Genomic DNA, 112,260 nt, shown 5'->3' with positions numbered 1-112,260 from the left:
CCGCGGCGGAACTTCCTGGCGCTCGACCAGCTGTTCGCGCAGCTCGTCCGAGGCCTGCTTCAGCGCCAGGCCCCAATAGTCCAGCATGAAACGGTCGTCGGCGCCGCGCACGGTGCCGGCGATGTGGTTGAAGTGGGTGTATTGATAGGGATGCAGGCGGATCATCTCGGCCAGCGAGAGCGCGAGGCCGAAGCAGAAGGTCGCGAGCACCACCGGCTGCCAGGTGCGGTGCTTGGCGCGCAGCCGCTCCATGGTCCAGGCGAAGGCGACGCCGCCGAGCACCGCCATCGGTGGGATCACGAAGACGAAATGGCGGATGCCGTTGTAGAGCGCCGGGCGCTTCACCATCGCGATCGCGAGCGGCAGGGTCGCAGCCAGCGTCAGCATCAGGAGGATGGTCTTGCGGCGTGCCGGAACCTCGCGGCGCGGCAGCATGGCGAAGGTGCTGAACACGGCGCCGCCCATCAGCACCAGCATCACTTCGGGCAGCTGAAGCGCGAACAGCGTCGGCAGATAGGACCAGGGCATGTCGGGCACGGACACGATCGCGCCGTCGAACATTTCCTTCCAGGGCTTTTCGAAGAAGTGCGAGAAATAGGTCAGCGCCTCGAAGGGATTGCCGGGCTCCATGATCGACCACGGCCAGATCAGGCCCATCACCAGATAGCCGAACACGAGGCCGGGCAGCAGCACATAGACGACATGGACGAAGCGCCTGATCGCCTCGCGCGGGCGTTCGGCGCGCAGCTCCTCCAGCAACAGCGGAGTGAAGCCGACCACGGCGTAGACCAGCGAAAGACCGCCGAGAATGCGGGTGCCGAGCGCAAGGCCGGCACCGAGGCCGACGATCAGGACGGTGCGCGGCGATGGCTGCGGATACTCCTCCGCGAGCCGGACGAGGCCGAGCATCAGGATGATCATCGCCACCGCGAAGGGCGCATCCTTCGGGTTCATGAACATGTGGCCGTAGAAGATCGGGCAGAGCGCGAGCAGCAGCAATGCGGCAAGGCCGGCAAGCGGTCCGCCGATGCGGCGGCCGAGCCGCCATGTCACCGCAAGCCCGATCGCGCCGACGATCGCCCCGACCAGCCGGCGCGTCTCGAACAGCTCGAGCGGAATGACCTTGTGCAGGAGGGCCGCGACCATGTCGAAGCCGCCGCCGTACATGTAGAGGTTGGCAAAGGAGAGCGCCGCGGTGTCCCGGAAACCGGAACCGTACATGCGCAGCAACAAATCGGCATATTCAGCGTGGGTGTAATCATCCCAGCCGAGCCCGTAGTCGCGGAAGGTCAAGCCGGCGATGACGGCGACCGCAGCCAGCACCAGCATGGCGAGATCGTCGCAAGTCCGTTCGACCGAGCGCCGCTGGGGCGTGTCGATCGCCGAAGTCGTGATGGATGTCATGGCTATTGGTGACCCGGAATCCCCTCTTGGCCCAGCTGGTGCGCGTGGGCCACTTCCCCGGTCTCCCTATAGCGCAGTTCCATTACCAAGTAATTGGGCATTATGGCTAAATTCCTGATGCGACGCAGCAAATCCTTGCAACCGGGAGCGTACTAGCAGTAACGATCCGTAGCTGAAGGGAATGTGAATAAGTCCCTGATTTCCTTCCCTTTAGGAACGCCGCCCACAATTGGTCGTTGGCGAGGAACACAGTATGACGGTATCGTGGCGTAGAGTGAGAGGATGTCGCGTGTGGACACGCGGCTTGGGGTGGGTTCGATGACCTTGGCATTGTTGATCGCGGGCATCCTCGCCGCCATGGCGGGCCTCCTTGCGGTCGCTTTTGGCTTTTCCGTCAGGGAATTCAGCCTCGGCAGCACCCTCATAATCTCCGGCACCATTGGCGTCTGCTCCGGAATGTTACTGATCGGGCTGCATCTCGTGCTGCTCGAGCTGAGGGCCATCGCCCGCCGGCTTGCCGGTGCGCCCTCGGAAGTGCGGGTCAGGCCCGTGCTGCCGGGCCTTGCGACGTCTGGCGCTACTGCGCCCGAGCCTGCACCTGCTGGGGCGATGCGGGCCGAGCCGATCGCCCCGCCACCGACCGCCGCGCCGCCGCCATGGCAAGGCGAAGCGCCGCTGCGCGAGCGGCCACGCGTCGAGTCGCCGCCTGCGCCGGAGCCGGCAACGCCGCCGCTTCCTGAAGCTCCCGAAGCGCCGCGCCGGCGCAATCTGCTGTTCGCCTCGAGTTCGCGAAAGGAACGCGAACGTGCCGAGGCAAAGGTCGCCGAAGGTCCGCCATCGCCGCCGCAGGCAGAGCCCACCTCTCCGGACGCGCCGCCTGCGAGCTTCGAAGACGCCTGGCCGCGGGCGGATCGGATGCGTCCGCCGGAGCCGCCGGCCGCCGCGCGGCGCCCGCCGCCGCGCTCGCCATCGACCTTCACCGAGGCCGCTCCGCCCGCGCCGCCGCGCGCACCCGAGCCGGAGCCGGAGGTCGAGCAGGCGCCGGTCACCGTGCTCAAATCCGGCATTGTCGACGGCATGGCCTATTCGCTTTACTCCGACGGCTCGATCGAAGCGCAGATGCCCGAAGGCATGATGCGCTTTGCCTCGATCGATGAGCTGCGGGCGCATCTCGACCAGCGGGGCGGCTGACGCCCGCGGGCGCTCAAGTAAAGCGCCGCCATTCTTGTCACGTCCTCAGTCATCAGCTCATATTGGTCTGCTCTGTATTTGGCCGAACGTATTTGTTGACACGGAATACTTCGGTGGCGTCTGTCCTGTGAGGCGCAGGATTTAAGGAAAGGTCGGGCCATGTCGGATGCCGGGGCCAAGAATTTCATCGAGCTGACCGCGAGCATCGTGTCGGCCTATGTCGGCAACAACCCGACGCCGGCTGCCGAGATTCCGAACCTGATCAGCCAGGTGCACGGCGCGCTGGTGCGCGTCTCGTCGGGCCGCGCCGAGGCCGTGCCGCTCGAGCCGGCGAAGCCGGCGGTCTCGCTCAAGAAGTCGATCGCGCCGGATTATCTGGTGTGCCTCGAAGACGGCAAGCGCTTCAAGTCGCTGAAGCGCCATCTGCGCACGCAGTACAACATGACGCCGGAGCAATATCGCGAGAAATGGGGCCTGCCGGCCGACTATCCCATGGTCGCGCCGAACTACGCGGTGGCGCGCTCGCAACTGGCCAAGCAGATGGGGCTCGGACAGCAGCAGCGGAAGAAGGGGAAGTAGTCCAGTTCGAGATCTCGTAGGGTGGGCAAAGCGAAGCGTGCCCACGTTCCGAGTGTAATTGGAGAAAGCTCGTGGGCACGGCGCGTTGCGCCTTTGCCCACCCTACGAAGCTAGGACGCTTCCGCGAGCGCCTCTCTCGCATCGGTCTTGATCCGCTCGACCATCGAGCGCAATCCGTTGGAGCGCTGTGGCGACAGATGATCGCGAAAGCCGAACTCGTTGAACACCGCGATCGCGTCGGTATCGAGGATCTCCTGCGGCGTGCGGCCGGAATAGAGCGCGAGCACGATCGCGACCAGCCCGCGCACGATATGTGCGTCGCTGTCGCCGCGGTATTTCAGGATCGGTACGCCGCCATCGCGGTCGACCAGTTTCTGCAGCCACACCTGGCTGACGCAGCCATTCACCTTGTTCTCGGCGGAGTGCTCGGCCTCCGGCATTGGTTCCAGGGTACGGCCGAGTTCGATGACGTACCGGTAGCGGTCGTCCCACTCGTCCAGAAGCTCGAAATTGTCCCTGATCTCGTCAATATCAGTCATATCGGCACGAAAGTTCCTGTTCGGGCCAATATAGGGACGAAGAGCCGCGAAATCGATAGGCTTTGGCGGGCTTATTGATGATTGGATTGCGTGCAGTCGGTCGTCTGCTTCACCTCTCCCCCGCGGGGAGAGGTCGGATTGCGTAGCAATCCGGGTGAGGGGCCGCGGTATTCAGTAAGACTGTAATCCCTCACCCGGATCGCAGCTTCGCGGCGATCCGACCTCTCCCTTCGGGAGAGGTGAACCCAAAGCTCGTGCCGGAACGTTCGTCCTAATTCGCTGGCGCGGGGCCGCGCCATTCCAGCGCGAGGTCGTCCTCGGTCAGGGTGTCGCGCGGCGTCTCGCTCGCAGTGCTGTCGCCTTCGCCGGCCATTGCGATCGAGCCGGTGTGGTCAGGCGCCTTCTTGTCGTTCTTCTCGTTCTTATCGGTCTTCTCGAACTGCTCTTTCTTGTCGTTGATGATCTGATAGATCTTCTTCGCGCCGTCCTGGGCGCGCTGGCCGATGATGGTCGCGGCCTGTCCGCCGACCTCGCAGGCCGCCGGCTGGCGCTTGCAGAACTGGGTCATGTCGGAGACGGCCGCGGTCGCAGCCTGCACCGCATCGGCAGCACCGATCTGCGGCAGCCTCTCCGATTCGGGCGTCTTGTCCCTGGGCAGGAGCACCAGCACCAGCCCGAGCCAGAATGTGATGCGGAGCAGAAAGCGCATCTGATCGACCTGTACGTTAGATCCGGCCGCGGCGATTTCCGCGAGACGTTCGGACCTAGCAACTCTCGATAAATCGCAAGTGATTGCCTTCCGCTTAATTCGTGGAAAATTGACGCAAAATTCTTCCGAGGCTGCGGCCTCGTAAATTTTCCCTTGATGCGGGGTCCCCGTGGTGTTCCGGGGGGCGCATGTCCACCAATTCGAAACCATGCGACGGACGATGAAACCCTGTGTTCACCATCCTCGCTGAAGACGTCGTCAAATCGTCTAAAAAGCTCAGGGATGACACGGTGTCCGGCCGCGCGCGGCATCGCCTTAGCACTCGTTTAAGGTCGCTCTGACACGGTGGCTCAACGATAAGGAGGCGTTCCGGCGCGTCTTCTAAAGACGAGTGAGCCGAAGCGCGAGACCCGTGACAGTTTTGAGTATCATCCGCGATTGTCTCGATGCGCTGCTGCATCCCTCCGCGCGTTACGACGCGCTGACGCGAGCGCGCCATCGTGCCTTCATGGCGCCGCGGCTTCTGGGCAGCCTGGCAGCGTTCGCCGCATTCCCCGTTTATCTCGCCATGCGAGGCGCGCCGAGCGCGGTCGAGGTCGCCGCCTTCGCCTGGCTGATCGCGCCGATCATGCTGTCCTGGTTCCTGTCGCGCACCGGCCGCTACGAGGGTGCGCATGTGCTGTCGTCGCTGGCGCTCGCCGGCCTGATCATGGCGGTTGCGGTCACGACGGGCGGCATCGAATCATTCGCCGCAGTCTGGCTGGTCGTGGTCCCCCTCGAAGCTGCGCTGTCAGCTTCGCGCCGCGTTGCGGCCTTTGCCTCGCTGCTCGCGCTGTCCTGCGCCGGCATGCTGATCCTGATCAGCCAATTCGGCTGGCTGCCGGTGGAACAGCCGGGCGCGGCCGGGCGTAGCGTGCTGATGGCGTTCGGCGTCGCGTCGGCCATCCTTTATGCCGCGGGCCTTGCCTTCGGCGCGGAATCGCTCGCGCGCACCAGCGTTGCGCTGCTGTCCCGCGAGGAGGAGCGTTATCGCCTGCTCGCGCGCAACATGAGCGATGTCATTTCCCGCCATCAGCGCAACGGCGCGGTGCAGTTCATCTCGCCGGCCGCCGAAGCCATGCTCGGCCTGTCGGTGACGCAGTTGCATGGTCACGGCCTGTTCGACCGCGTCCATGTCGCCGATCGCCCGGCCTATCTCACCGCCTTGTCCGATGCCGCACGCGGCGACGTGCGCAGCGTCGAGTTCCGGCTGCGGCGCGAGCCTGTCGGCTCGGAACGTAACCAGGTCGAATTCATCTGGGTCGAGATGCGCTGCCGGCCGCTCGACCGGGATTCCGGCCGCGAGAATCCCGACAATGATGCCACGCGCGAGGCCGAGGTCGTCGGCGTGATGCGCGACATCACCGATCGCAAATTGTCCGAACTGGCGCTCGATCAGGCGCGCAGCGCGGCAGAAGCCGCCGATGCCGCCAAGACGCGCTTCCTCGCCACCATGAGCCACGAACTGCGCACGCCGCTCAATGCCATCATCGGCTTCTCCGAGATGATCGCGCAGGAGCAGACCCTGATGCTGGCAGCCAGCCAGCGCAAGGAATACGCCCAGCTCATCAACGATTCCGGCCAGCATCTGCTCTCGGTTGTCAACGGCATCCTCGACATGTCGAAGATGGAATCGGGCAATTTCGAGATTGCGTCGGAGCCGTTCGCGCCGCGGGCGTCGCTGACGCATTGCTGCAATCTCCTGGCGCTGAAGGCGCGGGAAAATGGCATCGATCTCATCACCGATGCGCCGCAGGATCTGCCTGTGATGACCGGCGATCCCAGGGCCTTCAAGCAGATCGTGCTCAACCTCGTCGCCAACGCCATCAAGTTCACCGAGCGCGGCGGCCAGGTTTCGGTATCAGCCGCGGCGACGGGATCGCAGCTCACGCTGCGCATCAGCGACACCGGCGTCGGGATTGCGCCCGACGATCTCAAGCGCATCGGCGCACCGTTCTTCCAGGCCGGCAAGACCTATCAGCGCCGTCACGAAGGCACGGGCCTAGGCCTCTCGATCGTGAAGAGCCTCGTGGCGTTGCATCTCGGCGAATTGACGGTACAAAGCAGGCTCGGTGAGGGCACCGCCGTCACCGTCAAGCTGCCGCTCGTCTACACGTCGCCGCAAGCCAAGCCTGCCGACGGGATGCCTGCCGAGAACAAGATCGCGACCTTGACGCCGGTTCTGCGCCAGGAATCTTACGACGAGCGTCATGACCAAACTCACGACCAACCTGCTCCGGTGAAGAAAAGTGCCTAAGAAGTCTGCCGACGACGAAGTTGCTCCGCGCCGCCGCGCCAAGAGTGGCGCCAAGGCTGGTACCAAGGCTGCGGTCATCGACGTCGAGACCGAGCGCAACCTCGTGATGCGTGTGCTGCTGCACAGCCCCAAGGATACGCTCGCAGGCCTCGTCGCCGTCGCCGCGGTCACAGCGATCGTCGCCAACGCGCTGTTCCTGCAGACCGGCCGGCATCCGGCGCCGATGTTCGGCACCGTGATCAATCTTCCTGCGCCGTCCTCGGTGCCGCTGTCCAATCCGATGCCGCGCCCGCGCCCCGTCGGCGCCGATACCTCGCCGCTCGAGCCGAAGGCGACCGAGTTTCGCGTCGAGCCCAAACCCGCCGAAAGAGCCGCCGAGAAGGCGCCCGAGAAGCCGGCTGACACGACGTCTTCGACGCCGCGCTCGGGCGATCCCATGACCAATCTGGTGATCAAGGCCACGACACCGCAATCGTCTGCGGTCGCCGTCGCCCGTCCGCCGGCGCCGATTCCGGTGCAGCAGAGCCCGGCTGCCAGGCGCATCGCCGGCGTGCAGCGCGCGCTGTCCGAATACGGCTATGGCAATCTGAAGATCACGGGCGCGATGGGCGCCGAGACCCAGTCCGCGATCCAGAAATTCGAGCGCGAGCACAAGATGCAGGTCACCGGCCAGGTCTCCGACCGCCTGCTGCGCGAACTCGCCGCCGCGATCGGCCATCCCGTCGAATAAGCGTCAGGGTTCCGCACACCATAATCCTCGACGACCCTCGCTGCCGTTCCGCGGCTGGGCCGATTGCAATTGACTGAAGGTCATTTTGTAGTTACAAAATAACCTTGTGAAAATCGTTTGGGACGAGCCAAAGCGCCGAGCCAATCTCGACAAGCACGGGATGGATTTCGCTGATCTCAACGAGAAGTTCTTCGATAACGCTCTGGTGTTGGCCTCGTATCGCAACCGCTGGCGCGCGATTGGCATCAATATTCGTGGCGTCATCTCGGTCATCTTCGCGACTCGGGGAACCGAGGGCATCAGCGTTGTCAGCATGCGCCCTGCCAGCAAGAAGGAGAGGGAGCTCTATGAAGCGAACCGCCGCTAAAAAGCGCTACACCGCACTGGACCTGCGTGCGGTGAGCGACAATCCGGAGTGGACCAAGGATGACTTCGCCAAGGCCAAGACTTTCGATGAGGTCTTCCCGGGTATGCGCAAGGGCCGTGGACCCAATAAAGCGCCCACAAAGCGACAGGTGACCCTGCGGCTGAGCCCTTCCGTGGTGGATTATTTCAAGGCTGATGGCCCGGGGTGGCAGAGCCGGATTGACGAAGCGCTGGTCAAAGTGGTGAAGCGCAAGCGCAGTTCTGCCGCGGGTTAGTTGATGCGTTTGAAATCAAACATCTGGGTCTCCGCTTACTTGCGCCGCTGCCAGACCGAGGGCGTGTTCGGCGCAGTGCGCCGTCGCGGCGCCGAGGAGGCGGGTGCGGTGTTCGTCAAGGTGTCGCTGCTCGACGGCAATGCGATGCTCTACGTGCCGGCGCCGCAGACGTCTTACGACGACGGCCGCCCGGTCGACCGGTTCTTCGTGCCGATTGCGCCGCAGCCGCAACCCGAAGCCGCAGTCGAGGAACGCCTGACCAAGGAGCTCCGCTTCGATCCCGATGCCTGGATCGTCGAGACCGAGGATCGCGCCGGGCGGCATTTTCTGGAACTGGCGAAGACGTAGCATCGGCGCCCGCCGCGCTCGTGTCCCGGACGCGCTGCAACGCTCTTGGCGTTGCGGCGCAGAGCCGGGACCATAGGCCGCGGTACGCGCTGCAGCATGGGCCCCGGCTCTGCAGCGCATCGCTAAGAAGCGCTGCGCTGCGTCCGGGGCACGAGACCACAGGCTGCCGCGCTTTGCTCCTCAATGACGTGGGGGGTGCGTCGTGTGCCTGACACCCCGTGTCACTGCCTACGAAGGCTAAGACTACCGCTCCGACGATCCGCCAGTCCCCGTGCGCACCCCAGGCGCCGATCCCGGCTGCACGCCCGGGCGCGTCTGGCTTGCGCCGGCCCGCGCGCGCTGCCGCTCGCCATCGTGCAGCGCGGGCTGATACTTCGCCCGCGTGACCGCGAGCGTCGAGCCGCGCCAAGCCGCCAGCATCACCAGCGCGGAGCGGTCGCTGAGGCGGTCGTAGAGCCGCGACAACCGGTACACGCTGTTCACGGAATTGCCGATCGCGGGCTTGAAGAACAGCAGGATGCGCTGGAAGTTCGGGCTCGGCATGTCGAGCGCGCGCGCGGCGACCGCGAGCGCTTCGCCGCCTTCATCGTCGACGATCTGCGCTGCGACGCGCGAGGGCAGGATCAGGCTGTCGCCGAGCTCGTAAGCGAAGTTCTCGGCATCGCCCGCAATCGCCGCCATCTCCAGGATCTGGATGGCGCGCTTGGCGCGCGCGGTCGGAATTCGCGGCGCCGCCTTCAGCGGCGTCTGCGCCAGATTGTGCAGGATCAGCGCGCGCTCGCTCGCATCGGCGCGGAAGAACATGTCGTGGATCTCGGCGGCGTCCTTCGGCTGCATCGCCATGTTCGCGGCCATGCGCTGCTCGGCCTCGGTCGGCGCGCGGGCGGGCGAGGGCGCCGCCGGCGCAGTCGCGATTTCGCGCGCGAGGGGGACCCTGCGGCCTTCCTGCGCCGCGACCAGCCCGAGCTTCTGCAGCACCGGGACGGGGGTCTGCGGATAGATCGCAAGCTTTGCCTTGACGGAGGCGCGCGTCGCATCGTCGACCTGGTCGATCAATCGCGTGGCGAGCTCGACGAATTGCCGCTGCTCGTCGTCGCTGTGGATGCGGGTCTGGACATAGAGGTCGGTCAGCACGCGCAGCAGCGTCGGGCGAACATCGACGCCTTCGCGACGGGACAGGGTCATCAGCCCGTCGAATCCGGGAAACAGCGACTTGGTCATGGAGGCGTACGCGACTCGACAAAAGAGACTTGGGCCGAGCCTAGCGCAGGTTCCTTTAAAGGCTCGTTAAGGAAAACGAGGCGTGAAGCGAACCCGTCAATTCGAGGGATTCCCGTGCCGCAGCGGGACACGGGCGCGCGGTCCGTGCGGTTACGGTCCAGGGAGCGCGTTTACACCCCGTTAACCATGAACTGATCTTAATGACCCACATGTTGCAGGGGCGTATTTCATCGCGCGGCAATTGAGAGAGCTGACATGGGGACCATCATCGAATTTCCGGCCGGTCGCCGGGTAGGCTCGTCGGGGGACGTCACACCGCGTGCGGACATGGGGAAGATCCTGATCCTCCCGGTCATCCGCATCGAGCGCGGGAGCGACGAAACCAGCGGCGATCGCGGGCCTGAAGCGGGCACAGCGCAGGGGCGCCGCCGTCGTCGTCGCTGACGTCAGGTTCTGCAATGCCGGACATCATCCGCCATCTCCGGCCTTTCGGTACGGCCATCCTGCTCGCAATTGTGGGCGCGAGCCTTGCCGCCTGTAGCGGCGGCGATTTCGGCCGCACCCGTGCTGATATGCGCAGCGACGACATGCATCGCTGGCTCGGCGGTGAGGCCACCGGCAGCCTCGGCCTGAAGCCGTCGCAATTCCAGCTCACCGACGAGGAGCGCCAGCTGCGTGACCTCGCCTATCCCATGATCGAACCGCCGCTGTCGCGCCCTGCATGGAAGAGCGTGTTCGGCGACTACAAGGCGTTGCCGTCGCCCTGGCAGCAGAAGGTCGTGTTCGACCGTACCATGTATGGCCGCACGCTGATCGACGAGCCGCACCGTTCGCACTCCTCGCGCTACGCGCAACTGATCGAGGACGTGCGCAACGACACTACGCGTTTCGAGCCGTTCTTCGCCTCCGCGATCCGCGTCATCGATCTCGACCGGAAGCGCAATGCCAGCATGTCGCGCGTCTCCGGCCTCTCGCAGAAGGAGCGAGACGACGCGGTGGCGCGCATGCAGGAGAACTCGCTGATCATCCAATGGGTGCAGCAATGCCTGGAGCAGCGCGTCTCGTCCTATCGCTGGGCGCTGGAGCGCCTGGTGATCCAGGCCCCCGACGGCATGGCCGCCGACGCCGACCGCCTGATCGGCGAGCTCGCCGCCCAGACCGCCAATCCGCCGGTCCAGGCGCAACCGCCTTACGGCCGCGCGGTGGTTTCCAAGGGCTAGGACTTTTTGCGAGTCCGAGGCTCTTGCCTCGCAGGCTTGCGCCGCTGCTTCTGAAGCTTGCCGACGAAATCCTTCAGCGGATCCGCCAGCGGCACGGACGCGCGATAGGCGAACCCGACCTCGCGTTTGACCTTGACCTCGATCTCCCGCACGGCGACATCGGGATTGCTGCGCGCCACGCCCTCCGGGACGATGGCGATGCCGACGCCGGCTGCGACCAGCGCCATCGCCCAGTCTTCTGATTGCGCGATCGCCGCGGTCTGGCGGCGCTGCGATGCACGGCCGAAGAATTCGCTCTGCTCGCAATGGCAGCGGTCGATCAGGGCGACGCCGGCGAGATCGGCGGTGCGAAGCTTGTCCTTCAATGTCAGCGGATGCGATGGCGGCAGCGCGGCGACGTAGCGCTCGCTCCACAGTGGCACGAAATGCTCGTCGGCCCGCAGCATGCTCTTCGAGATGATCCGCGCATCGGCGCGCTCGTCGCTGCCGACAAGGCGGAGCGCGACGTCGCTGCGTGCCGTCAGCGGCTTGAGCAACGCGATGGTCCGGGGCACGTCGAGCGTGCGCATCAGGCCGAGCGTGACATTGGCCCTGGCCGCAGGCTTCCTGAACAGGCTGCGGGCGGCATCGGTCTCGTCGATGATGCGGCGGGCGAGGGCGTGAAACTGTTCGGCCGAGGCGGTCGGGGCGACGCCCTTCTTGTGCCGAATGAACAACGTGGTGCCGAGCTCGGCTTCCAGATGGGTGATTGCGGTCGAGATCGACGGCTGCGACACGAAGCACGCGCGCGCCGCCGCGGTGAGATTGCGTTCGCGGTACACGGCGGCGAAATAGCGCAGTTCGCGGATATCCATAGGTTCAGCCTAGAGATAACATCAAGAGTCAGTATTTTGCCTATGGATATTCCGGTGGCAAGAACGCGTCCGTCACGACAGCCAGGAACGCACGATGAAAATTCACCACCTCAACACCGGCACGATGTGCCCGATGGGCCGCCGCCTGGTGAACGGCACCGGCGGCCTGTTCCAGCGCGCCCGGCTGGTCTGCCATTGCCTGCTGATCGAGACCCATGACGGGCTCGCGCTGGTCGACACCGGCATCGGCCTTGGTGACATCGCGACGCCCGACCGGCTCGGGCGTCGATGGGTACGCCAGACCGCACCAAAACTCGCCCCCGCCGAGACGGCCGTGCAGCAGGTGAAGGCGCTCGGCTATTCGCCGGCCGACGTCCGCCATGTACTGTTGACTCATCTCGACCGCGATCACGCCGGCGGCGTGGCTGATTTCCCTGATGCTGCGATCCACGTCCACCGCGCCGAACACGACATGGCGGTGCTGCGCAAGCCGGCGCCACCGCAAGGGCGCTACGTCGCGGGACAGTGGAACCACGGTCCGCGCTGGCAATTCTACGGCGAAGCCGGCGAGGACTGGTTCGGCTTCAAGGGCGTGCGCGCCCTCGGCGACAAGGAGGCGGATATCCTGATGATCCCGCTTGCCGGCCACACGCTCGGCCATTGCGGCATCGCCGTGCGATCGGGCGAAAGATGGCTGCTGCACGCCGGCGACAGCTATTTCCATCACGCCCAGCTCGACGCCTCGCCGCGCGTGCCCTTGCTGCTGGGCTATTTCCAGCGCAAGGGCGACATGGACCGCAAGATGCGGATCGCCAACCAGGCGCGGCTGCGCGCACTGAAGCGCGATCACGGCGACCGCGTCAGGATCGTCAACAGCCACGATCCCGCCGATTACGAGAGCTGCCGCTGCGGCGCGCACTGACCGCGCGCCGTCGGCCTTTTGCCATGGATCAACCCGTTGCGACGGGCCGCCTCAGCTTAAGGTAGAAGCTGTAACCGCCCGTTGCGCGATTGAATCGACCTGCGATGGCGCATAGTCACCGATGTTCCGGGCCTGATGAGCAATCGCGTTCGAGCAGCTTGCGATGGGCGCATAGCGGAACGAAGTCAAGCAAGAGCGGTCATGTCGAAGAGCTCTCGTCGGCCGGGATGAAGCGGAGCGTGCCGGCGCGCCGCGTCGGCTTGCCGGTGTCGCTGGTGTGATTGATGCCGTCCATGACGGGCACTTCAGCGAAGTCGAACGGGCTCACCCCGTCGAGGCAGGCCACGTTGACGGCATAGAGGCTGGTGTCGGATCGCCGCTGGTGATGCGTGTAGATTCCGCAGGTCGAACAGAAGAAATGCTGCGCCGATCCGGTATGGAAGCGGTAGCTCGTCAGCGCATCCTCGCCCTTCAGGAACTTGATCCCGCCCATCTCCGCCATGGTGACGACGGCGCCGCGCATCCGGCAGTAGGAGCAGGTGCAGCGGCGGATCGCATTGAAGCCGTCGCTGAGCGTCACCTCGAAGCGCACCGCGCCGCAATGGCACTGCCCGGCCCGAACCTTCGTCTCGTCCACCATTTTGCCTGTGTCTCCTGTCCGGAGTCGGCCGGCGAGCCGTCAAGATCCGTGCGGGCGGGCCAGACTTTCGATGATGGCTTTGTTTAGCCGTTTTGCCCGACGTGTCAAAGGCCGCGCAAAGCGCGCATGACAGAGAAGCGAGTTAGTGGGCCTCTGCGACCTTCGGTCCGGGCGACGGCATCTGTGCGTTGGGTGTCGAGGGTCCGTTCGTCGGCGATGCCTGGTCCGGCGACCGTGAGGCGTCGGGCGTTGCACCCGGAGACGGCCGATGGGCGGCGGTTGACGGAAGCACGATCACTTTCGCGCCGACCTTCACCCGCTCATAGAGGTCCACGACGTCGTCATTGGTCAGCCGGATGCAGCCGGACGACACGCGCTTGCCGATCGTGTCGGGCTTGTTGGTGCCGTGAATGCGATATTCGGTCTCGCCGAGATACATCGCGCGCGCGCCAAGCGGATTGCCGGGTCCGCCGGCCATGAAGCGCGGCAGATAGGGCTGACGCACCAGCATCTCCGTCGGCGGACGCCAATCCGGCCATTCCGTCTTGCGCGCGACGGTCTGTTCGCCGGACCATGTGAAACCCTCGCGGCCGACACCGATGCCGTAGCGCATCACCTGCGAGGAATTCAGAACGAGATAGAGAAACGTGTTGTCGGTATCGATGATGACGGTGCCCGGCGTCTGGTGGCTGGCGTAGTCGACGACCTGTCGAACGAACTTTCCGGGCGCGTCGGCGGCTTTCGGCGGATCGAACTTCGGCGCGGGCGCCGGCGGTTGAGCCGGAGCCGGAACCGGCGCGGATGCGCGCTCGGGAGCTGCGACATATACCGGCGTCGACGATGCCTGAGCTTGAGGCGCCGAGGGCTTGCGCGCGGGTTGAACGCTCGCCGGCCGAGACAGCCAGCCGTATCCCAAAAGCGCGGCAGCGGCTGTGACGCCGACGGCCACTCGTCCGGCCATGGGAAGCGCGAACGTCTCTGCCTTTCTGCGTTTCGCCCGCTTCGCCATATCGTCCCCCAGATGACCGGTGCCTGGAAGAGGTACCCAGCAAATTTTAACAAACTTCGAAGCATGTCCGGCGCAGGCCGGAACCGTTAACGGATGTGGGAAAAAGTCATCATTCATTCATCATGGGAATTCCGGCAATCGCGCAGGGACACGATTTCCCTGTGGCCATGCTTCCGCGGGCTCAGCCGCGAAGACGCGCGTCGCCCGCAAAATCGAATTCGTTCCATCCGATCGTTGAAATCTTTTTGACCAGCCATCGACGTTTTCACCCGCGTTCTCGGTCGCACGCGGATTGACAGCTCAGCCCCTGAGGCTTCTATTTGGCGCCATCGGGGATGTGCGATCTCCCCGCGAGGCGACATGCCCAAGAATCGCGTCCTGTTCATCGAGGGCGCAGCATGTCCACATCACACACATCCCATCCGACAATTGGTCCTGACCGGCGGCGGCGTCAGTCCTCGCTATCATGCGCCGTCCTGCTGGTTGCACTTGCAGGACTATCGCCCGTCCATGCCCTGACCCAGGAAGAGCTCGTCGCCCGGATCCAGGCCGCAGGCTACGCGCAGGTCAGCGACATCAAGTCGACCGCCGAAGGCATCACCGCAAAGGCGATGAAGAACGGCAAGGAGGTGCGGCTCGTCGTCGACAGTAGCGGTCAGGTCAAGGAGCGGAACTAGGAGGAGCGCGATGAGAACAATCACCAGAGCCCTGGCCGGCATCGGCGCCTGCCTCGCCGCATTCCACTTTGAGCTTCTCGTTCCCGCACGGGCCCAGGAGGCCGACTGGCAGAAGGTTGACGAGACGCTTGGCCGAAAGCCCATGGTTTCGGACGATGTTCGCCGCTATGGCTTTCCGCGGAGTGATCTCTCGGTGACGCTTGATGGCGTGACGATCAAGCCGGCGCTGGCGCTCGGTGGCTGGGTCGCCTTCAAGCCGGGACATGGCGGCGCCATGGTCATGGGCGACCTCGTCCTGCTCGAGACCGAGATCAATCCCGTGATGGCGAAGATGATCGCAAGCGGTCTCGAGATCACCGCCGTGCACAATCACCTGCTGCGCGCCAGCCCGGCGACGTTCTACATGCATGTCGCGGGGCACGGCGACCCCGTCAAGCTGGCCTCGGCGATCCATGATGCGCTCGCCGAAAGCAAGACCCCGCTGACCGTCGCAGCGCCAGCCGGCCCGCCGCCCGCCGTCGACCTCGATACTGCGAAGCTCGACCAGATCATCGGCGTCAAGGGGCAGGCCAATGGTGGCGTCTACCAGTTCAACGTGAAGCGTCGCGACCCGATCACGCAAGAGGGCATGGCGCTCACGCCCGTCGGGGCCATGGGCGTCGCGACCGGCATCAATTTCCAGCCCACCGGTGCAGGAAAGGCGGCCATCACGGGCGACTTCGTGCTGACCGGCGACGAAGTGAATCCGGTCATCCTGGCGCTCCGGACCCACGGCATCGAGGTGACGGCGCTGCATAGCCACATGCTGGACGAGCAGCCACGGATCTTCTTCATGCACTTCTGGGCCAACGACGATGCGATCAAGCTCGCCGAAGGCCTGCGTGCCGCGCTCGACAAGACGGCAAGCACGAAGGGCTGATTGCGAGGCCGACCCCCGCGGGCATGATCGGCCTGTGGACCAGGGCGGATAGCGTGACCCTGCTCGACGATCCGGCATATGGTGAGATCAAATAGGCGCATGTCCACCTTTGCCGGAGCTAGCCATGAATGTTCGATGTCTGTCGGTTGCGACCACCCTGCTGATTGCGTCCATGAGCCCAATGCGGGCGGACGAAACTCTTGTGATTTCCAAATCGCTCACGCCGGAGCTGGCGCTCGATCTCGCGCGCGCTGCGTTGGATAGCTGCCGCAGCCGTGGCTACCAGGTTGCCGTCGCAATCGTCGATCGCTCCGGCGTCACGCAGGTGATGTTGCGCGATCGCTTTGCGGGCGCCCATACGCCGTCGACGGCATCCGGCAAGGCCTGGACAGCCGCCTCGTTCAAGACCAGCACGAGCGAGCTGAACGCAATCAGCCAGCCGGGCATGATGCAGGCGGGCATTCGCAATCTTCCCGGGGCAGTCATCATCGGAGGCGGGCTGACCGTCGAAGCAGGCGGCTCTCTGGTTGGAGCGATCGGCGTCTCCGGAGCGCCTGGCGGCGACGCTGACGAAGCGTGCGCGCGAGCCGGCATCGAGGCCATCCGCGACAGGCTCGAGTTCTGAGGGGCGAGGCGCCGCCCTCGCACGACGATCGCGGTGCCTGACCGACGCAGGGGAATCGCATCTGGGCTTGGCGGGTCCTGAGCGAGCGCCTCGTCCTTCGAGACGACCGCTGCGCGGTCTCCTCAGGATGAGGCTAAGCAACAGCTTTGCCTGTTTAAGATTGTGGCGACATACTCCGTCCTCATCCTGAGGGCCCGCCGGAGGCGGGCGTCACGAAGGATGGCCGCGTGCGGGCTTCCCGCCATCTCCATCTCTGGCTAGGGAAGGCGAGGTCCGGGTGCCGGGGCCTCGACCACCTCGCCATCCTCCTTCACGAACCGGCCGACAGGGTTGTCCAGGAGGTCGATGACGGCTTCCGAGGGCCGGCACAATCGTGTGCCCTTTGGCGTCACCACGATCGGGCGGTTGATCAGGATGGGATGCGCAAGCATCTGGTCCACCAGCTCGTCATCGGACCATTTGGGATCGGCGAGGCCGAGCTCCTTGTAGGGCGTTCCCTTCTCGCGCAGCAGCGCGCGGACGGTTATTCCCATCTCCGCGATCAATCGCTTGAGCGTTTCGCGGGACGGCGGCGTTTTCAAATACTCGATGACAACAGGCTCGACGCCGCTCTGCCGGATCATCGCCAGCGTATTGCGCGAGGTGCCGCAGTCGGGGTTGTGGTAGATCGTGACGCTCATCGGGTCGTCTCCGCCATAGGGACAGGGCCGCGCGCATTGGAATGTCCGAGCAGCCAATTCATCAACAACATGCCGGCGAATGCTCCGCAGAGCTCTGCAAGGATGAAGCCGGGCAGGTCGATGGGGCGAATGCCCGAGAATGTGTTGGTCACCGATCGCGCGATCGCCACGGCCGGATTGGCAAACGATGTCGAGGCCGTGAACCAGTAGGCCGCCGTGATGTAGAGGCCCACTAGCCACGGGACGGCGGTTCGCTGAAAACGAACACCGGCCAAAATCGTCGCGACCAGTCCGAATGCCGCGACAGCTTCTGCAAACCATTGCGGCCCTCCCGTTCGAATCTTGGTCGAGAGGTCGAGCAGGGGTAGTCCGAACATCAGATGTGCCGCCATCGTTCCCGCGATGCCGCCGGCGATCTGCGCGACCACATAAAGCACGGCTTCGTTCACGGGCAACTCGCGCTTGCCGGTGAACACCAGCGTGGCCGCGGGATTGAAGTGTGCACCGGAGATTGGACCGAGCACAGTGATCAGCACGACCAGGATCGCCCCGGTTGGCAGCGTGTTGCAGAGAAGCGCAAGGGCGACATCCTTCGTCAGCGTCTCCGCCATGATCCCGGAGCCGACCACCGTCGCAACGAGAATACCGGTGCCGAGTGCTTCGGCCGCAAGGCGCCGCGAAAGGTCGTATGTCTGCATCAGCGCGCTCGCTCCTTCCGTTTGGGTGCGCAGCAGGATTGCAGGGTCTCGACGACGGGCTCGCACACCTCCGGCCGGCCGCCGCAGCAATCGCGAAGCAGGAAAACGGCTACATCTCGAAATTCGCCGAGGTTGGCGCGGTAGACGATCGAGCGGCTGTGCCGCTCGGAGGATACCAGGCGCGCGCGGCTCAGGATCGTCAGATGCGCCGAGAGGGTGTTCTGGGGCACCTCGAGCAGGCGGGCGAGGTCGCCGGCGGCAAGGCCGTTGGGCTCGTGTCTGACTAGTGCCCGGAAGGCCTCCAGACGAGTCGATTGGGACAGCGCGGCAAGAGCCAGGACGGCTTCTTCTGATTCCATATATCCAGATATATGGAATTACCGGCAGGGCGTCAATTTCCGGGATTTCGGGCTTCTTATTTCGAATATTCCAGAAATATGGTTTGACATCCGGCGCAAAAGGGCGCAGCTTTGCCGGCATGAAGATCGCCGATGCAGCAGCACGTTTGGAAGCCTTGGGTAACCAGACCCGTCTCCAGATTTACCGGGCTTTGGTTCGGGCCGGGCACCCGGGCATGCCTGTGGGACGCCTGCAGGACAAGCTGAAGATACCGGCCTCGACGCTGTCGCATCACATCAAGACCCTGGTTGCGGTCGGGCTCGTCAGTCAGGTCCGGGAATCCACCACCCTGATCTGCCACGCGAACTTCGATGCGATGCGGGGGCTGGTCGATTTTCTCGCGGCGGAGTGCTGTGCGGACGAAGTCGGATGCAAGGCCGCGCAGACGGCCGCGTGAGTTTGTCGTCCACTATTATTCGATAGTTCTAGAAGTATAGGAGAAGTAGAATGACTACCAGGAGGGTCGCCATCATCGGGGCAGGGCCGGTCGGCCTCGCCGCGGCCGCGCATGTGCTGGAGCGCGGCATGTCGCCGGTCGTTCTCGAGGCCGGTCCCGAAGCTGCGCACGCGGTTCGTCAGTGGCGGCATGTCCAGCTCTTCTCTCCGTGGGAGTACAACGTCGACAAGGCGGCAGCGCGCCTGCTTGCGCCGACGGGATGGAATTCGCCGGATCCTCAGTCCTATCCGACCGGCGGCGAATTGATCGATCGCTATCTCGATCCTCTGGCAACGCGCACGCCGCTCCGCGAGGTGATCCGGACATCCAGCCGCGTCACGGCCATCAGCCGGGCCGGCTTCGACAAGGCGAAGACCAGGGGGCGGGAGCAGGCGCCCTTCGAAATTCGCTATCAGAATGGCAAAGGCCCCGAGATGTTGCGTGCCGATGCCGTCGTCGACGTTTCAGGCACCTGGTTCTCGCCCAATCCCGCCGGCAGCAACGGCTTGCCCGCAATCGGTGAACGCGAGTGCGCCGACCGCATTGCCTATGGCATGCCGGATGTGCGGGGCGCCGATCGCGCCAGATATGCCGGCAAGACCGTTGCCGTGCTCGGTGCCGGCCATTCCGCCGTCGGCACGCTGATCGATCTCGTGCAACTCGCGGACGAGGCGCCCGGCACGCAGGCGATCTGGCTGTTGCGCGGTAGCGATCCCGCAACGGCTTTTGGCGGCGGCCGCAACGACAAGCTCGCTGCGCGCGGCGAGCTGGGCTCCACCTTCGCCGCCCTCGTCGCGGCCGGGAAGGTCAGGGTCGAGAGCGGATTTGGTGTCACGCATCTGTCGGTTACCGAGGGGCGTCTCATGATTTCGGCCGGCGCCTGTTGCGGTGCGCGGAGTGTGGTTGCGGATGAGCTGGTCGTGTCGACCGGCTTCCGTCCCGACCTGTCGTTCCTGTCCGAGCTGCGTCTGCGGCTCGATCCGGCCATCGAGGCGCCCGCCGCACTTGCGCCGCTGATCGATCCCAACGAGCACAGCTGCGGGACCGTACGTCCCCACGGCGCACGCGAGCTCGCGCATGACGAGCCCGGCTTTTATCTGGCCGGCATGAAGTCCTATGGCCGTGCGCCGACCTTCCTGATGATGACCGGCTACGAGCAGGTTCGCTCGATCGTCGCCGACATCGCGGGCGACAAGGAGGCGGCAGCACGCGTCGAGCTCGTATTGCCCGAAACCGGCGTGTGCACACGAGGCGGCGTCGAAACCGGATCCGCAGAGGGATGTTGCGGCGGCCCCGCGAAGCAGGAGCTCTCGGCCTGCTGCGCCGCGGATGAGGCCGCCAAGACGGCAGGTCGCTCAGGGTGCGGTTGCTCATGACGCGGATTGCCGCGGGCCAGGCTGCGGGTCCGCTTGGTGTCGTCGTCGCACTTGGCTCGGCGCAGACCGTCGCGTGGGCGTCGAGTTACTATCTGCCTGCCATCCTGGCCGCACCGATTGCCCGCGATCTCGGCCTTGCGCCGACCTACGTTTTCGGGGCGTTGTCCGGCGCGCTCGTCATCTCGGGGCTGCTTGGCCCGCGCGTCGGGCATGCCATCGATACGTTCGGCGGGCGCAGTCTGCTCGCCATCTCGAACCTCGTCTTCGTCGCAGGCTTGCTCTTGCTTTCCGTCGCCCATGGCGTGGCGGTGCTGATCGCTGCCTGGGTGTTGCTCGGCATCGGCATGGGCATGGGTCTCTACGAGGCGGCTTTCGCCACGCTCGCTCGCATCTACGGCACCAATGCACGGCGAACCATCACCGGTATCACCCTGATCGCCGGCTTTGCCAGCACGCTCGGCTGGCCGCTCACGACATGGCTTGCTTCGGAATATGGCTGGCGAGCTGCATGTCAGGCGTGGGCGGCGATCCATATCGTCCTTGCATTGCCGCTCAATCTTTCGCTGCCGCGCGCTGTCCCGTTGGACCCGCACTCCCGGCCGAGCGCGGGCGCGAGCCGACCATCCGGAAGCCAGAGCGAGAGCTTCGCGATGGTGCTGCTGGCCTACATGTTTGCGGCGGCAAGCTTCGTCAGTTCAGGCATCTCGGCCATTCTGCCGACCATGCTCGTTGCGTTCGGCGCGACGCCGGCGCAGGCCTTGCTCGCGGGAGCCTTGGTCGGACCGGCGCAGGTCGGCGCGCGCCTTCTGGAAGCCGGATGGCTCGCCCGGTTTCATCCGTTGCTTTCGGCGAGACTGGCCATGCTGATGAATCCGATCGGTGTCGTTGCGCTGGTGTTGGGCGGACCGATGCTCGCATCGACCTTCACGGTGCTGTATGGAGCGGGCAACGGTATCATCACCATTGCCCGCGGGACGCTCCCGCTGGCGCTGTTCGGACCGACCGGATTCGGCCGGCGTGTCGGCATGATCTCGCTGCCGTCCAGGGTTACGGGGGCCGCCGCGCCGCTCGCGCTGGGGCTGATGGTGGAGCACATCGGCAGCAATGCGCTGTGGATCAGTGCGCTGGTTTCGCTCTCGGCCTTCCTCGCACTCTTGCTGCTTCGCGCAGAGCAGGCAACATCGACGTCCCTCCAGGCGGGAGAGCAAAATTCGTAAGCTGGACGGAAGGTCCCTCATTGCGGTGATGTGCATCGGCCAGCTCGGCAATCTGCTGCCGCATGTGACGCTGTCTGCAAATCTGGCGCAGCACCTGATGCCAGCGTGGGGCCTCTCGGCCGCCGAAGGCGGGTTGATGGCGAGCGGCTATGCGTTCGGCTACATGCTCGCGGTGCCGGTGCTGACGACATTGACCGACCGGATCGATGCGCGGCTCGTCCTGCTCTGGGGTTCGATCGTCAGCGGCCTTGCGACCATGGCATTCGGCATCTTCGCGCAAGGATTCTGGTCGGCGACCGCGATCTGGTGCGTCGCGGGACTCGGATTTGCCGGGGCCTATATGCCCGGCCTGAAGGCGCTGACGGACCGGCTCCCTGCCGGCGACACCTCGCGCGCCGTCACGCTTTACACGTCGAGCTTCTCGGTCGGCGTCGGCCTCTCGTTCCTGGTTGCACAAATCATCGCCGACACATGGGGATGGCGAAGCGCATTCCTCGTCACCGGTTTCGGGCCGATCGCGATGGTCGTCGCATGCCTTCTGATGCAGCCGCGGCGGCCCGCACCGAAGGCGGGGCGATTGCTCGACTTTGCGCCTGTCTTCGCCAACCGGGAGGCGCTCGGATATATCCTTGGCTACGGCGCGCATTGCTTCGAGCTTTACGGCATCCGCACCTGGCTGGTCGGCTTCTGGACCTTCGTCATCGCGCATCAGGGCGCGCCGTCGTGGTTGAGCCCGGTCGTGCTCAGCTTCTGCTTCGCGGTGATCTCGATGCCGGCGAGCATTCTCGGCAACGAGGCCGCGCTGAAATTCGGCCGCCACCGGGCGATTACTGTCGTGATGATCGCCTCGGCCTGGGTCGCGCTTGCCATTGGCCTCAACGCGACGGCGCCGGCGTGGGTGCTCGCGCTGTTGCTGCTCTTCTATGGCCTGACGGTCCCGGCCGATTCAGGTGCGCTCACGGCGGGGCATGTCGGCGGCGGCTGTCTCCGAACATCGCGGCGCGACGCTGGCTCTGCATTCGACGGTCGGCTTCGGCCTGTCGGCGCTTGGCGCCTGGGGGACGGGCGCCGCGCTCGACGCGGCCGGCGGGCCGCAGAGCGCAAGCGGCTGGCTGCTGGTCTTCATCGTCCTTGCTGCGGGGATCGCGCTGGGTCCGTTCGCGTTGCTGTGGGCGCGGATGGCACCGGGGCGCCGCTCCCCGGCTCCGCCTCCGTTTGGACGTTGACGGTAACCTCCATGCCGAGCTGATCGTCGGCATCGCCCCAGTAGCTACCTGACAGCGGCACGGCTTGCGTCGGGGTCCGTGCGACCCCGACCCTGATCAGGTCGCGGTTTCCCACGATGCCGTTGGTGGGATCGAATTCGACCCAGCCGGAGCCCGGCACGTAGATCGAACACCACGCATGCGTCGAGCCACCGCCGAGGCGTACCGTGCCGTCGCGGTCCGGGACGTAGACGTAGCCTGTCATGAAGCGCGCGGCGAAGCCCAACGCGCGCGCCGCCTCCATCATGAGCAATGCGAAGTCGCGGCAAGTGCCCCGCTGCAGGGCGAGCGTTTCGGCAGGGGTCTGCGTCCCGCGCATCAGGCGCCGCTGGTAGGAGAAGCCCTCGGCGATGGCCTCGTTCAGGGTCATGAGCAGGTGGCCCGTCGGCCGGGAGGCGCCTGGAACGACAAACTTGGTCAGCCAGGCGGGGACGCTGGGATCGTCCGGATAATGGCGGCGCAAGTAGGGCTCGAGGTCCGGCAACTCGTCGGCGTGATACGTGAAAGGGTGCTCCTTGGCGTAATCCTCGATCCGGAAGTCCGGCGCATTTTCCGGTGTGTGTGCGAGACGTATTGTTGTCTCAAACTTCAGGATGTCGGCGGATGCCGCGAAATCGACCAGTGTCAGGCAGTTGCCGAACACGTCGTGTATCCACCGGATCTCGCTCGGTTCAGGCCGGACGACGAGAGTGCAGTCGAGCAATCGCTGATCAAAACTGTCGCGCGGGCGAAACAGCATTTGATGCTGCCCCAGCTGCACCGGTCGGCGGTAGCGATAGGTCGTGCTGTGGTGGACGCTGAAGATGATCATTGTGGTGCCCACGTCACAAGTTGCCATCCCCGATCAGGTTCCACAACACGGGCCGACGGCGTCTGCCTGTCATTTCAGCAGCCGCCGCAGCCTCTGGCGGGAACAAACCTCATGAAAGACGCTTTTCCCGCCCACGGTCAATGGAGACCACAAGGAGGCGGCGGTGAAGATCCGGGCTGGTTACGACATTGCATTCGAATGCTCGCAAGAGGTGCCGATGGTGCTGATGCTGAGCGTTCATCCGTCGCGCAAGGCCGATCTTGTGACCGACCACGTCATCCGCATCACGCCGGACGTCCCGGCGAAGGACTACGTTGACGTGTTCGGCAACGTCTGCACCCGTCTGGTCGCGCCGGCCGGAGTTATCGAAATCCGCAATGACTTCGTCATAGCGGACAGCGGACGCCCCGATGAGCTTGCTCCAGCCGCCAAGCAGGTCGCGCTCAACGACCTGCCGGATGATGCCTTGATGTACCTGATCGGCAGCCGCTATTGCGATACACAGAAGCTGTCCGATTTCGCCTGGGCAACCTTCGGACAGATCAAGGGCGGCTGGCAGCGCGTGCAGGCGATCTGCGACTATGTCCATGATCGCATCGAATTTGGTTATCAGTTCGCCCGAAGCGATCGGACGGCGGCCGAGGCGATGGAAGAACGGCGCGGCGTCTGCCGCGACTTTGCCCACCTGGCCGTGTCGCTTTGCCGCTGCTTGAATATTCCCGCGCGTTATTGCACCGGCTATCTCGGCGACATCGGCGTTCCCGCCGATCCGGCGCCGATGGATTTCAGCGCCTGGTTCGAAGCCTATCTCGGCGGGCGCTGGTACAGTTTCGATGCCCGGCACAATCAACCCCGTATCGGCCGGATCGTGATCGCCCGCGGACGTGATGCCGCCGACGTCGCCATCTCGACGATGTTCGGCCCGACTAAGCTTGCGCGCTTCAACGTGGTGACGGAAGAGGTTCGTGTCGATGAAGTCTTTCCGCTCCAGCCGGATATTGAGGCGAGACAGCACAGGACCGCGCGACTTGCCTCTGCCACGGTCTAAGTAGCCATCGCTGGTGGCGCGGTGGTCTTGCAGGCATGAGGTTCAACGTCCGCAGCGGGCGTCAAAAAACCCGCAGCGGTTTCTCCACGCGGGTCTGACAACTCTCGATGATGACACTGTACCAGTGTTTTGCCCGACGGTCAAGGGGTGTTTCCGAAAATCCGTAATTTGCAATTTCCCTGCCGGCAGGGGTGCCCCGACCGTGTCGTCCAGACGCGATCGAGGTGGGCGTAAAAGTTGCGCAACGATTTCAACGGCCCCCTACTGTGCATGGGGTTGTTTTCGAACTTTTCTCTTGAGGGCTTCGAAACGACCGCGCGTCAGCGCCGGCCGCGCGGGGCCTCGGCCTTCGCCGGCGCATCGGTCTGCGGTCCACAGCTCGCGGCTTGCAAGCTCGCCTGCGCCTGCGGCATCAGGCCGGGCTCGGCGGCAAGGGCCTTCATCACGATCAGGCCGGTCGTGCTCGGGGAGTCGATGATCAGGCGGTCGGCCGCGGTGACCTCCTCGTCCTCGGGCAGGTCGTTGTGCTGCGCTTCGGTCATCAGGTCGAGCTCGATGACCTTCTTGCCGGCGGAGCGGTCGTTGATGGCGTAATAGGCGATCTCGTTGCGGGTGTAGAACGACACCGAGGTGTAGGCCTGGCTCACCGGCACGGTGAGCTTGATCGGTCCGTCCGAGAGGTCGTAGCGGCAGATCGCCAGCGCAAAGGCCGGGTCCATGAACGGCATCGGTGAGGTCTGCGGATCGGCGAGCGGAAGCTGCGTCACGCCGTTGAGCCTGGTCATCGGCGTCAGCCGCGAATAGGCGTCCTGCGTCGCGATCCGCGGCAGTGCCAGCACGCTGACGAGATGGACCACGAGGCCCAGCACCACGCCCGCGACGATGGTGAATGCCAGGCGGATCATGAGCAGCCCACCGTCGAGATGCTGGGCATCGGCGCATCACGCTGGGTGCGCGTGGCAACGCCGACAGGGGTGTCGTAGAGCCGCAGCATCAGCGCATAGCGCTCGATGCCGCCGGTCGGCAGCCAGTTGCCAGCCCTCGAGCGCGAGGCGATGCGGATCTCGAATGTGCCGTCAGATGACCGCACGATCTCCTGGCTGGTGAAGCCGTAGCGGGCAAGCGTGTTGGCGACGAGGTGGCCCTTGCGGTCGTACAGCGTCAGCGTCCAGAACCGCGCCGGCGGCGTCACGCCGGAGACGACCACGTCGCAGCGGCCGTCGAGCGCCTTCTTCTTGTCGTCGGTGGTTGCGGTAAAGGCGACGCCGTCGCCGGTGCCGATCGGCAGCTCGCCGTTGCGCACGATCGTGGCGCGCGAATAGGGATCGACGTCGGCGGTGCCGGTGCGCGGCCGCGCGGTCCAGGCGCCGATGGTCAGCGCGCCGATCTCGGTGCCGCGCGTCGTCGTCATCCAGGTCGCCCCCAGGCCGACCACGGTCGCGAGCAGAAGGGCCGTCAATGTGATCAGGATCAGGCGCACGGGCTTCGATTAGTTCTTGCGCGGGGCGGATGCGTTCGCATTCTCTTCCGCATAGTTCTGCGGGAAGGCGAGCGCGCTCGACGCCGAGGACGGCTTCGCAGGCCTGGTGTCGTCGGCCGTCGCCTTGGTCGCGGTCCTGGCGGCATCATCGAGCAGCTTCTCGACCCGCACCAGAATGTCGGCGCCGCGCTTGGTCAGCACCGGCGGCGGACCGGGCTTGGTCTCCAGCACCTTCGGCGCCGCATTGGCTTGCGCATTCGCGTCCCGCGGCTGCGGCGGCAGCTTCTGGCCCATGCCGATGCCGGGGATCTCGCGGATCTCGACGCCTTGATGTGCGGCGACCATGATGTCGTGCCAAGTCTGCGCCGGCAGCGAGCCGCCGGTCATGCGGTTGGTCGGCGAATAGTCGTCATTGCCGTACCACACCGCGCAGGTGAAATTGCCGGTGTAGCCGACGAACCAGGCGTCGCGATACGCATTGGTCGTGCCGGTCTTGCCCGCGGTCGGAATGCCGTCGAGCGCGGCGCGGCGCGCGGTGCCTTCGCTGACGACGTGGCTCATCATGCCGGCCATGTCGGCGGCGATGTTGGCGGGAATGGCCTGCCGCGGCTTCGGACCGTCGCGGTCCCAGCGCCAGACCAGGTCGCCGGCGCCGGTGCGCACCTCCAGCACCGAATGCGGCGTCACTGATTTGCCGCGGTTCGGGAAGGTCGCATAGGCCACCGCATGCTCGAGCACGGTGACTTCGTCCGAGCCGATCGGCAGCGAGGGCGTGTCGGGCAGCGGCGCCTTGAGGCCGAAGCGGCGCGCGACCTCGACGATCTTGGCGCGGCCGATCTTGGCGGGGTTCGGCGCCTTCGGCTGCTCCTTCTGGCCGATCGCGATCGACAGCTTCACCGGCACGACGTTGATCGAGCGCGTGATCGCCTGCGTCAGCGTCACCGCGCCGGAATAGGAATGGCCATAGTTCTGCGGGCACCAATTGCCGATGCAGACCGGGCCGTCGACCACGATCGAGTTCGGCGTGAAGCCGTTGAGAAGGGCGGTGGTGTAGACGTAAGGCTTGAACGACGAACCCGGCTGGCGATAGGCGTCGGTCGCGCGGTTGAACTGGCTCGCGCCATAGTCGCGGCCGCCGACCATGGCGCGGATGCCGCCGTCGAGATCGGACACGACGGTCGCCGCCTGGGTCGCGTGATAGTCGCGGCCGAACTGGCGCAACTGGTTCTCGATGGCGTCTTCCGCCGCCTTCTGCACATTGGTGTCGATGGCGAGGCGCACGACGAACACGCGCTCGGTGTAGGACTTCGGGAAGGTGTCGACCAGCTTCCGCATCTCGTCGAAGGCATAGTCGAGATAGTAGTTCGGGGAGGCCTCGTCGCGGCGGTCGACGGCGAAGGCGGGGTTGCGGCGGGCGCCGAACACCTGGCCCTCGGTCATGAAGCCGGCATCGACGAGATTGTCGAGCACGACGTTGGCGCGGGCACGCGCGGCGGGCAGGTTGATGTGGGGGGCGTACTTCGTCGGCGCCTTGAACAGGCCGGCCAGCATCGCCGCTTCCGCCAGCGTCACGTCGCGCGCCGACTTGTTGAAGTAGAAATGCGCGGCGCCGTCGACGCCGAAGGTGCCGCCGCCCATGTAGGCGCGGTCGAGATAGAGCTTCAGGATCTCGTTCTTCGTCAGGCGCCATTCCAGCCAGACCGCGAGGAAGGCCTCGTTGACCTTGCGCTCGATGGTGCGCTCGTTGCTCAGGAACAGGTTTTTCGCGAGCTGCTGCGTGATCGAGGAGCCGCCCTGGCGGACGCCGCCGGCCTGCGCGTTGGTGACGAGCGCGCGCGCGGTGCCGGCGATGTCGATGCCGAAATGCTCGTAGAAGCGGCGGTCTTCGGTCGCCAGCGTCGCCTTGATCAGGACGTCGGGAAAATCCTCCAGCGGGATGGAGTCATTGTGCTTGATGCCGCGGCTGCCGATCGGATTGCCGTAGCGGTCGAGGAAGCTCACGGCGAGATCGGACTTCTTCAGCCAGTCCTCGTCCGCAGTCTCGCGGAAGGCGGGGATGGCGAGCGTCAGCATCAAGACCAGGCCGCCGAGCCCGAGCGTTGCGGCCTCCGACAGCGGCTCGATGAACACCCAGCGCTTCCACCGCCCGACATAGAAGCGGTCCATGAAGGTCGAATAGCGCTCGTAGAGCTCGCGAATGCCCTTGGCTGAGGAGAACAGCGAGGAGTCGATGCGCGCGTCGAGGTCCAGAAAGAAATTCCGGACGCGGCTCTTCCAATTGGATGGTGTGTTCTCGACCACCTAGAACCCTTGAGGCTCGCTTCGACAGCGTTCAAGCACCCGGCCGGGGCGGCATCGGGACGTCTTGCGGGAATGTTGCGGCAAACCCAAGGCGCCCGGTTCGCGTCCGTTGGGGACTCCACGTTCCTTCTAGCCGAGGAGGGCCTATAAACCAATGGTCAGGCTCGCGATTTTGAACAACAGGACTAATTGAACCCCGGTTCATTACGGGCCTTGTCGGACCGTCGCTTGCGGCATGACGGGTGGACGCCCTAGATGGCGTCGCCGTAGCTCCTTCGAACCTTGTTGAGACGAATGACCCCAGCTCCCAAACGACCTTCAGGCCAGGAAGGATTCTTCTGGAAAACCAAGACGTTGGAAGAGATGTCGGAGCGCGAATGGGAAAGCCTGTGCGACGGCTGCGGCCGCTGCTGCCTGAACAAGCTCGAGGACGAGGATACCGGCCAGATCTATTTCACCCATGTCGGCTGCAAGCTGCTCGATGGGACCAGTTGCGCCTGCAAGGACTACCCGAATCGCTCCGACAAGGTTCCGGACTGTGTCCGCCTGACCGCCGCCAATGTCCGCACCCTGAACTGGCTGCCGCCGAGCTGCGGCTACAAGCTGGTCGCGGAGGGCCGCGACCTCTATTGGTGGCATCCGCTGGTGTCCGGCGATCCCAACACCGTGCATGACGCCGGCGTTTCCGTGCGCGGCCGGGTCGAGGGCAGCGAGGAGGAGATCCCGGACGAGGAGCTCGAGGACCACATCGTGCAATGGCCGGCCCTGCTGCCCAAACGGGCCCGCCTGAAGCGACGCCCGAAGGACTGATCCGCCCGCGACGTCACATCACGTCATCGCGATGACCCGGGGGCGGGATGCACCCATGCGCCCCGGTGCCTGCCTGAGAAGAACATTCCTCTCTACATTGGCTGCATAGAACGAATCCTTCGCGGCGTTTGCGCCGCATCATGCGCCCGATCGAGATGAACAAATTCGACCGGCAGAGCAGTTCTGCCGACATCCAGGCATTGCCCGACGACATCGCCGAAGAGCTGTCCCGACTTCCAGGCGAGGTCATCAGCGTCGATGACGCACCGTCCATCGCGCCGCCGGTGCCGCTGACCTCGGATGAGGTCCGCACCATCGTCATCAGCCTGATGCTGACGATGTTTTTGGCGGCGCTCGACCAGACCATCGTGGCAACCGCGCTGCCGACCATCGGGCGCCAGTTCCAGGATGTCTCGAACCTGTCCTGGGTCATCACCGCCTATCTGCTGGCCTCGACTGCGGTTGCGCCGGTGTTCGGCACGCTCAGCGACATCTACGGCCGCAAGGTCATGATCATCATCTCGCTCAGCCTGTTCGTCGCTGGCTCGGTGCTGTGCGCGATCGCGCCGAACATGCCGATGCTGATTCTCGCGCGCGGCCTTCAGGGGCTCGGCGGCGGCGGCATCATGCCGGTCGTGCAGACCGTGATCTCCGACGTCGTCTCACCGCGTGAGCGCGGACAGTATCAAGCCTATTTCTCCAGCGTCTGGATGGTCGGCGGCATTCTGGGGCCCGTCATCGGCGGCGTCTTCGCCGAGCATCTGCACTGGTCGATGATCTTCTGGATCAACCTGCCGCTCGCGGCCGCGGCGATCGCGATGCTGCTGCCGAAGATGAAGAAGATCCCGGTGTTCCATCGCAAGCGCAAGGTCGACTGGCTCGGCGGTGTCCTGCTGATGGCGTCCGCGGTCGTCTTCATGCTGGTGCTGACCTGGGGCGGCACGCGTTATCCCTGGCTCTCGCCGACCGTGCTGGCGATGATCGGTGGCGCCGTCGCGCTTGCGCTGACCTTCGTCTGGCACGCGCGTCGCGCCGACGAGCCCTTCCTGCCGCTGCCGCTGCTGACGGGATCGGTGGCGCCGTTCGCGCTGACCGCCGGCGGTTGCGGCCTCGGTGCGATCACGGGCCTCACCGTGCAGCTGCCGCTCTATTACGAGTCGGTCTACCATCTCAGTGCCAGCGAAGCCGGCCTTGCGCTGATCCCGCTCGCGGCGGTCTCGACCTGCGGCGCGGCGATCGCCGGCCGCACCATGGCGCGGGCCAAGCACTACAAGCGGGTCGCCATCGTCGGCACGTCCTGGGCCGCGATCTGCGCGCTCGGTCTCACGGTGACGACCTTACCGCTCTGGGGCCTGTTGACGCTGATGGCCGCGTTCGCGCTCGGCCTTGGCACCACATTCCCGGTCTGCGTGGTTTCGCTGCAGAATTCGGTGGCGCGGCCGCAGGTCGGCACCATCACCGGCGCCATGAACTTCTTCCGTTCGCTGATGTCCTCGTTCACGGTCGCGGCCTTCGCGGCGATCCTGCTGATCGCGCTCGGTGCCGACATTCCGCTCGCAGGCGAGCATCACGCCGCGGGCAGCATTCCCGCGATCCCCGCTGAAGACATGCGGCACGCATTCCGCTACGTCTTCGGTGCTGCGACTGCGCTGATGACCACCGCCGCGCTGTGCCTGATCATGATGGAGGAGCGGCCGCTGGCCGGTCCGACCATCGCCAAACATGTCGAGATGGCGGAGTAGGGCTCAGTTGCCCCGATCCACGAAGCTGCTCTTCCGCGGCAGCCGGATCGTGAACTCCGTGAACGCGCCGGGCTCCGTCGCAACGTCGATTCTGCCGCCGTGCTGCTTGACCACGATATCATGGCTCATCGAGAGCCCGAGGCCGGTGCCTTCGCCGGCCGGCTTGGTGGTGAAGAACGGATTGAACATCTTCGCCTTCACCTCGTGCGGAATGCCGGTGCCGTTGTCGCGGATGCGGATCTCGACACTGTCGCCGCGGTCGCGCGTCGTGGCGGTCACCATCGGCGCGTAGTCGCCGGCGCTATGGTCCGCTTTCCGCTTCGTCACGGCATAAAACCCGTTCGACAGCAGGTTCAGCAGCACGCGCGTGATCTCCTGCGGAAACACTTCGGCGGTGCCTGCAGAAGGATCGAACTCGCGCTTTACCGTCACGTCGAATTGTGGCGTCTCGGCGCGCACGCCGTGATAGGCGAGGTTGAGGCTCTCCTCGACGAGCGCGTTGATGTCGCTCTCCCGATGTTCGCCGCCGCCCTCGCGCGAATGCAGCAGCATGTTCTTGACGATGGAATCGGCACGCCGACCGTGCTGCACGACCTTGCCGAGATTGTCCTTCAAGAGCTCCGTCAGCTCATCCACGTCCTTGCGGACATCATCCGTGAGCGGGACGGGTGCGAGCACCTCGTTCAGTTCGTCCATCAGCTCGGCGGAAAGTGAAGCAAAATTGTTGACGAAGTTGAGCGGGTTCTTGATCTCGTGGGCGATGCCGGCGGTGAGCTGGCCGAGCGAAGCCAGCTTCTCGGTCTGGATCAGCCGGTCCTGCGCGGCGCGCAGATCGTCGAGCGATTTGGCGAGCTCCCGCGTGCGGTCCTGCACCTCGTTGAACAGGCGCGTGTTCTCGATCGCGATCACGGCCTGGTCGGCAAAGGTCTTCAGCAGGCTGATCGCCTTGTCCGGGAACGGGCCGGCCTCGGGCCGGGTCACGCCGATGGTGCCGATCGCAACACCGTCGCGCAGCATCGGGATCACGAGAATGCTGCGATAGCCGCGCGTTCGCGCCAGCTCGCGCATCGCGTCGGTGAGATCGGGCTCGCTTTGCATGTCGCTGCGAAAGGCGTATTCGCCGCTGGTCGCGACCCGGCTGTGAATGCCAGACGCCGCCAGCGGTGCCGGAAACGAGCTGAGCAGCTCTGCGTTGCCGGCTTCGTTGTCGGTGGTGAAGGCGGCCAGATGCAGCATGCCGTTGATGACGCGGGTGACGGTGGAGGAATGTCCGCCGACCAGCGCCTTGGCGCTGTCGGAGATCGCCTGGAACACCGGCGTGACGTCGGCCGGCGAGGCCGCGATCACCTTGAGGATATCGGCGGTCGCGGTCTGCCGCTCCAGCGCTTCCCTGGTGGCATTGAACAGGCTGACATTCTTGACCGCGATCACCGCCTGGTCGGCGAAAGTTTGCAGCAGCCGCACGTGATGCTCGGTGAAGCTGCCCGTCGTCCGCCGCGTGGCGATGATGACGCCCTTGGCCTCGCCCTCGCTCATCAGCGGCGTGAACAGCATGCTGCGGAAGCCGCGGGCGCGCGCGATGTCGCGTGCCGCCGGCTCGAGCTCGGTGTCGGGCACCTGTGCCGATTCGCCATGGGCCACGAGCTGGTAGGCGGGGAACTGCGCGAACGGCACCGGGAACGAGGCCTGCAGCACGCGATCGCCTTCGGGATCACCCGGAGTGAAGGCCGCAAGGTGCGCGGCGCCGTCGACATAACGCAGCACGGCGGTGGAGAAACCGCCGATCAGGCGATTGGCGTTGGCGGCGATGGCGTCGAACACCGGCTGCATGTCGGAGGGCGAGGCCGCCATCACTTTCAGGATGTCGGCGGTGGCCGTCTGGCGCTCCAGCGCCTCGCGCGTCTCGTTGAACAGCCGCGCGTTCTCGATTGCGACCACGGCTTGGTCGGCAAAGGTCTGGAGCAATTGCACGAGGTCGGGCGCAAATGCGCCTGTCACGGTTCGCGTGACGCTGATCATGCCAACCGCGGTGCCGCGGCTCATCAGCGGCATGAACAGCACGCTGCGAAAGCCGCGAAGCCGCGCGAGCTCGCGGTTCAGCTCCGGAACCTCGTCCGCCTCGCTGTCGGGAAACTGGATCGTCTCGCCGCCGCGCACCAACTCAAAGGTCGGAAAATCCTCGATCCGGCGCGGGAACGAGGCCTTCAGCCCTTCGTCGGCTTCGGGGCTGGTCGGCGTGAACGCCACGAGGTGCAGCTCGTCGCCGATGAACTGAAGCACGGTGGCCGAGAAGCCGCCGAGCAAACGCTTCGAGCTGGACGCGATCGCTGCGAATACCGGCCTCGCGTCGGAGGGGGAGGCCGCGATGGTGCGCAGGATCTCCGCACTCGCGGTCTCGCGATCACGCGCAATCGCGAGCGCATTGCGCAGCCGCGCGTTCTCGGCTGCGAGATCCTCGGCGGCATCGTTGGAAGGGTCGGTCATTCGTCATCCGGCTTGGCGCTGCGACGGGCGCGGCACCCGGCCGGATTATCACATCTTCAGCAGCCGGAGCCAGCACCGGCGGCCTTGCCGCCGCCTCACGTCCCCGGCCGCGACACCTCGGTTTCCTTGCTGGTGATGAACTCCAGCAGCACCGGAGTGCCTTCCTTCGTCTTCTGGATGCCGCGCTTGATCGCTGGGATGATGTCCTCAGGCTTCGTCACGCGCTCGCCGTAGCCGCCGAAAGCCCGCGCCATCGCGGCATAGTCGCCGGAGATGTCAGTCGAGCGATATTTTTCGGTCGAGATCGGCATCACCTTGAGCTCGATCGCCATCGAGAAATTGTTGAGCAGGATCGACATGATCGGGATGCGCTCGCGCACCGCGGTCTCGAAATCCATGCCGGTGAAGCCAATGGCCGCATCGCCCCAGACATTGATGCAGAGCTTGTCGGGCTTTGCCAGCTTGGCGCCCATCGCAAGGCCGAGGCCGTAGCCGAGTTGCGTCGTCTTGCCCCAGCCGAGATAGGAGAGGGGCGTCACCGCTTTCCAGAACGGCGAGAGCTGGTCGCGCGGGCTGCCGGCATCATGGGTGATGATGGTGTTCTCGATGTCGACGGTGTGCTGGAGATCCCACAGCACGCGATAGGGGCTGAGCGGCGCATCGTTGCTGGTGAGCTTCGGCATCCACTTCGCCAGCCACTCCTTGTGCGAAGCGGCGATCTCGGCCGCGACCGCCGATGCGTCGCGATCCCTCGTCACCGTCTTGCCGATCTCCTCCAGCAACGCATCGAGCACGAGACCGGCATCGCCGACGAGGCCGATCCTGGCTTCGACATCCTTGTTGAGATGGTTCGGATCGAGCGTCGAATGGATGATGGTCTTGCCCTTGGGCATCGCAATGCCGAAGCTGGTCTCGGTGAAGGAGCAGCCGATGCCGAGGATGACGTCAGCCTCGCCGAGGAATTTCGGGACGGCGCGCGGCACCGCGAGGCCGCCCGAGCCGAGCGAGAGCGGATGGGTCTCCGGAAACGACGATTTGCCACCGAGGCTGGTGGTGACGGGAATGGCGAGCCGCTCGGCGAGCATCTTCAATTGCGGCCAGGCCTGCGCGTAATGAACACCTTGGCCGGCATAGATCACCGGCCGTTTTGCATTCACCAGCAGGGTGGCGGCCTCCTTCACATGAACGGGATCGGCGCCGTAGCGCGTGCGTAGCACCGGCGTGTAGTTCAGCGGCTCCGGCACCTCCTCGTTCCACATGTCGGCGGGGATCTCGACGATCACGGGCCCGCCGCGGCCGTTCTTCAGCTTCGTGAAGGCGCGGCGGAAGATGTTGGTGACCTCGGTCGCCAGAATGATCGGCTCGGACGATTTCGAGAACGGCTTCATCGCCTCGCTGGAATTGAAGTTCGGCTCGATATGCGCAAGCCGGCGCTGATAGCCCATCGGCAGCACCAGCACGGGCACGGATTCGCCAAAACATTGCGCGACGCCGCCCATGGCGTTCTCCGCACCGGGGCCGTGCTGCATGCAGAACGCGCCGATCGTGCGCCCCGACGTCACCCGCGAGATCGCATCCGCCATGTGCACGCCGACGCGCTCCTGCCGCACCATCACGGGGCGGATCTCGGCCTTCGCCGCATGCTCGATCAGATGGTTGACGGGATAGCCGCAGAGGATCTCGATCCCCTCGCGTCGCATGATTTCCGCAATCGCAGTGCCGAGCTTCATGGCGTCTCTCTCCCTGGGCAGTCCGGTTGGTCCCGGCTGGTTGGGGGAGAGAGGATCAGGAAAACGGGAAACCGTAAAGTACGGCCCGGCGCGTCAACGGCGGGGCAGGCATGCAGGACGCCGCGATGCGCGATCGCCTGGTCCAGGTTCGGGTTTCGGCAGGAGTTTTGCAACGTAGCGCGGGATTCCCGGGAAAATGTTCGGAGGTGACATGACTGACAGCGTGCGCGATCTTTTCGATCGCTGGGAACGGGTCTGGCACGAAGCTCAATATGACCTGATCGCCGACTGCGTTGGCTCGCATTACGTCCGTCACGACGAAAGGGGCGACCGGACTGTGACCCGCGACGAATACACCAGCGAACTGCGGTCAGTTCACCAAGACCGCCCCGGAATCCGCGTCGTGGTCTACGACCACTCCTTAACGGCCGATCGCGCCTGGTTCCGCTTTGCATTTGCCTGGCCTGATTCCACGACCGGCGAGACGCGCAGCCGTGCCGGCATGCAAGCCTACCGCATCGCGGATGGCAGGCTGGCTGAGACCTGGATCACGATGCTTGGCCTCGGCACCACATGGGCGGATGCACCGCAGGAGCGATGGACCAGCCGCAAGGCATGAAGGCATGAGAGGTCCCGGCGGCCGATGTCCTACTTGCAGTTCCGGCAGATCGACAGCCTTCGCTTCAACGCCTCGTCTTCCTGATCGATCAACTGCTGGGCCGCGGTGCCCTTCGTATCCGGATTGGTGCTGGCGCCCTTGGTGGCGTGTGACCTCGCGGGCGGCGTCACCTGACTTGGGGTATCGCTGTCGTCGACGGCGCTGAAGCCGTCGTAGTCGGCGGCGGAATTCGGCGCCGGCGCCGTCACGCCCATCAGAGGCGTCGAAGTCTCTCTGCCGGCCGCTGCCGGCGGATTTCTGGACGTCTTTGCGCCCGCATGCGGTGAAGAGGCATTGGGCGGAGCGATCGAAACCGGTGGCGCCGTCTGTCCGCGCGCGCCCGGCGGCCAAGCGCTGACGACCATGAGACTGAGCGCCAATAGCGTCGTGCTTCTCATCCGCATTCCTTGAGCAACTGTGGCTCAGCGATTGATAGCACCGTCGCGCGGATGGAGCCAACGGGGCGGGGCAAAGCGCCGCCCGCTCGAAATGACGCGTTTGTGGAGGCGACGCCGGCAGACCGGCGCCTCGGACCGTCGCCTATTTCGTGGCCGCGTCGATCGAGTTGAACTTGTTATTGAGGAGGGCGCTGCCGGTGTTGTTGACGATCGTGACGATCGCAAGCGCGATGCCGGCGGCGATCAGGCAATACTCGATAGCGGTGGCTGCACTTTCATCGGCGAAGAAGGACCTGAGCAAAGCCATCGTCAACTCCTGTTCATTCGTCCAACGCAGGCTGGTGCCGTCTTCGGAATGGTAAATTGATTCACTAACTCTTCGGGCGCGTGCACGCGCCAAGATGCAGGTGGGGCGGACCCGACCTCAGGCCTTATATGTTGCCATTCGTTGACTTAAGGTTTCGTCACCCAATTCTGCCGGATTCGACGTTGTCCTCGTCAGGACTTGCTCGTGCGTCCCGGTGCAGTCTTGCCGGCGCGTTCCAGCATGTCGGCGAGGCGGCCGACCAGATAGCTCACCACGTGCGGCCACCGAGCGCGCTGTCGGCGAGGTGCTGGTCCTCGGTCACGTCGGACGACGTGGCGCCGCGCCGGTGATAGACAGCCCCCGACAACAGGTGTGTCGCTTAACGGATTGTTGAGGCTACTTGCGGCGAGCGTCCGCGTTGAGCGCGCGCAGCATCGCGATGCGGGCGAACATCATCCAGCCGCCGCCGGTCTCGGCCGCGTTGATCAGGGTCTCGATCGCGGTCTGCCAATGGCCCACATGCTGCGCATCCTCGGGCAACTGCACGATGTGATCGGCGGCCTGTTGCAGCGTCCGCAGTTTGCGCCCGCCGGGCAGGGAGATGGGATCGTCGAATGCCGCCGACCAAGGCATGTCAGTCCGGTCGACCGGCGAGGGAAGAGATCATTGCGCGATCGAACGGTGCGCTGCTAGCCGGCCTTCTTCGTTCGCGCGGTCGTGCGCACCGGCTTGTCGGCGGCCTTCTTCGGTGCGGGCGCGGCCTTCGCGGCAACTTCCTTGCCGGCCTTGCCGGAGATCGGCAGCAGCATCTCGCGCTGGCCCTCGACGCGCTTCTTCGGCTTCTTGCCCTTCGCAGGAGCGACCTTCGCCGCAGGCGTAGCGTCCTTCTCGTTCGCGATGCTCTTCTTCAGCGCGTCCATCAGGTTGATGACGTTGCCGCCGCTCTTGGGTGTCGCCTTGGCCGCGATCGGCGCGCCCGAGCGCTTTTTGTTGATGAGGTCGATCAGCGCGGTCTCGTAATGATCCTCGAACAGCTCGGGCTCGAACGCGCCGGACTTCTTCTCGACGATGTGCTTGGCAAGGTCGAGCATGTCCTTGGTCAGCTTCACGTCCTGGATGTCGTCGAAGTACTCCTGCTCGCTGCGGACTTCGTAGGGATAGCGCAGCAGCGTGCCCATCAGGCCGCTCTCGAGCGGCTCCAGCGCAATGATGTGCTCGCGGTTGGTCAGGACCACGCGGCCGATGGCGACCTTGTCCATGCTGCGGATGGTCTCGCGGATCACCGCATAGGCGTCGTGGCCGACCTTGCCGTCGGGCACGAGATAATAGGGGCGGATCAGATAGCGGCTGTCGATGTCGGCCTTCGGCACGAACTCGTCGATCTCGATCGTGTGGGTGGAGTCGAGCGCGATGTCGTCGAGCTCGTCCTTGGTGACCTCGATATAGGTGTCGGCGTCGACCTTGTAGCCCTTGACGATGTCCTCGGAGGTCACCTCGTCACCGGTCTCGGCGTCGACCTTGAGATACTTGATCCGGTGGCCGGTCTTGCGGTTGATCTGGTTGAACGAGACCTTCTCGGTATCCGAAGTGGCCGGATACAGCGCGACCGGACAGGTCACGAGCGACAGACGCAGAAAACCCTTCCAATTGGCGCGGGGGGCCATGGGCTACTCCAAACGCAACAGGGACCGACTTATGAGGATACCATCGGGGAACACCGAATCATACACAGGTTCGGTTGGAATCTTGCAACTGCGTTAACCAGTCGCTGACCCCCGCAGTTTGGGCTGATCCAGCCCCGAAAGCCGGAACATCAAATCGGATCCGGCGTTGGCTCAGGACACAAGGTCGCGAGGATGTCGCGGCCCGTCGAAGGCGACAGCCACAGATTGAGGTCCCCATGGCAACCACGCGAGACCAGCATCAGGTCGTCGAAACTGCAACCGAGGCGCGCCAGGGCGAACCCGGCCCGTCCGTGGCGGCGCTGCTCGCCGTCTCGACCGGCCTTGCGGTCCTGATCCTCGCCGTCATCTGGTTCGTGTTCTTCCGGACCTGACGGCCGACCCAAGCAAACCAAAACGGGAAGGGCGGACCTTCCGCCTCGCCGCCTTGCGCGGCACATTGCGCCCGCCATGCCGCCGGCTCGTCCGATGGCCTGGCGGGCGCAGTCGCGTTCGCGACGAACAAATCGTATATGACCAAAAAGTAACGCCGGCAGTTCCCCGCGTTCATATTCAGTTCACGCCGGAATTGCTCATCTGGTGCGGTGTTCATAAGGCCTATTTCTGGAGAGAAGCGTGCGCCTGCTCGTTGTTGAGGACGACCCCGATCTCAATCGCCAGCTCACCAAGGCGCTGACCGACGCCGGCTACGTCGTCGACCGCGCCTTCGACGGTGAGGAAGGACACTATCTCGGCGACAACGAGCCCTACGACGCCGTCGTGCTCGATATCGGCCTGCCCAAGAAGGACGGCATCTCGGTGCTGGAAGCCTGGCGCCGCAACGGCCGCACCATGCCGGTGCTGATCCTCACGGCGCGCGACCGCTGGAGCGACAAGGTGCAGGGCTTCGATGCCGGCGCCGACGATTACGTCGCAAAACCGTTCCATCTGGAGGAGGTGCTGGCGCGCATCCGCGCGCTGCTGCGCCGCTCGACCGGCCATGCCCAGAGCGAGCTCTCCTGCGGCCCCGTCACGCTCGACACCCGCACCGGCCGGGTCAGCGTGTCAGGCAATCCGGTCAAGATGACCTCGCACGAATATCGGCTTCTGGCCTATTTGATGCACCATTCCGGCCGCGTCGTCTCGCGCACCGAGCTGGTCGAGCATCTCTACGACCAGGACTTCGACCGCGACTCCAACACCATCGAGGTGTTCGTCGGCCGTATCCGCAAGAAGCTGGATGTCGACATCATCCAGACCGTCCGTGGCCTCGGCTATCTTCTGACCCCGCCGCCAGCAGGGGCTTGACGGATCCGGGCTTGACGAGCGGCCGGACAGGGGCCTTGGTCGCGTCATGACCGCCGACGCCATGCCGCCCCGAGTCTCCGGAATCATTTCGATGCCCGCCAGCTCGCTCGCCAACCGACTGTTCCTCTCGGCGACGGCGTGGCTCGTGGTGATCCTGGCCATCACCGGCGTGGTGCTGTCCTCGGTCTACAAGAACGCCACCGAGCGCGCCTTCGACCGCCGGCTCAACCTCTATCTGCGCACGCTCATCGCCGAGGTCGCGACCCCCGACGAGCCGCCGGACCGTCAGTTCCAGTCGCTCGGCGAGCCCCTGTTCGAGCTGCCGCTGTCCGGCTGGTACTGGCAGATCACGCGCACCGATACCGAGAAGCCGGAGGTGCGCTCCTCGCGCTCGCTCTGGGACAAGAAGCTGCCGAAGCTGGAGGAGCAGGGCGCCGAGCTCACCGCCGCCGGCATTCGGCTCGCCTATGTCGACGGGCCGGAAGGGCAGAATCTGCGGATGGTCGAGCGTCCCGTCGATCTCGGCGCCGACGGCAAGTTCCTGGTCAGCGTCGCCGGCGACGACACCGAGATTTTCGACGAGACGCGCAGCTTCGATTACTATCTCGGCGGTACCTTCACCGCGCTCGGCATCGTGCTGCTTTTGACCACCGTGTTCCAGGTCCGCTTCGGCCTTGCGCCGCTCAAGCGCATCTCGGAATCCATCGCTGATATCCGATCAGGGCGGGCGGAACGGCTCGAGGGCGAATTCCCGGTCGAGATCGCACCTTTGGCGCGCGAGACCAACGCGCTGATCGACGCCAATCGCGAGATCGTCGAGCGCGCGCGCACCCATGTCGGCAATCTTGCCCATGCGATCAAGACGCCGCTCTCGGTGATCGTGAACGAGGCCAGCGCGCATGCAGCCGATCCGTTCGCGGAGAAGGTGATGGAGCAGGCCGACGTGATGCGCGATCAGGTCGCCCACCACCTCGAGCGCGCGCGCATCGCCGCCCGCGTGTCGGTCGTTGCGACTGTCACGGACGTCGCGCCCCCGATCGAGGCGCTGCGGCGGACCATGGAGAAGATCCACCGCGACCGCGGCATCATGGTCGAGGCCAAGGCCGATCCGTCGGCGAAATTCCGCGGCGAGCGGCAGGATCTGGAGGAGATGGTCGGCAATCTCGTCGACAATGCCTGCAAATGGGCGGCCTCCCGTGTCTTTATCGAGGTTTTGGTCGAGCCGCCGCAGCAGGCGGGGGCCGGCCCGCGCTTACGGATCGTCGTGGACGATGACGGCCGCGGCCTGTCCGAGGCGGAGCGCGCTCAGGTCTCCCGCCGCGGTCAGCGGCTGGATGAGTCCAAACCCGGCTCGGGGCTGGGCCTGTCCATCGTCACCGACCTTGCCGCGCTCTATGGCGGCAGCCTCTCGCTCAGTGGCGCGCCGATCGGGGGCCTGCGGGCCGAGCTGGTGCTTCCCGGAATATAATCCCCTGTTCCCAAGGGGTTATCTGCTCCGCTGGGCGCCGATCCGGAGCAAAACGGGGGTATTGCGGCCAACGTCCTCAACGGCTTCTTAAGGCGCGGCCACCTATGATCGCGCCGGACACATCCTATGTCCGCCACTTCACCGTGCATAACCCGGGCGCATGAGCCAGACATCGATCGAGCGGCTGAGGGAATATCTCGCGCAGCTCCCGCCGCAGTCGCAGGCACTGCTGATGCGGGAGTTCGAGCGCGCGCTCGAGCGCGGTCAGGACACGGCTGTGGCGACCCTCGTGCTCGAGCAGCTGCGCAAGATCGTCCGCAAGACCGAAGCCGACGAAGCCCCTCCACCGCGCACCGATGACCTGTCGCGATTGCTGTTCCAGGTGCTGGAACCGTTCTTGGTCGAGGCGGGCGCCCCGCTCCGGGTTGGGCAGATCCGCCGCTCCTCGCTCCAGCCGATCTGGCAATGGCTCGGCCGTGACGGTGCCCCGGACAAGATCAGTGAATTCGAGACGGCGCTGGCGCGCATGCCGGCCGACAGTGCAGGCCAGGTCGAGGCCCTCGCGCAAAAGCTCCAGGCCGTGGCTGCGGATGCGATCTTCGCGCTGACCGGGCCCGGCGGCGGCGACAAATCGCGCGCGCTCGCCCGCGTCGGCCCGCCCAGCGTGATCGAGGACCTCTATTCGGTTGGAGCCGTGCTCTCCGTCCGCGAGGCGATCGCCACCCTGAACGAGAAGCTGCCGCGCTTCCTGCGCGCTTTCGGCGACCCCCAGATCGCCTCGGTGACGTCTGCGCTCAACATCCCCGTGCTCCAGACGCCGCAAATGCTGCCCTTCGCTCTGTCGATGGTCGTGCAGCGGATGACCGCGCCGTGGCAGATCATCCGCCTCGCCATCAAGATTGCCGCCTCCGACGACGAGATCCGCGTTGCCGCCACGCCTTACGGCGTCGCGGTCACCATGGCCCTGCACGATCTGTCCTGCCTCGCCGCCATCCTGCGCACGGACATCAAGCGCGGCCATTTCGACACCGTCGCCGACAATCTCAAGGCGCTGCATGACGGCGTCCGCGGCCTGCGCACGGAACTCGACCTGCGCAACGATTCCGTCTGGGGCAAGCAGCTGACCTCGATCCGCGCCGACATCTCCAACGCGCTGCAATCCGAGATCGACAGTGTCCCCGGCCGCGTCCGCCGCATCCTGCGCCAACGGCCCGAGAAGGAGATTCCGCCGGGTGCGCGGATCGACAGCACCGAGGTCGAGGAAGCCGCGGCATTGATCGATTTCGTGGCGATCTGCCGCAATTACGCCAGCGAGCTTGCGATCAACGAGGTCACGCTGCGCACCTATTCCGACCTCCAGCAGTATGTCGAACGCTCGACCGAGCAGCTGGTGCAGTCGCTGCGCGCGGCCGATCACAAGGTCCGCACCTATCGCCAGCAGCAGGTGCAGGCCGCGATTCGCTTCTGTCAGGTGCTGTTCGGCGATGATTATGCCTCGTTGATGAGCCGCGCCGCGGAGAACGCAGCGACCGGCGAGCGCAAATCGTCGCGCGCTGGCTGATTCAATCGCATATTTTTGTGATCACAATTTGAGGTTGACGCTGCCGGGCGCGAGCCCTACGGTCGCGTGCAAGCTCTTGGAATTTCTATCTGCAGGCGCATGAAACCCGTTATCAGTTCCATCGAAATCGAGAACCGTGTCATTATCGCCAAATATCAACGGCTGATGACCGGCGCGAAGGTGGTGTTGGTCGAGAAAGCGAGCGGTCGGCAACTGCCCGAGACTGTCACCAGGGTTGCATCGCCTGTTCCGGTCGGAGCGCTCCGCATCAGATTGCCTGATGCCATCGCGCCGGGAACGTACTTCCTGAAGGCCTTCAACGGGCACGGCGAGGACGCCGCACAAAGTACCGACTTCGAAATCGGCTAAGCCGTTGGATTTTCATCATTTCGGGCCTGTGTGCGCTCGCGCCGAATTGACAATTCTCAATTGCCGCATCGTCCGGCCGTGGTGTAAAGCCAGCTATGGGCGCGGCTCGCGCGCTGCCGGAAGCTTGCCAGATGACGCTATGGTTCGTGTTCGCGCTGATGACGGTCGCGGCGATTTTCGCCGTGCTCTGGCCGCTCGGCCGCGGCGCGCGCATGCAGGAACAAGGCAGCGAGGTTGTGGTCTACAAGGACCAGCTCGCCGAGATCGAGCGTGATCTCGCCGCAGGGCTGATCGCGCAACCTGAAGCCGAGGCCGCGCGTGTCGAGATCAGCCGCAGGCTGCTCGCCGCGGCCGGCAGCGAGCCCGCATCCGAGCCGAAGTCGAGCCTCAAATGGCGCCGCGCGGCGGCCGTGGTGGCGCTGGTCGGGCTGCCGCTGGTCGCGATCGGCGTCTACATGCCGCTCGGCTCGCCCCTGCTGCGCGATTTTCCGCTGGCGCAGCGCGAGCGCGGCGCGGGCTCCGGCATGGCGCAGTCGCTGGAAAACCTCGTCGTGCAGGTCGAGCAACATCTGGAAAAAAATCCGACCGATGGGCGCGGCTGGAACGTGCTTGCGCCCGTGCTGGAACGGCTCGGCCGCTTCGACGATGCGGTGCGCGCCTATCGCAATTCGATCACCTACAATGGCGAGAGCGCCGAGCGCAGGTCCGATCTCGGCGAGGCCATCGCGGCTGCCGCCAGCGGCGTCGTGACCGCCGAGGCCAAGACTGAATTCGAGCGCGCGCATGCGCTCAATGCCGACGATCCCAAGGCGAACTACTTCCTCGGCCTTGCCGCCGAGCAGGACGGCCGCAAGGACGATGCCGCCAACATCTGGCGCGCGCTGCTGGCCAAAGCGCCGGCGGATGCGCCATGGCGTCCGCTGGTGCAATCCTCGCTGGCGCGGGTCGGTGGCGGCGGCGTGACAATGCCGGCATTGTCCGATGAGACGATCGCCGCCTCGAAGGACATGAACGAGGGCGATCGCAACGCGATGGTGCGCGGCATGGTCGAGCGTCTCGCCACGCGCCTCAAGCAGAACGGTGACGACGTCGAGGGTTGGTTGCGCCTCGTGCGCGCCTATCTCGTGATGGGTGATCGCGACAAGGCGGTCGGCGCGTCCGGCGATGCCCGACAGGCCGTGGCCAACGATGCCGCGCGGCTGAAGCAGCTCAACGAAGGCCTCAAGACGCTCGGGCTCGATGGATGATGCGAAGAGACGGGCAAGGAACGGATACGCCATGACGCGCAAGCAGCGACGTATGACCATCATCGGCGGCTCGCTCGCCGTGCTCGCGCTTGCGGCGGCGTTGGTGCTCAACGCGCTGCGCGACTCCATCGTGTTCTTCTCGACGCCAACGATGGTTGCTGAGAAGCACGTCGCGCCCGGCAAGCGCTTTCGTCTGGGCGGCCTGGTGCAGCCGGGCTCGCTCCAGCGCGGCGACAACCTCGCGGTGACGTTTGAAGTTGCCGACGGCGGCGCCAAGCTGCCGGTCGCCTACAAGGGCATCCTGCCCGACCTGTTCCGTGAGGGGCAGGGCGTCGTCGCCGAAGGCGCGCTCGATGCCAACGGCGTGTTCAAGGCCGACACCGTGCTCGCCAAGCACGACGAGACCTACATGCCCAAGGATGTCGCCGATGCCCTGAAGAAGCAGGGCCACTGGAAGGACGATTACGGCGCGCAAGCCTCTGGTGGTGCAAAACCTGCGGCGACGACGGCGCAGGGCAACCCGCAGGGAGCGGTGCGGTGATCGCGGAATCAGGACATTACGCACTGGTGCTGGCGCTCGCGCTGGCGCTGATCCAGTCCATCGTGCCGCTGATCGGCGCGCGCCTGCGCGACGCCGCGCTGATGAACGTCGCGCGCTCGACCGCTCTGGCGCAACTGCTGTTCGTCGGTGCCTCGTTCGTTGCGCTCGTGACGTTGCATGTGAACTCGGACTTCTCCGTCGCCAACGTCTACGAGAATTCCCACTCGATGAAGCCGCTGCTCTACAAGATCACCGGCGTATGGGGAAACCATGAAGGCTCGATGCTGCTGTGGGTGTCGATCCTGGCGCTGTTCGGCGGCCTCGTCGCGGCATTCGGCAACAATCTGCCGCTGTCGCTGCGCGCGCATGTGCTCGCCGTGCAGGCCTGGATCGCCAGTGCCTTCTATCTCTTCATCCTGATCACCTCGAACCCGTTCCTGCGCATCGTCAATCCGCCGATCGAGGGACGCGATCTCAATCCGGTGCTGCAGGACATCGGCCTCGCCGTGCACCCGCCGATGCTCTATCTCGGCTATGTCGGCTTCTCGATCTCGTTCTCCTTCGCCATCGCGGCGCTGATGGAAGGCCGTATCGACGCGGCCTGGGCGCGCTGGGTGCGGCCGTGGACGCTGGTCGCCTGGATCTTCCTGACGCTGGGCATCGCGATGGGCTCGTACTGGGCCTATTACGAGCTCGGTTGGGGCGGCTGGTGGTTCTGGGATCCGGTCGAGAACGCCTCGCTGATGCCGTGGCTCGCCGGCACCGCGCTGTTGCATTCGGCGCTGGTGATGGAGAAGCGCAATGCGCTCAAGGTCTGGACCATTCTTCTGTCGATCCTGACCTTCTCGCTATCGCTGCTCGGCACCTTCCTGGTGCGCTCCGGCGTCATCACCTCGGTGCATGCCTTCGCCACTGATCCGACCCGCGGCGTGTTCATCCTCCTGATCCTCTGCCTGTTCATCGGCGGCAGCCTGTCGCTTTTCGCGGGACGCGCGACCTCGCTGAAGCAGGGCGGCCTGTTCGCGCCGATCTCGCGCGAGGGCGCGCTGGTGCTGAACAATCTCCTGCTCACCGTCGCCTGCGCGGTCGTGCTGTTCGGCACGCTCTATCCGCTGGCGATGGAGGTGATGGCCGATTTCAAGATGTCGGTCGGTGCGCCCTTCTACAACCTGACCTTCGTGCCGCTGTTCGCGCTGCTGCTGATCGCAGTGCCGTTCGGGCCGATGCTGGCGTGGAAGCGCGGTGATCTGCTCGGCGTCACCCAGCGGCTGCTCGCCGCCGGTGTCGCCGGGCTCGTTGCGGTGGCCATCGTCTGGGGCTGGACCAGCGGCGGCGCGACGCTGGCGCCGCTCGCGATCGGGCTCGGCATCTTCGTCATCGCAGGCAGCATCACCGACATCGTCGAGCGGACCGGCCTCATCCGTCTGCCGTTCGCGACGGCCATGCACCGCGCCCGCGGCTTGCCGCGCTCGGCCTGGGGCACGGCGTTCGCGCATGCCGGCCTCGGCGTCGCGCTGATCGGCATCGTCTGCGAGACCACCTGGAACAGCGAATACATCGCGACCATGAAGCAGAACGACGTTGCCCATGTCGCCGGCTACGATCTCAAGCTCGACGGCCTGTTTTCGCGCCAGGGGCCGAACTTCCGCGAGATGATCGCCGAGTTCAACGTCAGCCGCGATGGCGAGACGATCAGCGTCATGTCGCCGTCCAAGCGCAGCTTTACCACGCGCGGCTCCTCGACCACGGAGGCCGCGCTGCTGACGCGCGGCGCAAGTCAGCTCTATATCTCGCTTGGCGATGCCACTGCGGAAGGGGCGATCGCCGTGCGCATCTATCACAAGCCGCTGGTGCTCATGATCTGGTGGGGCCCCGTGCTGATGGCGTTCGGCGGCGTGTTGTCACTGTCCGACCGCCGCCTGCGCGTCGGCGCGCCGAAGCCGGCGCGGGCCAGACAGCGCCTGCAGCCGGCGGAGTGATCTGATGCGCCGGATGATGGCCGCGATCGTCGCACTCGTGCTGCTGGCCGTGCCGGCAGCGCACGCCGTGCAGCCCGACGAGATCATGTCGGATCCCGCAAAGGAAGCCCGTGCGCGCGAGCTGTCGCGCGAGCTGCGCTGCATGGTCTGCCAGAACCAGTCGATCGACGATTCCGATGCGCCGCTCGCGCGCGACCTGCGTCTGCTGGTGCGCGAGCGCATCTCGGCCGGCGACAGCAATTCGCAGGTGCTGGACTTCCTCGTCGCGCGCTACGGCGAGTTCGTGCTGCTCAAGCCGCGCTTCGAGCGGCAGACCATGGCGTTGTGGCTGCTCGCGCCGCTGCTGCTGATCGGCGGCGGCGTTGCGCTGTGGCTGCAGATCCGGCGTCGGGCGCGAAGCGGTGCAGACGTACCGGCTCCGCCGCTCACGCCCGAGGAAGAGGCGCGGCTTGCGGCTCTCATGTCGGACGAAGCCAAGTCGTCCTGACTTAAGTCAAGTCGTCCTGACCTCAGTAATGATACTTAGGCTGGCCGGGTCCGCTTACTTCATGCTCTGTTGACCTTTGTCTGGAAGCTTGTCGCGAGATTCGATTCCAGACCTTGAGTCCCCGAGATGTTCGCGAACAGCAATCTGACGATCCGCTTCCTGGTCGGCGCCGTCGTCGCTGCATTATTGTTCCTGCTGGGCATCGGCGGCGGCACCGGATTTGTCGCGGTGCTCTATCTCAACAACGAGATCACCAGCCTGTCGTCGGATTTTTCGGCGCTGAGCGGCTCCGCGCGTGACCATGCGATGCTGATCTACCAGCAGGCCCAGACGGCCTTCTCTTATTTCCTGATCGCCTGCGGCGTGATCGCAGTGGTCGCCGTCGCGATCTGTCTCGCCACTTTCTTCGCCGTGCGCAACGGCATCCTCAATCCGCTGGCGGCCATCGTGCATGCGATGCGCGAGGTCGCCGACCAGAAATTCGAAACGCCCGTGCCCGGCCTGGGCGGCAGCAACGAGATCGGCCTGCTTGCGGCTGCATTGGAAGTGTTCAAGACCAGCGGCATCGAGCGGCGCCGGCTCACCGAGCAGCAATTGCATGAGGCGCAGCACCAGGCCGAGCGGTCGAAATTCCTCGATGAGCGGATCAAACGCTTCAACGATCTCGTGGCCGGCGTCGTTGACAGCGTGGCGTCATCGGCCGTGCATTTGAAGAGCAATGCGGAAACCCTCTCGCGCACCGCCAACGACACCAGCACCAAGGCCAAGGCGGTTGCCAGCGCGGCAAGCCAGGCCAGCGCCAGCGTGCAGACGGTCGCGGGCTCGGCCGAGGAGATGACGAACTCGATCGGCACGATCAGCCGTCGGGTCACCGATGCGACCCAGCGCGCCGAGGGCGCCGCGTCCCAAGCCGAGAGGAGCCGCGACACCATCCACACGCTGTCGGATGCCGCCGACAAGATCGGCGAGGTCGTGCAGCTGGTGCAGGCGATCGCCTCGCAGACCAATCTGCTCGCGCTCAACGCCACCATCGAGGCGGCAAGGGCGGGGGAGGCCGGCAAGGGTTTTGCCGTGGTCGCCTCCGAGGTGAAGAGCCTCGCGCACCAGACCAGCAAGGCGACCGAGGAAATCACCGCGCACGTCGCCAGCATCCAGGGCATCACGGCAGAGACGCGCGAGGCGATCGACGGCATCTCGAAGACGCTGTCGGAGATCTCCTCGATCATGTCGGGCATCGAGGTCGACACCGCCCAACAGCGCAACGCGACGCAGGAGATCACAAGCAGCGCGCAGGACGCCGCCCACGGAACGCTCGACGTCTCCAATCACATCGTCCAGATCACCTCGACCTCAGCCGAGACCGGGCGCATGGCGGCCGAGGCGCGGGATTCCGCGGTCGATCTGTCGCGGCAGGCAGAGACCCTGAAGCGTGAAGTCGACGAGTTCATCGTCAGCGTCCGAGCCAGCTAAACGCCATTAACAAGCACGGTCCTTGCCGGTCGCAGGAACTCGATTAAGTTCCTGCGAGACCACGCCTTTTGGCCTGCGATAAACCGCCGCACCGCTCCTCGCCCTTCATTACAAAAGTTTAACCCCGCCGCCAGCGCACGGTAAGGCGCGAGCCCCCATCTTCAGGTCCGTAGGGTGCTGGCATCCGGCACCAAAAAGGAATTCAAGGCCCCCTGGAGATCCCCTGCATGAGCGACCGTATCGACCTCTCGAACCTTCCGTCCTACCGGCAGCCGCGCCGGTCGATTTTCTCGGCCCGCAGGATCGCGCTGATGGCGTCGGTCGTCGCAGGTCTCGGCATTGCCGTCCATGGCTTCAGCCCGTCGACCTCGCCCGCCGATCTGTTCTCCAGCCCGGCGCACGCGCAGGTCAACAACGAGGTCAAGAAGGTCGAGCGTCCGATCGGTTTTGCCGACATTGTCGAGCGCGTCAAACCGTCGGTGATCTCGGTGAAGGTCAACATCAAGGAAAAGACCGCGAGCAACGATGACGGCGACGATGCGCAGTCGCCGTTCCAGCCCGGCTCGCCGATGGAGCGCTTCTTCCGCCGCTTCGGCGGTCCGGATGGTTTCCCCGGTTTGAAGGGTGGTGGTCGTGGCCGCGTCGTGCAGGGCCAGGGCTCCGGTTTCTTCATCTCGGCTGACGGCTTTGCCGTGACCAACAACCACGTGGTCGACGGCGCCGACAAGGTCGAGGTCACCACCGACGACGGCAAGACCTACACCGCCAAGGTGATCGGCACCGACCAGCGCACCGACCTCGCCTTGATCAAGGTCGAGGGCGGCTCGAACTTCCCGTTTGCCAAGCTCGCGGACAGCAAGCCGCGGATCGGCGACTGGGTGCTCGCTGTCGGCAACCCCTTCGGCCTCGGCGGCACCGTGACCGCCGGCATCGTCTCGGCCAGCGGCCGCGACATCGGCAATGGCCCCTATGACGATTTCATCCAGATCGACGCGCCCGTGAACAAGGGCAATTCCGGCGGTCCGGCGTTCGACACCAACGGCGAGGTGATGGGCGTCAACACGGCGATCTACTCGCCCTCCGGCGGCAGCGTCGGCATCGCGTTCTCGATTCCTGCGAGCACCGTGAAGAGCGTCGTGGCCCAGCTCAAGGACAAGGGCTCGGTCAGCCGCGGCTGGATCGGCGTGCAGATCCAGCCCGTGACATCCGACATCGCCGACAGCCTCGGCATGAAGAAGGCCGAAGGCGCGCTGGTGGCGGAGCCGCAGAAGGACGGTCCGGCGGCCAAGGCCGGCATCGAGTCCGGCGACGTGATCACGTCGGTCAACGGCGAACCCGTCAAGGACGCCCGCGAGCTTGCCCGCACCATCGGCGGCATGGCGCCCGGCGCGTCCGTCAAGCTCAACGTGCTGCACAAGGGCCAGGACAAGGTCGTCACCATGACCCTCGGCCAGCTGCCGAACACGGTCGAGGCCAAGGCTGACATCGATAACGACAGCGGCAAGGGCGCGAGCAAGGGCACCGATGTGCCGAAGCTCGGCATGACCGTGGCGCCCGCCAATACCGTCGCCGGCGCCGGCAAGGACGGCGTCGTCGTCACCGAAGTCGATCCGAAGAGCGCCGCGGCCGAACGCGGCTTCAAGGAAGGTGACGTGATCCTCGAGGTCGGCGGCAAGACCGTGGCCACCGCCGGCGACGTCCGCGACGCCATCACCGCGGCGCGGACCGACAACAAGAACAGCGTCCTGATGCGCGTGAAGAGCGGCGGCCAGTCGCGCTTCGTCGCCATCCCCCTCGCCAAGGGCTGAGCGCGAGGAGCTTTCGAGATGAGGGGTGCCCGCGGCATCAGTCGCCCCCGCCGCCGGCGCCCTTCGGGGGAGCAGCGTAACGTTCGCTTCCCCAGTCTACCTTCCGGTGGAATTACGCCCCCCCTCCGTCGGAAGGCCTAGGGCGGTGAGGTCCCCCCAGCTTCACCGCCCGCCCTTTTTGGCTACCTACCTCCCGTTCGCTTGGCTTGCATGCGATTGCCGCTCGCGCCATGTTTAGAGAAGGTTGACCTCCTTGACCGCCGCCGAACGCACGATGCGCCTCCTCATCATTGAAGACGACCGTGAATCCGCCGACTACCTCGTGAAGGCGTTTCGCGAGGTCGGACACATCGCCGACCACGCCGCCGACGGCGAGGAGGGCCTCGCCATGGCCGAGAACGGCGAGTACGACGTGCTGGTGGTCGACCGCATGCTGCCCAAGCGCGACGGCCTGTCGCTGATCGGCGCGCTACGCGCCAAGGACGATACGACGCCGGTGCTGATTCTCTCGGCGCTCGGCCAGGTCGACGACCGCATCAAGGGCCTGCGCGCCGGCGGCGACGACTATCTGCCAAAACCCTATTCCTTCGCCGAGCTGCTCGCCCGCGTCGAGGTGCTGTCGCGCCGCCGCGGCGGCCCCGCCGAGGACACGCTCTACCGCGTCGGCGATCTCGAGCTCGACCGGCTCTCCCACCGCGTCGCCCGCGGCAAGGACGAGCTGACGCTGCAGCCGCGCGAATTTCGTTTGCTCGAATACCTCATGAAGCATGCCGGCCAGGTGGTGACGCGCACCATGCTGCTGGAGAACGTGTGGGACTATCATTTCGATCCGCAGACCAACGTGATCGACGTGCACATTTCGCGGCTGCGCTCCAAGATCGACAAGGGTTTTGAGCGCCCGCTGCTGCACACGATCCGCGGCGCCGGGTACATGATCCGAGACGGGATCAGATAAGATACGTGAAGCTTTGCCCGGCCGCGGGACCGGAGTTCAATGGTGTCGCCGTTCGCCTCGACGAAAGACAAGAAGGGCTAAACGAGGCAGCGATCAATGCATGCAATGATCCTGACTGCGCGCGGCAAGCCGCTTTCATTTCAGGAGCGAGCGGATCCCGTTCCTGGACGAGGCGAGGTTCGCATCAAGGTCAGTGCCTGCGGAGTTTGTCGAACCGATCTGCACGTCGTTGACGGTGAGCTGCCCGACATTCCCTATCCGATCGTTCCGGGCCATGAGATCGTCGGCCGCGTCGATGCGCTGGGCGAGGATGTCAAGGATCTGGTCCCAGGCATGCGTGTCGGCGTACCCTGGCTTGGTTACACCTGCGGAGAGTGCCTCTACTGCCGCATCGGGAAGGAAAATCTCTGCGATCGCGCCAAGTTCACCGGCTACACGCGCGATGGTGGTTTTGCCAGCCATCTGGTCGCCGATGCCAGGTATTGCTTTCCACTTGGTGAGGACGGCGATGACGCATCCATCGCCCCGCTGCTCTGCGCCGGTCTGATCGGCTGGAGATCGCTGGTCATGGCTGGCGAGGACAAAGCATTGGGCATCTATGGCTTTGGCGCGGCAGGTCATATCGTGGCGCAGCTTGCTCGAAAACAAGGCCGGGCCGTCTATGCCTTTACGCGTGCCGGCGATCGGGATGCGCAGCAGCTTGCGCTTTCGCTCGGCGTGGATTGGGCCGGCGCTTCCGAGGACAGGCCGCCGATCGAGCTCGACGCCGCAATCATCTATGCACCTGTTGGCGCATTGGTACCGATTGCCCTGCGCGCGGTGCGGAAGGGCGGCCGTGTCGTCTGCGCCGGCATCCATATGTCTGACATTCCCGCATTCCCATACGATAGTCTCTGGGGAGAACGGCAGATCATGTCGGTGGCAAATCTGACGCGGCGCGACGGAACCGATTTCCTCGCAGCCGCCGCCAAGGCCGGTATTCGAACACACACGACGGTATTCCCGCTGACCGAGGCCAACGAAGCGCTCGCTCGCTTGAGGGAGGGTAAGCTCGTTGGCGCTGCCGTGCTCCGTCCGTGACGTATCGTTGCAGCTTCAAATGAAAGCAAAGTATCAATCGGCGTTCAATTTGCGCTCTTTGATCCGTGGATTCTGGACCGCTGCGTGCAGTCCCCTCGCACGACGCGCACGCCTCACGAATCCCTGGTAGCGGCGGGACCGGACGCGGGCGAGCGGCGCGCCTGAACGATCTCGATGATCGCAAACATGACGATCACGACCAGGAGCACGACGACGGACGCTGCGGCGATGACCGGGCTGACCTGCAGCAGAATCCCATCCCACATCTGCTTCGGCAGGGTCGTCTTGATGCCACCACCGACGAACAGCGCGACCGTCAGTTCCTCGAACGATTGCAGAAAGCCGGTCACGAAGCCGACGGCAAGGCCGCCAGCCACCAGCGGCAAGGTGATGCGCCAGAACGTGCGCAGCCGTCCGGCGCCGAGCGTCGAGGCCGCCGCATCGAGCTTCCAGTCATACCCCTTGAAGGTCGCCAGCATGACCATGAACACCACGGGCATGGCGATAACCGTGTGGCCGATGGTGATGCCAACGTTGCTTGCCACCAACCCCATCCGCGCGAATAGATAGAACAGCGCGATCGCGATCACGATGGACGGGACCATCATCGGTGAGAGGCAGAGGAGGAACGCGATGCCGCCCAGCCGGCTGCGCGTCCTGGCGACCCCGTAGGCCGCCATCGACGCGATCAGCAGCGTGATGGCCGCCGTCGCGAATCCGATTCCGAATGAACGGGTCATCGCGCCGAGCCAGAGCGGGGAGGCAAAGAACTGCTCGAACCAGCGCCCACTCCAACTCGGCGGCGGAAACGACAGAAAAGTCGAGCCGGTGAAGGCCATTGGGACAAAGGCGATGATCGGCGCCAGCAGCAAAGCGATCATGACCCAGGCGTAGATCGAAAGCAGGACGCCCCCGCGCAGACCGCGGATGTTGCGTTTCCAGATCTCCTCGATCATGCCGCAGATCAGGCCGGCGGCGTTGACCATGGCAAGTCCGGCCCGGCGTATCGGGCCGTTGGTCTTCGTTGGTCTTCCTTGGCCCGTCGTCACGGCCGACAGGTCGAAGATCCGATCGTAGATGAAACAGATCGCGATGGTCGAGATCAGAAGGATCGCGGCGAGTGCGCTGCCGAGCTGCCAGTTCTGCAGCTCATTGATCTGCAGGATGATGAGCTGCCCGATCATCGTTTCCCTGGCGCCGCCGACAAGCGCCGGCGTGATGAAGAAGCCGAGCGAGGCGACAAGAACGAGGAGGCCCGCCGAAGCGACCCCGCGGATCGAGGGTTGGAAGAACACCTGCCAGAACGCGCGCGCGCCGTTCGCGCCAAGTGTCGATGCCGCCATCGTCAGGCGGCGGTCGATCTGGTTCATGACCGGCAACATCGTGATGACCGCGAGCGGCAGCAGCGTGTGCACCATCGCGAAGATGACGGTGGTGCGTCCGAACAGCAATTGATCTCCGCCCTTCAGGCCGATCGCGGCCATGGTTTTCGCCACGATCCCGTTGCGCCCGAGCAGCACCAGCCAGGAAAAGTTCTTGATCAGCGCGCTGGTCCAGAACGGCAGCAATACGAACAAGGCGGCGATGCGCTGCTGGTGGGCCGGCTTCTGCGACAGCCAATAGGCGAGGGGATAGCCAAGCACCAGGCAGAGCACAGTGGTCCAGAGCGCGACCTGGAATGTCGTCGACAGCACGGTGAGATAGGGGCCGCCGTTCCAGATTCGCAGGAACGGAGCGAAAGTCAGCGCGCCGGTGACCTTGTCCATCACGCTGACGGACAACATCTGTGCGGTCGGCCAGACCAGAAACAAGCCCAGGAAGCCGAGGCCGGGCAGCGCCAGCCACAGCGGATCGAGCTTGCGTTTGCGCGCCTTGGTGCGCGGATGCTCGACAACTCCGAGAGACGCAATATCGGCCATCACTCAGTGCTCTCGTTCGATCCGTCGGAGCGCGGTCATCTCGGCCTATGCGCGCTTGGCAGTCCGCGTGGACGCCAATGCGGTGTGGCGGTTCTCAGGCCGTGCCAGGCCGAGGTGCTCACGGAGGGTTCGTCCTTCATAGTCGTGGCGGAACCGTCCGCGTCGCTGCAGCTCCGGGACCACCTTCTCGACGAAGTCTGTCATCGTGCTCGGCAGCGCTACGAAAGAGATCATGAACCCGTCGCAGGCACCCGCCTCGATCCAGGCCTCCATGTGATCGGCCACCTGGGTCGCGGTGCCGCAGAACGTTGCCTTGGCGCGATTGAAGCGGCGCGCGATCTCGCGCAACGTCAGGCCCTGGCGGATCAAGCCTGCGATCTCGTCGAAATAAGCCTTGTGGAGGTTTGATGTCGCGGGAATCCGGCTGACCGGCACCGGTTCGTCGAGCGGGAGATCCGACAGGTCGGTTTCGAGATCCTGTCCGAGGCGCAAGATGCCGACATCGGGATGGACGAGGTCCTGCCAGCGATCGAGCTTGTCGCGGGCTTCCTGCTCGGTGTCGCCGATCACGACTGAAATTCCCGAGGCGATCTTCAGATCGTCGGGCCGACGGCCGAACTTGGCCATCCGCGTCTTGAGATCGCTGTAGAAGGCTTTGGCGGCATCGAGATTGCCGCTCGATCCGAACACCACTTCGGCATGTTCGGCCGCGAAGTCGCGACCGGTGTCGGACGCGCCGGCCTGGATGATGACCGGGCGGCCCTGCGGCGAGCGTTCGATGTTGAGCGCGCCATGCACGGTGAAGTACTTGCCCTTGTGATCGACCAGATGCTGCTTCTCGGGCAGGAAGCTCTGGCACGTCTCCTTGTCGTAGACGAAGGCGCCGTCTTCCCAGGTGTCCCAGAGCGCCTCGACGACTTCGAGAAACTCCTTCGCCTTGGTGTAGCGGTCGGCGTGCGGGGGGAGTCGTTCGAGACCAAAATTGCGCGCCGCATAATCGTTGGCGGACGTCACCACGTTCCAGGCGGCGCGGCCATGCGAGATGTGATCCAGTGAGGAGAACAGCCTGGCGATATTATACGGTTCGTAGAAGCTGGTTGATGCGGTCGCCCCGAGGCCGATACGGGTCGTCGCCCCCGCGATGGCCGAAAGCAGCGTGATCGGCTCCAGGACGTTCATGAACAGCGGCGACCGGCTCCAGGCTCTCAGATTCTCGGTGCGCGCGGCCGGCGTGTCCGCGATGAAGAAGAAGTCGAACTTGCCGCGTTCGGCGAGTTGCGCCATCTCGCGGTAGTAGTCGATATCGGTCGAAGCGTGCGGCCGCGCCTCGTCCATCAACCAGGACGCCGCATGCGATCCGTTGGCATGCACCAGCGCACCGATCACCATCTGCTTCTTCTTGCTCATGACCATCCCTCCATGTTTTCGTGCCGCCGCAGAGATTATTTCTTGCCGCCCATCAGCAGCCATTCCTGGAAGCGCTCGGAGACTGCCGCGTAGTTCTTGCCCCAATAGGCATAGTCGCGCACGGTGAGCCCGGCGAGATTGTCAGGGAGAGTCGGAAGCACCTTGGCGCGTTCGGGCGTGATGAACTTGTAGGCCTTGAGGTTGCTCGGACCGTTGGCGACGATGCTGGAATAGGCGGCCTGGCGCTCGGGTTGCATGGAGAATTTCACGAATTCACGGGCTTGCTTCAGCTTCGTCGTTCCCAGCGGAATCGACCAGCCGTCGATGGAGTAGAGGCCTTTCCAGACGATGTTGACCGGAGCGCCGGAATCGATTGCGGCAAAGGCGCGCGCTGACCAGGTGTCGGCCATGTCGACTTCGCCGTTCTGCAGGATCTGGGTGTTCTGAGCGCCCGCGGTCCACCACACCGCGACCTCGGAGCGGATCTTGTCCATCATCTTGAAGGCGCGGTCGACGTCGAGGGGATAGAGATTCTTCGGGTCCACCCCATCGGCGAGCAGCGCCGATTCCAGCACCCCCTTGGGATTGCGATAGAGGCCGCGGCGCCCCGGAAACTTGGTCGTGTTCCAGAAATCGGCCCAGCCCGTCGGGGCCTCCTTCTTGTAAACGTCGGTGCGGTAGGCCATCACGATGCCGTAGGCCGAGAAGCCGAACCAGTTCGGCATCAGAGCGCCCGGAATCAGTTCATCATCCGGCCCCTTGGTGATTTCGAGCGGCTCGAGGTAGTTCTTCTCCTGGGTCAGGCGCAGCACGTCGTCGGGGGTCACCATGCAGACGTCCCAGAGCTTGCTGTTCGTGTCGACGATGACCTTGAACTGCGTGACCGGGTCGGATTCGTGGGCAACGCCTTCGACGCGGATGCCGGTGGCCTTCTCGAATGGATCATAGAAGGCGGTGCGCAGTGCCGCGCCCGGGGCGCCGCCGACGTCAGCGACGGTGATCTGCTCGGCCGCACTGGCCCGTCCGGACCAGACCGCGGGCAGTGCGACGCCGGTGGCGGCGACGCCTGCGGCCTTCAGAAGCTTTCGTCGTGAGATGCGCGTGGTGGCGGACATTGTTGTTCTCCCCGTGATGCACTGACTGATGTCGGAACGGCGTGATGTAATGGCGTGGCGTCATGCGCCCGATATTGATGGACTGCTGTCGAGGACCCTGGCCTGGTTGCGCTCCCACCGGATAAAGACGTTCTCGTCGATTTCGACCGGCGGCAGGCCGGCCGTACGACGCACGGTGATCGCGGTGCCGCTGGCGAGGCGGACCAGAAGCCGCGTCTCCGAACCCGCATAGATGCTTTCCTGAACACGACCGCTCAACAGCGCGTCGTCACCGCCGCAGAGAACGAGCTTTTCCGGGCGCACCACCAGCGCAGCCGGTCGGCCGGGCTGCATATCGCAACCGTCGGGCAGCGGCAGGATGCCATCGCGTGTCTCGAGGCGTCCGTTGGCAGCAATGCTGCCATGGATCAGATTGGACGCGCCGATGAAATCGGCGACGAACGTGTTGGCCGGCCGTTCGTAGATGTCCTGGGGCGTACCGAGCTGCTCGATTCGGCCCTCGTTCATCAGGCATATGCGGTCAGCCAGTGCGAGGGCTTCTTCCTGATCGTGCGTCACGAAGATGATGGTTGCACCGGTCTCGCGGTGCAGTCGCTTGATCTCGATCCGCATGTCCTCCCTGAGCTTCTTGTCGAGGGCGGACAGTGACTCATCCATCAGGATCAGCGACGGCCGATAGACGAAGCAGCGCGCCAGCGCGACGCGCTGCTGCTGGCCGCCGGACAGTTCGCGGGGAAAGCGGTTGGCGAAGTCCGACAGCCCGACCATCGCGAGTGTGGCGTCCGCCCGGCTCTTGATTTCAGCCGCGGGAACGCGCCGCATCTGCAGCGGGAACGCGACGTTTTCACGGACAGTGAGGTGAGGGAACAGTGCGTAGTTCTGAAACACCACGCCGATGTCGCGCTTGTCAGCGGAATTGTCGGTCTCGTCGCGGCCATCGATGATCAGCTGGCCGCCCGAGGGCTCGACCAGACCGCAGATGATCTGGAGGAGCGTCGTCTTGCCGGACCCCGATGGACCGAGAACCGCGAGCAGCTCGCCGGCGACGACCTTCAGCTCGATCGGTCCGAGCACCGTTGCCTCGCCGTAAGCCTTCGAGATGCCGCGCACATGCAGCTTGACGGTCGATGCGGCCGGTGCCGATGCGGACGTCTGGTCCGATGGGGCGAGCCTGGAGGCCGTATCCTGTGCATTGCGCGACGATCGCCACAACATACGAAACACGTCGCTACGGCGGCTTCGAAGGGGTGGAGCGGCACGGATCGCGTCCATTACAGATCCTGTCAGGTCAACTCGGACAAAGTAAGCCGTCGGGATCCGCAACGTGTAAATTACGAAAACCGGGCCCTTTGCTTAGACGAGGCCTAATCGATGCGGTTGCGGAATTATTGGGCGAACAGTGATCAACCCTTGATCTTCTCGCCTTCGGCGTTGGCGATCGACCGCTATAGCTTTCCGGTAATCAGCGGCGACGATTTTCTTATTTTACGCCTGCAACGGAATCCATAAGTCTCCCGGCCTGACCTCGCGTCTCGGAGGAGCCATAGATGACGAATTCCGCCACCTTGCCGGACGAGCAGCAGCTTCGTGTTGATCTCGCCGCCGCGTTCCGCAGCATCGCGAGGCTTGGCATGCACGAGGCCGTCGCCAACCATTTCAGTGCCGCGATCTCCGCCGACGGACGTCGCTTCCTGATGAATCCGAAGTGGCGGCACTTTTCGCGCATCAAGGCCAGCGACCTGGTTCTGTTCGACCTTGATGACGAGCGAGGCGTCGAGGGACGGCCGGACGTCGATCCGACGGCCTGGGCCATCCATGGCCAGATGCACAGGCAACTGCCCCAGGCACGGGTCGTGATGCATCTCCATCCGCCTTTCGCGACCACGATCGCATCGCTGATGGATCCCCAGATCAAGCCGATCGATCAGAATACCGCGCGCTATTTCAATCGCCTTGCCATCGACGACCGCTATGGCGGCATGGCCGACAGTGAGCAGGAAGGCGCGCGCCTTGCCGCGCTGCTTGGCAACAAGTCGCGGTTGATGATGGGAAACCACGGCGTGCTCGTGATCGCCAATACGGTCGGCGAAGCCTTCGACGACATCTACACGCTCGAGCGTGCCTGCCAGATCCTGGTCCAGGCCTACGCGACGGGGCAACCGTTGAAAGTGCTCCCCGACGCCGTCGCTGAAAGCACGGCGCAGGATTGGGAGCAGATTACGGATTTCTCGATCGCGCATTTCGAGGAGATGAAGTGCATCCTGGATGCCGAGGACCCGTCCTACGCGCATTGACGGTTGCCGGAGAGCGGTGTTCCGGCAGGTCTCGGAATGCCGCTGAGAGATCGAGACAGGAGCGGGCATGATACGCACGGGCGAAGAATACAAAGCCTCCATTCGCGACGGCCGCGCGGTCTATATGAACGGCGAGAAGATCAAGGACGTCACCGTCCATCCGGCGTTCAAGCCGCTGGTTGACCTCAGGGCACGGATCTACAACCTTCAGCATGACCCGGCGACGCGGCATCTGATGACCTACCGCGAGGACGGCGAGGTCAATGCGATCAACAACAAGTTGCCGCTCAGTCAGCAGGATTGGTGGGACAAGCGTCGCGCGACCGATACGGTTCTCGAGGATGTCGGCGGCATCATCACCCGCGTCGGCGACGAGACGGTCGGCGAAATGTGGTCGCTGTTCGACGGGCAGGACGTGCTCAACGACGTCGATCCGCAATTCTCCAAAAACATTCGCAACCACATTCTGAAGGTGCTGCACTCCGATCCGTTCCACGTCTCGGCAAATACGGACCCCAAGGGGGACCGCTCCAAGGCCCCGCAGGACCAGGATCCCGACATGTTGCTGCATGTCGTGAAGGAGACCGACGCCGGGATCGTGGTGCGTGGCGCCAAATACGAGACAGCCGCGGCCTACGCCAATCAGGCGTTCACCAAGCCGACCATCGCGAATTGGGGCGATGACGCCTATTCCGATTACGCGGTTGGGTTCATCTGCGATCTCAATGCCCCAAGCCTCAAATTCATCTGCCGCACCGGCTTTGCGGGCCGCGCCCCGGCCGAAGACTACCCGTTGTCGAACCGGTTCGACGAGGTCGATACGCTGGTGATCTTCGACGACGTCCTGATACCTTGGGACAATGTGCTGTTCTATCGGCATACGAAGGCGGCGGCCTACATCCGGGCCACGCTGCATCGCTACTCGGCCTTTGCCTTCGTGCAGCGGAATCTGAAATTGGCCGACATGCTGATCGGCGCGGCGCTGTTCAACGTTCGCCAGACCGGGCTCGAGAAACGGCAAGCCGTGCAGGAAAAGCTCTCCAATCTCGCGATCTATCGCGAGGGGATCAACGCGCATCTGACGGCGGCAATCGCTTTGCCCGAGCGCAGCCCGGGCGGCCTGATGATGCCCAACCAGTCGCTGCTCTATACCGGGCGCGTGCTGGCTTGCTCGCAGCTGCACGAGATGATGCACGTTGCGCGCGAACTGTGCGGCGGCCAGGTCTGCGTGACGCCGGACAAGGCGGCATTCGAGGATGCCGAGACCGGGCCGTGGCTGGAGAAGTTCTACACCGTCAATGAGCATTGGATCGCCGATGACCGGCGCCGGCTACTGTCCTTTGCGCGCGACCTGCTCAACTCGGACTATGCGGGCCATCGGCTGACCTTCCAGCTGTTCGCGCAGTCGGCGCCGTTCGCGCACCTTGCCGCGGTCTATCGAAATTTCGATTGGGACGGTCCGCTCGATTTCGTGCGCAGATCCGCAGGACTCTCGGAGAGGGTCATGAAAGAGAAGGGTGCTCAGACCGGGGATCGTGCCGTCAACCAATGGTTTGGACAGATCCGCGATGCGGCCGAATAGCGAGAGGGCATGACATGTCAGCCATAAGCGTGCAACCGACGGCAATGGACATTCGGACGCAGTTCCTCGACGGCATGAGCCGGGCCGCATTTTGCGTCAACGTCGTGACAACGGATGGGCCGGCGGGGCGTGCCGGCGTCACGGTCTCGGCGATGTCGTCGGTCTCGGCCGACGGCAGCACTCCCACCGTTTTGGTCTGCATCCATCATCAGAGCAAGACAGCGGCCGCGATTGTCGACAATGGCGTGTTCTGCATCAATATCCTGCGCGACGACCAGGCCGATATCGCCGATCATTTTGGTGGCCGCAGCAAGTTTGGCGGCGATGATAAGTTTGCATATGGGCAATGGCTTCCGAGTGAGACCGGAGCGCCGCGGCTGGCTGAATCCGTGGTGGCATTCGACTGCCGTGTCATGTCGTCCGAGCGCGTCGGCACCCACCACATCTTCGTCGGCGCGGTCGGCGCGGTGACGGTGGGCTCGGGGCGGGCCTTGATCTATGCCGATCGCGTCTACGGCCGCGCCCATCCCATCCCGGCTTCTCAAGCCTCGTAATCGTTTTACTCCGACATCAGGATCAGTCGATGACCCATAAACGCATCCGCAAGTTCAACACCAAGGACACATATCCCGAGCAGAAGCTCGACAACGATCTGTGCCAGGTCGTGGTCGCCAAGGGCAGCATGGTGTTCGTGCGCGGCCAGGTCGGCCAGGATCTCGACACCGCGGTCAATGTCGCCATCGGCGATGCCGCCGGCCAGACCGAGCAGGCGATGACGAACGTCAAGACGTTGCTGGGGGAGGCGGGCGCAGAACTCGGCGACATCTGCAAGATCACGATCTACATCACCGATCCCCGCTATCGCGAAGCGGTCTATCGCAAGATCGGAGAGTACCTCAAAGGGGTCTTCCCGGTCTCGACCGGGATCGTCGTGTCGGCGCTGGCGCGGCCGGAATGGCTGGTCGAGGTCGACGTGACGGCCGTCATCCCAGACGGCAGGTGAGGGCTGCATGACCTTCTCCCTGACGGCACGATGCCCGGACACCGGGATGTTCGGCATGGTGATCTCGTCCTCGTCTCCGGCCGTTGCGGCCCGCTGCGTCCATCTGCGCGCGAAGGTCGGTGCGGTCGCGAGCCAGAACATCACCGATCCCGCGCTGGGTCAGATCGGTCTCGATCTGCTGGCGCGTGGTCTGAGTGCAACCGAGGTCCGCGACGCGCTGGTGGCCTCGACGCCGTTCATCGCCTACCGGCAACTCGTGGTGGTCGATTCGCAGGGACGCAGCACGTCCTATTCAGGCGCCAATACGCTCGGCATTCACGCCACCCATGGTGGCGACGGCGCGATTGCCGCGGGCAACATGCTCGCCAATGCCGAGGTGCCGGCAGCCATGGTTTCGGCCTATCAGGGCAGCGCAGGCGAGCCGTTTGTCGAGCGGCTGCTGGCGGCGCTGAGGGCCGGGCTCGCCCAGGGGGGAGAAGCCGGACCGGTTCATTCCGCCGGCCTCCATGTGGTGCGCGACGTATCCTGGCCGATCGTGGATCTCCGGGTCGATTGGAGCGATGGTCCGATCGAGGAACTCGGCAAGCTCTGGGAGGTCTACCAGCCCCAGGTCGACGCCTATATCGATCGGGCCAGAAACCCGTCCGTTGCGCCCGGTTTCGGCGTCGCCGGCGACGACAGGGCCTGATCGGGCGCGCGCCCATGCTATAAGTCGGCTCCGTGGAGTCCGATGCAGGGGGCGAACAGAAGCTGATGAGATATACGCTACGCCAGATCGAATATTTCATCGCCACAGCGGAGACCGGAAGCATCACTCTGGCGTCGGAGCGGGTAAACATCTCACAGCCCTCGATCTCGACGGCGATCGCGCATCTGGAGGAGGAACTCGGGACCCAGCTTTTCGTGCGCCGCCACGCCCAGGGCTTGTCGCTCACATCGGCGGGGCGCGTGCTGCTCGTGGAGGCGAAGCGGCTGATCGAGCAGGCCGAGCAGGTCTATTCGGTCGCATCCGAGGTCGGCGAGCGGATTCGGGGGCAATTGTCTCTGGGAAGCCTGGTCACGCTGGCGCCGATGGTCATGCCGGAGCTGTCGCACTCGTTCACGTCGACCTATCCGGAATCGCGCATCATCCAGACGGTCGCCGACCACGAGCAGCTGCTGGAGCGCCTGCTGCGCGCCGAGCTCGACGTCGCCATCACTTACGACCTCTTGATTCCCGACGAGTTCGAGTTTCTGCCGCTGGCGAGCCTGCCGCCGCATGTCGTGGTCAGTGAAGCCGGCCCGCTGGCACGCCATTCTGCCGTGAGTTTGCAGGAGCTTGCGAGAGAGCCGCTGATCCTGCTGGATCTGCCGATCAGCCGCGAATACTTCCTCAGCATGTTCATGAAGGAAGGCCTCGAGCCGAACATCGTGTCCCGTTCCACGCATCAGGACGTGATCCGGACCATGGTCGCCAACGGCTACGGCTACACGCTGGCGAACGTTCGGCCGCGCTGCGAGATTGCGTTGGACGGCCGGCGCGTGTCCCGGGTTCGGCTGTCCGGCGATCACAGGCCGATGGTCATGGGCGTGCTGACCCTCTCCCAGGGACGAAAATCCAGACTGGTCGAGATGTTCGAGCAGCATTGCCGCCGCTTCGTCTCCGACGCCTATATCCCCGGTATGGTCGCGCCCGTCATGGAACGCCGCACCTTCCGCGGACTGGTCGAAGGCGAAGAGAACCGGCCCGAAAAGGGCATGCCGGACTGAACGGCTCACGTTGCGTTGCCCGACGTGTGGCAGGGCATATCGAAATCCGTCGAAGCCCATCGGTTTTTTCAATTTTCGTCCAGATGACGCGGCTGGCTAGTGTTCGTGCGGCCGTGCGCGTTTCGACTGGTACGCGTTCTGCATCGCACTGCCGCGGTGAGTGCCGACCGTGCTGGACGGAGGTGTAAGGCATCCATGACGAAACCGACGATCTATTTCCTCAATGGCCCGAACGCTAATCTCTATGGCCTCGATCGCAGCGGAACCTATGGTCGCGAGAGCTTCGTCTCGATCAAGAAGCGATGCGAGGATCATGCGGCCACGCTTGGGCTCGCGCTCGATTTTCGTCAGTCGAACCATGAAGGCGTTCTCGTCGACTGGATCCAGGAGGCACGGGAGAAGGCCGCGGGCGTCGTCATCAACGCTGCCGGGCTCACCTATACGTCGGTTGCGATTCTCGATGCGCTGCTTGCCTTCGAGGGGCCGATCATCGAGGCGCATATGAGCAACATCTGGAAGCGCGAGCCGTTCCGGCATCATTCCTATGTGTCGCGCGCCGCGACGGGTGTTGTTGCCGGCCTCGGCGCGCTTGGCTACGAGCTTGCATTGACGGCTGTCGCGCGGTTGATCGCGGAGCAGTCGGCGCGATGACATCCGAATTGATGGTGTTCTACAGCGCCCATGATGATTTCAACGCGTGGCGCGCGGCACTCGCGGCCGAGGACGTCGAACTGCGCCAGGCCGATGATATCGACGAGGTCGGCCGTGTCCGGCACGCGCTGGTCTGGAAGCCGCCGCACGGCTTCTTCGCGCGCTTTCCCAATCTCGGCCTCGTCGTCAATCTCGGTGCCGGCGTCGATGCGCTGGTCGGGCGCGCCGACCTGCCTGATGTGCCGATCACCCGCCTGTCCGATCCGAAGATGGCCCGCATGATGGCCGGCTATGTGCTGTTCGCGGTGCTGCGGCATGCGCGCAACATTCCCGCCTTCGAACGGGCGCAGCGCGAGCGGCGCTGGCACTACGTCCATCCGCGCGATCCCGAGACGATCGACGTCGGCGTGCTCGGTCTTGGCGAACTCGGACTGACAGCCGCGATGGAATGCGCCCGACAGGGCTTTCGGGTGCGCGGCTGGGCGAATTCGCCGAAGGCGGTTGACGGGATCGAGACCTCGGCGGGCCCAAATGCGCTGGAGGCGGTGTTGAGGAAAAGCGACATCGTCGTCTGCATGCTGCCGCAGACCGCGGCAACCCGGGGGCTTCTGGATGCCGGCAGGCTCGCACAGATCAAGCCGGGGGCTTGCTTCGTCAACGTGTCACGCGGCAGCATTGTCGATGAGCCTGCACTGGTCGAGGCGCTACGAACCGGCCATATTGCCGAGGCGACGCTCGACGTGTTCGCCACCGAACCGCTGCCGTCGGAAAGCCCGCTCTGGACCATGGACAATGTGCTGATCACGCCGCATCTGGCATCCATCGCGCTCCCGGCCTCCGCCGCCCGGCAGATCGGCGAGAATGTCCGCCGTTCCCGGACCGGCGAGCCGCTGCTAAGTCGCGTCGACCCCAGGCGGGGTTATTGATTCCCGGCTCGAACAGGGCACCGATCGCAAACGCGCCGCGGGTTCAATCGGGCGAGGCTCTGCACGGCCGCAGGCAGCGTATTGCCGAGAGGCTGTGCACTTTGCGCAAAAGCACGCGCGTGATTGAGTAACAATCGAGCACCGGGGACGAGACGCTGTCCGGCCGGCGACAGCGTGGCGCCTCTTGCCAGATGTCGCACGAAGACCTGAATGCCGAGTTCCGCCTCGATCTCGCCACGTGCATCCTTCAGTCGCGTTCCCTGTGGCGGCCGTTTCGACACCTCCCCGAGGGCGCGGGCGAACCTCATCGTGTTTTCCTATGCATCTCCAAAGATAATTATATTTTCCTTATGCTGGCTGCTCCTGCACCTTTTCGTCCGGTGCAACAGGAGCCGATCGATGATCCGCACGGGCGAAGAGTACAAGCAGGGCATTCGCGATGGCCGCGAAGTCTGGATCGACGGTGAGCGTGTCAAGGACGTCACCACGCATCCTGCGTTGAAGCCGATCATCGACGTCAAGGCGCGCATGTACGACATGGCGCATGAGGAGCGTTACAGCAGCGATCTCACCTATGTCGAGAGTAACGAGCGCCACTCGATCTTCTACAAGCCTCCGACGGTGCAGAAGGACTGGCACGACAAGATCAAGGCGCTCGATCACTTCATGAAGGACATCTCCGGCGTCGTGACGCGCGTCGGCGACGAGACCATTGGAGAGATGTGGTCGCTGACCGATGGTCGCGACGTCTTGGCCGAGATCGATCCCCGCTTCGCACCGAATATCGACCGTCATATCCGCGCCGTGGTCGAAAAGGACGTCTTTCACGTCTCCGCCAACACCGATCCGAAGGGCGATCGTTCGCTGCCGCCGCAGCAGCAGGACCCCGACATGATGGTCCATGTCACGCGCGAGACCGACGCCGGCATCATCATCCGTGGCGCGAAATACGAGACCGCGGCTCCCTATGCCGACCAGGCCTATCTGAAGCCCACGGTCGGCGCATGGTCGACCGAGAAGCTGTCGGACTATGCGGTCGGCTGCATCGTCAAGATGGGGGCGCCCGGCGTCAAGCACATCTGTCGCAGCGGTTTCGCCGGCCGCAGCAATCCGAACGACTATCCGCTCGCCAACCGCTTCGACGAGGTGGAGGCGCTGGTCGTGTTCGACGATGTCCTGATCCCGTGGGAAGACGTCTTTTTCTATCGCCACACGCGCGCCGCCCAGTTCGTGCGCTCGACGCTGCATCGCTATTCGGCATTCCCCTACGTGCTGCGGCTGCTCTACGTCGCCGACATGATGATCGGGGCGGCGATGTGGAACGCGAAGCAGACCGGTCTCGACAAGCTCCAGTCGGTTCGCGAGAAGCTTGCCGATCTCGTCTGCTACCGCGAGGGCATCAACGCGCATCTCACGGCGTCGATCGCCATGGCAGAGAAGAGCTCGGGCGGGCTGCTGATGCCGCAGCAGTCCATGCTCTACGCGGGACGCGTCTTTGCCTGCTCGCAGCTGCCGGCAATGATGCACATCGCACGCGAATTGTGCGGCGGACAGATCTGCATCACGCCCAATGCGAATGCGTTCGATGCCAAGGGCAGTGGAGAGTGGCTGAACAAGTTCTACTCCTTGAACGATCAATGGCAGGCCGACGATCGCCGCAAGCTGCTTGCCTTTGCGCGCGATCTCCTCAACTCGGATTATGCCGGTCATCGCCTGACCTTCGTGCAATTCGCCCAGGCGCCGCACTTCAATCATCTGGCCGCGGTCTACAACAACTTCGATTTCTCCGGCCCGCTCGATTTCGTGAAGAAGTCGGCTGGCTTGTCGGACCGCATCGATGGAATGGCCCCGTGAGCTTGCAAGCTGTGCGGGTAGCTGCTGCCGCGACCTATGTCAGACTGCCTCTCGAACAGGCATGAACGTCACTCTCGTTGTGAAAGTCCTGATCCTTCCGGATCTCGCAAGCAGACGAAGATCGATGTGATCGCTGAAACTTCGATGATTGAACCGCGTCAGGGCTGATCGACCGTCAGCTTTCTATCAGACAAGGTGCCGATCTCCCGTGCGGGAAATCGGCACCTTTGCTCGTGCCTTTCGCAAGTGTTTTCAAAGAGTTGCTGGCTGATCTGGCACGCCCTTTGCTTTTTGATCTGCGTCAAACATTGTTGTGAGGGTTGGAGATGAAACGTGTCCTGAAGCACTTCGCGATGGCGCTGTCGTCGGTGCTGATCGTCGGTGGCGCACCGTCCGCGGCCTCTGCTGAAGAGAAGCTCGTGGTCAGCACCTGGGGCGGCAGCTTTCGCGATCTGATCGACGAGTCGATCGCGAAGAAGTTCACGGCGGAGACCGGCGTCAAGGTTGAGTACGTCACCGGTGGCACGATGGACCGGCTCAACCAGGCCAAGCTGGCGGCCGGCAAGCCCGAGAGTGATGTGACCTTCACGACGGCCCATGTCGGCTGGCTCTATGCAAACGACAATCTGTTCGAGAAGCTCGACCTCGCCAAGATCCCCAATGCGGCGCATCTGGTGGAGCAGGCCAGGATCAGCCCGTACCACATTGGCGCCTGGGCCTATGTCTATACGATCGGCTATCTGCCGGACCAGCTGCCGAAGGGTGTCAGCTTCGACAGCTGGGAAGGGCTCTGGAATCCGGCGCTGAAGGGTATGATCTCGTCGCCCGATTTCGATCCCAGCCATGTCATCGCTGTCGCCGCGAAACTGTCCGGCGCCGATGCCGCGCATTGGGAGGCCGGAAAGGACAAGCTGAAGGCGCTGAAGCCGAACTACAAGGCCTTCTACACCAATGACGCCAACAGCCAGCAGATGTTCGCGACCGGAGAAACGCCGGTCCAGGTCGTGCTGTCGATGAATGCCTATTACATGCGCGACCAGGGAGTCCCGATCAAGCTCGTCATTCCCAAGGAGGGTGCGGTGCTTGGTGTCGACACCATGGGTATCACCAAGGGCACGGCCAAGGCTGATCTGGCCTACAAGTTCCTGAACATTGCGCTCGATCCGGCGGTGCAGGCACAGATTGCCGATCTCAAGAAGGGCAGCCCCGTGGTCGATAATGCGAAGCTCCGGCCCGAAGTGGCTGCGCTCCCCGGCGTGTTCACGACGCCCGACCAATGGGCAAAACAGACCCTCATCATCGATCACAAGCTGCGTGCCGAAAAGACGGCCGAGTGGCGCAAATGGTTCGCCGAGAACATGATGGCTCCCTGAGCGAAAGGTGCGGCCCGGCTGCGGCCGGGCCGGCGTTCCCAGCGCGGAGTTCGCCGAGGAGTGGTCATGATCAAGCGCCCGTTTCTGGGATGGTTCGTGTCGCCGGCCGGGCTCGTCGCGCTGGGGCTGACGGCGGCGATGGCGGCCGTGTTCCAGTTCAGCTTGAGGGTCTACATTCCGGGCTCGCTGGACGTGGGCGGGTTCACATTGCAGAATTTTGCGGCCATGCTCCGGCCGCTTTATGCGCTCGCGTTCTGGAATACGATCCTGCTCTGCTTTGAGACCGCGGCCTCCACGCTGATCCTGGCTTATCCGCTCGCTTATGCGCTCGTCCGCACGAGAAGTTCGGCTGTGCGCTCCTTCATCCTGATCGCGGCGGTGACGCCGCTGTTTCTGGGGGAGGTGGTGCGGACCTATTCCTGGATGATCGTGCTCGGGAACAACGGCTTCCTAAACACTCTGCTGGTGAAGCTTGGTTTCGTCGAGCGGCCTGTCCAGATGATGTTCACCGCTGGCGGCGTGATCGCAGCGCTGGTCCATGTGACGATGCCGATCATGGTCATCATGCTGGCCGCGGGTCTGTCGCATATCGATCGGAATTGCGAGAAAGCGGCGGAGAGCCTCGGCGCCGGACCGATCCGCGTCTTTCTGACAATCACCCTGCCGCTGTCGATGCCGGGTATTGTCGCCGGCTTCTCGACTGCGTTTGCCTGGACATTCAGCGCCTTCGCGACGCCGCAACTGATCGGCGGCGGGCGGGTCAGCACGGTATCGACCCTGATCTATCAGCTCGGCTTCTCGTCGTTCAATTTCCCCTTTGCGGCGAGCCTGTCGATCATTGGTCTTGCGCTGTCTTTGGCCGTCATCGCATTGCTGAAGCAGGCGACCCGGCCGCTGGAGCGGCTCGCGAGCGCCACATGAAGCGGTCGCCGGCCAACATGGCGCTGAGATGGTCGGGGCGCATCCTCGTCGCTGCGATCCTTCTGTTCGTGCTGCTGCCGGGCATCGTCGTGGCCATTACCGCGTTCAACGACCGTGCCATTCTGGCGTTTCCGCCGCAGGCATGGTCGCTACGCTGGTTCTGGCGGGCCTTCTCATACAGTGACTTCGGCCGGGGCTTCTGGAACGGCCTCACGGTGACGTTGTGGGCGTCGAGCATTGCCTTGGTCGTCGGCGCGGCCTTCGCCATCGCGATCCATCGCTACAATTTCGTCCTGAAGTCGCTCCTCGAGGGCATCCTGCTGTCGCCGCTGATCATCCCGCACTACACCATTGGCCTCGGCGTGCTGATCCTGGCATCGCAGGCGGGCGCGGGGCGCGGCTTTCCGCTTGTGATCCTGACCCACGTGCTGCTGGTGCTGCCATTCGTGATGCGCAGCACCTTCATCTCACTGGAAAATCTCGACGGCCGGCTCGAACTCGCTGCCTCCAGCCTCGGTGCACGACCTGGCCGCATTCTGCTGACCGTGACGATCCCGTTGCTGCTGCCGGGACTGCTCAGCGGCTGGCTGTTTGCCGCGATCCTGTCGTTCAACGAGTTCACGGCCACGCTGTTCGTCAGCAGCCAGGCGACGCAAACGCTGCCGGTCGCGATGTATAATTATGTGCGCGAGTTCGCCGATCCGACGCTGGCTGCGCTGTCTGTAATATATATCGCCGTCACGGCATTGCTGCTGAGCCTCGCCAATGCCTTCCTCGGCCTCGGGAAGATTCTCAATGTTGATGCACACTGATCGGATGGGCGCGACCGCGGGCAGCGAGGCAGGCCGGCAAGGCCAGCCCGCGGTCCAACTCGACGGCGTGACCAAGCGCTTCGGCAACTCCGTCGCCCTTCACGAAGCCTGGCTCAAGATCCAGCCGGGTGAGTTCATGACCCTGCTCGGCCCGTCCGGCTGTGGAAAGACCACGCTGCTCAATCTCGTCGCCGGCTTTCTCGAAGCCGATGGTGGCGAGATCTTCATCGAAGGCACGCTCGTCACCGAAACGCCGGCCCACCAGCGCGAGATCGGCATCGTCTTCCAGAATTATGCGCTGTTTCCGCATATGAGCGTCGCCAACAATATCGCCTACGGTCTGAAGACCCGCGGCATCGACAGGAAGCAGATTGCGCGCCGGGTCGACGAGGCGCTGGCGCTGGTGAGGCTGGACGGATTCGGTGACCGCAAGCCGCGGCAGCTTTCGGGCGGCCAGCAGCAGCGCGTCGCACTGGCGCGCGCGCTCGTCATCAAGCCGAAGGTGCTCCTGCTCGATGAACCGTTCTCGGCGCTCGACAAGAATCTGCGCGGCTCGATGCAGGTCGAGCTGAAGCAGATCCAGCGCGAGCTCGGCGTCACCACGATCTTCGTGACCCACGACCAGGGCGAGGCGCTGTCGATGTCTGACCGTATTGCGGTGATGTCGGCGGGGCGGATACGTCAGATCGCCGCGCCCGGTGATGTCTACCGCCGTCCCGCGGATCGCTTCGTGGCATCCTTCGTCGGGAATGTGAATGTCCTCGCCGGACGTCTCGTCGAGCGGCGCGGAGAGGTCGCGACCGTCTCCGTCGGCGACATGCGCCTGGAGGTTCCAGCGGCGCCGCTCGCGAAGCTTGCCATCGGTGACGATGTGGACGTCTTCATTCGGCCGGAGCATCTGGCCGTGACGTCGGGACGCACGCCGGGATCGCTCTGCGGAACAGTGACGACACAGGTGTTCCAGGGCGATCACATTGATCTCTACATCGACATCACCGGCGTTGCGCGCGCGCCGGTCCTGCTGCGCGCGCCGGGGATCGCGGCCTTGTCGTCCTGTCCGGCCGGTGCCGATGTCGGACTGACCGTGGGGTCCGACGATGTCGTGGCATTTCCTCCCGAAGCACGCGAGCCGTGACAGGCGCGTTTCGGGGCACGAGGACCGAACCAAAACGGTTCATCAAGCGGTGTAATTCCGACCTGGTGCGCTTGGAAAGAGAGCGCGCGATCGGCGCCTGCAGCCGTGAACCCGTCAAACAGACCGTTCGTCGTGCGCCGCGCCCGCCATCGTCCGTCGACGCCTTTTGGTCGTGTTGCGCTCCGGCAGAGGGGCAGCCGTCCGGCCTTGCGGCTCAGGCTGATAACCCAGTCGGATCGATAGAAGTTCTGCGTGGGTCATCACGGCGCGTGCGAGCTCGGGCACCCGTTCAGGCGTGACGCGGCGAGTCGGGCCGCTCACACTGATCGCCGCGAAGACGCGACCGGTGCTGTTGCGGATGGGCGCGCCCACGCACCGCAACTCCGGTTCGTGCTCGCAGTCGTCGATCGAATATCCGCGTGTCCTGATCGCGGCCAGTTCCGCCTTCAGGCGCTTCGGCTCGACGATGGTGTTCGGCGTGAAGCGGGCGAGGCCGGCGCGGATGACGCGCTCGATCACCGCTTCGCTCTGGAAGGCGAGCGCGGCCTTGCCGACGCCGGTCGAGTGACAGGGCGAGGCCTCCATCGTGATGACGGTGTTGTGGGGCCGCGCGATCTGGTTGCGGCGGTTGACGAAGACCATCTGCGCACCATCGAAGATGCACAGGTGCACGTCCTCACCGCTGAGTTTGGCGAGCGTATCGACGAAAGGCGGCGCCTCGCGATAGAGCGGCAGGTTGGTGAGGGCGCTACCGCCGAGCTCGAACAGTTTTATCCCAAGGCGGTAGCGGTCGCGGCTCGCCTCCTGTTCCAGGAACCCGACGCTGCGCAGGCTGTCGACGATCCGATGAACGGTGGTGCGGGGCAGACCGGTGCGGCGGGCGATCTCGACCACGCTGAGCTCGGGATCGGTGGAGGAAAATGCCTCCAAGACCTCGAGCATCTTGAAGAGCGACTTCACGCTCTGTCGACTGCTATCGACGCTAGTCATGTCGGACCTTTCGGGCGGCACCACGATGCAATATTCAGGACGCGGACCATATCCGACTTAGACGGAATCGGGCGCGGCGGCAATGCGGCCGCGCCCGTTCTCGAATGCTTACTCGGCCGCAACGAGCCTCACGCCGCCTTCGATCTCCATCAGCGGCTTGAGCGCGGCGGCGATCGCCTCCTTCTGTCGGCTGGTCGGCGCCGGCATCGGCTGCCGCGGCAGGCCGCTCGGCGAGCCCTGCAGGGTGAGGGCGTGCTTCACGCAGGCCGGCAGGTTATCGCCGACGATGGTGTTCCAGAACCGCAGCAGGCGCTTGTGGATCTCGAGCGCAGTGGCGTGGTCGCCACGCTGGACCGCATTCCATAGCGCGACGCAGGCGCCGGGCACGGCGGCGGGATTGGCTGCGATGGTGCCGTGCGCGCCGAGCGCGAAGGACGGGTAGAGCAGCGCATCGACCGCGGTCAGCACCACCTTGCCGGCGGGCACATCGAGCAGCAGGTCGGCCATCAGCTTGAGGTCGCCCGCGCTCTGCTTGACGCCGATCACGCCCGGCAGCTCGTTCATGATGCGCAGAAGCAGCGCGGGGCTGAGATAGTTCCAGGGCACGACGTTGTAGATGATGACCGGCTGCTTCACCGACTCCGACAGCGTCTTGAAGTGGCCGACGGTCGCATCCTCGTCCGGCTTGAACAGATAGTGCACGGGCGTGATCTGGAGCGCGGCGACGTTGACATGCTCGATGGCGCGGGCGCGGGCGATGGCCTCGCGGGTCGAATTGGCGATGATGCCGGCGACGAGCGGGATCTTGCCATTCAGCTCTTCCGCGCAGGCCTCGATCAGGCGGCGGAATTCGTCGGCGGTGAGCGTGTGACCCTCGCCGGTGCTGCCGCCGACGCAGACGCCATGCACGCCCTTGTCGAGCAGGAATTTCACCTGACGGCGAAACGCCTTCTCGTCGATGTCCCCGTTCTGGTCGAACGGCGTGGTGAGGGGCGGAATGATCCCGGTGATCTTTGCTGGCACGTTTTCCTCCTTAATTGTCCGGAATGTGAACACAGGAATATGACGAATGATCGCGCGGCGTCAAGTCGAGGTCGTCACGAGCGAAATTTATGGCACAGAAAGTTGCGGCGCGCGGCCTGCATTGGCGAAAAATCTCCTTGACATGTGGAATGAGACGCTGCTCATGATGTCCGCAATACGGACAAAAAGCCCGAGCAAGGCGCTGCCTTGCCGAAGCCGGAGGTGACGTCATGAGCGAGTTGGTAGGGTCGATCGGGGCCGACAGGGCCGCGGATCAGTCGGGCGCAGCGGTCAAGGCGCGGCAGTCCAGCGACATCCGCAAGGTTGCGGTGGCAAGCGCCATCGGCAACATGATCGAGTATTACGACTTCACACTCTACGCGACCGCGACTGCGCTCGTGTTCAACAAGATCTTCTTTCCGAGCACCGATCCGCTGGTCGGCTCGCTGCTCGCCTTCGCCACCTTTTTCGTCGGCTATTGCGCGCGCCCGCTCGGCGGCGTGCTGTTCGGCCATTTCGGCGATCGGGTCGGCCGCAAGACGGCGCTACTCCTCACCATCCTGATCATGGGGCTGGGAACATTCCTGATCGGACTGATGCCGACCTATGAGCAGGTTGGCGTGGCCGCGCCGGTCTGCCTGATCGGCCTGCGCCTGCTTCAAGGCATCGGCATCGGCGGCGAGTATGGTGGCGGCATGGTGATGACGGTCGAGCATGCGCCGGCCCAGCGCCGCGGCTTCTTCTCCTCGCTGGTCCATATCGGCGTGCCCGGCGGCTTCCTGATCCCGATCGCGCTGCTCGGCGTTCTCTCGACCTCGATGAGCGAGGGCGACTTCCTGGCCTGGGGCTGGCGGATTCCGTTCCTGTTCTCGATCGTGCTCGTCGCGATCGGAATCTTCATCCGCTTCCGCATCTCCGAGACGCCCGCGTTCAAGCGCGTGCTGAACGAGGAGGGCACCGCCAGCGTCCCCGTCGTCGAGGCGGTGCGCAACCATGCCGGCAACATCCTGTTCGGCATCGGCGCCAAGATCGCCGAGAGCGGGCTGTTCAACATCTATGCGGTGTTCGCGATCACCTATTGCAAGACCAAACTGGGACTTCCGAGCCAGACCATCCTGAATGGCGTTCTGGTCGGCTGCGCGCTGGAATGCATCACGCTCCCGGTGTTCGGCGCGCTGTCGGACCGCATCGGGCGCCGCGCCGTCTATGTCGGCGGCATGCTGTTCCAGGTCGTCCTCGCGCTCGTCTTCTTCCAGATGCTCAACACCGGCCATACCGGCATGATCTGGCTCGCGATCGCGCTTGGTCTCGCGCTCGGCCATGGCTCGGTCTATGGCGCGCAGGGCGCCTATTTCTCGGAGCTGTTCCCGGCGCGCATTCGCTACAGCGGCCTGTCGCTGGTGCAGCAGCTCGGTCCGATCCTCGGCGGCGGCCTGTCGCCGCTGATCGCAACCGCTCTGCTGGCCGAAGCCGGTTCGCCCGCCTGGGTCGCCGCCTACATGGCCGCCATGGCGCTGCTCTCGGCTGCCTGCACCTTCGGCCTGCGCCCGCTACGCGCCGGCGCTTGAGGTTCGGCGTTGCGCCAGAGGCGGTCGTAACCGTTGGCGATCGTGGCCGAGGGCGCCCATCACCTCGAAGATGCCGCGGGTGACGTCGAGTGCGACTTCGCCAGCATGAACATTGGCGCCGGCGATGACCACACAGGCATCGCCGCGCGTCGCGGATTGCACGGGAGGCATCCGTGCGGTGGTCGCAGCCATGGGCTGCGCGCCTCGCCTTCGGAGATTGCGTAGATTTAAGTAGAGAGTTGAGCCCCGCGCGACTATATTTTGATCCGCGACGGCAATGCGGTTGTCGTGTTATAATTCATTGAAATCGCAAGAGAAATTTGTGGTCTCATCTTGCCATTTCACCTGGGACCTACATGATCCGTGACGGCATTCGGTAAACTCGTCCGCACCACGGCATTCCGGCTGACGCTGGTCTACCTGTTCCTGTTTGCGATCTTCGCGGCCTCGCTGCTCGGCTATTTCGCCTGGAACACGCGGCGGCTGATCACCGAGGAGATCACGCAAACGGTCAACTCCGAGACCTCGGAGATCAACGAGATCTACGGGCGCGGCGGCATGTATCGCTTGGTGCGCGCGATCGAATATCGCGCGCTGCGGCCGGGCGCCAACCTTTACCTCGTGACCACGCCGACGGGCCAGGCGGTTGCCGGCAATGTCGGCTCGCTGGCGCCGGGCGTGATGGCGACGCGCGGCTGGTCGGAGACGGCCTACCGGCGGATCGAGGATGCCAACGAGCGCGACCACCGCGCGTTGGTGCGTGTCACCGAACTGGAGAACGGCTTTCGGCTTCTGATCGGCCGCGATCTCGACGAGCGGCGGCGCCTGTTCGGCATCGTCGCCAAGGCGGCGCAATGGTCGGTCCTGATCGTCGTGGTGCTTGGCCTCGGCGGCGGCATCTTCGTGGCGCGCCGTGTCCTGACGCGTATCGACGCCATGACCGGCACCACGCAGCGCATCATGGCCGGCGACCTCAGCGGGCGCCTGCCGGTCGGGCGCAGCGGCGACGAACTCGACCGCCTCGCGGAAAACCTCAACGCCATGCTGGAGCGCATCGAGGCACTGATGGCGGGGTTGAAGGAGGTCTCCGACAACATCGCCCACGATCTCAAGACGCCGCTGACGCGCCTGCGCAACCGCGCCGAGGAGGCGTTGGCGAAATCGGGCGGCGAGGCCGATTACCGCGCCGCGCTGGAGCGGACCATCGAGGAATCCGACGGCCTGATCCGCACCTTCAATGCGCTCTTGATGATCGCGCGCGCGGAGTCCGGGCAGGCGCGCGGCAACATGGACGATTTCGACGCCGCCGATGTTGCCAATGGCATCCACGAGCTCTACGAGCCGCTGGCCGAGGACGACGGCATGACGCTCAAGGTGAAGGCCGATCCGACGCCGATCCACGCCAACCGCGAATTGATCAGCCAGGCGCTCGCCAATCTGGTCGAGAACGCCATCAAATACGGCAAGCCGGTGACGCAGACCGGTGGGACCGTGGTGAGCATGGACGGCAGGCAGATCACGATCGAGGCGAGGCGCGAGGGCGACCAGGTGCTGCTCAGCGTCACCGATCGCGGCCCCGGCATCCCCGAGGCCGATCGCAAACATGCCGTCGAGCGGTTCGTGCGGCTCGAGGCCAGCCGCACGCTGCCGGGCTCCGGCCTCGGCCTCAGCCTCGCCTCCGCCGTTGCGACGCTCCATGGCGGGGAATTGCGGCTGGGTGATGCCCATCCCGGCCTCGTCGCCACGCTGGTGCTGCCGGCGCGCGCAGGCGACAGGGTTGCTCCGCCAATACCGGATGTGCCACAGAAGGTGGCATGAACCCCTCCGCGCCGGGAAACGCGGACAAGACTGGTGAGAGCCTGGCCGCGCGCTTTGCGGAGGCTCCCCATATTGCCGCTTCCACCACCGACGAACGACGCTTTGACAATTGGCTGGCCGAACTCGAGCCGGCTCAATCGGCCCGTTTGGAAGCGTTGCTGGTTCAGCCCTTCGCCCGGACTATCGTCGACGGAATCGCGGAATTCTCGCCCTATCTGTTCGATCTGGTGCGTGCCGATGCGCCGCGTCTGATCCGCTTGCTCGAATGCGATCCGGATCTGCATCTTGCGGCGCTGATCGCCGAGGCGAGGGACGCAGTGCTGGCGGCGGGCGACGAGGCGGAGGTGATGCGGCTGCTTCGCCGGATGAAGGCGGAGGCGGCGCTGCTGATCGCGCTGTGCGACATCGGCGGGGTCTGGCCGGTGATGCGGGTGACGGCGGCGCTGACCGACGTCGCGGTCTTCTCGGTGCAGGCGGCGCTCCAGTTCCTGCTGCGGCAGGAAGCCGCACGCGGCAAGATCCTGCCGCCCAATCCGGAGGCACCGGAAGAGGGCTGTGGGCTGATCGTGCTCGCGATGGGCAAGATGGGGGCGGGCGAGCTGAACTATTCCAGCGACATCGACCTCATCGTGTTCTTCGATCCCGACAACACGACGCTGGCACCCGACATCGAGCCGCAGCCGTTCTTCGTCCGCGTCACGCAGGGCATGGCGCGCATCCTCCAGCAGCGCACCTATGACGGCTACGTCTTCCGCGTCGATCTGCGGTTGCGTCCCGATCCGTCCTCGACCCAGGTTGCGATCTCTCGCGTCGCTGCTTTGCATTATTACGAGCGGGAAGGGCGCACCTGGGAGCGTGCCGCGATGATCAAGGCGCGCGCCTGCGCCGGCGATGCGAGGGCGGGCGAGGCGCTGCTGGCCGAGATCGCGCCGTTCGTCTGGCGCAAGCATCTCGATTTCGCCGCGCTTGCCGACGTCCATGACATGAAGCGGCAGATGCAGACCTATCGCGGCCAGAGCGAGGTCGCGGTCGAGGGCCACAACGTCAAGGTCGGCCGCGGCGGCATCCGCGAGATCGAGTTCTTTGCGCAGACCCAGCAGCTGATCGCCGGCGGCCGCCATCCGGAATTGCGGGTGCGGCCAACGCTCGCTGCGCTGGGTGTGCTCGCCAGCAGCAACTGGATCACCTCCGCGGCGCGCGACGAGCTGACCGTCGCCTATGAATTCCTGCGCCGGGTCGAGCATCGCCTCCAGATGGTCGCGGACGAGCAGACCCATGCACTGCCTGATGACAAGGACGCGGTCGAGCGCTTCGCCCGCTTCTTCGGCTATCCCGATCGCGAAGCCTTCGCGCGCGACCTGCTGCGCCAGCTCGAGATTGTGCAGGGCCATTACGAAAAGCTGTTCGAGGGCGACGATCCCACCGGCACCGCGAAACTGCCCGCGCTCGATTACGGTGCGGGTCCCGACGATCCGCGCCTGCTGCAGCATCTGGCGACGCTCGGCTTCAAGAAGCCCGCCGCGGTCGCACAGACCGTGCGCGACTGGATCACAGGCGATTATCGCGTGTTCCGCAATGAGGCGACGCGCAGCGCCTTCATCGAATTTGTGCCGGCCCTGATCGACGGCCTTGCGCATGCCGAGGAGCCGGACCGCGCGGTGGTGTCGTTCGATCATTTCCTCGGCGCGCTCCAGCGCGGCGGCCGGCTGATCACGCTGCTCGGCCAGAACCGCGATCTCGTCGCGCTGGTGGCGCTGGTGCTGGGCGCGGCGCCCCGGTTAGGCGAGATGCTGGCGCGGCAGCCGCAGCTGATGGACGGCCTGATCGATCCGCGCTTCTTCGGCGCGATGCCTGACAGGCAGGAATTGTCGGCAAGACTTGCGGCGACGGTGCAGGACGCGGCCTCCTACGAGGAATTCCTCGATCGCCTGCGCCTGTTCGGGCAGGAGAGCCTGTTTCTGATCGGCACGCGTATTCTCTCCGGCACGGTCTCGGCGCAGCAGGCGAGCACGGCCTTTGCCGACGTCGCGGAAGGCATCGTCCACACCGTGCATGGCCTCGTCGCCGATCGCTTTGCCGCCCAGCATGGCCGCATCAAGGGGCAGGAGACCGCAATCATCGCGATGGGCCGGCTCGGCAGCCGCGAGATGACCGCGTCATCCGATCTCGACCTGATCCTGCTCTACGATTTCGACGGGGACAATCCAGACTCGGATGGAGCGAAGTCGCTGCACGGCGCACATTATTTCGCCCGCTTCACCCAGCGCCTGATCAGCGCCTTCACGACGCGCACCAATTACGGCGTGCTCTACGAGATCGACATGCGGCTGCGTCCGTCGGGGCGCGCCGGCCCCGTCGCCTCGAGCCTGGCCTCCTTCTCGGACTATCAGGCCAATGAGGCCTGGACCTGGGAACACATGGCGCTGACGCGCGCACGCGTGGTGTCATCGTCGGCTGAATTCCGCGATCAGATCGAGCGCGTCATTCGCGACGTGCTGACCCGCCGCCGCGATCCCGTCATCATCGCCAACGACGTCGCCGACATGCGCGGCGCGATCGCGCAGGAGAAGGGCGAGACCGACACCTGGGATCTCAAATACGCCGCCGGCGGGATGATCGACATCGACTTCATCGCGCAATATCTCCAGCTCGTGCACGCCCATGCCAAGCCCGACATTCTCGACGTCAGCACGCTCCAGGTGCTGGAGAACGCATGCCGGCTCGGGGTGCTCGCGCAGCCGGAAACCGAGATCCTGCGCGCCGCAGCGCGGCTCTATCACGATCTGACGCAGATCCTGCGGCTCTGCGTCAGCGACCGCTTCAAGCCCGAGACCGCCGGCACCGATCTGTTGCGCGTCATGGCGCGCGCCGGCGACGCGCCGGATTTCTCGTCGCTGGAGGCACGCGTGAAGGAGACGCAAGGCGAGGTGCGGCGCGTTTTCAAGGCGCTGCTGGAAGGGAAATAGTCTGCTTCAGCGAGGCGATCGCCTCGCGCACGTTCGGCTCGAGGCCAGCACCGCCCGCGTCGAGATGGGCGAAGATCGCGCGCTTCATCCGGGGGTCCCAGAACTTCCTGATGTGGTCGGCGATTCCAGGCACGGCCTTGTCGCGGCCCTGGCTGCGGAAGAACAGGCCGATCTGGTTGGCCATGTAGACGAGGCGGTCAGGCGACGACATCGATGATCTCCTGGGCACGACGGGCCGCAACGCGGCCCGGTCGCGTGAACACTTCAAACCCGTCGCTGCGGGCGATCGCGATCAGCGTGATGCCGGCCGCCTCCGCGGTGCGCACCGCGAGCGCGGTGGGGGCGGAGACCGCGACCATCACAGGTGCGCCGATGGCGGCGGTCTTCTGCACCATCTCGACCGAGACCCGGCTGGTCAGCAGCACCATGCCGGCGCTGGCATCGGTGCGGCTGCGCGCCAGCGCGCCAGCGAGCTTGTCGAGCGCATTGTGGCGGCCGACATCCTCGCGCAGGGCCAGGATGCCATTCGACGGCGACCAGAAGGCTGCGGCGTGGACCGCGCGGGTCTGCATGTTGATCGATTGCAGCGGTGCGATCGCCTGCATTGCCGTCATGATCTGCTGCGGCGTGAACGATTGTCCCTGCGGTACGACGGCCGCGGGCCGCACCGCCTCCGCGATGGAGTCGATGCCGCAGATGCCGCAGCCGGTCGGGCCCGCGATGTGGCGGCGGCGCTCGCTGATGCGCGCGGCGTCTTCGGGGGCCAGCCACATGCGCAGCTCGATGCCGTCATCGAGGCGCACCACATCGAGCGACTTGATGTCGTCGACGGTTTTGATGATGCCTTCGTCCAGGCTGAAGCCGACGGCGAAATCCTCGAGGTTCTGCGGCGTTCCCATCATGACGGCATAGGTGCCGCCATTATAGGTCAGCGCGAGCGGCGTCTCCTCGGGAATCAGCCGCGCGCCCTCGGAGGCTGCGCCGTCGCGCCAGATCTCGCGGTCGATGGCATGGACCGGCACGTGCATGCCGCTACTCCGCAGCCTCGGCCGGCACGATGCGGCGGGAGTGCCGCGCCTGCTCGTCATAGGCCTTCTGCCAGTCGGAGGGGCCGTTCGACGGCGAGATCTGCACCGCCGTGACCTTGTATTCGGGGCAGTTGGTGGCCCAGTCCGAATAGTCGGTCGTGATCACGTTGGCCTGCGTGTCCGGATGATGGAAAGTGGTGTAGACGACACCCGGCGACACCCGATCGGTGATCTCCGCGCGCAGGGTGGTCTCGCCGGCGCGGCTTGCCAGCCGCACCCAGTCGCCGTCGCGCACGCCGCGCTGCTCGGCGTCGTGCGGATGGATCTCGAGGCGATCCTCGGCATGCCAGACCACGTTGTCGGTGCGGCGCGTCTGCGCGCCGACATTGTACTGGCTGAGGATGCGGCCCGTGGTGAGCAGCAGCGGGAAGCGAGGCCCGGTGCGCTCGTCGGTCGCGACATATTCGGTGACGATGAACTTGCCCTTGCCGCGGACGAAGCCGTCGATATGCATCACCGGCGTGCCCTCCGGCGCCTTCTCGTTGCAGGGCCACTGCACCGAGCCGAGCTCGTCGAGCTTGGCGTAGGAGACGCCGGCGAAGGTCGGCGTCAGCGCCGCGATCTCGTCCATGATCTCGGAAGGGTGGCTGTAGTTCATCTCGAAGCCCATCGCCTTGGCAAGGCCGATGGTGACCTCCCAGTCGGCCATGCCGTTTTTCGGCGATATCACCTTGCGGACGCGCTGAATGCGGCGTTCGGCGTTGGTGAAGGTGCCGTCCTTCTCGAGGAAGCTCGAGCCGGGCAGGAAGACGTGAGCGTAGTTCGCTGTTTCGTTCAGGAAGAGGTCGTGGACGATGACGCATTCCATCGCCGACAGCGCCGCCACCACGTGCTTGGTGTTGGGATCGGACTGCAGGATGTCCTCACCCTGCACGTAGAGGCCCATGAACGTGCCTTCGATCGCGGCGTCGAACATGTTGGGAATGCGCAGGCCCGGCTCCGGGTTGAGCTTGACGTTCCAGAGCGCCTCGAACTGGTCGCGCACGGCATCGCCGGAGATGTGGCGATAGCCCGGCAGCTCGTGCGGGAACGAGCCCATGTCGCAGGAGCCTTGAACGTTGTTCTGGCCGCGCAGCGGGTTCACGCCGACGCCGGGACGGCCGACATTGCCGGTCGCCATCGCGAGGTTCGCGATCGCGATCACCGTGGTCGAGCCCTGGCTGTGCTCGGTGACGCCGAGCCCGTAATAGATCGCGCCGTTGCCGCCGGTGGCGTAGATGCGGGCGGCTTCGCGCAACAGCTTCGGATCGACGCCGGTGAGGATGGCGGTCGCTTCCGGGCTGTGCTTCGCCTGCGCGACGAAAGCCGCCCATTCCTCGAACTCGCTCCAGTCGCAGCGCTCGCGCACGAAGGCTTCGTTGACGAGGCCCTCGGTGACGATGACATGCGCCAGCGCGGTGACGACGGCGACGTTGGTGCCGGGCATCAAGGGCAGATGCAGCGCCTTCACATGCGGCGATTCCACCATCTCGGTGCGGCGCGGATCGATCACGATCAGCTTTGCGCCCTGGCGCAGCCGCTTCTTCAGGCGGGAGGCGAACACCGGGTGGGCGGAGGCGGGGTTGGCGCCGATGATCACGGCGACGTCGGTGTGTTCGACCGAGTCGAAATCCTGGGTGCCGGCCGAGGTACCAAACGTCTGCGACAGGCCATAGCCGGTCGGCGAATGGCAGACGCGGGCGCAGGTATCGACATTGTTGTTGCCGAAGCCGGCACGGATCAGCTTCTGCACCAGATAGGTTTCTTCGTTGGTGCAGCGGGATGAGGTGATGCCGCCGATGGCATCGCGCCCGTACTTCTGCTGGATGCCGCGCATCTTCGCCGCGGCGAACGAGAACGCCTCGTCCCAGGACACCTCTCTCCAGGGATCCTCGATCCGCTCACGGATCATCGGCTTCAGGATCCGTTCCTTGTGATTGGTGTAACCCCAGGCGAAGCGGCCCTTGACGCAGGAATGGCCGCGATTGGCCTTGCCGTCCTTGTACGGCACCATGCGCACGACTTCCTCGCCGCGCATCTCCGCCTTGAAGGCGCAGCCGACACCGCAATAGGCGCAGGTGGTCACGACCGAATGCTCGGGCTGGCCGATTTCGATCACCGACTTCTCCGTCAGCGTCGCGGTCGGACAGGCCTGCACGCAGGCGCCGCAGGAGACGCATTCGGAGCCGAGGAAGCTCTCGCTCATGCCCGGCGAGACGCGGCTGTCAAAACCGCGACCGGAGATCGTCAGCGCAAATGTGCCTTGCACTTCCTCGCAGGCGCGGACGCAGCGCGAGCAGACGATGCATTTGGAGGGATCATAGGTGAAGTACGGGTTGGACTCGTCCTTCGGCATCCAGGCGGCGTTGACCTCGCCGTTGGATTTCGCAAACACGTGGTTCTCGCCCTCATAGCCGTAGCGAACTTCGCGCAAGCCCACAGCACCGGCCATGTCCTGCAACTCGCAGTCGCCATTGGCGCCGCAGGTGAGGCAGTCGAGCGGATGGTCGGAGATGTAGAGCTCCATCACGCCCTTGCGCAGCCGCTTCAGCCGTTCGCTCTGGGTGTGGACCACGAGGCCGTTCATGACCGGCGTGGTGCAGGAGGCCGGCGTGCCGGCGCGGCCCTCGATCTCGACGACGCAGAGCCGGCAGGAGCCGAACGCATCGACCATGTCGGTCGCGCAGAGTTTCGGGATCTGATGACCCGCATCCATCGCGGCGCGCATGATCGAGGTACCCTCGGGCACCGTGACCTCGTTGCCGTCGATGGTCAGCGTGACCATCGTGGTCGATTTGGAGCGCGGCGTGCCGTAGTCGATTTCTTCGATCAGTGACATCGTCGTTCTCCTATTCCGCGGCCTGAAGCGTCGTCGGGGCGGGAACAAAGTCCTCCCGGAAGTGCTTCAATGCGCTGAGCACGGGGTAGGGCGTGAAGCCGCCAAGTGCGCAGAGCGAGCCAAATTTCATGGTGTTGCAGAGGTCTTCGACGAGCGCGAGGTTTTCGGCCACGCGTTCGCCGCGGATGATCTTCTCGATGGTCTCGACGCCGCGGGTCGAGCCGATGCGGCAAGGCGTGCACTTGCCGCAGGACTCGATGGCGCAGAACTCCATCGCGAACCGCGCCTGCCTGCGCATGTCGACGCTGTCGTCGAACACGACGATGCCGCCATGGCCGATCAGGCCGTCGCGCGCCGCGAACGCCTCGTAGTCGAACGGCGTGTCGAACAGGGCACGGGGGAAGTAGGCGCCGAGCGGGCCGCCGACTTGCACCGCACGAACCGGCCGGCCGGTAAAAGTGCCGCCGCCGATATCGTCGACGAGTTCGCCCAGCGTCACGCCGAACGCGGTCTCGAACAGCCCGCCATGGCGGATGTTGCCCGCAAGCTGGATCGGCATCGTGCCGCGCGAACGGCCCGTGCCGAAATCCGCATAGGCCTTGGCGCCTTCGGCGAGGATGAAGGGGATGGCGGCGAATGACAGCACGTTGTTGATGACGGTCGGCTTGCCGAACAAGCCGTGATGCGCGGGAAGCGGGGGCTTGGCGCGCACGAGGCCGCGGCGGCCTTCGAGGCTTTCCAGCAGCGAGGTCTCCTCGCCGCAGACATAAGCGCCGGCGCCGACGCGCACTTCCATGTCGAAGCTATAGGCCGAGCCGCCGATCTTGTCGCCGAGATAACCGCCGCGCCGCGCGGCCTTGATCGCGGCATTCATCGCTTCGACCGCATGCGGATATTCGCTGCGGATGTAGATGTAGCCCTTGGTGGCGCCGACGGTGATGCCTGATATCGTCATGCCTTCGATCACCAGGAAGGGATCGCCTTCCATGATCATTCGGTCGGCGAACGTGCCGCTGTCGCCTTCGTCGGCATTGCAGACGATGAACTTGCGGTCGGCCTTGGTCTGCGCGACGGTCTTCCACTTGATGCCGGTCGGAAAGCCCGCGCCGCCGCGGCCGCGGAGGCCTGATGCGGTGACTTCCGCCAAAATCGCGTCCGGGCCGAGCGAGAGTGCGCGCTCAAAACCCTTGTAGCCGCCATGGGCGCGGTAGTCGTCGAGCGAGCGCGGGTCGATCACGCCGCAGCGGGCGAAGGTGACGCGGGTCTGGCGCTTCAGCCAGGGGATCTCGTCGGTGGCGCCGACGCGCAGCAGATGCGGCGTGTTGCTGGCGAGCGCGTCGAGCAGGGAGGGCACGTCGGTTTCGGTGACGGGGCCGAAGGCGATTCGGCCCTGCGGCGTTGCGACCTCGACCAGCGGCTCCAGCCAGTACATGCCGCGCGAGCCGGTCCTGACGATCTCGACCTTGATGCCGCGCGTGGCCGCGGCCGCCTCCAGCGCCAATGCAACCTCGTCGGCGCCCACGGCCACCGCACCTGCGTCGCGCGAGACGAAGATCCGCATGTTCATCGCTGCGCCTCCGCGACCAGCGCGTCGATGCGCTTCTCGTCGAGCCGGCCGATGAGGCGGCCATCCAACATCGCGGACGGCGCGGTCGCGCACAGGCCGAGGCAGTAGATCGGCTCCAGCGTGACGCGATCATCCGCTGTCGTGTTGCCGAGCGAAATACCGAGCTTCGCTTCGGCCCGCGCAGCCAGCGCATCGCCGCCGGCGGCCTGGCAGGCCTCGGCGCGGCATAGCTTCAGCACGTGGCGGCCCGCCGGCTTGTGGCGGAAATCATGGTAGAAGGTGAAGACGCCGTGCACCTCGGCGCGCGACAGGTTGAGCGCCTGCGCCACCATGGGAATGGCGGCCTCCGGCACGTAACCAAACGCCTCCTGAAGAGCATGCAGGATGACCAGCGTCGCGCCCTCCTGGCTGGCATGTTCGGCGATGATCTCGGCGCCGCGCGTCTCGTCCCAAGACTCGTATGAAGGTTCGTACGAAGGCTCAAAAACCGCTGTCATTCTTTGTTCTCAACCAGAGCGTCCCTGGCGCCAAACTATTTGGAATCATTCGAAGATCAATAAAGCTGTCTCATGCTGCGATTGCGGATTCTGATCGATTGACGAAGCCGATGGATCGATATGAAATCGCAATCGAGGCCGTTCTGCTTGCCGGTTTTTCCGTGTTGGTAACGACCTGCCGTGCTAGCTTGCATGCCAGAAGAGAATTCGAGGGGACGACCGCTTGATCGACAAGCTTGAACTGCTGCTGGCGCTGGCGAAGGAGCGGCATTTCGGACGCGCGGCCGAGGTCTGCGGCGTGACGCAACCGACCATGTCGACCGGGCTGAAGCAGCTCGAGGAGATCCTCGGCGTGATGCTGGTCCAGCGCGGATCGCGCTTTCAGGGTTTTACGCCGGAGGGCGAGCGGGCGCTGGATTGGGCGCGGCGGATCGTGGGCGACGCGCGCGCCATGCGCGATGAGATCAACGGGCTGAAGCACCAGCTCTCCGGCGAGATCCGCATCGCGGCGATCCCGACCGTGCTTGGCATGGTCGCCCAGCTGACGACGCCGTTCCGCGCGAGGCATCCCGAGGTGCGCTTCCGCATCCAGTCGACGACGTCATCGGAGGTGCTGGGGCTGCTCGAAAATCTGGAGGTCGATGCGGGGCTGACCTATATCGAGAACGAGCCGATCGGCAAGGTGCGCACCATTCCGCTCTACAACGAGAGCTATCGCCTGCTCACCGCGCCGGATGCGATGTTCGGCGACCGCGACACGGTGACGTGGAAGGAGGTCGGGCAGGTGCCGCTGTGCCTGCTGACGCCCGACATGCAGAATCGCCGCATCATCGATCGCGCGCTGCGCTCGGTCGGCGCGGAGGCGACGCCGACCCTGACCTCGAACTCGCTGCTGGTACTGTTCACGCATGTGAAGACCGGCCGCTGGGCGAGCGTGATGCCGGCCAAGCTCGCCGAGACCCTCGGCCTCTCCGACACGGTGCGCTCGATCCCGATCACCGATCCCGATGTCAATTACAGCATCGGCCTGGTGATCCCGCAGCGCGATCCCATGACGCCGCTGATCGCGGCGCTGGTCAACGTCGCGCGGGAAGTCGCGCCGTCGCTGCAGTCGTAAGGACCGAAGCGTTTTCGAACGAAGCTCTACGCCGCCGCCGAGATCCCCGCCGCCGCCTTGATCGCGTCGCGCGGCAGGGTGACGCGGACGACGGTGCCGACGTCGATCTTCGAGCGCAGCTTCATCGAGCCGCCGTGGAGCTGGGCCAGCGAGCGGGCGATGGCAAGGCCGAGGCCCGAGCCGTGATAGGTCTTGGTGAGCTGGCTCTCGACCTGCTCGAACGGGCGGCCGAGCCGTGACAGCGAATGCGGGGCGATGCCGATGCCGGTGTCGGCGATCATCAGCACGACCCTGTCCTCGAGCTGCCGGCTGCGCACCACGATGCGGCCGCCGTCGGGCGTGAACTTCACCGCATTGGAGAGCAGGTTGACGATGATCTGCTTGGTGGCGCGGCGGTCGGCGACGACGGAGATCGATGTCTCGATGTCGGCGTCGAGGGTCAGGTGCTTGTCCTCGGCGCGGCCTGAGACGACCCGCAGGGATTCCGCCAGCGTCCGCGCGAGGTCGAGCTCCTCCATGTCGAGCTTCATGCGGCCGGCCTCGATCTTGGACATGTCGAGGATGTCGTTGATGACTTCGAGGAGGTAGTGCCCGCTGGTCAGGATGTCCTGGCAATATTCCTGGTACTTCTCGCTTCCGAGCTCCCCGAACATGCCCGAGCCCATGATCTCGGAGAAGCCGATGATGGCGTTGAGCGGCGTGCGCAGCTCGTGGCTCATATTGGCGAGGAATTTCGACTTGGTCTGGTTGGCTTCCTCGGCACGGGTCTTCTCGCGCTGGTACTTTTCGGCGAGATCGGCGAGCTCGTTGGTCTGGCGCTCCAGCGCGGCCTGCGAGCGCTTGAGGTCGATGACCGTGGCGCGCAGGCGCAGATCGTTGTCGACCAGCTTCTGCTCGTGCTCCTTGATGCGGGTGATGTCGGTGCCGACCGAGACGTAGCCGCCGTCCTTGGTGCGGCGCTCGCTGATGTGCAGCCAGCTACCGTCGTCGAGCTGCGCCTCGAAGGTGCGGGCGCCCGGGCCTTGAACGCCGGTCTCGTTGTGGCGGGTGCGCACCTCCGGCATGCGACCGACTTCCAGAACGGTCTCGTAGGACGTGCCGGGAATGACGGCGCTGTCGGGCAGCTTGTGCAGGCGCTGGAAGTGCGAGTTGCAGAGCACGAGGCGGTCGCTGGCGTCCCACAGCACGAAGGCTTCCGGGATGGTCTCGATCGCGTCGCGCAGGCGAAGGTCGGCTTCGACGCTGCGCTCGGCGAGGCTCTTCTGCTCGGTGATGTCGACGGCGATGCCGATCAGGTGCACGCTGGAATCGGTCGCCCCGCGCGTCTTCTCGCAGCGGACGCGCAGCCAGATCCAGTGGCCGTCGACATGCTGCATCCGGAAGGTCTGGTCGATGTGGTCGATCTTCTCGGAGATCAGCCGGTCGGCGATCTCGAACAGGTCGATGTCGTCGGACTTCACCAGCGCGTTGACCTCGCCGAAAGTGAGGAGCTCGTTGCGGCCGTCGAGGCCGAGCATCGAGAACATCGACTGCGACCAGAAAATGCGCCCGCGCGACAGGTCCCAGTCCCACAGGCCGCAGCGGCCGCGGTTCAGCGCGGTGTCGATCCGGCCGCGCACGGCGTCGTTGATGAGGTCGCCCTCGCGGGCGCGGGTCGACTGCCAGTGGAAGGCGAAGCCGAGGATCAGGACGACGAAGCCCGTGGTCGCCGACAGCGTCACCGAGAGCGCGGCGTCCGAGCCCCAGATCGGCTCGTTGCGCTCCTGGATCACCGTGACGAAGCCGGGCAGTGACTTGATCTGCCGCGAGGTCGCCATCGCGGCGTTGCCGTTCGGCAAGGTCATGTCGGAGATGTTGTTGTCGCGCGGCGGCGCGGCCAGCAGCTGCGCCGTGGTGATGGCATCGAGCAGGCGGTCGTTGCCGGCAGGATCGTTGTCGATCGGGATGCGGGCGAGGATGCGGCGGTCGACACCGGCCGAGGTGACGATGACGTGGCGGCCGTTGGCCGTGCCCCAGGACGGGAGCAGGTCGGGCAGCAGCGTCGGCAGGTTTTCGATGTTCCTGAGCCGCTCCTGCCGCATCGAGGTCAGGCGGTCGATGCGCTCGGCGAGCAGATCGGCCAGCGCCGAGATGTCGTGCCGGATCACGAGGCGCTTCTGGCGCGTCTGATCGACGACCTGCACGAAGGCGCCGAGGCAGATCGTGATCAGGAACGCGATGATGAGCGTCGGCACGGCGCGGCGCAACGCCGGCTCCGCGATCAGGAGCCGATGATAGGCAGGTTTCGCGATCGATTGCGCCAATCCCTTGATCGAATCGGATTGGACGCACGCGTTCGCGGCGTCTGCACGCGACATGCCTTCGGCCCCCTGAAAACCAGCTTACGAGTAGTTTCGAAAGCAGCCCCACATCGCTTTCGAATCACACCGATTTGAATCCACTTTGCGCAGGCTGTCGAGAGTCAACGAAACGTTAACGCGAAATTATTCTTATCCAACGGAGAGTTCGCAAGCTCGGCGCCCGTAAATCGCCGTGCACAATGAGTCCGAAACGAGAACGTGTGATCGCTCGCACGTTCCCTGTCACGCGCGCGGCGGTTCGGCGTGGCTGATGACGCGTTTCACGCTCGGGAACGCGCGGCGCAATCGGCGCTCGATCGCATCGACATGCTCGTGCACCTTGATCACGCTCATCGACGGCGTGGCGCGGCAATGGAAATTGACGATCTCGCCGGCATCGGTGTTGCGGACACGGACATTGTGGATGTCGTGGATCTCGCCGCCGGCGGCATAGTCGGTCAGCGCGGCCGCGATGGTTTGCACCCTCTCCGGCGCGGCGTCGACGCCGAACGGCAGTTCCGGTTCCAGAGGCTCGATATGGACGTCGACCTCGACATCCTCGCCGAATTCCTCCCGGATATTGCGCTCCAGCGTGTTGGCGACGTCATGGGCGGCGTCGAGCCGCATGTCGGCGTCGACCTCGAGATCGATGCTGACGGTTAGCTTGCCCCCGAGATCGTGCACGGTGACGTGGTGGATCGCGAGGCCCGAATTGCGGGAGATCACCATGATGCGGTCGCGCACGGTCTCGTTGTCGCGGGCGACGGGGACCGCGGTGAAGGAGAGGTCGGCATCGCCGAACGACTTGCTGACGGCGCTTTCCGCGTTGCGCTTGATGCCCTCGACGCGGTCGATCGGATAGGTCCTGGGTACCTTGACGATGGCGTCGATGAAGGTGGTCGCCCCGACCATGCGCACGCGCAGGCGCTCGACATCGATCACGCCGGGGACGCTGCGGATCGCGGCGGTGGCCTTGTCCTGGGCGCCTTCCGGGGCGCGGTCGACCAGTGTCTGCACGGTCGAGCCGGCCATGCGCAGGCCGAGCAGTGCGATCATGACGGCGACCGCCGCGGCTGCGGCGGCGTCGCCCCACCAGAAGCCGAGGGCGGCCAGGATCAGGCCGATGATCACGGCGAAGGAGCCCATCACGTCGGAGGCGAAATGCAGCGCATCGGCGGCGAGCGCCTGGCTCCGCGTTTCCTTGGCAGCCTTGTGCAAGGCGCGGGCGCGCCAGAAATTCACGGCGATGTCGGTCACCAGCACCACGAACGGTACGGCCGAGATGGTCGGCGGCGCGGTTCCCTCGCGCAGCCGGCTGTAGGATTCGACCAGGATGCCACCGGCCAGCACGTAGAGCAGGGCGGTGACGCCGAGCGCGGAGATGCTCTCCAGCTTGCCGTGGCCGTAATGGTGCTCGTCGTCGGCCGGCTTGTCGGACACCCGCACCACCGCCCAGGTGATGATGGTCGCCACCAGGTCGATCGAGGAGTGCAGGGCTTCCGAGATCAGCGCGAGTGAGCCGATCGCGATCCCGACCACAAACTTGGCCGCCGCCATGCCGCCGCTGGCGAAGATCGAAATGGCCGCGACCGAGGTTTTGCTGTGCTGTGCGCTCATGGCCGGGGTGTAGCAGGCCACCGGTGAACATCAAGCGGCGATCCACAGAAGTCGTCGCAAGTGAGTTGAAGAAGCTATTGCGAATGCTTCCGAATTGAAGGCGCCACGCGCTCAGTGCCGTAGGGTGGGCAAAGGCGCGTTAGCGCCGTGCCCACGTTCCTGCGCGATGAATACAGATCGTGGGCACGCTTCGCTTTGCCCACCCTACGGGACCGTCGCTTTGGTCCCCTACAGCGTCACCACGATCTTCCCCAGGTGCTTGTTCGCCTCCATGTGCTCGAACGCCTTGTCGATGTCGTCGAACGCAAACACCTTGTCGATCGGTAGTTGCAGTTTTCGCGACTCCACGGCGCCCCAGATGTCCTTGCGGACCTCCTCAAAAATCTCGCGGACCTCCTCGATGCTGCGGGTGCGGAAGGTGACGCCGATATAGGAGATGCGGCGCGCGGCATGGAGGTCAAAGTTGAAGTCGGCATGGGTGCCGCCGAGCCGGCCGACATTGACGATGCGGCCGAGGATCTTGGTGGCCGCGAGGTTCTGGTTGGCAACCTTGCCTGAGACCTGGTCGACGATGAGGTCGACGCCTTCGCCGTTCGTCGCCTTCAGCACCTCATCCACCCATTTGGGATCGGAGGAATCGACCGCGAGGTCGGCGCCGTATTCCTTGAGCCGGCCGCGCCGATACGCATCGGTCGACGAGCCGATCACCAGCCTGGCGCCCTTGAGCTTTGCGATCTGCATCGCCATCAGGCCGACGCCGGAGCTGGCGCCCTGGATCAGCACGCTCTGGCCCGGCTGCACGCCGCCGACGGTGACGACCGCATTGTGCATGGTCGCGAGTGCGACGGGCAAGGTGGCGGCCTCCTCGAAATTCATGTTCGAAGGCGCGCGAAACAGCCGCCCATGGTCGGCCAGCGTATATTCCGCGAACGCCGCGCCGCCCGATCCCATGATGCGATCGCCAACCTTGACGCCCGTCGCGTCCGGCCCGAGCTCGGCGACTTCGCCGGCCCATTCCATGCCGAGCACCGTGCCGACGCCGCCGGCTGCGCCATGCGCGTGGCCCTTGCGCATGCCGGTGTCAGCGCGATTGAGTCCGCATGCGCGCACGCGAACCAGCACCTGTGTGCCTTTTGGTTTTGGTTGAGCGACGTCGGAAATCCGAGCGCCGCCAGGACCGTAGACGTAAGCCTTCATTTGTTGCTCTCGCTTCTTGCGGTGACTATTCCGCCGCTTCACGTTGCGGCTGAACGATCATTCCTTCCAGCCGGCTGCGGATGATCGCCTCGGCCTCGCGTACGATGCGGGAGATGAGCTCGCCGCAGCTCGGGATGTCCTGGATCAGGCCCTGCACCTGGCCGGCCGACCAGATGCCCTCGTCCGAATTGCCTGTGGCATAGACCATCTTGCCACGGGCGCCGGCAACGAGCTCGCGGATGTCCTCGAACTTGGCGCCTTCCTTCTCCATGGCGACGACCCTGGTCGAGATCTCGTTCTTGGCCACGCGCGAGGTGTTGCGCATGGTGCGGAAGATCAGCTCGGTCTCGCGCTCGTCATTGGCGACGATCTTCTCCTTGATCAGCTGGTGGATCGGGCTCTCCTTGGTCGCCATGAAGCGGGTGCCCATGTTGATACCCTCGGCGCCGAGCGCCAGCGCCGCCACCAAGCCGCGCGCATCGGCAAAGCCGCCGGAGGCGATCATGGGAATCTTGACCTTGTTGGCGGCCGCCGGGATCAGGATCAGGCCGGGCGTGTCGTCCTCGCCGGGGTGGCCGGCGCATTCGAAACCGTCGATCGAGATGGCGTCGACCCCCATCCGCTCGGCCGACAGCGCATGGCGGACGCTGGTGCATTTGTGCACGACCTTGACGCCGTGCTTCCTAAACTCGTCGACATGCTCCTGCGGCTTATTGCCGGCGGTCTCGACCACCTTGATGCCGGCCTCGATGATGGCGGCGCGGTACTCGGCATAAGGCGGCGGCTTGATCGCGGGCAGGATGGTGAGGTTGACGCCAAACGGCTTGTCGGTGAGGTCGCGGCAGCGCGCGATCTCCTTGGTCAGGTCTTCGGGTGTCGGCTGGGTCAGCGCCGTGATGAAGCCGAGCGCGCCGGCATTGGCAACGGCCGCGACCAACTCCGCCCGCCCGACCCATTGCATGCCGCCCTGGACGATCGGGTGCTCGACGCCGACGAGTTTTGTGAACCGTGTCTGCAGCATGATGTTTCCCCCCGGGCGGCCCGCAGGCTCTGTTGTCGGTTGATGGGGCGGAGGATGCCGCCGGGGCTGGGAAATGTCTATTGTGCCGCCGTGCGGTGCAGGCGGGGCGATCATGCGGGGAGCGAGGGGATTCCGCGGGGCGGATAATTGGTGTGCGCCGCTGCCCGATGGGCCAAGGTCTTTCCTCAAACGCCGTCGTCATACCCCGCGAAAGCGGGGTATCCAGTACGCCGCGGCTTCTCTGAATTACGGCGCTGCCTCTGGAATACTGGATTGCCCGCTTTCGCGGGCAATGACACCGAGGATGGAGCGAACGCCTACTCCGCCGACAGCCGCACCATCTGCTTGCCGCCGTTCATTTCCTTGAGGCGGTTGACGAAGTTTTCCGGGCGCTGCCAGCGGTTGGGGACCTCGAGGCCCATGAACTCGGCGATGTCGCCGATGAAGCCGGTGCAGTTGGCGGTCTCGGCATTCCAGACCGGCGAGTTCGCCTGCAATTTCTTGATATAGGCGAACACGCGCTTGGCGTCGGCTTCGTTGAGGTACACGCGATAGCTCGCGGTGAGATACTCAGGATCGAGATCGCCGTAGCTCGCGCCGGTCTCGGATGGCACGAAGGTGATGTGACCCAGTACGTAAGCGAGCGTATCGCCGGCCGGCGTCAGGCCCGCGACCTCGACCGCCTTCTCGCTGGTCTTGCCGTACCAGACGAAGGCATGGCCCCAACTCGCCGCCGTGCGGGCGCGGAAGTCGACATAGTACGGACCTTTCTCCGCGCGCGCGACGGTGCGCCGCGACTGCGGTGCCGATCGTGATGCGGTGTCGGTCGTGGCAAGCGCGTTGGCGTCGGCCAGGCGCTTGTTCGCCTCATAGCCAGAAGCCGAGGGGATCGTGCACGCGAACATGGCCGCAAGTGCAAGCCCTGCGAGAATGCAGGTTCGGTCAGGTCTGTTGGTCACGCTGTGCCCCCTCGACTGTCGGCTGCCGTCGCGAGACTCTGCGTCTCAGTAGCGCGCCGCGACCGGGCCGGGCGCCTTGCCGATCGGGGCCTTGCCAACCGGGCTCTTGCCAATCGGCATCTTGCCGATCGGAGCCTGCTCGGAATAGACCGGCACGGGCTGGCGGCGCGGCAGATCCGCAGCGTTCGCAGCCGTCACCAGAGCAAGCGTGGCACCCAGAACAAATACAATCTTCTTCACGTTCATACCCCTAGAAGGTTAGGTCCAAGCACGGCCATGCCGTGCCCCCAGACACGCCTCCCAAATGGGCGGCCGAATGCGACCAAGTTGCGGCACCCTCGCGACATGTTGGCGGCATTGATCGGACCGCGCGCAGATGTGATGTGTCCGGATGTTTCGGGTGGCGGAGCCCGCGGCCTTCACCCGATCCGGTTCAGACTATTCCGGATCGTCGAGAAGATGCCGCCGATGTCCTTGCGCAAGGCATCGAGTGCGTTGAAATTGTCGAAGATCCTGGCGAGGCGGTCTTCCACCTCGCGCTTGCTCCTGGTCAGCGCCTCGACGCGCGAGGCCAGCGTGACGCCCGCGTTCGCCTCGATCTCGCCGACGGTTTTGGCGAGGAGATCGCGGGTGGTGCTGACCTCCGCGATCATGGCTTCGATGCCGAACACGGGAGCCCTGAGCGGGACGAGGTCGGCCTGCGATTTCGACAGCTCCGCCTTGAAGGCGTTCAGGGTCGTCAGCGTCTCCTGCAGCGCGCCGAGGCGCTGGCGCGACTGCAGCACGAAATCGTTCAGCGCGTTCTGGCGCTCGGCGAGGGTCTTGCCGTCGGGATCGGTCTCGATCTCCGCGATCGCGCGTTCGAGCAGAGCCTGGCGCTGGCCGAGCTCCTCGAAGTCGAGCCTGATGGCTTTGAGGATGTTGAAGCTGTCATCGATGCGGGCGAGGCGCTGCTCGATCTCGAGCTTGTTCTTCGACAGCGTCTCGACACGGGCACCGAGCGGCGCCTCGCCGCCGGTGTCGAGTTCGTCGATGCTCTTGGCGAGGCGGTCATGGCTGAGGCCGAGCTCGCCGATCAGGGCGTTGATGCCGGCATCGGCCGAGCGCAGCGGCTCCAGCTCGGCATGCGATTTCGCCAGGTCTTCCTTGTACTGGTTGAGCGTCGCAAACGTCGTCTGGACCGCGTTCACCCGCGACAGCAGTGTCGAGATGTCACCCGCGATCGTCTTGAGACGGTCGGCGAGGTTGTTCTTGCGGTCGTCGGTTTCGAGGTCGTGCAGCGACCGCTCGAGCTGGTTCTGGCGGTCGCGGATCTCGGTGAAGATGGGCTCGACCGCGCGGCGCTGGTCGGCGACCTTGCCGACCATCTCGCGCACGCTCTGCTGGCGGCGGCGGATTTCGGCGAGCTGGTCGTGCATGTCGGTGGATTCATTTCGGCCCTGCTGCAGCAGCGCGCGCTGCTCGGTCTCGCCAAGCTTGTCGTGCAGAGCGGAGACGGCTTCCCTGGGGTCGCTCTCGATCAAATGCTGGACGGTGGCATCGAGGTGGTTCTGCAGGGCGTGGGCGACGACGACGTCCTCGCGGGTCTTTTTGAGGCGGTCGCGCAGCGTGTTCAGGCGCCGGTCCTGCCGCGACAGGCGCCATGCGGTTGCGCCGACCAGCGCCAGTGATACGGCGAGGAGCGCGCCGGCGGTGATCCGCTGCGGCATAGGCAGGCCCGCGAACCAGACGGGCAGGTGACCGACATCGTAACCGAACGCCTGCTGGGCGAAGACCGCGATGACCGCCAATAGGCCGAACCAGGCAACCAGGAAGAGCAGCCACATCGTGAATTCCTCACGCCGGCACACATTTTCGCCATGATTGCGAAGTGCGGAACCAAGCGCAAGGGGTGCAGGGGCCTGTGAGCCGCTTCCGGCAGCGTGATCCACGATTGATTGCGTCGGCCCGATCGGCGCAGCGGCGCGGGAGGTGCCGGGTTTTCCCGGGGCGGCGGCCAAGTTCTCGCTGTCATTCAGGGGCGGCGCAAAGCGCCGAGCCCGGAATCCATCGGGCGGCAGATTCGGTCGAGGAATGGATTCCGGTTTCGCGCTGCGGGCGCCCCGGAATGACAGCGAGCACTATAGCCGAAATTCGTTAGTGAGCTCACCGATGCCGTCGATCGCGACGGTCACCGTATTCACCGGCTCCTTCATCACGCCGACGCCCACTGAAGTGCCGACCGCGATCAGGTCGCCGGGCAGCAGCGTCATGTCGTGGGAGATTTTGCTGACCAGCTGCTGCGCCGAAAAGATCATGTCCGAGATCGGATAGTTCTGCCGCTCGGCGCCGTTGAGGATGGTGCGCACAACCAGCTTGGCCGGATCGAGGCCGGTCGCGATGACCGGGCCGAACGGGCCGTAATCGTCGATGCCCTTGGCCCGCGCCCATTGCGGGAAGGTCGGATCGCTGGTGAGGATGTCGTTGGCGGTGATGTCGTTGACGCAGGTGTAGCCGAAGATGAAGCTGTCCGCTTCATCAGGCGAGACGCGGGCGCAGGTCTTGCCGATGACGATGCCGAGCTCGCCCTCATAGGTGGTCTTGCCGTCGTAATAAGAGGGGCGGCGGATCACGGCGCCCGGTGCCGTGATGCTGGTGGTGGCTTTCAGCAGATAGAGCGGCTCCGGAGGCTCGGGCTGGTTGAGCTTGGCGGCGAGCGCGTGGAAATTATTCCAGAGCGCGACGATCTTGCTGGGCGCGCAGGGCGCCAGCAGCTCGACCTCCGAAAGCGCCAGGGTCTTGCCGGTCGCCGCATTGCGGCCGAACATTTCGCCGTCATGCACGCTGATGCCCGACGCTGTCAGCGTGCCGAAGCCGGTCGCGCCATGATGCCGGAAGCGGAGCCATTTGGTCATTTCGGTCATCACGCCACCGCCAGTGCGCGCGGATCCGACGGCGCCGAGATGCCGTCATACAGGCCTGCGATGCGGGCGCGCTGGGTCACCATGGCCAGCACCGAATCGAGCGCGGGCGTAGGAATGCCGGTGAGGCGGCCCATCTCCTGCACCACGGTGACGAGCGGATCGATCTCCATCGGCCGGCCGCGCTCGAGATCCTGCAGCATCGAGGTCTTGTGCGCGCCGACCTTGCGGGCGCCCTCGATGCGGCGCTCGACATCGACGCGGAATTTGACGCCGAAGGTTTCGGCGATGGCTTGCGTCTCCACCATGATCGCGCGCGACAGCGCGCGGGTGGCGGGATCGGTGCAGATCACGTCGAGGGTTGCATGGGTCAGCGCGCTGATCGGATTGAAGCAGACATTGCCCCACAGCTTCAGCCAGATCTCATCGCGGATGCGGTCGAGCACCGGCGCCTTCAGCCCGGCCGCGACGAAGAGGTCGGCGAGGCGCTGTACGTCGCTCGTGATCTCGCCCGAGGGCTCGCCGAGCGGGAAATTGTTGCCATAGACGTGGCGGATCACGCCGGGCGCCTCGATCTCGGTGGCGGGATAGACGATGCAGCCGATGGCGCGCTCGGGGCCGATCTCGCGCCATTGCCGTCCGCCGGGATCGATGCTCTCCAGCGTCGAATTCTCATATTGGCCGCCATGCTTGTAGAAATACCAATAGGGGATGCCGTTGACGGCGGTGACGATGCGGGTGTGGGGGCCCAGCAGCGGCTGCATCTTCTCGATCACGCCGGTGATCGAATGCGCCTTCAGCGTGACGATGACATAGTCCTGCACGCCGAGCTCGGCGGGATCGTCGGTGCAGCGCGGATGCACGATGTGCCTCTCGTCGCCCGCGAGCAGCGTCAGGCCCTTCTCGCGCATCGCGGCCAGATGCGCGCCGCGTGCGACGAGGCTGACGTCGGCGCCAGCGCGCGCGAGCTGGACCCCGAGATATCCGCCGATCGCGCCGGCGCCGTAGATGCAGATCTTCATGAAATCCTCGCGAGCAGAGACCGGATTTTGGGACGAAAGATCCGGTCCGGCGCGAACAGGTTCGAGCCGGGGCCGGTCGTCGCAGGGGACGTGAGGCGCTTTACGCCGCCGCTTGCGGCGCGCCGTTGAGCGCTTCGTCGACGGCGGCAGCGATGTCGCGCATGCTGATCACCGAGACGAGGCTGTAATTGTCGATCACCGGCAGGTGCCGGACGTGGTTCACATTCATCAGGTGCCGCACCTGCTCGATCGTGTCGGAGGAGGTGCAGGAGACGAGCTGCTGCACCGAGACGAGCTGCGAGACCTTCACGTTGATGGCGCCCGCGCCGTGCTCGGCGACCGCGCGCACCACGTCACGCTCGGTAAACATGCCGACCGCGGTGTTGCCTTCGGAGCGGACCACGTCCTTGACCACCAGCGCGCTGATATTGTTGGCGCGCATCAGCTTGGCGGCGATACCCACCGTTTCGTTCATTCGCACCGTGACAACGCGCGGTGTCTTCTTGCGCAGAATGTCTCCGACCAGCATTGCAACCTCCCTCGCGTGAATGACGGGTGAAGTGTGGTATACATAATGCCAATCGTCAAGCACTGGATTTGGCTGATCCGAAAATTCTTGCGGCAGCAATGCTGACGTTTGTCGTCGCGGCCAAAAAAAGGGGCGCATCGCTGCGCCCCTTCGTAAAGCCGTGCAATGAGTGCGGCGTGCTACGCCGTCTCGGTCTTTGCGTTGGCCGTTGCGGTGCTCGCGCTCTCGGCTTCCTTGCCCAGGATGAAGGAACGCCGCAGCGGCTTGATCACGAACAGCGCCATCAGCGCCGCGGTCGCGTTCAGCGCCACCGCCACCACGAACACGGCCTTCCAGCCATAGGCGGTCGAGATCACGCTGGCGAGCGGGACGAGCAGGGACGCGGTGCCCTTGGCGGTGTAGAGCATGCCGTTGTTGGTGGTCGCGAATTTCGAGCCGAAGGTGTCGCCGCAGGTCGCGGGGAACAGCGAATAGATCTCGCCGAACACGCCGAAATACACCGCGGTCGCCAGCACGAACACCAGCGGGACATGCCCATAGGCCGACAGCGTCAGCAGCATCACCGCGGCGGTGCCGAAGGCGATGAACATGGTGTGCTCGCGGCCGATCGTGTCGGAGACCCAGCCGAAGAAGGGCCGTCCAAAGCCGTCGAAGATGCGGTCGAGCGAGATTGCGAAGGTCAGCGCCGCCATCTGGAAGCCGGCGAGCGTCACCGGCGTGTCGGCGATCTTGAAGTCGTGCGCGATCGGGGCGATCTGCGCCGCGGTCATCAGCCCGCCGGAAGCAACCATCACGAACACGAGATACATCACCCAGAAAATAGGGGTGCGCAGCACCTGCGGCGGGGTGAAGTCGATCTTGGTTTGCGGCAGATTGAGCTGCTTCTTCTTCGGCGGGATCGAGAGCCGCGGCGGCTGGATGAAGAAGGCGAGTACAAACACGATCACACCCTGGCCGATGCCGAAGGTGAGGAAGGCGTGCTGGTAGCCGCTCGTCGCGATCATGGTCGCGATCGGCACGATGGTGAGGGCTGCGCCCGCGCCGAAGCCCGCGGCGGTCGCGCCGGCCGCAAGCCCGCGGCGATCGGGAAACCATTTGAGCGCGTTGCCGACGCAAGTGCCGTACACCGCACCCGCGCCCATGCCGCCGATGACGGCGGCGGTGTAGAGCAGGGGAAGCGAGTCCGCGTAGGAGTTGAGCACCCAGGACAGTGCGATCATCACGCCGCCGAACATGATGACGATGCGCGGGCCGTATTTGTCGACGAACCAGGCCTCGACCGGCACCAGCCAGGTCTCGGTGACGACGAAGATGGTGAAAGCGAGCTGGATCGCGGCGCGGCCCCAATGGTGCGCGTGATCGATCGGATCGACGAACAGCGTCCAGCCGTATTGCAGGTTGGCGATCATCGCCATGCAGACGATGCCCATCACGAGCTGGAGCCAACGGAAACCTGTGCGAAGCGGCGCAGCGGTCACGGCGCCATCCGTGTTGGACATCATCAACAACCTCCCAAGACGCTTGTCTGGTCGACATCGGCTGCAAGATGACCCGATGTCGCAAATATTGTGGCTTATCGTCGCAAGCGTGGGCGGCAGCTTGGTATACCATATTCCAGAAAGCAAGTCCTATCTTGGGCTCCCGATCAACAAAATGCACGGCTCCCTTCGGATTTCGTGAAGCAGGACAAATTCGCGCAAGACGAAAAACGCCCGGCCGTGAGGCCGGGCGTCCTGCTCGAGCGATCTGTGGTGAAGCGCGTCAGACTGTGGATTTCGCGACCACCACCTTGCGCCAGGGTTTCAGTACCGCGATCGCCAGCGCCGAGGCCAGGATGTTGGCGCCGGCCGCGATGATGAACACGCTGTCCCAGGTGCCGGACGATTGCTGCATGTAGTTGGCGATCGGCACCAGCAGCGCAGCGGTGCCCTTTGCGGTGTAGAGCAGGCCCGCATTGGTGGTCGCGAACTTGGCGCCGAACGTGTCGGTGCAGGTCGAGGGGAACAGCGAGTAGATCTCGCCCCAGGCGAAGAACACGAAGCCCGACAGCAGCACGAACCAGAGCGGATCGTGGCCCCAGAGGTAGAGCAGCCAGATGCCGACGCCTTCCATGCCGAAGGCGATGAACATGGTGTTCTCGCGGCCGATCATGTCGGAGATCCAGCCGAAGAACGGACGCGTCAGGCCGTTGAGCACGCGGTCGATGGTCGCCGCGAACGTCACCGCGGTCATCGTCATCGCCATCAGCGTCACCGGCACGTTGTCGACCTTCCAGTCGGCCGCGATCGGCTTCAGGTTCGCCGTCACCATCAACCCGCCGGCGCCGACGATCACGAACATGAAGTACATCAGCCAGAAGATGGGCTGGCGCAGCACTTCGGTCGGCTGATAGTTGCGGCGGGTCTGCAGCAGGTTGGCGTTCGCCACCACGTTCGGCACCTGGCCCGGCTTCGGCGCGAGCAGGAAGAAAGCGAGGAGGCAGATGATGATGCCCTGTCCGAGGCCGAAATAGAGGAAGGTGGTCTGGAAACCGCTGTCCTTGATCATGGCCTGGATCGGCGCGACGGTGAGAGCCGAGCCCGCACCGAAGCCCGCCGCCGTGATGCCGGCGGCCAGACCGCGCTTGTCGGGAAACCATTTCAGCGCGTTGCCGACGCAGGTGCCATAGACGCCGCCGGCGCCGATGCCCGCGATGATCATGCCGAGATAGTAGCCGTTGAGCGTGGTCGCCTGCGCGTTGATCACCCAGCCGATGGCGCAGAGCACGCCGCCGACCAGCACGACGATGCGCGGACCGTATTTGTCGACGAACCAGCCTTCGACCGGCACCAGCCAGGTCTCGAACAGGACAAAGAGAGTAAAGGCCCATTGGATCGAGGCACGATCCCAGCCGAACTTTTTCTGGATGTCAGGGACGAAGAACGTCCAGCCGTATTGGTAGTTGGCGATCATCACCATGGCCGCTACACCGATCGCCAATTGCGCCCAGCGATACGTGTCGCTGACGCGTGCGGCTGTAGGGGCCGTTGCCTGCACCATGTCCGTCATAAAGCCTCCCGTGGCGCCTCTAATTTTTCTGCGAGCGCTGGAGCGGCATTCTTGTATTCATTATGCCAAGGTTCAAGCGCTGGTCCGGTCACCGTGCGCAAATGCCGCAGACTTCGCCGGGCTTGTGAATCGGACAGCACAAATAGAAATGGCCCCGTCCTGCGGGGCCATTCATCAAAAGTAGCATGTCGGCGATTTTGAAACCGGCGCGCCGATCCGGCCGGGATCTGTTTACAGGCCGAAGCGCGGCAGGTCGCCGTTGTGGTTGGAGATCTCGGCGCTCGCCATCAGGAAGCGGTCGACCGCAGCCATGAAGCGGGCGAACAGCGAGGCGGAGGGGGCGAGGGCGACGGCAGCGGTCTTGGACATCGGAATTCCCTTTCTTGAGACGGTCAGTGTTGCTGTCTCATTTCGAAGGTTGTTTTATGTATACCACATGCCAATGTCCATGCATGCCATTGCATAGCAGCATGCAATTCTTCGCATTGCAACATAATGATCCGTTAAAGCGGCCATTCCGGGCATAAACTGCCCCCGAAGCCGTCGAATCCGCGCGGTTTGGCTATCGCAGAGCACAATCGGCCTTGGCAGGGCGGCCCAAAGCCGTTAGTGGTTCGCCCCCTTTTCCAATCAACTGTCAGAGTGGTTCATGTCGAGCGCCTCGCCCGCCGTCTCGATCGGCATCGATTTTGGGACCAGCAACACGGTCGTCGCCATCGCGGCGGACGACCGCCGGGTCGAGGCCATTCGCTTCGACCATGGCGGCCAGCGCCACAGCGTCTATGTCTCGGCCCTGTGCTTCTGGGAGGATCGGCCGGGCGCCGGCGCCCAAGCCGAGGGAGGCCCGTGGGCGATCGAGACCTTCCTCGAGGGACGCCACGTCTACCGCTTCCTCCAGTCGTTCAAGACCTTCGCGGCCAGCAGCAGCTTCAACACCACGCAGGTGTTCCGGCAGCGCTTCAAGTTCGAGGACATTTTGGCGGCCTTCCTGCGTACGCTGGCGCGTCATGGCGGCGAGAAATTCGGCTTCGAGACCTCCAACATCACGGTCGGCCGTCCCGTGCGCTTTGCCGGCGGCAATCCCGACGAAGAGCTGGCGATGCAGCGCTACCGCGCCGCGTTCGAGCGCCTGGGCGCCGGCCATGCGCGCTATGTCTACGAGCCCGTCGGCGCGGCGTTCTCCTTCGCCCGAAGGCTGGAGCGCGATGCCACCGTCTTGGTCGCGGATTTCGGCGGCGGCACCAGCGACTTCTCCGTGATGCGCTTTTCACGCGCCGGCGGCACGCTGCGCGCCGAGCCGCTCGGCCATGCCGGCATCGGCATTGCCGGCGACACGTTCGATTACCGCATCGTCGACCATGTCGTCTCGCCCAGGCTCGGCAAGGGCTCGAGCTTCCGCTCCTTCGACAAGGTTCTGCCGGTCCCCAGTGGCCATTACACCAACCTGGCGCGCTGGCATCAGCTCGCGATGATGAAGAGCAACGGCGACCTGCGCGAGCTCCGCGAGCTCGCGAAGACCGCGCTGAAGCCAAAACTGCTCGAGGATTTCATCACCATCGTCGATCTCGACCTCGGCTTTTCGCTGTACCGCGCGGTGTCCGACGCCAAGGTCGCGCTGTCGGGCCATGACGAGGTCGACTTCCGCTTCAGGGGCGGCGGCGTCGACATCGGCGCGGCCATCACGCGGAAGAATTTCGAATCCTGGATTGCCGACGACATCGCCCGGCTCGGCGCCACCGTGGACAAGGTGCTGAACGAATCCGGCATCACCGCACGCGAGGTCGAGAAGGTGTTTCTGACCGGCGGCACCTCCTTCGTGCCCGCCGTGCGAAAGCTGTTCGCCGATCGTTTCGGCAACGAGCGGCTGATGTCGGGCGACCAGTTCGAGTCGATCGCCTACGGTTTGGCGCTGATCGGGCACAGTCCCGACCCGGACAAGTGGACCGCAGGCGGCGGGATCGGGGCGAAGGGCAAGTAGCGATCGTTCTGCGCATCCAATCGAACAGTGCCGTAGGGTGGGCAAAGGCGCAAAGCGCCGTGCCCACCATCTCTCAGTTGTTACGAAGAAGAAGACGTGGGCACGCTACGCTTTGCCCACCCTACGATACTGTCGCTGCTACTGATTGATCTCCGGCTCCACCAGCCTCGCCAGATTCCGCAGCGATTCCTGCCAGCCGAGATAGCAGGCCTCGACGGGAATGGCTTCGGGGAGACCCGACTGCGTGATGTCGACCTCGGTGCCGACCAAAACCTTCTTCAGCGTCACGCTCACCTCGATCGTGCCCGGCAGATTGGGATCGTCGAACTTGTCGGTGTAACGCAGCCGCTCACCCGGAACGAGCTCGAGATATTCGCCGCCGAACGAGTGGCCGTTGCCTGTCGTGAAATTCCGGAACGACATTTTGAACGTGCCGCCGACCTTCGGTTCGAGGTGGTGCACGGTGCAGGTAAAACCGTTCGGCGGCAGCCACTTTGCAAGCGCGTCGGCCTCGACGAAGGCGCGGTAGACTTTCAACGGACTGGTGGCGAGAACGCGGTGCAGGCGGACAGTGCCGGGCATGGTGTTTCTTCCTCTTTGTGATGGGCTGGACTCGAACGGCTGTTGCCCATTCATGGTCCAAGGACGAGCGCGGCGACGTCGATCCGACAGGGCTCGCCGGATTTTTTGCGGAACCGGCAGGGTTCTAAACCGCCGCGACATCCTGCGGCGTCATCGTGAACGCCAGCCTGTAGCGGCCGATCGTCGGATGGTCCCGCGCACCCAGCGCGCCAAGCGCCCCCGATGAGAGCGGGCTGGCGATCACAGCCTCCATAACGTCCGCATCGTAACCTGACAGCAGCACGATCCAGTCCGCGGCGCCGTCCTTGCCGCGGATTTGCTGTTCGGTCGTCGGAGCGCTGGTCCGCGGCGTATCGGTCAGAAGGAGATGTGCGCCCGTCAGGCCCGGTTTCTGCGCCAGTGCTTCAAGAGTGGCTGCGAGGTGTGCCTGCAATTCCGTATCGCGGCCGGCCTGCGGCGACAGCCTGATGGTGGCGAGCGAGGTCGCAACGCCACCGCCAAAGCTCGCGACGATCCGGCACTGGCTGCGGACCATGCCGAGATGGTGCGGCATCATCTTCGTCGACCACGGCGTCGGGGCATTGAGCCGATCGAGATATCCCTTCGACGTGAGAACGTCATATTGCGCGAGCTCGTAGAGCACGAAGAACCCTTCCGCGTTCTCGGTGCTGGCCCAGCGCGACCCGCGGCGGAAGCCGGCAATGCTCATCCGCTCCGGAAAATGCTCGTGCGAGTGCCAGTCGCCGAACTCCGCGCGCTGCTCGGCGCGGACGCTCCACCACATCGCGACCGCGGCCTTGCCAAGCAATGGCATCCCGACCTCCCTTTTTTCGGGCACTTTGCCTCAACGCCGGCGCAGGCGGCAAGGTGTCCATGCGCGACGGCAGCCACAATTCCGCTACCGTTGCCCGCTCAACTCCCGCGCGAAATCGGGGGAACTTCCGTTGCGCAGCACGTTGTGGGCTTTCGCCGTCATTCTCAGCGGTCTCGTTTCGCCTGCAGAGGCTGCGGGCATCCAGCTTCTCGACTCCGGTCCGGCGCTGTCAGGCGCGATCTGGTATCCGTGCGCGACGGAGCCGACGCATGTGGCGCTTGGCAGCCTTTCAGTCGGCGCCGATTTCGACCTCAAGGGCGCGAAGGATTGTCCCGTCACGGGGGCAAGGCTGCCGCTGGTGATCTTCTCGCACGGAAGAGGCGGGTGGTTCGGCGCGAACCACGACACCGAGGAGGCGCTGGCCGATGCCGGCTTCATCGTCGCCGCCATCAATCATCCCGGGGACAACGGCAACGACTCGTCGCGGCGCGATACACTTTCGCTGTGGGGATCGCGTCCGGCGGACATCGTGCGTCTGCTCGACTTCATGCTGAAGGACTGGAAGGATAGGGCGGTGGTCGATCCCGCCAGGGTCGGCTTCTTCGGCTTCTCGCTGGGAGGTGCGACCGGCTTCGTCTTGATGGGCACCAGGCCTGACTTCGCGAGGATCGCCAGCTTCTGTAAGGAGACGACCGGCGCCTGCGCCGAGTTGCACAATGGCGAAGCTCCGCCTGAGCCGATCCACGATCCGCGCATCCGCACCGCCGTCATCGTCGATCCCGCCCCGGGCACCCTGACGCGGGAGAATCTCGCCGTGGTCAAAGTGCCGTTCCAATTCTGGCGCTCGCAGTTCGGCGGCCCGGGTGTGGGTGACGGTTCAGGCACCGAGCGCGTCGCGCAGGGGCTGCCAGGCAAGCCTGAGATTCACGTCGTGCAGGCCGGGCATTTCGCTTTCCTCGCGCCGTGCTCGGCCGAGCTTGCGGCGGCGATCCCACGCATCTGCACAGATGTGCCGGGGTTCGACAGGATTGCCTTTCACCGCGAGTTCAACGCGGCGGTGGTGAAGTATTTTCGCGAGCAGCTTGGAGAGCGGTGAGCATCGAGCTTGGGAGGCGAGAATGAGGCCTCCCGCGAGATAAGGTGCAACACTGCGGCGTCATGTCGGCGCGCGCAGGGATGATGATTGGACGGCGTCGTCGTGCTTTCGATGCTCCAGCCGAATGCTCAAGGCGATCGCTTGAATCCCCAATCACTCATTCTTCGCGCGAATAGGTTCGTGACAGACGATCGTTTCGTCTGAAATCCAGTCGGCGCCGTTTCAGCTTGCGAATATTTCTCGCAAAAATAGTAACAATGTTCGGTTTGGCAGACGCTTGCTCCGCTTTGGAACACGGTCGTGCCCTGAAGTAGGTTGCCTTGCAGACCCGTCCCGCCGCAGCGGAAGACGTCACCATTCGGATGGATCTGAACGAAGCGCTCGCCAGCGCTGCAAAGGCGACCGCCGTAGGTCGGCAGTCCCGTGAGATATCGATCATCGTTGAACACGTCGATACTCGGCGGCTCCCCCCAGACATCGCCTTCTCCGTGATAGAAATCGCGGGCACGCTGGGCATAGCTGCGGAACATGGTTCTTTCACGCTCGGTATAGGCGAGCGGGTACGACTTGCCGGCAAAATTGCCCCGAAAGAGCTTGGGCACCGGATAGAGCCGGGCTCTCGAGAGCCGCTCGACAGCTTCATCGAACGTCGTCAGCGCGAGCGGGGTTGCGACGACTGAACAGAAGATCCGAAATCCATGCTTCCGAAGTAGATCGGCATGTTCGATGAACCGCGTGGTTTCACCTCTCCGATCTCGCTCTTCCGGATGGAAGCCCGCATTGATGAAGCTCACGCGCGCGGGATTCACGTCTCGTGCAAACCGCACGATGGAGGCATTGGTCAGATTCGTGTTGATCGACAAAAGATGGCGCTTGGCCAGGGCCGAACACAGCTCGACGAAATTCGGGTAGATGGAGGGCTCCCCGCCGGTCAAATGAAGAAGCCACGTCTTGCCCGTTCGGTCGAATGCCGAGGACCACGCCTCGGCCGTGGCATAGCTTTTCAACTTGGAGCCGAGAACGTCAGCGCCGAAGAAGCAATAGTCGCAACGATAGTTGCATGTGTCGAGCAGGTGCCAGTCGGCTTCTATGTCATAATGAGGCATTCTACCGCCCCTCTGTCCGGGCTATCAGGCGAAGAACGCGGCGAAGCGGACTCACTTTCACCGACTGCGCGTCCAAGGCCCTCGATTCCGCCGATGCTTCCAATTCGAGAACTTTCTGCTGGAGTGCTTCATGAGCCAGGCGATAGGCTCTCAGCCCCGCCTGATACTCTTCATGCAGGTTCAGGTACGCGGTCCACCGCTTCAGATCTGCAAGGTCCATGCGCGGCTCGCGGATGGGCAGCCCGTGATCGAGAAGCAAGCGCTCGACCAACGACCCCACAGGCGGGCCGAGTTCATTTGGAATACCCGCCCTGCGCCAGGTCTCATTGAACAGGTGCAGGAAGCAGGAGTTGGCACATTGCTGCTGGAGAGGCTCGCGTTCCCCGGGGTCGAACAAGCGTGAAACATCGAGGGCTGAAATCGGATATGCGCTCTGCATCGGATGGGCAAAATCGGTCAGCTCGTACTTCTGGACCACCCGGCTGAAGAGATCCGCGCCTGTTTCGCCGTAGAAGGGCCTTTCGCCCGCGCTGATGCATTGATCGCGCGCCTCGCTCATGGCGGGATGCCCGGCCGGAAACTTGATGACGGAAAACGTCGCCCGTGTCGGGTCGGCTGTTTCCATCGTGAAGAAGAAGTCAGTCTGCGGAATGGTGTCGCGCAGCAGAATGACGTCCAGGTCGGTCCACCAGCCGCCCATCTTGTATAAGAGAGCGTAGCGAAAAAGATTCGAGTGCAGGGCAAAGCTTCCTGCTCCGATATCCTTCTTGTAGGTCAGTACGCGATCGGAAGGCCAGATTTCGGAGGCGTCTCTTCGCACGATCCAATCTGGGACGTCCAGCTTGGAAAAATCGTAAGTGAACAGTTCGACGCGATGGCCAAGCTTCACAAAGCTCTTGAGTCCCATCAACTGATAAGGACCAAGCTGCCGTCCGTGCCAAAAGCTCCGAAAGGTGGTTGGCGCGCATGTCGCGGAAGGGGGACAAGTCATGCTGTGGAGCTACAGCAGGCGCGAACGATACTGAATAAACGAAGCAAAAGTATCCACCGTCACACCATGGGACCGGGAACCTGCAATGGGCGATAATCTAAACTGCGCCTGGCGGCCCGGCAAGCGGCCTTGCGAGTTCCACTTGAAATGAGGGCGCGTCGTCAAGGCATGCAACCGTCAAATGCCGGTGGCTTGCGCTGCGTCAGACGCAACCGGGAAAGCCATCGTCAAAGTCGCTTCGGTATCCTCGACCACCAAGCTCAGGACTCCGCCGGTGCCGTCATTCACGAAAGAGCAGCGTGCGCCTTCAACTCGCTTCATGGGGAGCGACGTGACTGAACGCGCTGCAGATCAGTGGCGAACGTGATGTGGACTTGGGTGCAAGTCAGCCGCACGCCGCCATCCTCTTACGCCGCCTGAACCAATAGCTGGCGGTCGGCCTCGACGCGTGAGCCAACCCCGCGCTTCTACGAAGGTGCTGGCCTCTCAACGAGGGCAAAGACCTGCTTCGAGGTTCGTCGACCGTAGTGCTGGGTGTCGTAGGAGGCGGGCTCGCCCACGTCCGCTTCCGGCCCGTGAGCTGACTTTCGCTCTTCGTCTCCCGCCGTCCGCTTCCGGGAGCTGAGCGGAATGCATCGTAGAGCTGCCGAGGTCTGCCTTGGACCCGAAGCGGACTTGATCAATATTGATCCGAGTTCTTAAATGCCTGCGAACGACCAGATGTTATGGCAAAGCATGGAATTCCTGTCAGGATGGATCGCGGCAAATCTGATCGACCAGTCCGATGATTGGATACCACGAACGCTATTGGGCTGGACCAGAGTTGCATTGCTTGCCGGTCTGATCGGGCAGGTCATTTACCTGATCCCCAGGTGCATCGCATGGTCAGTGCCAACGGTTCTTTGGGTTGGCCTCGCAGTGAATGTTTTGGCGCTGATCGTCGTCCGCCGCGCTCTGAGGTGGCGCTACCCCGCCTAGCAAACCCGACGGAGGGCCGATGTCCGCTTCTGGCCCGTAGCTGATCATCGGAGTGGCCCCGGCCGACGCCCGCTATTGGCCCAAAGCGGACGTGGCTACCTGCCGTCCCTGTCAATGGTGCCGTTCAAGGACAATCAGAGGAAGCCCATCAGCGAGTTGCCATTTGGAAGCGAAGTAGCAGTACTCGTCGGGGAAGCGGTCAAGGAAGGCCGGTTTGTCAGGCTCTGCAAGCCGTGACTTCACTTCCGTTTTCCAGAACTCGAAGCGTTGCGCCGGGTCTATCCAGCGGGGCCGTAGTTCAAGATCAGCAACGACGAAAGTCGCTCCTGCTTGCATCATCTCAATGATTTCCGATGCGTTCAGCCCGTCAGAGACACGGCGCGCGGTCAGAACTTCTTTCTCGTCCCACAGCTCGTCAAGGGGGAGCTTCGCGATCACCTTCTTGGCAATGTCCATCTTTGCTCGGCCTTCAGTTCAACTGAGCGGAATGGTGGCACATGTTGGTGGTATGTCCGGAACTGGCCCGAATGCGAAGTCAGGGCAGTGTACCGGGCAGTCGGCTCATAGCGGTGGACCGGAAGCAGTCGGCCAGCATACCGGGGGTGGTCATGACCCATAGCGGTCTTGGCGCCTCCCGCTACGCCAGGTTACATTTTGCTGAAGTTTACAACCGGTTGAAGCTGACAGTGGTAGCATAGGAAGATGCACTTAACCATTGCGTCCATCGTCAGCGTCATCGGGCTCGTCTCGCCCCTACTCGCGTTCGTCGTCATCGTAACTTTGGCGTGGCGAAAGTCGCAGACTGAAGAAGTGAGACGAGCTTTACTAATCAAGCTTACGCGACCAAGTCTGCCAGACTTATTGCTGCTTCTCAAACGGCTTATCGCCGGCACGATCATCGCGGCATTCACAGTCGTCACTGCGATCGGCCTGTTTGCGCTCATCGCACTTTTTCCAACAATTACCTGCCATGGCGGTGGTTCGGGCGGAAATTGCGGTGAGGGATATCTGGCTTCACTTCCAACCGCTTTGCTCACCATCCCACTCGACCTTGTGGCGGCGTTTTTGTCTGCAAACTCTTAGCCAGTGGTCTTTGGCCAGAGCGATAGCGGACCCCGCCTAAACAACAACATCAGCCTCTTTCTTCGTCTGCTTGTGGCCCATGGCTGCCGCATGGCACGGCCGATGATCTGTCGGCTGTCAGCGCGAGACCAGACGTAGCTGAAACTTGGCCAAACCGTCGCGATTGACCCACAGCCGTCGTTCAGCCTAAGAAACTCCCGATCAAGGGGCGAGCTGATGGCTCGACCTAAGCCGGTGTCTTGCCGGAACGGGTTTGTGGCAGTAGCCTCAGATCGTTACCCGGTTGCATAGTAGTAGGCTTGGACACTTCCGATGACCAAAGCTGCCAATTGCCTCAACTTGGTCGGAGATGGCGACGACGTTGACGTGCTTTACGCCGTAGAGGAAGCGTTCAGTGTCAAAATTTCTGACGCGGAAGCGCTCCGTTGTGAAACGGTCGGGCAGCTCTTCGACATAGTCTCATCTAAGCTGAACATATCCGAGGCGCGACACCTCCGTTGCCCCACCGCTCTCGCATTCTTTCGCTTGCGGGCTGCGCTGCGCCGCTTGGGCTACGTGCAACGCTTGACGCCCAAAACTGACCTGAGAACCATTTTTCGCGCGCACAGGGCTAAGAGCCTACATGATATCCTCTCACGAGAGACGGATCTTCCCGCCCTTGAGCTTCACCCAGCGACCATTACTGCTTTGGCGCTTATCACGGCGTGTGGCGTTGCATTTTCCCTCTGGTTCGGTTCTTGGCTCCCGCTCCTTGGCTCCGCGGTCCTTGCCATCATTCTTGGCTTTGTGCTGCCCCAGACGATTTCGCAACGAACAGCTAGCCTTGGTGATTTTGCCTCCAACTGCGCCGCGTGGAACTACGGAAGACTTTCTAAGCAAGCCGGAGGTGCTAGACGTCGTGACGTTTGGAAAGCTGTTACAATTGTCGTCCGCGAGAGCACCGGGACTAGCTTCATAGGTGAGATGAATTACGATACTCGCTTCTTCGCCGAACGAAGTTCCTAATCGATCACTATCGTCGGTTCGTCGCGACCGCGGCAAGTCAAACTTCGTTTGCTGGACGTGAGGTCTCCCTGTTGCCCTTCTCGGAAGTCCGACGACGTCCGCTTTCGCCGCCATTGGGGGGCAAGCGGACATCGATTTACGCGGTTCATCTATCCGTGCGCGGCCCGGTCCTTCTTCGTCCACGGAGAGTGTGTTCTGTCCCCGATGTCGGAATAATAACGGGCACCGGCATCGCCTTATCTGGGACGATGTCCCTGCTGGGCTTCTCGGGCCAGTCGTTCGGCTTTCAGGCGCTCGCGATTTTCGTGAAGGGACTGTTGGGCCTTCGCGTGGTCGGTCATCGGCTTCTTCGTTTCGACCGGTTTGAACGCCCGGTTGGCCTCCCGCAGGGCCCGGGACTCGGGATGATTTCTCGTCATGTCGACCTCGATGTGGATGGGCGGGCGCGATCTCGAACCGCGCCGGACCGGACGCTTCCGCTCGCGAGCCGGTGGTGGACGATGTACTGTCGTCGGATGGCGGCCTGCGATTTCACGGCGTGCCGGTATGTGAACAACGGGACGGAACTACGTCCGTTCCTTGCGGCCGGACTTAATTCGGAAGCGGTTGCTCTGTGGAGACGAAAAGCCCGCCGGCAGCGGCAGCCGCGTCGTGTAGGGGAACGGGACCTTCGCTTCGTCCGATGATGACACCATACCCCTGTTTTGCCCGACGGGTCAAGGAAAATTTCGAAAAATGCGAAACCCCGTTTCGGACCAAGAGGATCGCTACTGTGCATGGGGTTGTTTTCAGTTTTGGTTTGAGCCGACAAACGCCCGGCCGCCGCCAAACAAAAAGGGCCGCCCGAGGGCGGCCCTTTCGTCATTCTCTGATCAGCCCGCTTACTCGGCCGCCTGCTTCTGCGGCGGATCGAGTGCGCCGGACTTGTGGATGTCGGCGACCTGGTGGTCCGAGAAGCCGAGCACGCTGCGCAGGATCTCGTCGGTGTGCTCGCCGAGCAGCGGCGAGCGGGTCACCTCGGCCGGGCTGTCCGACAGCTTGATTGGGTTGCCGACCGAGATGTACTTGCCGCGGGTGGGGTGGTCGACCTCGACGACGGTGCCGGTGGCGCGCAGCGACTGGTCCTCGGCGATCTCCTTCATCGACAGGATCGGGCCGCAGGGGATGTCGTCCTTGTTGAGGATCTCCATCGCTTCGAACTTGGTCTTGGTCATCGTCCACTGCTCGATGCGGGCGAAGATCTCGTTCAGGCGCGGCAGGCGGGCGGCGGGCTTCGCATAGTTCGGATCGGTCTTCCAGGTGGGCTCGCCGATCACGTCGCAGATCTTCTCCCAGACCGGGGCCTGGGTGATGAAGTAGATGTAGGCGTTGGGGTCGGTCTCCCAGCCCTTGCACTTCAGGATGCGGCCCGGCTGGCCGCCGCCGGAATCGTTGCCGGCGCGCGGCACGGCATCGCCGAACGGAACGCCTTCGCCGAACTGGCTGTATTCCTTGAGCGGGCCGT

Annotated in this window: 107 protein-coding genes and 1 pseudogene (2 of these 108 running past the window's edge); 56 read left to right on the top strand and 52 right to left on the bottom strand. The window is 64.5% G+C overall.

Features of this window, described 5'->3' with window-relative positions:
• A protein-coding gene (locus HYH08_RS11010; protein WP_220009793.1) for a glycosyltransferase family 39 protein crosses the window boundary here: on the bottom strand, window positions 1-1,404 show its 5' portion. It extends 246 nt beyond the left edge of the window; only the first 1,404 of its 1,650 coding nucleotides appear in the window; the start codon lies at window positions 1,402-1,404; the stop codon falls past the left edge of the window.
• Between the two features lie 318 nt (window positions 1,405-1,722).
• Here HYH08_RS11010 and HYH08_RS11005 point away from each other — a divergent pair, with 318 nt between their 5' ends.
• A complete protein-coding gene (locus tag HYH08_RS11005) occupies window positions 1,723-2,595 on the top strand; it encodes a DUF308 domain-containing protein (RefSeq protein WP_220009792.1) in 873 nt (290 codons plus the stop codon).
• A gap of 159 nt (window positions 2,596-2,754) precedes the next feature.
• Complete coding sequence (locus tag HYH08_RS11000; RefSeq protein ID WP_220009791.1) at window positions 2,755-3,174, top strand: Ros/MucR family transcriptional regulator; 420 nt, start codon at window positions 2,755-2,757, stop codon at window positions 3,172-3,174.
• A 110-nt stretch (window positions 3,175-3,284) separates the two neighbouring features.
• Here HYH08_RS11000 and HYH08_RS10995 read toward each other — a convergent pair whose 3' ends face one another.
• Both HYH08_RS10995 and HYH08_RS10990 read right to left on the bottom strand, forming a co-directional pair.
• Window positions 3,285-3,713, bottom strand: a complete 429-nt coding sequence (locus HYH08_RS10995) for a SufE family protein (RefSeq protein WP_220009790.1) — start codon at window positions 3,711-3,713, stop codon at window positions 3,285-3,287.
• Window positions 3,714-3,984: 271 nt separating this feature from the next.
• Complete coding sequence (locus HYH08_RS10990) at window positions 3,985-4,422, bottom strand: DUF5330 domain-containing protein (protein WP_220009789.1); 438 nt, start codon at window positions 4,420-4,422, stop codon at window positions 3,985-3,987.
• 412 nt (window positions 4,423-4,834) lie between these two features.
• Here HYH08_RS10990 and HYH08_RS10985 point away from each other — a divergent pair, with 412 nt between their 5' ends.
• From HYH08_RS10985 to HYH08_RS10965, 5 genes are all read left to right on the top strand, one after another.
• A complete protein-coding gene (locus HYH08_RS10985) occupies window positions 4,835-6,718 on the top strand; it encodes a PAS domain-containing sensor histidine kinase (protein WP_220009788.1) in 1,884 nt (627 codons plus the stop codon).
• Window positions 6,711-7,448, top strand: a complete 738-nt coding sequence (locus tag HYH08_RS10980; RefSeq protein WP_220009787.1) for a peptidoglycan-binding domain-containing protein — start codon at window positions 6,711-6,713, stop codon at window positions 7,446-7,448. The genes HYH08_RS10985 and HYH08_RS10980 overlap by 8 nt, the downstream gene beginning before the upstream one ends.
• 106 nt (window positions 7,449-7,554) lie before the next feature.
• Window positions 7,555-7,815: a BrnT family toxin gene (locus tag HYH08_RS10975; RefSeq protein WP_220009786.1), complete on the top strand. Its 261-nt coding sequence runs from the start codon at window positions 7,555-7,557 to the stop codon at window positions 7,813-7,815.
• The gene (locus HYH08_RS10970) at window positions 7,796-8,089 is read left to right on the top strand and encodes a BrnA antitoxin family protein (protein ID WP_220009785.1); all 294 of its coding nucleotides are present in this window, start codon (window positions 7,796-7,798) and stop codon (window positions 8,087-8,089) included. Before HYH08_RS10975 ends, HYH08_RS10970 begins: the two co-directional genes overlap by 20 nt.
• A gap of 3 nt (window positions 8,090-8,092) precedes the next feature.
• Entirely contained in the window at window positions 8,093-8,437 is a 345-nt protein-coding gene (locus HYH08_RS10965; RefSeq protein ID WP_220009784.1) for a DUF1491 family protein, read from the top strand.
• A gap of 243 nt (window positions 8,438-8,680) precedes the next feature.
• Here HYH08_RS10965 and HYH08_RS10960 read toward each other — a convergent pair whose 3' ends face one another.
• A complete protein-coding gene (locus tag HYH08_RS10960; protein ID WP_220009783.1) occupies window positions 8,681-9,658 on the bottom strand; it encodes a DUF2336 domain-containing protein in 978 nt (325 codons plus the stop codon).
• Between the two features lie 255 nt (window positions 9,659-9,913).
• Here HYH08_RS10960 and HYH08_RS10955 point away from each other — a divergent pair, with 255 nt between their 5' ends.
• Together HYH08_RS10955 and HYH08_RS10950 are read left to right on the top strand one after the other, a co-directional pair.
• Window positions 9,914-10,102 (top strand): hypothetical protein, encoded by a 189-nt coding sequence (locus HYH08_RS10955; protein WP_220009782.1) that lies wholly within the window; start codon window positions 9,914-9,916, stop codon window positions 10,100-10,102.
• A gap of 14 nt (window positions 10,103-10,116) precedes the next feature.
• Entirely contained in the window at window positions 10,117-10,878 is a 762-nt protein-coding gene (locus HYH08_RS10950; protein WP_220009781.1) for a hypothetical protein, read from the top strand.
• Here the strand turns inward: HYH08_RS10950 and HYH08_RS10945 are convergent.
• Window positions 10,875-11,732, bottom strand: a complete 858-nt coding sequence (locus HYH08_RS10945) for a LysR family transcriptional regulator (RefSeq protein WP_220009780.1) — start codon at window positions 11,730-11,732, stop codon at window positions 10,875-10,877. The two genes, HYH08_RS10950 and HYH08_RS10945, sit on opposite strands and share 4 nt — an antisense overlap.
• A 94-nt stretch (window positions 11,733-11,826) precedes the next feature.
• On the opposite strand from HYH08_RS10945, the gene HYH08_RS10940 reads away from it, so the two are divergent.
• Entirely contained in the window at window positions 11,827-12,654 is an 828-nt protein-coding gene (locus HYH08_RS10940; RefSeq protein WP_220009779.1) for an MBL fold metallo-hydrolase, read from the top strand.
• Between the two features lie 199 nt (window positions 12,655-12,853).
• On the opposite strand, the gene HYH08_RS10935 is transcribed toward HYH08_RS10940, so the two are convergent.
• Window positions 12,854-13,294 (bottom strand): GFA family protein, encoded by a 441-nt coding sequence (locus HYH08_RS10935; protein ID WP_220009778.1) that lies wholly within the window; start codon window positions 13,292-13,294, stop codon window positions 12,854-12,856.
• 142 nt (window positions 13,295-13,436) lie between these two features.
• Window positions 13,437-14,303, bottom strand: a complete 867-nt coding sequence (locus tag HYH08_RS10930; RefSeq protein WP_220009777.1) for a L,D-transpeptidase — start codon at window positions 14,301-14,303, stop codon at window positions 13,437-13,439.
• 476 nt (window positions 14,304-14,779) lie between these two features.
• Here HYH08_RS10930 and HYH08_RS37785 point away from each other — a divergent pair, with 476 nt between their 5' ends.
• The 3 genes from HYH08_RS37785 to HYH08_RS10915 all read left to right on the top strand — a co-directional run bounded on the left by HYH08_RS37785 (window position 14,780) and on the right by HYH08_RS10915 (window position 16,524).
• Entirely contained in the window at window positions 14,780-14,980 is a 201-nt protein-coding gene (locus HYH08_RS37785; protein WP_220009817.1) for a PepSY domain-containing protein, read from the top strand.
• Window positions 14,981-14,990: 10 nt separating this feature from the next.
• Window positions 14,991-15,899, top strand: coding sequence for a DUF1259 domain-containing protein (locus tag HYH08_RS10920; RefSeq protein WP_220009776.1), 909 nt, complete (start codon window positions 14,991-14,993; stop codon window positions 15,897-15,899).
• A gap of 124 nt (window positions 15,900-16,023) precedes the next feature.
• Window positions 16,024-16,524, top strand: coding sequence for a GlcG/HbpS family heme-binding protein (locus HYH08_RS10915; RefSeq protein WP_220009775.1), 501 nt, complete (start codon window positions 16,024-16,026; stop codon window positions 16,522-16,524).
• Window positions 16,525-16,781: 257 nt separating this feature from the next.
• Here HYH08_RS10915 and arsC read toward each other — a convergent pair whose 3' ends face one another.
• Genes arsC through HYH08_RS10900 form a run of 3 tightly spaced genes read right to left on the bottom strand, consistent with a single transcriptional unit; the run spans window position 16,782 to window position 18,261 of the window.
• Entirely contained in the window at window positions 16,782-17,204 is a 423-nt protein-coding gene (arsC, locus tag HYH08_RS10910) for an arsenate reductase (glutaredoxin) (protein ID WP_220009774.1), read from the bottom strand.
• Window positions 17,201-17,902 carry an aquaporin gene (locus tag HYH08_RS10905; RefSeq protein WP_220009773.1) on the bottom strand — a complete coding sequence of 234 codons (702 nt, stop codon included), beginning with the start codon at window positions 17,900-17,902 and terminating at the stop codon, window positions 17,201-17,203. The genes arsC and HYH08_RS10905 overlap by 4 nt, the downstream gene beginning before the upstream one ends.
• On the bottom strand, window positions 17,902-18,261 hold the full coding sequence (locus HYH08_RS10900) for an ArsR/SmtB family transcription factor (protein ID WP_220009772.1): 360 nt from the start codon (window positions 18,259-18,261) through the stop codon (window positions 17,902-17,904). The genes HYH08_RS10905 and HYH08_RS10900 overlap by 1 nt, the downstream gene beginning before the upstream one ends.
• A 119-nt stretch (window positions 18,262-18,380) precedes the next feature.
• On the opposite strand from HYH08_RS10900, the gene HYH08_RS10895 reads away from it, so the two are divergent.
• The 4 genes and pseudogenes from HYH08_RS10895 (at window position 18,381) to HYH08_RS10880 (ending at window position 22,556) form a co-directional block, all read left to right on the top strand.
• A complete protein-coding gene (locus tag HYH08_RS10895; RefSeq protein WP_220009771.1) occupies window positions 18,381-18,698 on the top strand; it encodes an ArsR/SmtB family transcription factor in 318 nt (105 codons plus the stop codon).
• Between the two features lie 50 nt (window positions 18,699-18,748).
• Complete coding sequence (locus tag HYH08_RS10890) at window positions 18,749-20,113, top strand: FAD-dependent oxidoreductase (RefSeq protein ID WP_220009770.1); 1,365 nt, start codon at window positions 18,749-18,751, stop codon at window positions 20,111-20,113.
• The gene (locus HYH08_RS10885) at window positions 20,110-21,330 is read left to right on the top strand and encodes an MFS transporter (protein ID WP_220009769.1); all 1,221 of its coding nucleotides are present in this window, start codon (window positions 20,110-20,112) and stop codon (window positions 21,328-21,330) included. Before HYH08_RS10890 ends, HYH08_RS10885 begins: the two co-directional genes overlap by 4 nt.
• Before the next feature lie 28 nt (window positions 21,331-21,358).
• Window positions 21,359-22,556 (top strand): annotated as a pseudogene (locus HYH08_RS10880) (MFS transporter).
• Here the strand turns inward: HYH08_RS10880 and HYH08_RS10875 are convergent.
• The gene (locus tag HYH08_RS10875) at window positions 22,453-23,406 is read right to left on the bottom strand and encodes a transglutaminase family protein (RefSeq protein WP_220009768.1); all 954 of its coding nucleotides are present in this window, start codon (window positions 23,404-23,406) and stop codon (window positions 22,453-22,455) included. The pseudogene HYH08_RS10880 and the gene HYH08_RS10875 overlap by 104 nt on opposite strands.
• Window positions 23,407-23,569: 163 nt before the next feature.
• Between HYH08_RS10875 and HYH08_RS10870 the strand changes: the two genes are divergently transcribed.
• A complete protein-coding gene (locus tag HYH08_RS10870) occupies window positions 23,570-24,454 on the top strand; it encodes a transglutaminase-like domain-containing protein (RefSeq protein ID WP_220009767.1) in 885 nt (294 codons plus the stop codon).
• Between the two features lie 320 nt (window positions 24,455-24,774).
• Here HYH08_RS10870 and HYH08_RS10865 read toward each other — a convergent pair whose 3' ends face one another.
• The 3 genes from HYH08_RS10865 to HYH08_RS10855 are packed head-to-tail and all read right to left on the bottom strand — an operon-like array spanning window position 24,775 to window position 28,235.
• Entirely contained in the window at window positions 24,775-25,359 is a 585-nt protein-coding gene (locus HYH08_RS10865) for a DUF1254 domain-containing protein (protein ID WP_220009766.1), read from the bottom strand.
• Window positions 25,356-25,934, bottom strand: a complete 579-nt coding sequence (locus HYH08_RS10860; RefSeq protein ID WP_220009765.1) for a DUF1214 domain-containing protein — start codon at window positions 25,932-25,934, stop codon at window positions 25,356-25,358. The genes HYH08_RS10865 and HYH08_RS10860 overlap by 4 nt, the downstream gene beginning before the upstream one ends.
• 9 nt (window positions 25,935-25,943) lie before the next feature.
• A complete protein-coding gene (locus HYH08_RS10855; RefSeq protein WP_220009764.1) occupies window positions 25,944-28,235 on the bottom strand; it encodes a transglycosylase domain-containing protein in 2,292 nt (763 codons plus the stop codon).
• 294 nt (window positions 28,236-28,529) lie between these two features.
• Here HYH08_RS10855 and HYH08_RS10850 point away from each other — a divergent pair, with 294 nt between their 5' ends.
• Both HYH08_RS10850 and HYH08_RS10845 read left to right on the top strand, forming a co-directional pair.
• Window positions 28,530-29,045 carry a YcgN family cysteine cluster protein gene (locus tag HYH08_RS10850; RefSeq protein WP_220009763.1) on the top strand — a complete coding sequence of 172 codons (516 nt, stop codon included), beginning with the start codon at window positions 28,530-28,532 and terminating at the stop codon, window positions 29,043-29,045.
• 155 nt (window positions 29,046-29,200) lie between these two features.
• Entirely contained in the window at window positions 29,201-30,787 is a 1,587-nt protein-coding gene (locus HYH08_RS10845; RefSeq protein ID WP_220009816.1) for an MDR family MFS transporter, read from the top strand.
• A gap of 3 nt (window positions 30,788-30,790) precedes the next feature.
• On the opposite strand, the gene HYH08_RS10840 is transcribed toward HYH08_RS10845, so the two are convergent.
• Together HYH08_RS10840 and HYH08_RS10835 are read right to left on the bottom strand one after the other, a co-directional pair.
• Window positions 30,791-33,271: a GAF domain-containing sensor histidine kinase gene (locus tag HYH08_RS10840; protein ID WP_220009762.1), complete on the bottom strand. Its 2,481-nt coding sequence runs from the start codon at window positions 33,269-33,271 to the stop codon at window positions 30,791-30,793.
• A gap of 95 nt (window positions 33,272-33,366) precedes the next feature.
• Complete coding sequence (locus tag HYH08_RS10835; RefSeq protein WP_228747742.1) at window positions 33,367-35,022, bottom strand: thiamine pyrophosphate-requiring protein; 1,656 nt, start codon at window positions 35,020-35,022, stop codon at window positions 33,367-33,369.
• A 190-nt stretch (window positions 35,023-35,212) separates the two neighbouring features.
• Between HYH08_RS10835 and HYH08_RS10830 the strand changes: the two genes are divergently transcribed.
• On the top strand, window positions 35,213-35,620 hold the full coding sequence (locus HYH08_RS10830; RefSeq protein ID WP_220009760.1) for a nuclear transport factor 2 family protein: 408 nt from the start codon (window positions 35,213-35,215) through the stop codon (window positions 35,618-35,620).
• A 29-nt stretch (window positions 35,621-35,649) separates the two neighbouring features.
• Here HYH08_RS10830 and HYH08_RS37780 read toward each other — a convergent pair whose 3' ends face one another.
• From HYH08_RS37780 to ku, 4 genes are all read right to left on the bottom strand, one after another.
• On the bottom strand, window positions 35,650-35,874 hold the full coding sequence (locus tag HYH08_RS37780) for a hypothetical protein (RefSeq protein WP_349631412.1): 225 nt from the start codon (window positions 35,872-35,874) through the stop codon (window positions 35,650-35,652).
• A 325-nt stretch (window positions 35,875-36,199) separates the two neighbouring features.
• The gene (locus HYH08_RS10820; protein WP_220009758.1) at window positions 36,200-36,364 is read right to left on the bottom strand and encodes a Flp family type IVb pilin; all 165 of its coding nucleotides are present in this window, start codon (window positions 36,362-36,364) and stop codon (window positions 36,200-36,202) included.
• Between the two features lie 396 nt (window positions 36,365-36,760).
• Window positions 36,761-36,997: a hypothetical protein gene (locus HYH08_RS10815; RefSeq protein WP_220009757.1), complete on the bottom strand. Its 237-nt coding sequence runs from the start codon at window positions 36,995-36,997 to the stop codon at window positions 36,761-36,763.
• Window positions 36,998-37,053: 56 nt separating this feature from the next.
• Entirely contained in the window at window positions 37,054-38,028 is a 975-nt protein-coding gene (gene ku / locus HYH08_RS10810; RefSeq protein ID WP_220009756.1) for a non-homologous end joining protein Ku, read from the bottom strand.
• A 236-nt stretch (window positions 38,029-38,264) separates the two neighbouring features.
• Here ku and HYH08_RS10805 point away from each other — a divergent pair, with 236 nt between their 5' ends.
• From HYH08_RS10805 to HYH08_RS10745, 13 genes are all read left to right on the top strand, one after another.
• A complete protein-coding gene (locus HYH08_RS10805; protein ID WP_220009755.1) occupies window positions 38,265-38,420 on the top strand; it encodes a hypothetical protein in 156 nt (51 codons plus the stop codon).
• Between the two features lie 241 nt (window positions 38,421-38,661).
• A complete protein-coding gene (locus tag HYH08_RS10800; protein WP_129269371.1) occupies window positions 38,662-39,333 on the top strand; it encodes a response regulator transcription factor in 672 nt (223 codons plus the stop codon).
• Between the two features lie 91 nt (window positions 39,334-39,424).
• Window positions 39,425-40,801, top strand: coding sequence for an ATP-binding protein (locus HYH08_RS10795; protein ID WP_220009754.1), 1,377 nt, complete (start codon window positions 39,425-39,427; stop codon window positions 40,799-40,801).
• Window positions 40,802-40,961: 160 nt separating this feature from the next.
• Window positions 40,962-42,362: a hypothetical protein gene (locus tag HYH08_RS10790; protein WP_220009753.1), complete on the top strand. Its 1,401-nt coding sequence runs from the start codon at window positions 40,962-40,964 to the stop codon at window positions 42,360-42,362.
• A gap of 99 nt (window positions 42,363-42,461) precedes the next feature.
• Complete coding sequence (locus HYH08_RS10785; protein ID WP_220009752.1) at window positions 42,462-42,731, top strand: hypothetical protein; 270 nt, start codon at window positions 42,462-42,464, stop codon at window positions 42,729-42,731.
• Window positions 42,732-42,862: 131 nt separating this feature from the next.
• Window positions 42,863-43,978 (top strand): c-type cytochrome biogenesis protein CcmI, encoded by a 1,116-nt coding sequence (gene ccmI / locus HYH08_RS10780; RefSeq protein ID WP_220009751.1) that lies wholly within the window; start codon window positions 42,863-42,865, stop codon window positions 43,976-43,978.
• A 31-nt stretch (window positions 43,979-44,009) separates the two neighbouring features.
• Window positions 44,010-44,519 carry a cytochrome c maturation protein CcmE gene (gene ccmE / locus HYH08_RS10775; RefSeq protein WP_220009750.1) on the top strand — a complete coding sequence of 170 codons (510 nt, stop codon included), beginning with the start codon at window positions 44,010-44,012 and terminating at the stop codon, window positions 44,517-44,519.
• Window positions 44,516-46,498, top strand: coding sequence for a heme lyase CcmF/NrfE family subunit (locus HYH08_RS10770; RefSeq protein ID WP_220009749.1), 1,983 nt, complete (start codon window positions 44,516-44,518; stop codon window positions 46,496-46,498). Before ccmE ends, HYH08_RS10770 begins: the two co-directional genes overlap by 4 nt.
• A 4-nt stretch (window positions 46,499-46,502) precedes the next feature.
• Complete coding sequence (locus HYH08_RS10765; RefSeq protein WP_220009748.1) at window positions 46,503-46,985, top strand: cytochrome c-type biogenesis protein; 483 nt, start codon at window positions 46,503-46,505, stop codon at window positions 46,983-46,985.
• A gap of 126 nt (window positions 46,986-47,111) precedes the next feature.
• Window positions 47,112-48,455, top strand: coding sequence for a methyl-accepting chemotaxis protein (locus tag HYH08_RS10760; RefSeq protein ID WP_220009747.1), 1,344 nt, complete (start codon window positions 47,112-47,114; stop codon window positions 48,453-48,455).
• 227 nt (window positions 48,456-48,682) lie between these two features.
• Window positions 48,683-50,263 carry a Do family serine endopeptidase gene (locus tag HYH08_RS10755; RefSeq protein ID WP_220009746.1) on the top strand — a complete coding sequence of 527 codons (1,581 nt, stop codon included), beginning with the start codon at window positions 48,683-48,685 and terminating at the stop codon, window positions 50,261-50,263.
• Between the two features lie 274 nt (window positions 50,264-50,537).
• Window positions 50,538-51,218: a response regulator transcription factor gene (locus tag HYH08_RS10750; protein WP_092024687.1), complete on the top strand. Its 681-nt coding sequence runs from the start codon at window positions 50,538-50,540 to the stop codon at window positions 51,216-51,218.
• A 96-nt stretch (window positions 51,219-51,314) separates the two neighbouring features.
• Window positions 51,315-52,298, top strand: a complete 984-nt coding sequence (locus tag HYH08_RS10745; RefSeq protein ID WP_220009745.1) for a zinc-dependent alcohol dehydrogenase family protein — start codon at window positions 51,315-51,317, stop codon at window positions 52,296-52,298.
• Window positions 52,299-52,411: 113 nt separating this feature from the next.
• On the opposite strand, the gene HYH08_RS10740 is transcribed toward HYH08_RS10745, so the two are convergent.
• Genes HYH08_RS10740 through HYH08_RS10725 form a run of 4 tightly spaced genes read right to left on the bottom strand, consistent with a single transcriptional unit; the run spans window position 52,412 to window position 57,954 of the window.
• On the bottom strand, window positions 52,412-54,217 hold the full coding sequence (locus HYH08_RS10740) for an ABC transporter permease subunit (RefSeq protein WP_220009744.1): 1,806 nt from the start codon (window positions 54,215-54,217) through the stop codon (window positions 52,412-52,414).
• 45 nt (window positions 54,218-54,262) lie between these two features.
• Window positions 54,263-55,624, bottom strand: a complete 1,362-nt coding sequence (locus HYH08_RS10735) for an LLM class flavin-dependent oxidoreductase (protein ID WP_220009743.1) — start codon at window positions 55,622-55,624, stop codon at window positions 54,263-54,265.
• Between the two features lie 35 nt (window positions 55,625-55,659).
• Entirely contained in the window at window positions 55,660-56,739 is a 1,080-nt protein-coding gene (locus HYH08_RS10730; protein WP_220009742.1) for an ABC transporter substrate-binding protein, read from the bottom strand.
• 60 nt (window positions 56,740-56,799) lie between these two features.
• Entirely contained in the window at window positions 56,800-57,954 is a 1,155-nt protein-coding gene (locus HYH08_RS10725) for an ABC transporter ATP-binding protein (RefSeq protein ID WP_228747717.1), read from the bottom strand.
• 332 nt (window positions 57,955-58,286) lie between these two features.
• Here HYH08_RS10725 and HYH08_RS10720 point away from each other — a divergent pair, with 332 nt between their 5' ends.
• From HYH08_RS10720 to HYH08_RS10660, 13 genes are all read left to right on the top strand, one after another.
• Window positions 58,287-59,033 (top strand): class II aldolase and adducin N-terminal domain-containing protein, encoded by a 747-nt coding sequence (locus HYH08_RS10720; protein WP_220009740.1) that lies wholly within the window; start codon window positions 58,287-58,289, stop codon window positions 59,031-59,033.
• Window positions 59,034-59,100: 67 nt separating this feature from the next.
• Window positions 59,101-60,615 (top strand): 4-hydroxyphenylacetate 3-hydroxylase family protein, encoded by a 1,515-nt coding sequence (locus tag HYH08_RS10715; RefSeq protein WP_220009739.1) that lies wholly within the window; start codon window positions 59,101-59,103, stop codon window positions 60,613-60,615.
• 14 nt (window positions 60,616-60,629) lie between these two features.
• A complete protein-coding gene (locus HYH08_RS10710) occupies window positions 60,630-61,169 on the top strand; it encodes a flavin reductase (RefSeq protein ID WP_220009738.1) in 540 nt (179 codons plus the stop codon).
• A gap of 29 nt (window positions 61,170-61,198) precedes the next feature.
• Entirely contained in the window at window positions 61,199-61,618 is a 420-nt protein-coding gene (locus tag HYH08_RS10705; RefSeq protein ID WP_220009737.1) for a RidA family protein, read from the top strand.
• 7 nt (window positions 61,619-61,625) lie between these two features.
• Complete coding sequence (locus HYH08_RS10700; RefSeq protein ID WP_220009736.1) at window positions 61,626-62,306, top strand: DUF1028 domain-containing protein; 681 nt, start codon at window positions 61,626-61,628, stop codon at window positions 62,304-62,306.
• Between the two features lie 65 nt (window positions 62,307-62,371).
• The gene (locus tag HYH08_RS10695) at window positions 62,372-63,367 is read left to right on the top strand and encodes a LysR family transcriptional regulator (protein ID WP_220009735.1); all 996 of its coding nucleotides are present in this window, start codon (window positions 62,372-62,374) and stop codon (window positions 63,365-63,367) included.
• Window positions 63,368-63,562: 195 nt separating this feature from the next.
• Window positions 63,563-64,018 (top strand): type II 3-dehydroquinate dehydratase, encoded by a 456-nt coding sequence (locus HYH08_RS10690; protein WP_220009734.1) that lies wholly within the window; start codon window positions 63,563-63,565, stop codon window positions 64,016-64,018.
• Window positions 64,015-64,944 (top strand): 2-hydroxyacid dehydrogenase, encoded by a 930-nt coding sequence (locus HYH08_RS10685; protein WP_220009733.1) that lies wholly within the window; start codon window positions 64,015-64,017, stop codon window positions 64,942-64,944. Before HYH08_RS10690 ends, HYH08_RS10685 begins: the two co-directional genes overlap by 4 nt.
• Before the next feature lie 399 nt (window positions 64,945-65,343).
• Entirely contained in the window at window positions 65,344-66,798 is a 1,455-nt protein-coding gene (locus HYH08_RS10680) for a 4-hydroxyphenylacetate 3-hydroxylase family protein (protein ID WP_220009732.1), read from the top strand.
• A 326-nt stretch (window positions 66,799-67,124) separates the two neighbouring features.
• A complete protein-coding gene (locus HYH08_RS10675; protein ID WP_220009731.1) occupies window positions 67,125-68,171 on the top strand; it encodes an ABC transporter substrate-binding protein in 1,047 nt (348 codons plus the stop codon).
• Between the two features lie 66 nt (window positions 68,172-68,237).
• Complete coding sequence (locus HYH08_RS10670; protein ID WP_220009730.1) at window positions 68,238-69,092, top strand: ABC transporter permease; 855 nt, start codon at window positions 68,238-68,240, stop codon at window positions 69,090-69,092.
• Window positions 69,089-69,904, top strand: a complete 816-nt coding sequence (locus HYH08_RS10665) for an ABC transporter permease (protein ID WP_220009729.1) — start codon at window positions 69,089-69,091, stop codon at window positions 69,902-69,904. Before HYH08_RS10670 ends, HYH08_RS10665 begins: the two co-directional genes overlap by 4 nt.
• Entirely contained in the window at window positions 69,888-71,039 is a 1,152-nt protein-coding gene (locus tag HYH08_RS10660) for an ABC transporter ATP-binding protein (RefSeq protein WP_220009728.1), read from the top strand. Before HYH08_RS10665 ends, HYH08_RS10660 begins: the two co-directional genes overlap by 17 nt.
• 114 nt (window positions 71,040-71,153) lie before the next feature.
• Here the strand turns inward: HYH08_RS10660 and HYH08_RS10655 are convergent, their stop codons facing one another.
• Both HYH08_RS10655 and HYH08_RS10650 read right to left on the bottom strand, forming a co-directional pair.
• On the bottom strand, window positions 71,154-72,029 hold the full coding sequence (locus tag HYH08_RS10655) for an IclR family transcriptional regulator (RefSeq protein ID WP_220009727.1): 876 nt from the start codon (window positions 72,027-72,029) through the stop codon (window positions 71,154-71,156).
• A 108-nt stretch (window positions 72,030-72,137) separates the two neighbouring features.
• Window positions 72,138-73,052, bottom strand: coding sequence for a dihydrodipicolinate synthase family protein (locus HYH08_RS10650; RefSeq protein WP_220009726.1), 915 nt, complete (start codon window positions 73,050-73,052; stop codon window positions 72,138-72,140).
• A gap of 230 nt (window positions 73,053-73,282) precedes the next feature.
• On the opposite strand from HYH08_RS10650, the gene HYH08_RS10645 reads away from it, so the two are divergent.
• The gene (locus HYH08_RS10645) at window positions 73,283-74,620 is read left to right on the top strand and encodes an MFS transporter (RefSeq protein ID WP_220009725.1); all 1,338 of its coding nucleotides are present in this window, start codon (window positions 73,283-73,285) and stop codon (window positions 74,618-74,620) included.
• Here HYH08_RS10645 and HYH08_RS10640 read toward each other — a convergent pair.
• Window positions 74,603-74,812 carry a hypothetical protein gene (locus HYH08_RS10640; RefSeq protein ID WP_220009724.1) on the bottom strand — a complete coding sequence of 70 codons (210 nt, stop codon included), beginning with the start codon at window positions 74,810-74,812 and terminating at the stop codon, window positions 74,603-74,605. The genes HYH08_RS10645 and HYH08_RS10640 overlap by 18 nt on opposite strands.
• A 171-nt stretch (window positions 74,813-74,983) precedes the next feature.
• Between HYH08_RS10640 and HYH08_RS10635 the strand changes: the two genes are divergently transcribed.
• Both HYH08_RS10635 and HYH08_RS10630 read left to right on the top strand, forming a co-directional pair.
• On the top strand, window positions 74,984-76,438 hold the full coding sequence (locus HYH08_RS10635; RefSeq protein WP_220009723.1) for a sensor histidine kinase: 1,455 nt from the start codon (window positions 74,984-74,986) through the stop codon (window positions 76,436-76,438).
• Window positions 76,435-79,404: a bifunctional [glutamine synthetase] adenylyltransferase/[glutamine synthetase]-adenylyl-L-tyrosine phosphorylase gene (locus HYH08_RS10630; RefSeq protein WP_220009722.1), complete on the top strand. Its 2,970-nt coding sequence runs from the start codon at window positions 76,435-76,437 to the stop codon at window positions 79,402-79,404. Before HYH08_RS10635 ends, HYH08_RS10630 begins: the two co-directional genes overlap by 4 nt.
• On the opposite strand, the gene HYH08_RS10625 is transcribed toward HYH08_RS10630, so the two are convergent.
• Genes HYH08_RS10625 through HYH08_RS10605 form a run of 5 tightly spaced genes read right to left on the bottom strand, consistent with a single transcriptional unit; the run spans window position 79,379 to window position 85,374 of the window.
• Window positions 79,379-79,615: a formate dehydrogenase subunit delta gene (locus tag HYH08_RS10625; protein ID WP_220009721.1), complete on the bottom strand. Its 237-nt coding sequence runs from the start codon at window positions 79,613-79,615 to the stop codon at window positions 79,379-79,381. The genes HYH08_RS10630 and HYH08_RS10625 overlap by 26 nt on opposite strands.
• Window positions 79,602-80,432 (bottom strand): formate dehydrogenase accessory sulfurtransferase FdhD, encoded by an 831-nt coding sequence (gene fdhD, locus HYH08_RS10620; protein ID WP_220009720.1) that lies wholly within the window; start codon window positions 80,430-80,432, stop codon window positions 79,602-79,604. Before fdhD ends, HYH08_RS10625 begins: the two co-directional genes overlap by 14 nt.
• Before the next feature lie 4 nt (window positions 80,433-80,436).
• Window positions 80,437-83,310, bottom strand: coding sequence for a formate dehydrogenase subunit alpha (gene fdhF, locus HYH08_RS10615; protein WP_220009719.1), 2,874 nt, complete (start codon window positions 83,308-83,310; stop codon window positions 80,437-80,439).
• A gap of 10 nt (window positions 83,311-83,320) precedes the next feature.
• Window positions 83,321-84,877, bottom strand: coding sequence for a formate dehydrogenase beta subunit (locus tag HYH08_RS10610; RefSeq protein WP_220009718.1), 1,557 nt, complete (start codon window positions 84,875-84,877; stop codon window positions 83,321-83,323).
• Entirely contained in the window at window positions 84,874-85,374 is a 501-nt protein-coding gene (locus tag HYH08_RS10605) for a formate dehydrogenase subunit gamma (protein ID WP_220009717.1), read from the bottom strand. The genes HYH08_RS10610 and HYH08_RS10605 overlap by 4 nt, the downstream gene beginning before the upstream one ends.
• A gap of 223 nt (window positions 85,375-85,597) precedes the next feature.
• Here HYH08_RS10605 and HYH08_RS10600 point away from each other — a divergent pair, with 223 nt between their 5' ends.
• Window positions 85,598-86,491, top strand: coding sequence for a LysR family transcriptional regulator (locus HYH08_RS10600; protein ID WP_220009716.1), 894 nt, complete (start codon window positions 85,598-85,600; stop codon window positions 86,489-86,491).
• A gap of 26 nt (window positions 86,492-86,517) precedes the next feature.
• Here HYH08_RS10600 and HYH08_RS10595 read toward each other — a convergent pair whose 3' ends face one another.
• The 13 genes from HYH08_RS10595 to HYH08_RS10535 all read right to left on the bottom strand — a co-directional run bounded on the left by HYH08_RS10595 (window position 86,518) and on the right by HYH08_RS10535 (window position 101,492).
• Entirely contained in the window at window positions 86,518-88,848 is a 2,331-nt protein-coding gene (locus HYH08_RS10595) for a PAS domain-containing sensor histidine kinase (RefSeq protein ID WP_220009715.1), read from the bottom strand.
• 225 nt (window positions 88,849-89,073) lie between these two features.
• Window positions 89,074-90,447 (bottom strand): cation-efflux pump, encoded by a 1,374-nt coding sequence (locus tag HYH08_RS10590; RefSeq protein WP_220009714.1) that lies wholly within the window; start codon window positions 90,445-90,447, stop codon window positions 89,074-89,076.
• Between the two features lie 228 nt (window positions 90,448-90,675).
• Window positions 90,676-91,644: a zinc-binding dehydrogenase gene (locus HYH08_RS10585; RefSeq protein WP_220009713.1), complete on the bottom strand. Its 969-nt coding sequence runs from the start codon at window positions 91,642-91,644 to the stop codon at window positions 90,676-90,678.
• Between the two features lie 25 nt (window positions 91,645-91,669).
• Window positions 91,670-92,665, bottom strand: a complete 996-nt coding sequence (locus HYH08_RS10580) for an NAD(P)H-dependent flavin oxidoreductase (RefSeq protein WP_220009712.1) — start codon at window positions 92,663-92,665, stop codon at window positions 91,670-91,672.
• A gap of 317 nt (window positions 92,666-92,982) precedes the next feature.
• Window positions 92,983-93,624, bottom strand: coding sequence for a hypothetical protein (locus HYH08_RS10575; protein ID WP_220009711.1), 642 nt, complete (start codon window positions 93,622-93,624; stop codon window positions 92,983-92,985).
• 45 nt (window positions 93,625-93,669) lie between these two features.
• Window positions 93,670-93,870 carry a hypothetical protein gene (locus HYH08_RS10570; RefSeq protein WP_220009710.1) on the bottom strand — a complete coding sequence of 67 codons (201 nt, stop codon included), beginning with the start codon at window positions 93,868-93,870 and terminating at the stop codon, window positions 93,670-93,672.
• Window positions 93,871-94,043: 173 nt separating this feature from the next.
• Window positions 94,044-95,450, bottom strand: a complete 1,407-nt coding sequence (locus HYH08_RS10565) for a coiled-coil domain-containing protein (protein ID WP_220009709.1) — start codon at window positions 95,448-95,450, stop codon at window positions 94,044-94,046.
• Window positions 95,451-95,744: 294 nt separating this feature from the next.
• A complete protein-coding gene (locus HYH08_RS10560) occupies window positions 95,745-96,518 on the bottom strand; it encodes a fumarylacetoacetate hydrolase family protein (protein WP_220009815.1) in 774 nt (257 codons plus the stop codon).
• 8 nt (window positions 96,519-96,526) lie between these two features.
• Window positions 96,527-97,546 carry a 2-dehydropantoate 2-reductase gene (locus tag HYH08_RS10555; RefSeq protein WP_220009708.1) on the bottom strand — a complete coding sequence of 340 codons (1,020 nt, stop codon included), beginning with the start codon at window positions 97,544-97,546 and terminating at the stop codon, window positions 96,527-96,529.
• A gap of 100 nt (window positions 97,547-97,646) precedes the next feature.
• Window positions 97,647-98,075 (bottom strand): CBS domain-containing protein, encoded by a 429-nt coding sequence (locus tag HYH08_RS10550; protein WP_220009707.1) that lies wholly within the window; start codon window positions 98,073-98,075, stop codon window positions 97,647-97,649.
• Between the two features lie 179 nt (window positions 98,076-98,254).
• A complete protein-coding gene (gene oxlT, locus HYH08_RS10545; protein WP_220009706.1) occupies window positions 98,255-99,577 on the bottom strand; it encodes an oxalate/formate MFS antiporter in 1,323 nt (440 codons plus the stop codon).
• A gap of 259 nt (window positions 99,578-99,836) precedes the next feature.
• The gene (oxlT, locus tag HYH08_RS10540; protein WP_220009705.1) at window positions 99,837-101,123 is read right to left on the bottom strand and encodes an oxalate/formate MFS antiporter; all 1,287 of its coding nucleotides are present in this window, start codon (window positions 101,121-101,123) and stop codon (window positions 99,837-99,839) included.
• A gap of 231 nt (window positions 101,124-101,354) precedes the next feature.
• Entirely contained in the window at window positions 101,355-101,492 is a 138-nt protein-coding gene (locus HYH08_RS10535) for a hypothetical protein (protein ID WP_220009704.1), read from the bottom strand.
• Window positions 101,493-101,772: 280 nt separating this feature from the next.
• Here HYH08_RS10535 and HYH08_RS10530 point away from each other — a divergent pair, with 280 nt between their 5' ends.
• Window positions 101,773-103,101, top strand: a complete 1,329-nt coding sequence (locus HYH08_RS10530; protein WP_220009703.1) for an Hsp70 family protein — start codon at window positions 101,773-101,775, stop codon at window positions 103,099-103,101.
• 138 nt (window positions 103,102-103,239) lie between these two features.
• Here the strand turns inward: HYH08_RS10530 and HYH08_RS10525 are convergent, their stop codons facing one another.
• Both HYH08_RS10525 and HYH08_RS10520 read right to left on the bottom strand, forming a co-directional pair.
• The gene (locus HYH08_RS10525) at window positions 103,240-103,683 is read right to left on the bottom strand and encodes an SRPBCC family protein (protein WP_220009702.1); all 444 of its coding nucleotides are present in this window, start codon (window positions 103,681-103,683) and stop codon (window positions 103,240-103,242) included.
• Window positions 103,684-103,807: 124 nt separating this feature from the next.
• A complete protein-coding gene (locus tag HYH08_RS10520) occupies window positions 103,808-104,497 on the bottom strand; it encodes a hypothetical protein (RefSeq protein WP_220009701.1) in 690 nt (229 codons plus the stop codon).
• Between the two features lie 130 nt (window positions 104,498-104,627).
• Here HYH08_RS10520 and HYH08_RS10515 point away from each other — a divergent pair, with 130 nt between their 5' ends.
• Complete coding sequence (locus tag HYH08_RS10515) at window positions 104,628-105,593, top strand: alpha/beta hydrolase family protein (protein ID WP_220009700.1); 966 nt, start codon at window positions 104,628-104,630, stop codon at window positions 105,591-105,593.
• A 128-nt stretch (window positions 105,594-105,721) separates the two neighbouring features.
• Here HYH08_RS10515 and HYH08_RS10510 read toward each other — a convergent pair whose 3' ends face one another.
• Together HYH08_RS10510 and HYH08_RS10505 are read right to left on the bottom strand one after the other, a co-directional pair.
• Complete coding sequence (locus HYH08_RS10510; RefSeq protein ID WP_220009699.1) at window positions 105,722-106,699, bottom strand: radical SAM protein; 978 nt, start codon at window positions 106,697-106,699, stop codon at window positions 105,722-105,724.
• A 1-nt stretch (window position 106,700) separates the two neighbouring features.
• The gene (locus tag HYH08_RS10505) at window positions 106,701-107,606 is read right to left on the bottom strand and encodes a glycosyltransferase (RefSeq protein ID WP_228747737.1); all 906 of its coding nucleotides are present in this window, start codon (window positions 107,604-107,606) and stop codon (window positions 106,701-106,703) included.
• Between the two features lie 786 nt (window positions 107,607-108,392).
• Here HYH08_RS10505 and HYH08_RS10500 point away from each other — a divergent pair.
• Window positions 108,393-108,668 carry a hypothetical protein gene (locus HYH08_RS10500; RefSeq protein ID WP_220009697.1) on the top strand — a complete coding sequence of 92 codons (276 nt, stop codon included), beginning with the start codon at window positions 108,393-108,395 and terminating at the stop codon, window positions 108,666-108,668.
• A 111-nt stretch (window positions 108,669-108,779) separates the two neighbouring features.
• Here the strand turns inward: HYH08_RS10500 and HYH08_RS10495 are convergent, their stop codons facing one another.
• Window positions 108,780-109,124, bottom strand: coding sequence for a hypothetical protein (locus HYH08_RS10495; RefSeq protein WP_220009696.1), 345 nt, complete (start codon window positions 109,122-109,124; stop codon window positions 108,780-108,782).
• Window positions 109,125-109,370: 246 nt separating this feature from the next.
• On the opposite strand from HYH08_RS10495, the gene HYH08_RS10490 reads away from it, so the two are divergent.
• Both HYH08_RS10490 and HYH08_RS10485 read left to right on the top strand, forming a co-directional pair.
• Complete coding sequence (locus HYH08_RS10490; protein WP_220009695.1) at window positions 109,371-109,751, top strand: hypothetical protein; 381 nt, start codon at window positions 109,371-109,373, stop codon at window positions 109,749-109,751.
• Between the two features lie 312 nt (window positions 109,752-110,063).
• Window positions 110,064-110,756 carry an acyl carrier protein gene (locus HYH08_RS10485; RefSeq protein WP_220009694.1) on the top strand — a complete coding sequence of 231 codons (693 nt, stop codon included), beginning with the start codon at window positions 110,064-110,066 and terminating at the stop codon, window positions 110,754-110,756.
• 236 nt (window positions 110,757-110,992) lie between these two features.
• On the opposite strand, the gene HYH08_RS37385 is transcribed toward HYH08_RS10485, so the two are convergent.
• Both HYH08_RS37385 and frc read right to left on the bottom strand, forming a co-directional pair.
• On the bottom strand, window positions 110,993-111,175 hold the full coding sequence (locus HYH08_RS37385) for a hypothetical protein (RefSeq protein WP_228747715.1): 183 nt from the start codon (window positions 111,173-111,175) through the stop codon (window positions 110,993-110,995).
• A gap of 462 nt (window positions 111,176-111,637) precedes the next feature.
• On the bottom strand, window positions 111,638-112,260 hold the 3' end of the coding sequence (gene frc, locus HYH08_RS10480) for a formyl-CoA transferase (protein WP_220009693.1). It continues 655 nt past the right edge of the window; the window shows 623 of its 1,278 coding nt (coding positions 656-1,278); its start codon lies off the right edge, out of view; the stop codon is at window positions 111,638-111,640.

The sequence above is a fragment of the Bradyrhizobium sp. BR 10289 genome, assembly GCF_019455385.1.
In the GTDB taxonomy this organism is placed as follows: domain Bacteria; phylum Pseudomonadota; class Alphaproteobacteria; order Rhizobiales; family Xanthobacteraceae; genus Bradyrhizobium.
This window is presented reverse-complemented; position numbering and strand designations above follow the sequence as displayed.

What these genes read in the sequence shown, in the direction of transcription:
- HYH08_RS10720 (WP_220009740.1), top strand. Translation starts at nt 58,287, where the DNA reads ATGACGAATTCCGCCACCTTGCCGGACGAGCAGCAGCTTCGTGTTGAT.
- HYH08_RS10790 (WP_220009753.1), top strand. Translation starts at nt 40,962, where the DNA reads ATGAGCCAGACATCGATCGAGCGGCTGAGGGAATATCTCGCGCAGCTC.
- HYH08_RS10655 (WP_220009727.1), bottom strand. Translation starts at nt 72,029, where the DNA reads ATGACTAGCGTCGATAGCAGTCGACAGAGCGTGAAGTCGCTCTTCAAG.
- HYH08_RS10665 (WP_220009729.1), top strand. Translation starts at nt 69,089, where the DNA reads ATGAAGCGGTCGCCGGCCAACATGGCGCTGAGATGGTCGGGGCGCATC.
- HYH08_RS10525 (WP_220009702.1), bottom strand. Translation starts at nt 103,683, where the DNA reads ATGCCCGGCACTGTCCGCCTGCACCGCGTTCTCGCCACCAGTCCGTTG.
- HYH08_RS10920 (WP_220009776.1), top strand. Translation starts at nt 14,991, where the DNA reads ATGAGAACAATCACCAGAGCCCTGGCCGGCATCGGCGCCTGCCTCGCC.
- arsC (WP_220009774.1), bottom strand. Translation starts at nt 17,204, where the DNA reads ATGAGCGTCACGATCTACCACAACCCCGACTGCGGCACCTCGCGCAAT.
- HYH08_RS10640 (WP_220009724.1), bottom strand. Translation starts at nt 74,812, where the DNA reads ATGGCTGCGACCACCGCACGGATGCCTCCCGTGCAATCCGCGACGCGC.
- HYH08_RS10730 (WP_220009742.1), bottom strand. Translation starts at nt 56,739, where the DNA reads ATGTCCGCCACCACGCGCATCTCACGACGAAAGCTTCTGAAGGCCGCA.
- HYH08_RS10970 (WP_220009785.1), top strand. Translation starts at nt 7,796, where the DNA reads ATGAAGCGAACCGCCGCTAAAAAGCGCTACACCGCACTGGACCTGCGT.
- HYH08_RS10900 (WP_220009772.1), bottom strand. Translation starts at nt 18,261, where the DNA reads ATGGAATCAGAAGAAGCCGTCCTGGCTCTTGCCGCGCTGTCCCAATCG.
- HYH08_RS10865 (WP_220009766.1), bottom strand. Translation starts at nt 25,359, where the DNA reads ATGATCCGCCTGGCATTCACCATCGTCGCGGGCGTGGTGCTGGGCCTC.
- HYH08_RS10560 (WP_220009815.1), bottom strand. Translation starts at nt 96,518, where the DNA reads ATGACCAAATGGCTCCGCTTCCGGCATCATGGCGCGACCGGCTTCGGC.
- HYH08_RS10710 (WP_220009738.1), top strand. Translation starts at nt 60,630, where the DNA reads ATGTCAGCCATAAGCGTGCAACCGACGGCAATGGACATTCGGACGCAG.
- HYH08_RS10685 (WP_220009733.1), top strand. Translation starts at nt 64,015, where the DNA reads ATGACATCCGAATTGATGGTGTTCTACAGCGCCCATGATGATTTCAAC.
- HYH08_RS10765 (WP_220009748.1), top strand. Translation starts at nt 46,503, where the DNA reads ATGCGCCGGATGATGGCCGCGATCGTCGCACTCGTGCTGCTGGCCGTG.
- HYH08_RS10590 (WP_220009714.1), bottom strand. Translation starts at nt 90,447, where the DNA reads ATGAGCGCACAGCACAGCAAAACCTCGGTCGCGGCCATTTCGATCTTC.
- HYH08_RS10580 (WP_220009712.1), bottom strand. Translation starts at nt 92,665, where the DNA reads ATGCTGCAGACACGGTTCACAAAACTCGTCGGCGTCGAGCACCCGATC.
- HYH08_RS10490 (WP_220009695.1), top strand. Translation starts at nt 109,371, where the DNA reads ATGCACTTAACCATTGCGTCCATCGTCAGCGTCATCGGGCTCGTCTCG.
- HYH08_RS10930 (WP_220009777.1), bottom strand. Translation starts at nt 14,303, where the DNA reads ATGGCGAAGCGGGCGAAACGCAGAAAGGCAGAGACGTTCGCGCTTCCC.
- HYH08_RS10905 (WP_220009773.1), bottom strand. Translation starts at nt 17,902, where the DNA reads ATGCAGACATACGACCTTTCGCGGCGCCTTGCGGCCGAAGCACTCGGC.
- HYH08_RS10875 (WP_220009768.1), bottom strand. Translation starts at nt 23,406, where the DNA reads ATGATCATCTTCAGCGTCCACCACAGCACGACCTATCGCTACCGCCGA.
- HYH08_RS10820 (WP_220009758.1), bottom strand. Translation starts at nt 36,364, where the DNA reads ATGGCTTTGCTCAGGTCCTTCTTCGCCGATGAAAGTGCAGCCACCGCT.
- HYH08_RS10840 (WP_220009762.1), bottom strand. Translation starts at nt 33,271, where the DNA reads ATGACCGACCCTTCCAACGATGCCGCCGAGGATCTCGCAGCCGAGAAC.
- ccmE (WP_220009750.1), top strand. Translation starts at nt 44,010, where the DNA reads ATGACGCGCAAGCAGCGACGTATGACCATCATCGGCGGCTCGCTCGCC.
- HYH08_RS10530 (WP_220009703.1), top strand. Translation starts at nt 101,773, where the DNA reads ATGTCGAGCGCCTCGCCCGCCGTCTCGATCGGCATCGATTTTGGGACC.
- oxlT (WP_220009706.1), bottom strand. Translation starts at nt 99,577, where the DNA reads ATGATGTCCAACACGGATGGCGCCGTGACCGCTGCGCCGCTTCGCACA.
- HYH08_RS37780 (WP_349631412.1), bottom strand. Translation starts at nt 35,874, where the DNA reads ATGGGCGTGACGGCGCCGGCGCCGAATTCCGCCGCCGACTACGACGGC.
- HYH08_RS11000 (WP_220009791.1), top strand. Translation starts at nt 2,755, where the DNA reads ATGTCGGATGCCGGGGCCAAGAATTTCATCGAGCTGACCGCGAGCATC.
- HYH08_RS10495 (WP_220009696.1), bottom strand. Translation starts at nt 109,124, where the DNA reads ATGGACATTGCCAAGAAGGTGATCGCGAAGCTCCCCCTTGACGAGCTG.
- HYH08_RS10700 (WP_220009736.1), top strand. Translation starts at nt 61,626, where the DNA reads ATGACCTTCTCCCTGACGGCACGATGCCCGGACACCGGGATGTTCGGC.
- HYH08_RS10785 (WP_220009752.1), top strand. Translation starts at nt 42,462, where the DNA reads ATGAAACCCGTTATCAGTTCCATCGAAATCGAGAACCGTGTCATTATC.
- HYH08_RS10805 (WP_220009755.1), top strand. Translation starts at nt 38,265, where the DNA reads ATGGCAACCACGCGAGACCAGCATCAGGTCGTCGAAACTGCAACCGAG.
- HYH08_RS10845 (WP_220009816.1), top strand. Translation starts at nt 29,201, where the DNA reads ATGAACAAATTCGACCGGCAGAGCAGTTCTGCCGACATCCAGGCATTG.
- HYH08_RS10565 (WP_220009709.1), bottom strand. Translation starts at nt 95,450, where the DNA reads ATGTGGCTGCTCTTCCTGGTTGCCTGGTTCGGCCTATTGGCGGTCATC.
- HYH08_RS10990 (WP_220009789.1), bottom strand. Translation starts at nt 4,422, where the DNA reads ATGCGCTTTCTGCTCCGCATCACATTCTGGCTCGGGCTGGTGCTGGTG.
- HYH08_RS10670 (WP_220009730.1), top strand. Translation starts at nt 68,238, where the DNA reads ATGATCAAGCGCCCGTTTCTGGGATGGTTCGTGTCGCCGGCCGGGCTC.
- HYH08_RS10500 (WP_220009697.1), top strand. Translation starts at nt 108,393, where the DNA reads ATGCCTGCGAACGACCAGATGTTATGGCAAAGCATGGAATTCCTGTCA.
- HYH08_RS10660 (WP_220009728.1), top strand. Translation starts at nt 69,888, where the DNA reads ATGTTGATGCACACTGATCGGATGGGCGCGACCGCGGGCAGCGAGGCA.
- HYH08_RS10485 (WP_220009694.1), top strand. Translation starts at nt 110,064, where the DNA reads ATGACCAAAGCTGCCAATTGCCTCAACTTGGTCGGAGATGGCGACGAC.
- HYH08_RS10815 (WP_220009757.1), bottom strand. Translation starts at nt 36,997, where the DNA reads ATGCCTTGGTCGGCGGCATTCGACGATCCCATCTCCCTGCCCGGCGGG.
- HYH08_RS37385 (WP_228747715.1), bottom strand. Translation starts at nt 111,175, where the DNA reads ATGACGAGAAATCATCCCGAGTCCCGGGCCCTGCGGGAGGCCAACCGG.
- HYH08_RS10605 (WP_220009717.1), bottom strand. Translation starts at nt 85,374, where the DNA reads ATGACAGCGGTTTTTGAGCCTTCGTACGAACCTTCATACGAGTCTTGG.
- HYH08_RS10795 (WP_220009754.1), top strand. Translation starts at nt 39,425, where the DNA reads ATGCCCGCCAGCTCGCTCGCCAACCGACTGTTCCTCTCGGCGACGGCG.
- HYH08_RS10745 (WP_220009745.1), top strand. Translation starts at nt 51,315, where the DNA reads ATGCATGCAATGATCCTGACTGCGCGCGGCAAGCCGCTTTCATTTCAG.
- HYH08_RS10585 (WP_220009713.1), bottom strand. Translation starts at nt 91,644, where the DNA reads ATGAAGGCTTACGTCTACGGTCCTGGCGGCGCTCGGATTTCCGACGTC.
- HYH08_RS10750 (WP_092024687.1), top strand. Translation starts at nt 50,538, where the DNA reads ATGCGCCTCCTCATCATTGAAGACGACCGTGAATCCGCCGACTACCTC.
- HYH08_RS10725 (WP_228747717.1), bottom strand. Translation starts at nt 57,954, where the DNA reads ATGTTGTGGCGATCGTCGCGCAATGCACAGGATACGGCCTCCAGGCTC.
- HYH08_RS10755 (WP_220009746.1), top strand. Translation starts at nt 48,683, where the DNA reads ATGAGCGACCGTATCGACCTCTCGAACCTTCCGTCCTACCGGCAGCCG.
- HYH08_RS10645 (WP_220009725.1), top strand. Translation starts at nt 73,283, where the DNA reads ATGAGCGAGTTGGTAGGGTCGATCGGGGCCGACAGGGCCGCGGATCAG.
- HYH08_RS10520 (WP_220009701.1), bottom strand. Translation starts at nt 104,497, where the DNA reads ATGCCATTGCTTGGCAAGGCCGCGGTCGCGATGTGGTGGAGCGTCCGC.
- HYH08_RS10995 (WP_220009790.1), bottom strand. Translation starts at nt 3,713, where the DNA reads ATGACTGATATTGACGAGATCAGGGACAATTTCGAGCTTCTGGACGAG.
- HYH08_RS10950 (WP_220009781.1), top strand. Translation starts at nt 10,117, where the DNA reads ATGCCGGACATCATCCGCCATCTCCGGCCTTTCGGTACGGCCATCCTG.
- HYH08_RS10830 (WP_220009760.1), top strand. Translation starts at nt 35,213, where the DNA reads ATGACTGACAGCGTGCGCGATCTTTTCGATCGCTGGGAACGGGTCTGG.
- HYH08_RS10570 (WP_220009710.1), bottom strand. Translation starts at nt 93,870, where the DNA reads ATGAACGTGAAGAAGATTGTATTTGTTCTGGGTGCCACGCTTGCTCTG.
- HYH08_RS10715 (WP_220009739.1), top strand. Translation starts at nt 59,101, where the DNA reads ATGATACGCACGGGCGAAGAATACAAAGCCTCCATTCGCGACGGCCGC.
- HYH08_RS10945 (WP_220009780.1), bottom strand. Translation starts at nt 11,732, where the DNA reads ATGGATATCCGCGAACTGCGCTATTTCGCCGCCGTGTACCGCGAACGC.
- HYH08_RS10760 (WP_220009747.1), top strand. Translation starts at nt 47,112, where the DNA reads ATGTTCGCGAACAGCAATCTGACGATCCGCTTCCTGGTCGGCGCCGTC.
- HYH08_RS10630 (WP_220009722.1), top strand. Translation starts at nt 76,435, where the DNA reads ATGAACCCCTCCGCGCCGGGAAACGCGGACAAGACTGGTGAGAGCCTG.
- HYH08_RS10960 (WP_220009783.1), bottom strand. Translation starts at nt 9,658, where the DNA reads ATGACCAAGTCGCTGTTTCCCGGATTCGACGGGCTGATGACCCTGTCC.
- ccmI (WP_220009751.1), top strand. Translation starts at nt 42,863, where the DNA reads ATGACGCTATGGTTCGTGTTCGCGCTGATGACGGTCGCGGCGATTTTC.
- HYH08_RS11005 (WP_220009792.1), top strand. Translation starts at nt 1,723, where the DNA reads ATGACCTTGGCATTGTTGATCGCGGGCATCCTCGCCGCCATGGCGGGC.
- HYH08_RS10895 (WP_220009771.1), top strand. Translation starts at nt 18,381, where the DNA reads ATGAAGATCGCCGATGCAGCAGCACGTTTGGAAGCCTTGGGTAACCAG.
- HYH08_RS10735 (WP_220009743.1), bottom strand. Translation starts at nt 55,624, where the DNA reads ATGAGCAAGAAGAAGCAGATGGTGATCGGTGCGCTGGTGCATGCCAAC.
- HYH08_RS10695 (WP_220009735.1), top strand. Translation starts at nt 62,372, where the DNA reads ATGAGATATACGCTACGCCAGATCGAATATTTCATCGCCACAGCGGAG.
- oxlT (WP_220009705.1), bottom strand. Translation starts at nt 101,123, where the DNA reads ATGACGGACATGGTGCAGGCAACGGCCCCTACAGCCGCACGCGTCAGC.
- HYH08_RS10505 (WP_228747737.1), bottom strand. Translation starts at nt 107,606, where the DNA reads ATGGGACTCAAGAGCTTTGTGAAGCTTGGCCATCGCGTCGAACTGTTC.
- HYH08_RS10705 (WP_220009737.1), top strand. Translation starts at nt 61,199, where the DNA reads ATGACCCATAAACGCATCCGCAAGTTCAACACCAAGGACACATATCCC.
- HYH08_RS10850 (WP_220009763.1), top strand. Translation starts at nt 28,530, where the DNA reads ATGACCCCAGCTCCCAAACGACCTTCAGGCCAGGAAGGATTCTTCTGG.
- HYH08_RS10690 (WP_220009734.1), top strand. Translation starts at nt 63,563, where the DNA reads ATGACGAAACCGACGATCTATTTCCTCAATGGCCCGAACGCTAATCTC.
- HYH08_RS10935 (WP_220009778.1), bottom strand. Translation starts at nt 13,294, where the DNA reads ATGGTGGACGAGACGAAGGTTCGGGCCGGGCAGTGCCATTGCGGCGCG.
- HYH08_RS10595 (WP_220009715.1), bottom strand. Translation starts at nt 88,848, where the DNA reads ATGTCGCGTGCAGACGCCGCGAACGCGTGCGTCCAATCCGATTCGATC.
- ku (WP_220009756.1), bottom strand. Translation starts at nt 38,028, where the DNA reads ATGGCCCCCCGCGCCAATTGGAAGGGTTTTCTGCGTCTGTCGCTCGTG.
- HYH08_RS10510 (WP_220009699.1), bottom strand. Translation starts at nt 106,699, where the DNA reads ATGCCTCATTATGACATAGAAGCCGACTGGCACCTGCTCGACACATGC.
- HYH08_RS10940 (WP_220009779.1), top strand. Translation starts at nt 11,827, where the DNA reads ATGAAAATTCACCACCTCAACACCGGCACGATGTGCCCGATGGGCCGC.
- HYH08_RS10965 (WP_220009784.1), top strand. Translation starts at nt 8,093, where the DNA reads ATGCGTTTGAAATCAAACATCTGGGTCTCCGCTTACTTGCGCCGCTGC.
- HYH08_RS10680 (WP_220009732.1), top strand. Translation starts at nt 65,344, where the DNA reads ATGATCCGCACGGGCGAAGAGTACAAGCAGGGCATTCGCGATGGCCGC.
- HYH08_RS10610 (WP_220009718.1), bottom strand. Translation starts at nt 84,877, where the DNA reads ATGAACATGCGGATCTTCGTCTCGCGCGACGCAGGTGCGGTGGCCGTG.
- fdhD (WP_220009720.1), bottom strand. Translation starts at nt 80,432, where the DNA reads ATGCACGTGCCGGTCCATGCCATCGACCGCGAGATCTGGCGCGACGGC.
- HYH08_RS10535 (WP_220009704.1), bottom strand. Translation starts at nt 101,492, where the DNA reads ATGTCCAAGACCGCTGCCGTCGCCCTCGCCCCCTCCGCCTCGCTGTTC.
- HYH08_RS10625 (WP_220009721.1), bottom strand. Translation starts at nt 79,615, where the DNA reads ATGTCGTCGCCTGACCGCCTCGTCTACATGGCCAACCAGATCGGCCTG.
- HYH08_RS10555 (WP_220009708.1), bottom strand. Translation starts at nt 97,546, where the DNA reads ATGAAGATCTGCATCTACGGCGCCGGCGCGATCGGCGGATATCTCGGG.
- HYH08_RS10885 (WP_220009769.1), top strand. Translation starts at nt 20,110, where the DNA reads ATGACGCGGATTGCCGCGGGCCAGGCTGCGGGTCCGCTTGGTGTCGTC.
- HYH08_RS10740 (WP_220009744.1), bottom strand. Translation starts at nt 54,217, where the DNA reads ATGGCCGATATTGCGTCTCTCGGAGTTGTCGAGCATCCGCGCACCAAG.
- HYH08_RS10890 (WP_220009770.1), top strand. Translation starts at nt 18,749, where the DNA reads ATGACTACCAGGAGGGTCGCCATCATCGGGGCAGGGCCGGTCGGCCTC.
- HYH08_RS10675 (WP_220009731.1), top strand. Translation starts at nt 67,125, where the DNA reads ATGAAACGTGTCCTGAAGCACTTCGCGATGGCGCTGTCGTCGGTGCTG.
- HYH08_RS10955 (WP_220009782.1), top strand. Translation starts at nt 9,914, where the DNA reads ATGGGGACCATCATCGAATTTCCGGCCGGTCGCCGGGTAGGCTCGTCG.
- fdhF (WP_220009719.1), bottom strand. Translation starts at nt 83,310, where the DNA reads ATGTCACTGATCGAAGAAATCGACTACGGCACGCCGCGCTCCAAATCG.
- HYH08_RS10550 (WP_220009707.1), bottom strand. Translation starts at nt 98,075, where the DNA reads ATGCTGGTCGGAGACATTCTGCGCAAGAAGACACCGCGCGTTGTCACG.
- HYH08_RS10915 (WP_220009775.1), top strand. Translation starts at nt 16,024, where the DNA reads ATGAATGTTCGATGTCTGTCGGTTGCGACCACCCTGCTGATTGCGTCC.